The organism is Acinetobacter sp. MB5, from assembly GCF_003261585.1.
In the GTDB taxonomy this organism is placed as follows: domain Bacteria; phylum Pseudomonadota; class Gammaproteobacteria; order Pseudomonadales; family Moraxellaceae; genus Acinetobacter.
In genome coordinates this window covers 1-115,343 of sequence record NZ_POVU01000005.1, presented here as the reverse complement: position 1 = coordinate 115,343, position 115,343 = coordinate 1, and the positions used below count along the sequence as shown (strand labels likewise).

The 115,343-nt window shown below is 39.8% G+C and carries 115 protein-coding genes and 2 pseudogenes (1 of these 117 running past the window's edge); 35 read left to right on the top strand and 82 right to left on the bottom strand.

What is annotated here, in order from left to right; translation table 11 throughout:
- A protein-coding gene (locus tag C1A47_RS08395; protein ID WP_111894330.1) for an FMN-binding glutamate synthase family protein crosses the window boundary here: on the top strand, positions 1 to 831 show its final stretch. 840 nt of this gene lie to the left of the window's left edge; only the last 831 of its 1,671 coding nucleotides appear in the window; its start codon lies off the left edge, out of view; it ends in the stop codon at positions 829 to 831.
- Between the two features lie 18 nt (positions 832 to 849).
- On the opposite strand, the gene C1A47_RS08390 is transcribed toward C1A47_RS08395, so the two are convergent.
- The 8 genes from C1A47_RS08390 to C1A47_RS08355 form a co-directional block, all read right to left on the bottom strand.
- Positions 850 to 1,863 (bottom strand): alpha/beta fold hydrolase, encoded by a 1,014-nt coding sequence (locus tag C1A47_RS08390; RefSeq protein WP_111894328.1) that lies wholly within the window; start codon positions 1,861 to 1,863, stop codon positions 850 to 852.
- A 39-nt stretch (positions 1,864 to 1,902) separates the two neighbouring features.
- Positions 1,903 to 2,934, bottom strand: a complete 1,032-nt coding sequence (locus C1A47_RS08385) for an alpha/beta hydrolase (RefSeq protein ID WP_111894326.1) — start codon at positions 2,932 to 2,934, stop codon at positions 1,903 to 1,905.
- Positions 2,934 to 4,064: a YdcF family protein gene (locus C1A47_RS08380; protein WP_111894324.1), complete on the bottom strand. Its 1,131-nt coding sequence runs from the start codon at positions 4,062 to 4,064 to the stop codon at positions 2,934 to 2,936. Before C1A47_RS08380 ends, C1A47_RS08385 begins: the two co-directional genes overlap by 1 nt.
- A complete protein-coding gene (murB, locus tag C1A47_RS08375) occupies positions 4,064 to 5,104 on the bottom strand; it encodes a UDP-N-acetylmuramate dehydrogenase (RefSeq protein WP_171294360.1) in 1,041 nt (346 codons plus the stop codon). The genes C1A47_RS08380 and murB overlap by 1 nt, the downstream gene beginning before the upstream one ends.
- A 15-nt stretch (positions 5,105 to 5,119) precedes the next feature.
- Complete coding sequence (locus tag C1A47_RS08370; protein WP_111894320.1) at positions 5,120 to 5,629, bottom strand: low molecular weight protein-tyrosine-phosphatase; 510 nt, start codon at positions 5,627 to 5,629, stop codon at positions 5,120 to 5,122.
- A gap of 144 nt (positions 5,630 to 5,773) precedes the next feature.
- A complete protein-coding gene (dnaX, locus tag C1A47_RS08365) occupies positions 5,774 to 7,705 on the bottom strand; it encodes a DNA polymerase III subunit gamma/tau (protein ID WP_111894318.1) in 1,932 nt (643 codons plus the stop codon).
- 169 nt (positions 7,706 to 7,874) lie between these two features.
- Entirely contained in the window at positions 7,875 to 8,735 is an 861-nt protein-coding gene (locus tag C1A47_RS08360; RefSeq protein ID WP_111894316.1) for a MaoC family dehydratase, read from the bottom strand.
- Positions 8,736 to 8,801: 66 nt separating this feature from the next.
- Entirely contained in the window at positions 8,802 to 10,193 is a 1,392-nt protein-coding gene (locus C1A47_RS08355) for a 3-oxoacyl-ACP reductase (RefSeq protein WP_111894534.1), read from the bottom strand.
- Positions 10,194 to 10,435: 242 nt separating this feature from the next.
- Between C1A47_RS08355 and C1A47_RS08350 the strand changes: the two are divergent.
- Together C1A47_RS08350 and C1A47_RS08345 are read left to right on the top strand one after the other, a co-directional pair.
- A pseudogene (locus C1A47_RS08350) lies at positions 10,436 to 11,719 on the top strand (acetyl-CoA C-acetyltransferase); the annotation flags it as partial.
- 246 nt (positions 11,720 to 11,965) lie between these two features.
- Entirely contained in the window at positions 11,966 to 12,175 is a 210-nt protein-coding gene (locus C1A47_RS08345; RefSeq protein ID WP_111894312.1) for a KTSC domain-containing protein, read from the top strand.
- Positions 12,176 to 12,297: 122 nt separating this feature from the next.
- Here the strand turns inward: C1A47_RS08345 and C1A47_RS08340 are convergent, their stop codons facing one another.
- Together C1A47_RS08340 and C1A47_RS08335 are read right to left on the bottom strand one after the other, a co-directional pair.
- Positions 12,298 to 12,519 (bottom strand): DUF1653 domain-containing protein, encoded by a 222-nt coding sequence (locus C1A47_RS08340; protein ID WP_111894310.1) that lies wholly within the window; start codon positions 12,517 to 12,519, stop codon positions 12,298 to 12,300.
- 13 nt (positions 12,520 to 12,532) lie between these two features.
- A complete protein-coding gene (locus C1A47_RS08335) occupies positions 12,533 to 13,444 on the bottom strand; it encodes a LysR family transcriptional regulator (RefSeq protein ID WP_111894308.1) in 912 nt (303 codons plus the stop codon).
- Between the two features lie 114 nt (positions 13,445 to 13,558).
- On the opposite strand from C1A47_RS08335, the gene C1A47_RS08330 reads away from it, so the two are divergent.
- The 4 genes from C1A47_RS08330 to C1A47_RS08315 all read left to right on the top strand — a co-directional run bounded on the left by C1A47_RS08330 (position 13,559) and on the right by C1A47_RS08315 (position 17,023).
- The gene (locus tag C1A47_RS08330) at positions 13,559 to 14,836 is read left to right on the top strand and encodes an MFS transporter (protein ID WP_111894306.1); all 1,278 of its coding nucleotides are present in this window, start codon (positions 13,559 to 13,561) and stop codon (positions 14,834 to 14,836) included.
- A gap of 12 nt (positions 14,837 to 14,848) precedes the next feature.
- Positions 14,849 to 15,550 carry an alpha/beta fold hydrolase gene (locus tag C1A47_RS08325; protein WP_111894304.1) on the top strand — a complete coding sequence of 234 codons (702 nt, stop codon included), beginning with the start codon at positions 14,849 to 14,851 and terminating at the stop codon, positions 15,548 to 15,550.
- Positions 15,551 to 15,733: 183 nt separating this feature from the next.
- Complete coding sequence (locus C1A47_RS08320) at positions 15,734 to 15,931, top strand: hypothetical protein (RefSeq protein WP_111894302.1); 198 nt, start codon at positions 15,734 to 15,736, stop codon at positions 15,929 to 15,931.
- Positions 15,932 to 15,982: 51 nt separating this feature from the next.
- Positions 15,983 to 17,023 (top strand): NAD(P)H-dependent flavin oxidoreductase, encoded by a 1,041-nt coding sequence (locus C1A47_RS08315; RefSeq protein ID WP_111894300.1) that lies wholly within the window; start codon positions 15,983 to 15,985, stop codon positions 17,021 to 17,023.
- Here C1A47_RS08315 and dusB read toward each other — a convergent pair.
- Positions 17,020 to 18,069 carry a tRNA dihydrouridine synthase DusB gene (gene dusB / locus C1A47_RS08310; RefSeq protein ID WP_111894532.1) on the bottom strand — a complete coding sequence of 350 codons (1,050 nt, stop codon included), beginning with the start codon at positions 18,067 to 18,069 and terminating at the stop codon, positions 17,020 to 17,022. The genes C1A47_RS08315 and dusB overlap by 4 nt on opposite strands.
- Before the next feature lie 134 nt (positions 18,070 to 18,203).
- On the opposite strand from dusB, the gene C1A47_RS08305 reads away from it, so the two are divergent.
- Positions 18,204 to 19,823: a tyrosine-type recombinase/integrase gene (locus C1A47_RS08305; RefSeq protein ID WP_111894298.1), complete on the top strand. Its 1,620-nt coding sequence runs from the start codon at positions 18,204 to 18,206 to the stop codon at positions 19,821 to 19,823.
- A gap of 20 nt (positions 19,824 to 19,843) precedes the next feature.
- Positions 19,844 to 20,062, top strand: a complete 219-nt coding sequence (locus C1A47_RS08300) for a hypothetical protein (protein ID WP_111894296.1) — start codon at positions 19,844 to 19,846, stop codon at positions 20,060 to 20,062.
- Between the two features lie 80 nt (positions 20,063 to 20,142).
- Here the strand turns inward: C1A47_RS08300 and C1A47_RS08295 are convergent, their stop codons facing one another.
- The 3 genes from C1A47_RS08295 to C1A47_RS08285 all read right to left on the bottom strand — a co-directional run bounded on the left by C1A47_RS08295 (position 20,143) and on the right by C1A47_RS08285 (position 21,367).
- Positions 20,143 to 20,715 (bottom strand): hypothetical protein, encoded by a 573-nt coding sequence (locus tag C1A47_RS08295; RefSeq protein ID WP_227539753.1) that lies wholly within the window; start codon positions 20,713 to 20,715, stop codon positions 20,143 to 20,145.
- 83 nt (positions 20,716 to 20,798) lie between these two features.
- Positions 20,799 to 21,080, bottom strand: a complete 282-nt coding sequence (locus tag C1A47_RS08290; protein ID WP_111894294.1) for a hypothetical protein — start codon at positions 21,078 to 21,080, stop codon at positions 20,799 to 20,801.
- Entirely contained in the window at positions 21,077 to 21,367 is a 291-nt protein-coding gene (locus C1A47_RS08285) for a hypothetical protein (RefSeq protein WP_111894292.1), read from the bottom strand. Before C1A47_RS08285 ends, C1A47_RS08290 begins: the two co-directional genes overlap by 4 nt.
- Positions 21,368 to 21,527: 160 nt before the next feature.
- Between C1A47_RS08285 and C1A47_RS08280 the strand changes: the two genes are divergently transcribed.
- On the top strand, positions 21,528 to 22,100 hold the full coding sequence (locus C1A47_RS08280) for a LexA family protein (RefSeq protein ID WP_111894290.1): 573 nt from the start codon (positions 21,528 to 21,530) through the stop codon (positions 22,098 to 22,100).
- Positions 22,097 to 23,395: a Y-family DNA polymerase gene (locus C1A47_RS08275; protein ID WP_111894288.1), complete on the top strand. Its 1,299-nt coding sequence runs from the start codon at positions 22,097 to 22,099 to the stop codon at positions 23,393 to 23,395. The genes C1A47_RS08280 and C1A47_RS08275 overlap by 4 nt, the downstream gene beginning before the upstream one ends.
- A gap of 2 nt (positions 23,396 to 23,397) precedes the next feature.
- Here the strand turns inward: C1A47_RS08275 and C1A47_RS08270 are convergent, their stop codons facing one another.
- Positions 23,398 to 24,033 carry a VRR-NUC domain-containing protein gene (locus C1A47_RS08270; RefSeq protein WP_111894286.1) on the bottom strand — a complete coding sequence of 212 codons (636 nt, stop codon included), beginning with the start codon at positions 24,031 to 24,033 and terminating at the stop codon, positions 23,398 to 23,400.
- A gap of 162 nt (positions 24,034 to 24,195) precedes the next feature.
- Between C1A47_RS08270 and C1A47_RS08265 the strand changes: the two genes are divergently transcribed.
- Complete coding sequence (locus tag C1A47_RS08265; protein ID WP_111894284.1) at positions 24,196 to 24,786, top strand: hypothetical protein; 591 nt, start codon at positions 24,196 to 24,198, stop codon at positions 24,784 to 24,786.
- 8 nt (positions 24,787 to 24,794) lie between these two features.
- Here C1A47_RS08265 and C1A47_RS08260 read toward each other — a convergent pair whose 3' ends face one another.
- The 3 genes from C1A47_RS08260 to C1A47_RS08250 are packed head-to-tail and all read right to left on the bottom strand — an operon-like array spanning position 24,795 to position 26,168.
- Entirely contained in the window at positions 24,795 to 25,385 is a 591-nt protein-coding gene (locus C1A47_RS08260; RefSeq protein ID WP_111894282.1) for a hypothetical protein, read from the bottom strand.
- The gene (locus tag C1A47_RS08255; protein ID WP_111894280.1) at positions 25,382 to 25,903 is read right to left on the bottom strand and encodes a glycoside hydrolase family protein; all 522 of its coding nucleotides are present in this window, start codon (positions 25,901 to 25,903) and stop codon (positions 25,382 to 25,384) included. Before C1A47_RS08255 ends, C1A47_RS08260 begins: the two co-directional genes overlap by 4 nt.
- Entirely contained in the window at positions 25,887 to 26,168 is a 282-nt protein-coding gene (locus C1A47_RS08250; protein WP_151710822.1) for a holin, read from the bottom strand. The genes C1A47_RS08255 and C1A47_RS08250 overlap by 17 nt, the downstream gene beginning before the upstream one ends.
- A gap of 165 nt (positions 26,169 to 26,333) precedes the next feature.
- Here C1A47_RS08250 and C1A47_RS08245 point away from each other — a divergent pair, with 165 nt between their 5' ends.
- Positions 26,334 to 26,867 (top strand): hypothetical protein, encoded by a 534-nt coding sequence (locus C1A47_RS08245; protein WP_111894276.1) that lies wholly within the window; start codon positions 26,334 to 26,336, stop codon positions 26,865 to 26,867.
- A 14-nt stretch (positions 26,868 to 26,881) separates the two neighbouring features.
- Here the strand turns inward: C1A47_RS08245 and C1A47_RS08240 are convergent, their stop codons facing one another.
- Positions 26,882 to 36,199 carry a PLxRFG domain-containing protein gene (locus C1A47_RS08240; RefSeq protein ID WP_111894274.1) on the bottom strand — a complete coding sequence of 3,106 codons (9,318 nt, stop codon included), beginning with the start codon at positions 36,197 to 36,199 and terminating at the stop codon, positions 26,882 to 26,884.
- Positions 36,200 to 36,322: 123 nt separating this feature from the next.
- On the opposite strand from C1A47_RS08240, the gene C1A47_RS08235 reads away from it, so the two are divergent.
- Positions 36,323 to 36,721: a hypothetical protein gene (locus C1A47_RS08235; protein WP_111894272.1), complete on the top strand. Its 399-nt coding sequence runs from the start codon at positions 36,323 to 36,325 to the stop codon at positions 36,719 to 36,721.
- A gap of 33 nt (positions 36,722 to 36,754) precedes the next feature.
- Here C1A47_RS08235 and C1A47_RS08230 read toward each other — a convergent pair whose 3' ends face one another.
- The 12 genes from C1A47_RS08230 to C1A47_RS08175 form a co-directional block, all read right to left on the bottom strand.
- Positions 36,755 to 38,836 carry a hypothetical protein gene (locus C1A47_RS08230; RefSeq protein ID WP_111894270.1) on the bottom strand — a complete coding sequence of 694 codons (2,082 nt, stop codon included), beginning with the start codon at positions 38,834 to 38,836 and terminating at the stop codon, positions 36,755 to 36,757.
- 71 nt (positions 38,837 to 38,907) lie between these two features.
- Positions 38,908 to 41,421 (bottom strand): hypothetical protein, encoded by a 2,514-nt coding sequence (locus tag C1A47_RS08225; protein ID WP_111894268.1) that lies wholly within the window; start codon positions 41,419 to 41,421, stop codon positions 38,908 to 38,910.
- Between the two features lie 3 nt (positions 41,422 to 41,424).
- A complete protein-coding gene (locus C1A47_RS08220) occupies positions 41,425 to 42,969 on the bottom strand; it encodes a hypothetical protein (RefSeq protein WP_111894266.1) in 1,545 nt (514 codons plus the stop codon).
- 15 nt (positions 42,970 to 42,984) lie between these two features.
- On the bottom strand, positions 42,985 to 46,041 hold the full coding sequence (locus C1A47_RS08215; protein ID WP_111894264.1) for a hypothetical protein: 3,057 nt from the start codon (positions 46,039 to 46,041) through the stop codon (positions 42,985 to 42,987).
- 4 nt (positions 46,042 to 46,045) lie between these two features.
- Positions 46,046 to 46,624, bottom strand: a complete 579-nt coding sequence (locus C1A47_RS08210) for a hypothetical protein (RefSeq protein ID WP_111894262.1) — start codon at positions 46,622 to 46,624, stop codon at positions 46,046 to 46,048.
- A 32-nt stretch (positions 46,625 to 46,656) separates the two neighbouring features.
- Positions 46,657 to 47,868 carry a hypothetical protein gene (locus C1A47_RS08205; protein WP_111894259.1) on the bottom strand — a complete coding sequence of 404 codons (1,212 nt, stop codon included), beginning with the start codon at positions 47,866 to 47,868 and terminating at the stop codon, positions 46,657 to 46,659.
- A gap of 19 nt (positions 47,869 to 47,887) precedes the next feature.
- Positions 47,888 to 48,922, bottom strand: coding sequence for a BspA family leucine-rich repeat surface protein (locus C1A47_RS08200; protein WP_111894257.1), 1,035 nt, complete (start codon positions 48,920 to 48,922; stop codon positions 47,888 to 47,890).
- Positions 48,923 to 48,962: 40 nt separating this feature from the next.
- Positions 48,963 to 49,637 carry a hypothetical protein gene (locus C1A47_RS08195; RefSeq protein WP_111894254.1) on the bottom strand — a complete coding sequence of 225 codons (675 nt, stop codon included), beginning with the start codon at positions 49,635 to 49,637 and terminating at the stop codon, positions 48,963 to 48,965.
- Positions 49,637 to 50,512 carry a RyR domain-containing protein gene (locus C1A47_RS08190; RefSeq protein ID WP_111894252.1) on the bottom strand — a complete coding sequence of 292 codons (876 nt, stop codon included), beginning with the start codon at positions 50,510 to 50,512 and terminating at the stop codon, positions 49,637 to 49,639. The genes C1A47_RS08195 and C1A47_RS08190 overlap by 1 nt, the downstream gene beginning before the upstream one ends.
- A gap of 75 nt (positions 50,513 to 50,587) precedes the next feature.
- A complete protein-coding gene (locus tag C1A47_RS08185; RefSeq protein WP_111894249.1) occupies positions 50,588 to 51,064 on the bottom strand; it encodes a hypothetical protein in 477 nt (158 codons plus the stop codon).
- Positions 51,065 to 51,130: 66 nt separating this feature from the next.
- Entirely contained in the window at positions 51,131 to 52,417 is a 1,287-nt protein-coding gene (locus C1A47_RS08180) for a DUF4043 family protein (RefSeq protein WP_111894246.1), read from the bottom strand.
- Between the two features lie 26 nt (positions 52,418 to 52,443).
- Positions 52,444 to 53,478, bottom strand: coding sequence for a hypothetical protein (locus C1A47_RS08175; RefSeq protein WP_111894243.1), 1,035 nt, complete (start codon positions 53,476 to 53,478; stop codon positions 52,444 to 52,446).
- A gap of 573 nt (positions 53,479 to 54,051) precedes the next feature.
- On the opposite strand from C1A47_RS08175, the gene C1A47_RS08165 reads away from it, so the two are divergent.
- Positions 54,052 to 55,002, top strand: coding sequence for a hypothetical protein (locus C1A47_RS08165; RefSeq protein ID WP_111894530.1), 951 nt, complete (start codon positions 54,052 to 54,054; stop codon positions 55,000 to 55,002).
- 215 nt (positions 55,003 to 55,217) lie between these two features.
- Here the strand turns inward: C1A47_RS08165 and C1A47_RS08160 are convergent, their stop codons facing one another.
- From C1A47_RS08160 to C1A47_RS08135, 6 genes are all read right to left on the bottom strand, one after another.
- Positions 55,218 to 55,430 carry a hypothetical protein gene (locus tag C1A47_RS08160; protein WP_111894237.1) on the bottom strand — a complete coding sequence of 71 codons (213 nt, stop codon included), beginning with the start codon at positions 55,428 to 55,430 and terminating at the stop codon, positions 55,218 to 55,220.
- A gap of 369 nt (positions 55,431 to 55,799) precedes the next feature.
- Positions 55,800 to 56,417 (bottom strand): hypothetical protein, encoded by a 618-nt coding sequence (locus C1A47_RS08155; protein ID WP_111894234.1) that lies wholly within the window; start codon positions 56,415 to 56,417, stop codon positions 55,800 to 55,802.
- 375 nt (positions 56,418 to 56,792) lie between these two features.
- Positions 56,793 to 57,065 carry a hypothetical protein gene (locus C1A47_RS08150; RefSeq protein WP_111894232.1) on the bottom strand — a complete coding sequence of 91 codons (273 nt, stop codon included), beginning with the start codon at positions 57,063 to 57,065 and terminating at the stop codon, positions 56,793 to 56,795.
- A gap of 88 nt (positions 57,066 to 57,153) precedes the next feature.
- A complete protein-coding gene (locus C1A47_RS08145) occupies positions 57,154 to 59,400 on the bottom strand; it encodes a hypothetical protein (protein ID WP_111894229.1) in 2,247 nt (748 codons plus the stop codon).
- A gap of 14 nt (positions 59,401 to 59,414) precedes the next feature.
- Positions 59,415 to 61,088, bottom strand: coding sequence for a terminase (locus C1A47_RS08140; RefSeq protein ID WP_111894227.1), 1,674 nt, complete (start codon positions 61,086 to 61,088; stop codon positions 59,415 to 59,417).
- A 105-nt stretch (positions 61,089 to 61,193) separates the two neighbouring features.
- Positions 61,194 to 61,853 (bottom strand): hypothetical protein, encoded by a 660-nt coding sequence (locus C1A47_RS08135; RefSeq protein WP_111894225.1) that lies wholly within the window; start codon positions 61,851 to 61,853, stop codon positions 61,194 to 61,196.
- Positions 61,854 to 62,097: 244 nt separating this feature from the next.
- Here C1A47_RS08135 and C1A47_RS08130 point away from each other — a divergent pair, with 244 nt between their 5' ends.
- The 7 genes from C1A47_RS08130 to C1A47_RS08100 all read left to right on the top strand — a co-directional run bounded on the left by C1A47_RS08130 (position 62,098) and on the right by C1A47_RS08100 (position 68,094).
- Positions 62,098 to 62,907 carry a DUF4145 domain-containing protein gene (locus C1A47_RS08130; RefSeq protein WP_111894223.1) on the top strand — a complete coding sequence of 270 codons (810 nt, stop codon included), beginning with the start codon at positions 62,098 to 62,100 and terminating at the stop codon, positions 62,905 to 62,907.
- Positions 62,908 to 62,918: 11 nt separating this feature from the next.
- Positions 62,919 to 63,212: a hypothetical protein gene (locus tag C1A47_RS08125; RefSeq protein WP_111894220.1), complete on the top strand. Its 294-nt coding sequence runs from the start codon at positions 62,919 to 62,921 to the stop codon at positions 63,210 to 63,212.
- A gap of 96 nt (positions 63,213 to 63,308) precedes the next feature.
- Entirely contained in the window at positions 63,309 to 63,794 is a 486-nt protein-coding gene (locus tag C1A47_RS08120; protein WP_111894218.1) for a hypothetical protein, read from the top strand.
- 152 nt (positions 63,795 to 63,946) lie between these two features.
- Positions 63,947 to 64,981 (top strand): hypothetical protein, encoded by a 1,035-nt coding sequence (locus tag C1A47_RS08115; RefSeq protein WP_111894216.1) that lies wholly within the window; start codon positions 63,947 to 63,949, stop codon positions 64,979 to 64,981.
- A gap of 254 nt (positions 64,982 to 65,235) precedes the next feature.
- Positions 65,236 to 66,504, top strand: a complete 1,269-nt coding sequence (gene xseA / locus C1A47_RS08110) for an exodeoxyribonuclease VII large subunit (protein ID WP_111894214.1) — start codon at positions 65,236 to 65,238, stop codon at positions 66,502 to 66,504.
- On the top strand, positions 66,494 to 66,688 hold the full coding sequence (xseB, locus tag C1A47_RS08105; protein ID WP_111894212.1) for an exodeoxyribonuclease VII small subunit: 195 nt from the start codon (positions 66,494 to 66,496) through the stop codon (positions 66,686 to 66,688). The genes xseA and xseB overlap by 11 nt, the downstream gene beginning before the upstream one ends.
- Positions 66,689 to 66,834: 146 nt before the next feature.
- Positions 66,835 to 68,094, top strand: a complete 1,260-nt coding sequence (locus C1A47_RS08100; RefSeq protein ID WP_111894210.1) for a hypothetical protein — start codon at positions 66,835 to 66,837, stop codon at positions 68,092 to 68,094.
- Positions 68,095 to 68,278: 184 nt separating this feature from the next.
- Here the strand turns inward: C1A47_RS08100 and C1A47_RS17665 are convergent, their stop codons facing one another.
- The 9 genes from C1A47_RS17665 to C1A47_RS08060 all read right to left on the bottom strand — a co-directional run bounded on the left by C1A47_RS17665 (position 68,279) and on the right by C1A47_RS08060 (position 72,080).
- Positions 68,279 to 68,458: a hypothetical protein gene (locus C1A47_RS17665; protein WP_162625928.1), complete on the bottom strand. Its 180-nt coding sequence runs from the start codon at positions 68,456 to 68,458 to the stop codon at positions 68,279 to 68,281.
- A gap of 166 nt (positions 68,459 to 68,624) precedes the next feature.
- Entirely contained in the window at positions 68,625 to 69,089 is a 465-nt protein-coding gene (locus tag C1A47_RS08090) for a hypothetical protein (protein WP_111894206.1), read from the bottom strand.
- Positions 69,086 to 69,559 (bottom strand): hypothetical protein, encoded by a 474-nt coding sequence (locus tag C1A47_RS08085; RefSeq protein ID WP_227539752.1) that lies wholly within the window; start codon positions 69,557 to 69,559, stop codon positions 69,086 to 69,088. Before C1A47_RS08085 ends, C1A47_RS08090 begins: the two co-directional genes overlap by 4 nt.
- Positions 69,560 to 69,656: 97 nt before the next feature.
- On the bottom strand, positions 69,657 to 70,598 hold the full coding sequence (locus tag C1A47_RS08080; protein ID WP_111894204.1) for a helix-turn-helix domain-containing protein: 942 nt from the start codon (positions 70,596 to 70,598) through the stop codon (positions 69,657 to 69,659).
- On the bottom strand, positions 70,595 to 70,756 hold the full coding sequence (locus C1A47_RS17660) for a hypothetical protein (protein ID WP_162625927.1): 162 nt from the start codon (positions 70,754 to 70,756) through the stop codon (positions 70,595 to 70,597). Before C1A47_RS17660 ends, C1A47_RS08080 begins: the two co-directional genes overlap by 4 nt.
- Before the next feature lie 10 nt (positions 70,757 to 70,766).
- A complete protein-coding gene (locus C1A47_RS08075; protein ID WP_111894202.1) occupies positions 70,767 to 71,051 on the bottom strand; it encodes a hypothetical protein in 285 nt (94 codons plus the stop codon).
- Complete coding sequence (locus C1A47_RS08070) at positions 71,044 to 71,358, bottom strand: hypothetical protein (protein WP_111894200.1); 315 nt, start codon at positions 71,356 to 71,358, stop codon at positions 71,044 to 71,046. Before C1A47_RS08070 ends, C1A47_RS08075 begins: the two co-directional genes overlap by 8 nt.
- Positions 71,359 to 71,372: 14 nt before the next feature.
- Positions 71,373 to 71,804: a hypothetical protein gene (locus tag C1A47_RS08065; RefSeq protein ID WP_111894198.1), complete on the bottom strand. Its 432-nt coding sequence runs from the start codon at positions 71,802 to 71,804 to the stop codon at positions 71,373 to 71,375.
- A 54-nt stretch (positions 71,805 to 71,858) separates the two neighbouring features.
- Entirely contained in the window at positions 71,859 to 72,080 is a 222-nt protein-coding gene (locus tag C1A47_RS08060) for a YdaS family helix-turn-helix protein (protein WP_111894196.1), read from the bottom strand.
- Positions 72,081 to 72,204: 124 nt separating this feature from the next.
- Between C1A47_RS08060 and C1A47_RS08055 the strand changes: the two genes are divergently transcribed.
- Genes C1A47_RS08055 through C1A47_RS08045 form a run of 3 tightly spaced genes read left to right on the top strand, consistent with a single transcriptional unit; the run spans position 72,205 to position 74,769 of the window.
- Positions 72,205 to 72,876 (top strand): XRE family transcriptional regulator, encoded by a 672-nt coding sequence (locus tag C1A47_RS08055; protein ID WP_111894194.1) that lies wholly within the window; start codon positions 72,205 to 72,207, stop codon positions 72,874 to 72,876.
- A gap of 23 nt (positions 72,877 to 72,899) precedes the next feature.
- Complete coding sequence (locus C1A47_RS08050; RefSeq protein ID WP_111894192.1) at positions 72,900 to 74,036, top strand: DUF262 domain-containing protein; 1,137 nt, start codon at positions 72,900 to 72,902, stop codon at positions 74,034 to 74,036.
- Positions 74,029 to 74,769: an MAE_28990/MAE_18760 family HEPN-like nuclease gene (locus tag C1A47_RS08045; RefSeq protein WP_111894190.1), complete on the top strand. Its 741-nt coding sequence runs from the start codon at positions 74,029 to 74,031 to the stop codon at positions 74,767 to 74,769. Before C1A47_RS08050 ends, C1A47_RS08045 begins: the two co-directional genes overlap by 8 nt.
- On the opposite strand, the gene C1A47_RS08040 is transcribed toward C1A47_RS08045, so the two are convergent.
- Entirely contained in the window at positions 74,762 to 75,784 is a 1,023-nt protein-coding gene (locus C1A47_RS08040; protein ID WP_171294355.1) for a DNA cytosine methyltransferase, read from the bottom strand. The two genes, C1A47_RS08045 and C1A47_RS08040, sit on opposite strands and share 8 nt — an antisense overlap.
- A 255-nt stretch (positions 75,785 to 76,039) precedes the next feature.
- Here C1A47_RS08040 and C1A47_RS08035 point away from each other — a divergent pair, with 255 nt between their 5' ends.
- The 5 genes from C1A47_RS08035 to C1A47_RS08020 all read left to right on the top strand — a co-directional run bounded on the left by C1A47_RS08035 (position 76,040) and on the right by C1A47_RS08020 (position 79,411).
- Positions 76,040 to 76,258 (top strand): hypothetical protein, encoded by a 219-nt coding sequence (locus tag C1A47_RS08035; RefSeq protein WP_111894186.1) that lies wholly within the window; start codon positions 76,040 to 76,042, stop codon positions 76,256 to 76,258.
- Between the two features lie 4 nt (positions 76,259 to 76,262).
- The gene (locus tag C1A47_RS08030) at positions 76,263 to 77,159 is read left to right on the top strand and encodes a PD-(D/E)XK nuclease-like domain-containing protein (RefSeq protein WP_111894184.1); all 897 of its coding nucleotides are present in this window, start codon (positions 76,263 to 76,265) and stop codon (positions 77,157 to 77,159) included.
- A gap of 23 nt (positions 77,160 to 77,182) precedes the next feature.
- Entirely contained in the window at positions 77,183 to 78,823 is a 1,641-nt protein-coding gene (locus C1A47_RS08025) for a recombinase RecT (protein ID WP_205669586.1), read from the top strand.
- A 51-nt stretch (positions 78,824 to 78,874) separates the two neighbouring features.
- Entirely contained in the window at positions 78,875 to 79,051 is a 177-nt protein-coding gene (locus C1A47_RS17655) for a hypothetical protein (RefSeq protein ID WP_162625926.1), read from the top strand.
- Positions 79,052 to 79,129: 78 nt separating this feature from the next.
- Positions 79,130 to 79,411 (top strand): pyocin activator PrtN family protein, encoded by a 282-nt coding sequence (locus C1A47_RS08020; protein WP_111894182.1) that lies wholly within the window; start codon positions 79,130 to 79,132, stop codon positions 79,409 to 79,411.
- Positions 79,412 to 80,122: 711 nt separating this feature from the next.
- Here C1A47_RS08020 and C1A47_RS08015 read toward each other — a convergent pair.
- The 7 genes from C1A47_RS08015 to C1A47_RS07985 form a co-directional block, all read right to left on the bottom strand.
- The gene (locus C1A47_RS08015) at positions 80,123 to 80,341 is read right to left on the bottom strand and encodes a hypothetical protein (protein ID WP_111894180.1); all 219 of its coding nucleotides are present in this window, start codon (positions 80,339 to 80,341) and stop codon (positions 80,123 to 80,125) included.
- A gap of 123 nt (positions 80,342 to 80,464) precedes the next feature.
- Positions 80,465 to 81,220, bottom strand: a complete 756-nt coding sequence (locus C1A47_RS08010; protein ID WP_111894178.1) for an adenosylcobinamide-GDP ribazoletransferase — start codon at positions 81,218 to 81,220, stop codon at positions 80,465 to 80,467.
- Positions 81,217 to 81,825 carry a histidine phosphatase family protein gene (locus C1A47_RS08005; protein ID WP_111894176.1) on the bottom strand — a complete coding sequence of 203 codons (609 nt, stop codon included), beginning with the start codon at positions 81,823 to 81,825 and terminating at the stop codon, positions 81,217 to 81,219. Before C1A47_RS08005 ends, C1A47_RS08010 begins: the two co-directional genes overlap by 4 nt.
- Complete coding sequence (cobT, locus tag C1A47_RS08000) at positions 81,826 to 82,878, bottom strand: nicotinate-nucleotide--dimethylbenzimidazole phosphoribosyltransferase (RefSeq protein ID WP_111894174.1); 1,053 nt, start codon at positions 82,876 to 82,878, stop codon at positions 81,826 to 81,828.
- The gene (gene cobU / locus C1A47_RS07995; protein WP_111894172.1) at positions 82,875 to 83,396 is read right to left on the bottom strand and encodes a bifunctional adenosylcobinamide kinase/adenosylcobinamide-phosphate guanylyltransferase; all 522 of its coding nucleotides are present in this window, start codon (positions 83,394 to 83,396) and stop codon (positions 82,875 to 82,877) included. The genes cobT and cobU overlap by 4 nt, the downstream gene beginning before the upstream one ends.
- Positions 83,397 to 83,404: 8 nt before the next feature.
- On the bottom strand, positions 83,405 to 84,034 hold the full coding sequence (locus tag C1A47_RS07990; protein ID WP_111894170.1) for a 2'-5' RNA ligase family protein: 630 nt from the start codon (positions 84,032 to 84,034) through the stop codon (positions 83,405 to 83,407).
- A 2-nt stretch (positions 84,035 to 84,036) separates the two neighbouring features.
- Positions 84,037 to 84,357 (bottom strand): hypothetical protein, encoded by a 321-nt coding sequence (locus C1A47_RS07985; protein WP_111894168.1) that lies wholly within the window; start codon positions 84,355 to 84,357, stop codon positions 84,037 to 84,039.
- A gap of 118 nt (positions 84,358 to 84,475) precedes the next feature.
- Between C1A47_RS07985 and C1A47_RS07980 the strand changes: the two genes are divergently transcribed.
- The 3 genes from C1A47_RS07980 (at position 84,476) to C1A47_RS07970 (ending at position 86,640) form a co-directional block, all read left to right on the top strand.
- Positions 84,476 to 84,901, top strand: a complete 426-nt coding sequence (locus C1A47_RS07980) for an HD domain-containing protein (protein ID WP_111894166.1) — start codon at positions 84,476 to 84,478, stop codon at positions 84,899 to 84,901.
- A gap of 64 nt (positions 84,902 to 84,965) precedes the next feature.
- Positions 84,966 to 85,883, top strand: coding sequence for a LysR family transcriptional regulator (locus C1A47_RS07975; protein WP_111894164.1), 918 nt, complete (start codon positions 84,966 to 84,968; stop codon positions 85,881 to 85,883).
- A 322-nt stretch (positions 85,884 to 86,205) separates the two neighbouring features.
- The gene (locus tag C1A47_RS07970; protein ID WP_227539751.1) at positions 86,206 to 86,640 is read left to right on the top strand and encodes an RcnB family protein; all 435 of its coding nucleotides are present in this window, start codon (positions 86,206 to 86,208) and stop codon (positions 86,638 to 86,640) included.
- 37 nt (positions 86,641 to 86,677) lie between these two features.
- Here the strand turns inward: C1A47_RS07970 and C1A47_RS07965 are convergent, their stop codons facing one another.
- The 27 genes from C1A47_RS07965 to C1A47_RS07835 form a co-directional block, all read right to left on the bottom strand.
- A complete protein-coding gene (locus tag C1A47_RS07965) occupies positions 86,678 to 87,337 on the bottom strand; it encodes an SOS response-associated peptidase family protein (protein ID WP_111894162.1) in 660 nt (219 codons plus the stop codon).
- 133 nt (positions 87,338 to 87,470) lie between these two features.
- Positions 87,471 to 89,636, bottom strand: coding sequence for a malate synthase G (locus tag C1A47_RS07960; protein WP_111894160.1), 2,166 nt, complete (start codon positions 89,634 to 89,636; stop codon positions 87,471 to 87,473).
- Positions 89,637 to 89,951: 315 nt separating this feature from the next.
- Positions 89,952 to 91,100: a cell division protein ZapE gene (zapE, locus tag C1A47_RS07955; protein WP_111894158.1), complete on the bottom strand. Its 1,149-nt coding sequence runs from the start codon at positions 91,098 to 91,100 to the stop codon at positions 89,952 to 89,954.
- Positions 91,101 to 91,370: 270 nt separating this feature from the next.
- The gene (gene pyrF, locus C1A47_RS07950; protein WP_111894156.1) at positions 91,371 to 92,051 is read right to left on the bottom strand and encodes an orotidine-5'-phosphate decarboxylase; all 681 of its coding nucleotides are present in this window, start codon (positions 92,049 to 92,051) and stop codon (positions 91,371 to 91,373) included.
- 30 nt (positions 92,052 to 92,081) lie between these two features.
- Complete coding sequence (locus tag C1A47_RS07945) at positions 92,082 to 92,441, bottom strand: lipopolysaccharide assembly protein LapA domain-containing protein (RefSeq protein ID WP_111894154.1); 360 nt, start codon at positions 92,439 to 92,441, stop codon at positions 92,082 to 92,084.
- 24 nt (positions 92,442 to 92,465) lie between these two features.
- Complete coding sequence (locus tag C1A47_RS07940; protein ID WP_111894152.1) at positions 92,466 to 92,771, bottom strand: integration host factor subunit beta; 306 nt, start codon at positions 92,769 to 92,771, stop codon at positions 92,466 to 92,468.
- Positions 92,772 to 92,928: 157 nt separating this feature from the next.
- On the bottom strand, positions 92,929 to 94,602 hold the full coding sequence (gene rpsA / locus C1A47_RS07935) for a 30S ribosomal protein S1 (RefSeq protein ID WP_111894150.1): 1,674 nt from the start codon (positions 94,600 to 94,602) through the stop codon (positions 92,929 to 92,931).
- Between the two features lie 90 nt (positions 94,603 to 94,692).
- Positions 94,693 to 95,385, bottom strand: a complete 693-nt coding sequence (gene cmk, locus C1A47_RS07930) for a (d)CMP kinase (protein ID WP_111894148.1) — start codon at positions 95,383 to 95,385, stop codon at positions 94,693 to 94,695.
- Positions 95,386 to 95,608: 223 nt separating this feature from the next.
- Positions 95,609 to 96,502, bottom strand: coding sequence for an amino acid ABC transporter substrate-binding protein (locus tag C1A47_RS07925; protein ID WP_111894146.1), 894 nt, complete (start codon positions 96,500 to 96,502; stop codon positions 95,609 to 95,611).
- A 183-nt stretch (positions 96,503 to 96,685) separates the two neighbouring features.
- On the bottom strand, positions 96,686 to 97,186 hold the full coding sequence (gene tadA, locus C1A47_RS07920; protein ID WP_111894144.1) for a tRNA adenosine(34) deaminase TadA: 501 nt from the start codon (positions 97,184 to 97,186) through the stop codon (positions 96,686 to 96,688).
- Positions 97,176 to 98,297, bottom strand: coding sequence for an enoyl-CoA hydratase/isomerase family protein (locus tag C1A47_RS07915; RefSeq protein ID WP_111894142.1), 1,122 nt, complete (start codon positions 98,295 to 98,297; stop codon positions 97,176 to 97,178). The genes tadA and C1A47_RS07915 overlap by 11 nt, the downstream gene beginning before the upstream one ends.
- Complete coding sequence (gene ung / locus C1A47_RS07910) at positions 98,294 to 99,007, bottom strand: uracil-DNA glycosylase (protein ID WP_111894140.1); 714 nt, start codon at positions 99,005 to 99,007, stop codon at positions 98,294 to 98,296. Before ung ends, C1A47_RS07915 begins: the two co-directional genes overlap by 4 nt.
- A 25-nt stretch (positions 99,008 to 99,032) precedes the next feature.
- Complete coding sequence (locus tag C1A47_RS07905; RefSeq protein WP_111894138.1) at positions 99,033 to 99,632, bottom strand: 6-pyruvoyl trahydropterin synthase family protein; 600 nt, start codon at positions 99,630 to 99,632, stop codon at positions 99,033 to 99,035.
- A gap of 103 nt (positions 99,633 to 99,735) precedes the next feature.
- Positions 99,736 to 100,347, bottom strand: coding sequence for a TetR/AcrR family transcriptional regulator (locus tag C1A47_RS07900; RefSeq protein ID WP_111894136.1), 612 nt, complete (start codon positions 100,345 to 100,347; stop codon positions 99,736 to 99,738).
- A gap of 30 nt (positions 100,348 to 100,377) precedes the next feature.
- Complete coding sequence (locus C1A47_RS07895) at positions 100,378 to 101,151, bottom strand: TatD family hydrolase (RefSeq protein ID WP_111894134.1); 774 nt, start codon at positions 101,149 to 101,151, stop codon at positions 100,378 to 100,380.
- Positions 101,152 to 101,163: 12 nt separating this feature from the next.
- Positions 101,164 to 101,508, bottom strand: a complete 345-nt coding sequence (locus C1A47_RS07890; RefSeq protein ID WP_111894132.1) for a PilZ domain-containing protein — start codon at positions 101,506 to 101,508, stop codon at positions 101,164 to 101,166.
- 12 nt (positions 101,509 to 101,520) lie between these two features.
- The gene (locus C1A47_RS07885; protein WP_111894130.1) at positions 101,521 to 102,534 is read right to left on the bottom strand and encodes a DNA polymerase III subunit delta'; all 1,014 of its coding nucleotides are present in this window, start codon (positions 102,532 to 102,534) and stop codon (positions 101,521 to 101,523) included.
- Entirely contained in the window at positions 102,531 to 103,292 is a 762-nt protein-coding gene (gene kdsB, locus C1A47_RS07880; RefSeq protein ID WP_111894128.1) for a 3-deoxy-manno-octulosonate cytidylyltransferase, read from the bottom strand. The genes C1A47_RS07885 and kdsB overlap by 4 nt, the downstream gene beginning before the upstream one ends.
- 2 nt (positions 103,293 to 103,294) lie before the next feature.
- Positions 103,295 to 104,314, bottom strand: coding sequence for a tetraacyldisaccharide 4'-kinase (gene lpxK, locus C1A47_RS07875; RefSeq protein ID WP_111894126.1), 1,020 nt, complete (start codon positions 104,312 to 104,314; stop codon positions 103,295 to 103,297).
- Between the two features lie 2 nt (positions 104,315 to 104,316).
- Positions 104,317 to 106,041, bottom strand: coding sequence for a lipid A export permease/ATP-binding protein MsbA (msbA, locus tag C1A47_RS07870; RefSeq protein WP_111894124.1), 1,725 nt, complete (start codon positions 106,039 to 106,041; stop codon positions 104,317 to 104,319).
- Entirely contained in the window at positions 106,038 to 106,466 is a 429-nt protein-coding gene (locus tag C1A47_RS07865) for an ExbD/TolR family protein (RefSeq protein ID WP_111894122.1), read from the bottom strand. The genes msbA and C1A47_RS07865 overlap by 4 nt, the downstream gene beginning before the upstream one ends.
- Positions 106,463 to 107,107, bottom strand: coding sequence for a MotA/TolQ/ExbB proton channel family protein (locus C1A47_RS07860; protein ID WP_111894120.1), 645 nt, complete (start codon positions 107,105 to 107,107; stop codon positions 106,463 to 106,465). Before C1A47_RS07860 ends, C1A47_RS07865 begins: the two co-directional genes overlap by 4 nt.
- Before the next feature lie 22 nt (positions 107,108 to 107,129).
- Positions 107,130 to 108,020: a ParB/RepB/Spo0J family partition protein gene (locus tag C1A47_RS07855; RefSeq protein WP_111894118.1), complete on the bottom strand. Its 891-nt coding sequence runs from the start codon at positions 108,018 to 108,020 to the stop codon at positions 107,130 to 107,132.
- The gene (locus C1A47_RS07850; RefSeq protein ID WP_111894116.1) at positions 108,017 to 108,799 is read right to left on the bottom strand and encodes a ParA family protein; all 783 of its coding nucleotides are present in this window, start codon (positions 108,797 to 108,799) and stop codon (positions 108,017 to 108,019) included. Before C1A47_RS07850 ends, C1A47_RS07855 begins: the two co-directional genes overlap by 4 nt.
- An 18-nt stretch (positions 108,800 to 108,817) precedes the next feature.
- Positions 108,818 to 109,450, bottom strand: coding sequence for a 16S rRNA (guanine(527)-N(7))-methyltransferase RsmG (gene rsmG / locus C1A47_RS07845; protein WP_111894114.1), 633 nt, complete (start codon positions 109,448 to 109,450; stop codon positions 108,818 to 108,820).
- A gap of 83 nt (positions 109,451 to 109,533) precedes the next feature.
- Positions 109,534 to 110,223: an N-acetylmuramate alpha-1-phosphate uridylyltransferase MurU gene (murU, locus tag C1A47_RS07840; protein ID WP_111894112.1), complete on the bottom strand. Its 690-nt coding sequence runs from the start codon at positions 110,221 to 110,223 to the stop codon at positions 109,534 to 109,536.
- A complete protein-coding gene (locus tag C1A47_RS07835; protein WP_111894110.1) occupies positions 110,220 to 111,236 on the bottom strand; it encodes an aminoglycoside phosphotransferase family protein in 1,017 nt (338 codons plus the stop codon). The genes murU and C1A47_RS07835 overlap by 4 nt, the downstream gene beginning before the upstream one ends.
- 120 nt (positions 111,237 to 111,356) lie before the next feature.
- On the opposite strand from C1A47_RS07835, the gene lptD reads away from it, so the two are divergent.
- Both lptD and C1A47_RS07825 read left to right on the top strand, forming a co-directional pair.
- Positions 111,357 to 113,792, top strand: coding sequence for an LPS assembly protein LptD (gene lptD / locus C1A47_RS07830; RefSeq protein ID WP_111894108.1), 2,436 nt, complete (start codon positions 111,357 to 111,359; stop codon positions 113,790 to 113,792).
- A complete protein-coding gene (locus C1A47_RS07825; RefSeq protein ID WP_111894106.1) occupies positions 113,789 to 115,111 on the top strand; it encodes a peptidylprolyl isomerase in 1,323 nt (440 codons plus the stop codon). The genes lptD and C1A47_RS07825 overlap by 4 nt, the downstream gene beginning before the upstream one ends.
- Positions 115,112 to 115,204: 93 nt before the next feature.
- Here C1A47_RS07825 and C1A47_RS07820 read toward each other — a convergent pair.
- Positions 115,205 to 115,343: pseudogene (locus C1A47_RS07820) on the bottom strand (RNA chaperone Hfq); the annotation flags it as partial.

Genomic DNA, 115,343 nt, shown 5'->3' with positions numbered 1-115,343 from the left:
CCTAAAAAGAAAATTACAGCAGAAATTGCCCAAATTCGTGGAGTTTCTCGGGATCAGGATTGTATTTCCCCTGCCCGACATTCAGCTTTTAGCAACCCAATTGAAATGCTGCAATTTTTACAACAACTACGTGAACTTTCTGATGGTAAACCCGTTGGATTTAAACTCTGTATCGGACAACCTTGGCAATTTATGAGCATTGTCAAAGCCATGCTAAAAACTCAAATTTATCCTGACTTTATCGTTGTGGATGGCTCTGAAGGCGGTACAGGAGCAGCGCCGATTGAACTGAGTGATTATATGGGTACACCACTGCGTGAAGGCTTACGTTTTGTACATAACACACTCGTTGGCACCAACTTGCGTCAGCACATCAAGATTGGGGCAAGTGGCAAAGTGATTAGTGCATTTGATATTGCCAGCACTTTTGCATTGGGCGCTGACTGGGTCAATTCTGCACGCGGCTTTATGTTTGCCATTGGTTGTATTCAAGCGCAAAGCTGCCATACAAACTTGTGCCCTGTCGGTGTCGCCACACAAGATCAAGACCGCCAAAAAGCATTACATGTCCCAACCAAAGCTGAACGAGTGTTTAATTTCCATAAAAACACTTTGCATGCGCTGTCAGAATTGATTGCCGCGGCAGGTTTGGAGCACCCATCTGAAGTGAAAGCGCATCATTTGGCACAGCGCCTCAATGACCGTGAAATCAAAAACTATGCTCAACTACACTTTTTCTTTAAAGGTGGTGAACTGCTGAACTGTGAAATGAAAGATGAGGAAAACTTTTATTATCGGATGTGGAATATGGCAAGTGCTGAAACTTTTTAGATTCAGCACCAATTTATTTTATTGAACCATTTTTAATTCAGTCAATAAAGCGCGGTTAAATTTCGCTGGGTCTTGCATTTGCGGTGCATGACCCATATTGGCAAATTCAACTAGCTTGGCATGTGGAATACGCTGAGCTGCCTGTTTTCCCAATACATTGTAATGACCAATTTGCTGTTTGACCTCAGGCGGTGCAATATCACTACCAATCGCTGTCGTATCACTGGTGCCAATAAATAAAACAGTCGGTACCTGAATGTTTGGAAGTTCATAATACACAGGTTGCGTAAAGATCATGTCGTAGATCAAGGCTGAATTCCAAGCCACTTTTTTATGGCCTGGGCCTGTATTTAAACCTGCCAACATATCCACCCAGCGATCATAATCTGGTTTCCAGTGCCCCATATAATAGGTTTTTTGTTCATACGCATGAACACTTTGTGCACTCAGTTTTAACTCTCGTTCATACCATTGATCAATCGTGCGGTATGGTACACCTTTGGCTTTCCAATCTTCCAAACCAATTGGATTGACCAGCAGCAATTGCTGCGTTTCTTTCGGATACATCAGCGCATATCGAACCGCAAGCATACCTCCTGTCGAATGTCCCATAATCACTGCATTGGAAATATTAAGGTGTTGTAATAAAGCATGGGTATTTCCAGCAAGCTGCTGAAAACTGTACTGATAACCATCGGGCTTTGTTGATGTGCAGAATCCAATTTGATTAGGCGCAACCACACGATAACCCTGTTGGGTTAAAACCTGTATGGTGTTTTGCCATGTCGCAGCGCAGAAATTTTTTCCATGCAACAAAACCACAGTTCGACCATTGGCATGTTTTGGATGCACATCCATATAGCCCATTTTCAGGTTCTGTTGCTGTGAGTCAAACTGGAAAAATTGTAGCGGATACGGATACTGAAATCCTTCTAAGTGTTCACCATAGCTTGGTTCAGCAAAAGCCGGGAGACTTGTAAAGACACTTAAGCCCAGAATGGCTAAGGTATAGCGCAGCGTTTTTTGCTTCATGCAAAATCCTTGAGCAAAGATAAACTGCGCTATTGAGATCTATTCAAAATAGGGTTGACTGTGGTTAGCATGTAAAAATGCGGGGATTAATCCTGTCAATGCAGCACGAATATCTGCACGTTCATTAATCAATTGATGTGAACCTTCTTCAAGCATCAACAAAGTCTGTAAACGGAATTTTCTACGAATAAATTCAATATTGTATTTCCAGTCTACCGTCTGATCTCGTGCGCCCTGTGCCAACCAGATTGGGATACGACATGCTGGTCGTTCTTCCATTTCCTGCATCCATTTCGACATGGCTAAAATCCAGTCCATGCCCATCATTCTTGGCTGCAAAGGATCCGTTAAACGGACAAAGCGCAAAAACTCGGGGTTATGGTTATTACGACGAAAATGACGTGGAACCTGACGACGGACGCGACGAATAATACCGAGTCCAACAGGGTTATGCCACCATGCAGTTTTGGCAGGTCGAACCAATGGGGATAAAAGCAAAACCCGATCAACAAATGGATTTTTCCGCTGTTCAGCATAAGCCAGTAAATGATGCATAAAAATCGCACCACCTGTACTTTGTCCAATGCCGAGCCATGGTTTTGGCAACTGGTCTGCATTTTTGACATAGTGGTAAACCGCAGTCAAAACATCCTGATAATGATCAAAATCCTGAATACTCGCAGGCGAACCACTGCTCAACCCATGCCCTGGCAAGTCAAAGACCAACACACTAAAACCCTGAGACAGAATTTCAGCAATAATTGGCTGATAAATCCCGCTATGCTCTAAGTAACCATGTAGCAAAAACACCGTTCCCTGTACAGGCACACCTTTCGGTTCAAAGACTTGGGTATGCAGCTTAAACAAGGGCATTTCGATGTAGCCTTGCCAATGATGACAATCTAACTTATCTAAGCCATACAGTTTTTGGTAAGCGATTAAATCATCAGAAGGTTCAAAGGCCCGATTCAAATTTAACTGAGGCAGTAAATTTGCTGTGACTTCCCGACTCGGAACAGGTAAATTTAACTGCTTTAAAATAGATGGTGTTAAAAATGGAGTATCAGCCATTAAGGCACCTCCCGACAATCACTGACACCAAAAACGACATCACGAATTGTGGCAAGTAATTCATAGTTCGCACGGCGACTATGATCATAGTTCTGAACCGATGGTTTCCATGTGGTTAATGAAGTTGGCATTGGTGCATTGACTGGAATTGTTGCGATTCCATTCATTGCAAATAAACGCCGAGTACGTGGCATGTGATATTCATCGGTTACTAGCATCACTTTCGGTGCTCCACCTTTCTTTTGTAATAATAATGAACTAAAGCGGCTATTTTCACAGGTATTCATACTCCGATTTTCTAACAACGTCGCTGAGACACCATGCTGATTTAACCAAACTTGCATATAAGGCGCTTCAACACCACTTAATACAATCGGTAAATGATTTTTCTTTTCTAATTCTAAGGTTTTTTCTAAACGCAAGCGTGTGTAATTATTCACCACAATGTCTTTACGATTTGGTGCCAAGGTTAAACCACCACCCAAAACCACAATGGCTGAGGGCTGTGTCGCATCCGTACGTCGAGTTTCAGAGTTATTACCCTGTTTCAACTCTTTATACATTTGCTGATTCACCACTTCACTGGCACTGGCATCAACAGGAAATGTTTTTAGGAAGTGAATATATTTATCCATTAATGCCAGATTATCTGGCATGTCTAAATTGGCAATTTCACTGGCCAATTTCGTATTGTCTGCTTCAAGTTCTTCACGAAGCTCATGTTTTTTGTGCTTGAGTACACGTTCAATCTGCTGATCAGGCTGCAAAGCATCTTCATGATCCTGATTACGCTTAATTTCAGACTGTAAAAGATCATAACGTGCCTGAATAATGTTTAGGCTTGCTGCATCTTGTTTTCGTGCCGCTTCTTGCATGACTTTCAAATACGCTTGCCGAGCGACCCATAAGTCCGAGCCTGGCTCCAGATCATCATGTTCACTTAAAGCCGCCATCTGCTGACTACGAGCTGCAACCGTATTGACTTCAACTGGCACAAACCGATTCAGCAAGAAAATAACAAATTTTGAATAAAACGGCGTATAAACCAACACTGTCAGACATGCAATCAGGGCAAATAGCACAGCAGCTATTCGCACTATACCGATCATCCAATGTTGTTTATCAGCCATTAGTTGGTACTCACATGCGGTTGAATCAGACCCGATTCATTAAACAATACAGGCTCAGGCTCAAGAGCAATATTAAATTTTTGTTGAACAGCCGCTTGAACGGCACGATAGGTCCGCTGTACATCACTCAAATCGGCAGATTCATAATTCACAAGAACCAGTGCTTGTCGTGCAAACATTCCAACTGCACCCAAGCGTTGCCCTTTCCAACCCGCCTGATCAATCAGCCAGCCTGCTGCAATTTTCATATCACCATTGGGCTGTGGGTAATGTGGCAGATTTGGATACTGCTGAGACAGTTGCTCATATTGCGCAGTAGAAATAATTGGATTTTTGAAAAAGCTTCCAACATTTGGATATTCTTTGGGGTCAGGCAATTTACTTTGGCGAATTGCAATCACCTGTTTTTGCAGATTTTCTGCGGTCTGATCTTCACCAACAGCTTGACGTAAATCGCCATAAGCCAATTTTAAATTGGGCTGTTTGCAGAGCTTAAATGTCACTGCAACAATCACATAACGGTTTGGCTGTTCTTTAAAAATACTGTGACGATAAGAAAAATGACATTCTGCAGCACTTAAATTTGCAAACTGTTCAAGCTCACGGTCATAGACATGAACCTGTTCAATAAACTCACCCGCTTCAACTCCATACGCACCAATATTTTGTACAGGCGATGCACCAACCAAGCCCGGAATCAAAGCGAGATTTTGTAAGCCAAACCACTCATGCGCTGTGCTATACAAAACAAATTCGTGCCAGTTTTGCCCTGCTCCAACTTTCACTCGAACATGCTGATCATTTTCATCAAGAATATCTATACCTTGAAGATTGATATGAATCACCAATGCTCGGATCTGTTGAGGAAGTAACATATTGCTTCCACCAGAAAGGATCAGAACATTCAACTGCTCAGCTTTTGCATAAGCCAGCGCTTCCTCAAGCTCAACAGTTGAGGCAATCTGTACATAATGTGATGTAACTGAACTTAAATGTAATGTATTCAACGCTTGCAGTTGAAAATGTGGTTTAACTTGAATCACTGAAACAGAACCTTATTGTTTTTGTGAAGACTTAAAGACAAGAACCCATGCCTGACTGGCAATTTCACACTGATCGAGTACCTGCTCAAAACCTGCTGCACCGCCATAGTATGGATCTGAAATGGGTTGTCCTTTCAATGCTTGGGCATGTTCAGTCATCATTGCGACCTGTGCACGAAGGCTTTGTGTAGAAAACTGTGCTTGGGCTTGCTGTTCAATACTTTGAATATTTTTAAGATTTTGTTCATCCATTGCGAGAATTAAATCAAAATCCTGAAAATCTTGGGGAGAGAGTTGGCGTGCGCGCAAATTAGACAGATCATAACCTCTTTGCTTCGCATATTGCTGGCTACGAGAGTCAGGCGCTTCACCAATATGATAGGCGGCTGTTCCAGCAGAATCGACATGTACATTGAGTTGCTGTTGCTGACAGAAGTGGCGCAGAACCGCTTCAGCAGTTGGAGAACGGCAAATGTTTCCCAAGCATACACACAAAACCTTGTAAGGCTGTTGCGACGACATGTCCGACCTCAATAATTGCTTAAATATCAATTATATTATTTTCATTTCAAAGATGAAATACAGCTCTATAGACTTTGCTTAAACAAACGCTATTTCTTGTAAAGAAATACAACGATCTTGTATCTTGTTCAGCAAAGTCTTGACTTAATCATGTTTGAGTTGAATCTGCTGAATATCACCATCGAATGTATTGAGTAACTGCTGCACAATCGGATCTTGATGAATCAGATCAGCAGCGCGTTGTTGCGCTTTTTCACGACGTAAATGCTGCATCATATACGGCGTGACTTGAGTGACATCACCATACTGCACCGAAAAATGCGTATTTTGCCACTGGTCTTTCAATGCTTGTTCGAGATTATGTTGCTGTTGAGTCAATAATTTTTCATATTGCTGGGGAATATGAAAAATACTTTCACCATTAATTTGTCCATGCATTAAACCATACTGTGCCAGTTCTTGAACCGCAGGCGATAATGCACTATTTCTAAACCAGTATTCCCATTTTTCAACTGTCCACTCACCTTCGAGCTGTTGCTCAGGCAATTTTAAAATATCTTGTGGTAACAGTTGTGCATCTGATTCAACAAGATCATCTTTGTTCGAAGCAGTAACAGGTTGCTCAATCACCGGTTCAGAGACTGGCTCAACAACAGACTCAGCAAATAACGAGAACGTATCTGCTTCAGGTTCAGATGGCTGAATATGCTGTGTAGTCTGTTGCTCAAGTTCTTCAGGCAATGCAAACGGGAAAAGATTGTCTTCTGTGTAAATATTAGCGGCAATCACTGGATGTTGGGCTGAAGGTAAGCCAACCTCAATCAGGGTGCTTTCATCGACTGCATCAAACTCGACTAAGGTTTTCGGTGACTCAACCCGTGGCTCGACTTCAATGACAATTGGCTCAGGCTCAGGCTCAGGCAAGCTTATCGCAGGTGCATCAAAAGCAACAGATGAAGGAGATTCAACCGTTTGAATCACTTCATTGACCTGTAAGGGACGAAATGCGAGCAAGCGCAAGATACACATTTCAAAACCTTGCTCTTGTGTCACCGCCCATGTTAACTCGGAACGACCTTTACACGCGATTTGATAATACAATTGCAAATCTTGTGCAGACACCACTTGAGCCAGTTTCTTAATTTTCTGATTAATTTCCTGACTGTATTTCAAACTTAAATCTGGCAAATATTGCATCAGTGCCAGTTCATGCAAGGTCGAAATGAGCTGATCCAGCACCAATGCCACATCCAGTGCTTGCTGACGAAATTGCAGCAATAACTGACTGACCTGTTGAGGTTGATTTTGATGAATCGCAAGAATCAAATCATAAATAATCGAGCGATCAATCAGACCGAGCATATCTTTGACATCTTGATGCTGGACTTTACCCTGACCATAGGCAATGGCCTGATCAGTTAAAGACAAGGCATCACGCAGTGACCCTTGTGCTGCCTCAGCGATTTGCCAAAGCGCATCTGGCTCAGCCTGTATCTGTTCTTTAATTAAAATAACATCAAGGTGATGATGAATTTCATTGGCATCCAAAGGACGCAAGGTAAATTGCAAACAACGTGAAATAACAGTAATCGGTAATTTTTGTGGATCGGTGGTTGCAAACAGAAATTTAACGTGCTCAGGCGGCTCTTCCAATGTCTTCAGCAAAGCATTGAAAGAATGCGTAGAAAGCATGTGTACTTCGTCAATCAGGTAAACCTTAAACCGCCCTTGCGTCGGTGCATAAGGAACGTTGTCGAGTAACTCACGCGTGTCTTCCACTTTGGTACGCGAAGCCGCATCAATCTCAATCAGATCAATAAAACGCCCTTCATTGACCGCACGACAGGTTGCACAGGTTTCACACGGAGTTGCTGTCACCCCTGTTTCACAGTTCAAGCACTTTGCCAAAATCCGCGCAATGGTGGTTTTCCCTACGCCACGTGTCCCTGTAAACAAATAAGCATGATGCAAACGTCCACGCTCTAAAGCACTAATCAGTGCTCTAGCCACATGGTTTTGCCCAACTAATTCATTGAAATTACGAGGACGATATTTTCTAGCAAGAACTTGATACATGTATGCTCCTTTCCACGTTGCTAAGCATACTGTTTTTTTTAGCAATAGTGAATGCAACGCTATTTATTCGCTTAAATAGCAACATGTTTATGTTCAAGATTTGCATTTCCTTAAAAATACTTAGGCTATTTATGCGGATAAAAACCCTTCACTTTAATCATGCCATGACTTACAAACTCAAAATTTCACCCACAACATGCGGCTTATGCGATTTGGCATTTCGGATTAAAAACTGATTGATGGTTTTACTTTGTTGATGCGTCATCAACTCAACCTCAGAAGGTAAAAATACCGGCAGTTTAAAACTGACATCTGCTTGATATTTTTCAGGCAGGCTCAAGGCAGCCAGTGCTTTCGCTTTTGTCCACATACCATGTGCAATTGCCTGTTTAAAACCAAATGCTTTTGCAGTCAAAGCATGTAAATGTATCGGGTTGACATCCCCCGAAATCAATGCATAACGGCGTCCTGTACTTTCACTAATTGACCAACGATCATGCAACATCCATTCTAAATTGGCTTTTTCTGTCGGTTTTTCTTCAACACGCGCATTATTGGTTTTTTGACGTGCCAAATAAGTACTCACGCCTTGCATCACCACATCATTACCGACATAAACTTCCGTAATAAACTCAAATTGTTGCCCTTTATGATGCGGCTTCATTTCACCAAAGCGACAACTTAAACGATATTGTAAATTGGCTGCCAATGGTTTGTATTGTGTCACCTGATTATGAATGTGCACCAAACCTAAAATCGCAAATGGAAAAGCTTCTTGCGTCATCATCTGCATTTGTAAGCTTTGTGAAAGCACCGCAAAATAAATTGCAGGTACGTAGCCATTGTTGGCAAAACCACAAAGCTGGTTGTAAGAACGTAAATGTTTGGCATCGACATGAAAAGCATCGACCACATATTCAACTTCAGGCAACTGTTGTTCTAGTCGCTTATTTTTTAAGATCAATCCCTGAATCACTTTTGGATAAGCAAAATAGGGTTTTGGAAATTGACTAAAATGACGTGTTCTCATGATGCACCTGTTTTGATTATAAAAAGAAAAATGGGGGATGATTTCTCCCCCAAACTTCGCATGATTTTAAGCGCCAAGCAAGCTTTGTCCGCAAACCCGTACAATATTGGCATTCACCCCTGAAGACGCAGGCGCGGCAAACCACGCAATGGTTTCTGCAACATCGACAGGCAAGCCACCCTGACTCATCGAGTTCATACGGCGACCCGCTTCACGGATCGCAAATGGAATTGCAGCCGTCATTTGCGTTTCAATAAATCCAGGGGCAACTGCATTGATAGTAATGCCTTTTTTCAAATGTGGTGCAGTGTATTTCACTAAACCAATGACCCCAGCTTTTGAGGTGGCATAGTTGGTTTGCCCTAAATTCCCTGCAATCCCGCTAATTGAAGACACACAGACAATACGCCCTTGCTCATTCAAAGCATTATGTTCAAGCAAATAGTGATTAATCCGCTCAGCCGCAGATAAGTTGATGTTAATCACCATATCCCAAAACTGCTCTTTCATATTAGCAAGGGTTTTATCTCTTGTGACCCCTGCGTTATGCACCAAAATGTCCAGACCACCTTGTTGCTGACAAGCCTGTGCAATTTTTTCACCTGCATCGGCAGCGGTAATGTCGAGCGCCAAGGTTGAACCACCAATACTTTGAGCCACTCGATCGAGATCGGCTTGTTGTGGTTCAACATCGAGACAAATCACATGCGCGCCATCTCTCGCCAATACATGCACAATCGCTTCACCAATACCACGACTCGCCCCTGTGACTAATGCGGTTTTTCCTGCAAGCGGTTTTGACCAGTCGACTGCAATGACATCCGCCTTTTGCACCACAACCACTTGTCCAGACACATAAGCCGAACGTGGTGACAAGAAAAAGCGTAAAGTCGATGCCAGATTATCCGCCGCATCTGGCGCTGCATAAACCAACTGCGCCGTAATGCCTTTACGCAACTCTTTGCCCAAAGACTTTACAAACCCGACCAAAGCTCGTTGGGCAATGGCTTGAGCAACAGATTCAGCTTGATCAGGGTCAACCCCAACAATAATGACCCGACCTGAAGTTTGAATTTGTCGGGCAATCGGGTGGAAAAAATTGTAAATATCTTTGAGCTGTTCTGTACTACGGATACCTGATGCATCAAAAACGATGGCTTTAAAACGATGGCTTTTAGTTTCAGGGCTAAAAACGCTCACGTCTAAATCTGCATTCTTGGTTTGCTCAAGTAACCCTGCATCCTCTACCACATAGGTATTGGCATGTACCTGTCGCAAGGTATCGACTATAGCTGCGGTAAAATTAGCTTGCGCTGTCGTCCCCAACAAAACTGCCCCCTGAATCACAGGTGTTGCCGTTCGGTAACGTTCCAAATCGACAGGTGCAGGGAGTCCGAGGTGTTTAATGACAAATTTACCAATCGGCGTTGTAGAGAAATGTTGATATTGATCGGTCATAATAATGTTCTCTTCGCTTCGGTGAATCATATAGATACAGCATGAAACACATCTAGAGGGTCGATAATTTTGAAATTATCATACTGAAATTGCGTATGAGATGTGTTGACTTGAATCGTTGTTATTGTGTCATTTCGGTCAATTGCCCGAGTTCTATTCTATGCTATGGTAAAACAAAATTATCTCTAATTTCACTTTATTTTTCCATCCAACCTTTTTTTCATTTTTTGCACAGGAACATCACTATGAGTCAGACTACTATTCGTCGTGTTGCAATTTTGGGTGGCAATCGTATTCCTTTTGCCCGTTCTAATGGTCCTTATTTGAAAGCCAGCAATACCGACATGTTCACTGCTGCGCTCAATGGTCTGGTTGAACGCTTCCACTTACAAGGGCAACGACTGGGGGAAGTGGTTGCTGGTGCTGTTCTTAAACATAGCCGTGATTTTAATTTAACACGTGAATGCCTGCTCAATAGTCAGCTTGCGCCTGAAACGCCTGCTTACGACTTACAACAGGCTTGTGGCACGGGTTTACAGGCAGCTTTTGCTGTTGCCAATAAAATTGCACTTGGGCAAATCGAAGTCGGAATTGCTGGCGGTGTCGATACCACCTCCGATGCACCCGTTGCACTTGGCGATGGCTTACGTAAAGCACTGCTTGAACTCAATGTTGCCAAAACTGCAAAAGCCCGCCTTCAGGCACTCAGCAGCATCAACTTTAAATCGCTGATCGAAGCCCCTAAAAATGGTGAACCCCGTACAGGTTTATCGATGGGTGAACATGCCGCTTTAACTGCTTTAGAATGGGGAATTTCTCGTCAGGCACAGGATGAGCTTGCCGTTGCCAGCCATCATAAACTGGCTGCTGCCTATGAAGCAGGTTTCTTTGATGACTTGATCACCCCATTTTTAGGCTTAAACCGCGATCAAAACTTACGTCCAGATTCTTCTATTGAAAAACTGTCAACTTTACGCCCTGTATTTGGTAAAGGTGACAACGCCACCATGACCGCAGGTAACTCAACACCTCTAACTGACGGCGCATCCTGTGTATTACTTGCCTCGGAAGAATGGGCAAAAGCCAATGGACATGAAGTACTGGCCTATTTAAGTTTTTCTGAAACAGCGGCAGTTGATTTTGTGCATAAAAAAGAAGGTTTGCTCATGGCGCCTGCTTATGCTATGCCACGCATGCTCGCTCGTGCCAATTTAAAGCTACAGGATTTTGACTTTTACGAAATTCATGAAGCCTTTGCCTCACAAGTCCTCAGTACCTTAAAAGCATGGGAAGACCCTGAGTTCTGCCAACAACGTCTTGGTTTGGCTGAACCACTAGGTAAAATTGATCGTAGCAAACTCAATGTCAATGGTTCATCCCTTGCTGCAGGTCACCCTTTTGCAGCAACAGGTGGGCGCATTTTGGCAACCGCAGCCAAACTGATTCACCAAAAAGGTTCAGGACGTGTACTCATTTCGATTTGTGCCGCAGGTGGTCAAGGCGTCACAGCAATTATCGAAAAATAAGACTTAAATCTTTTCTACACCCATTCAACTACAAGTAACCTTGTGTGACACATAAGGTTACTTGTTTGTTTTTTAGACTCTAGATATGATTTAAACAGGAAGATAAATAAAAATGCATTAGGAGCAGTGACAGGCATAGGACGCATAAATGAAATAATCATAAGAATAGAAGGAATAATGCATTTCTTGGTTCAAAAATTGCACTATTTTTTAGGAAGATACCAACAACGATACAGGATGATATGTATGTATAGAACTGATCACATCGTTAAAACTTGGAAATACAGTGCGAGTTCACGTTATTTAAAAATTTTTTATTCGGACGGTACAGCCGTGCTGTTTTACTCTGTTCCCCGTTTTGTTTATGACAGCATGTTACGTGTGCAAAATAAAACCGCTTTTATAGAAAAATATCTCACCTACAACTTACATTTTTCAAGCATCATGCTTGCCTGATCTGATTTATAAAAACACGCCACTACTTATACAAATTTGCATGACCTGACTTAAATTCAAACCAGTGTCAGTTTTATCAAATAAATACTGACACCCACCTAATGCAATTCCTGCCCTAGAACTCACTCAAGACTTTGAATCAATGCAAAGCGCGGACAAACCGTACCATCCTGCAAAGTGACATGTTCCAAAAACATGCTTAATGGGCGAATCCACATGGAGTAATCGCCATATAAACATTGATAAACCACATGTTCTTCTTCTGTTTCGCTATGTCGAGCAACCGAAAAAACCTGATAAAGCTGTCCTTTATAATGTTGATAAATTCCACGCTGTAATTGCATAAACCCTCCAAATTTAGAATGAATATTGATTTTGATGACACAATGACATCACAATACTGGCAAAGTTGATCGCCAGTTGTGACGGATTTTCCGCATGGTAAGCCAAGCCAAGACTGACATGTGGCACAGGCGCTTGCAATCGACAATGCTGAATGCCTGCCAGTTGTACCTGAATAACAGATTCAGGAACCAAAGAAACACCCAAATTACCAGAAATTAAAGATAAAATAGACACCAACTGTGGTGCACTTTGTCCAATTTTAGGGTCAAATCCTGCCTGCAAACAGGCCTGTACAATCGCATCATACAACCCCATTCCTGAAAATGACTCAGGAATCATAATAAACGGGTCGTCTTTGAGTGCCATCAAGGCCAAAGCTTGGGAATGTTCTGCCGCAGGATGATGCGATGGCACAACCGCAACCAAAGGCTCATCCATTAAATGCTGAATTTTTAAAGCGTCTGGTTGAGGGTCTGAAGGTCGAAGGAAGGCAATATCGACTTGTTCATTGAGTAGTTTTTGAATCAATGCAGCCGAATTGGCTTCCTCGATTTTTACTTTTACCTTCGGATAAGTTTTTTGAAACTCACGAATTGCGGTAGGAATCAGTGGGTTTAATGCTGCTGTTCCTGTAAAACCCAAATTTAACTGTCCAAGTTCACCATTGGCAACTTGTCGTGCAATTTGAATGGCTTCATCAGCACGTTGCTGCAAAGGCTGTACTGCCTTTAAAAAAGCCTGACCCGCTTCAGTCAGCTCAATACCATGTGGATTACGGTGAAACAGCACTGCCCCAATTTCATTTTCCAAATCCCGAATCTGCATACTCAAAGGCGGCTGACTAATCCCTAAGCGCATTGCTGCTTTGGTCAGATTTTTTTCTTCTGCCGCTGCCAAAAAGTAGCGTATATGTCGAAGTTCCATATATAAAACATATCAAGGTACATATTTAAATATATTAGAAAAATACCTAATAAATTGCTAGATTAATCATAAATAATCTCCCCCTGCAACACTCTCAGCAATCGAGCATTCATCATGGCGAGCGACTCCTCCCCAAAATCTGTACAAGTTTCATCAACACAAACTTGGACAGAACACAAAAAACCTGCCCTCTCAACACGCACTCCTCTCAAAAATGTCTGGATTCAGCAAGGCTCTCAAGACTATTACCGTGCTGGCTTTGCCCTGTTTTTACTAGGTTTTGCCAGCTTCTCCCTGATTTATTGTGTACAACCGCTTCTTCCTGCATTTTCACATAGTTTCAATATTAGCCCTGCGACCAGTTCTTTGGCTCTGTCCTTAACGACAGGCTTACTGGCGTTTTCGATTGTGCTGGCCAGTGCATTTTCTCAAGCTGTTGGCCGCCGCGGAATTATGTTCTTTTCTATGGCGATCGCTTCAGTTTTGAACATTATTGCATCATTTATGCAAGACTGGCATGCCCTACTGATTGCCCGCGCACTTGAAGGATTAGTTCTAGGGGGTGTCCCTGCTGTGGCAATGGCATGGCTGGCTGAAGAAATTGATCCTGCGCATTTGGGTAAAGCCATGGGGCTTTATGTCGGTGGTACCGCTTTTGGGGCAATGATCGGTCGGGTAGGTATGGGACTCATGAGCGAATTTTATTCGTGGCGAATTGCGCTTGAAGTCTTAGGAGTAATCTGCCTTGCATTCTCATTTGGTTTTTATAAATTACTCCCCGAATCGCGCAATTTTGTCGCACAACCAGGTTTTCGGATTGCATTTCATCTACGCACATGGGCAAAACATCTTCGGAATGTTGGTCTCATTCGCCTGTATGCCATTGGTTTCTGTCTGACCAGTATTTTTGTCACTCTCTTTAACTATGCAACTTTCCGTTTGTCAGATGCGCCTTATTCGTTTAGCCAAACGACTATCAGCCTGATCTTTTTAGTCTATGCCTTTGGTGTGGTGTCTTCATCGATCGCAGGTAGCTTGGCAGATCGTTTTGGTAAACGTCCGCTGATGTTCAGCGGCTTTGCCATTATGGGATTAGGGATTGTTTTCACATTGGCCAGCTCAATTATCTCTGTGATTGCCGGGGTCATTTTAGTGACGACAGGATTTTTTATTAGTCACTCTGTGACCAGTGGCTGTGTTGGCCCTACAGCACGTGAAAATAAAGGTCATGCGGCATCTTTATATCTTTTATTTTATTATATGGGTTCAAGCATTATTGGTTCGGTGGGCGGCTGGTTCTGGCTCCATGGTGGCTGGATTGCAATTGTCGCTTTAACTCTATGCTTTGCTACTCTGGGCAGTATTTTATCTTTACTGCAAATCAAACGTTAATTTAGGTTATTTATGCTTTCTCCTCGTCCTACTGTCGTTTTTATTCCTGGTTTACTCAACGATGAAAAACTGTGGCAGCATCAGACTGATGCCTTATCACAACATTCAGATATCATCGTTGCAGACCTGTCACAAGATGACAATTTACCAGCCATGGCAGAACGAATCTTGAACCAAGCACCAGCAGAATTTGCTCTGGTTGGACTGTCTATGGGTGGCTATGTTGCCTTTGAAGTCATGCGTCAAGCACCTGAGCGTGTGACCAAACTTGCGCTGTTCGATACCAGCGCTCGCCCTGACAGCGTGACTTCAGCAAAACACCGCCAAGCAACGATTCATTCGCTGAAAGTCGGTAAATTTATGGGTGTCACCAATAAGCTACTCCCTCAAATCATTCATCCATCTCGTGTGCATGAACCCTTCGCTGAAGAAATTAAAGCCATGGCTCAGCGTATTGGTGGCTTAGGCTTTATCAATCAGCAAACTGCAATTTTAGGTCGTATAGACTCACGTCCATCACTCGCAGACATTAAAGTTCCAACACTGGTTGCAGTGGGTGAAAATGATCTCGTGACTCCTGTAAAACTCGCTCAGGAAATGCATGAAGGGATTGAAAATTCACAGCTACATATTTTCAAACAGTGTGGGCATTTACCCCCTATGGAATGTCCAGAAGAAACAACCTCGTTACTCACAGCGTGGCTAACTAATTAGGATGATCTGGCATTACAAGGAAAGCTACCTTGTAATGCCCCTAGTATGAAGGTCTTATTGTCCAACTCTTCAAAATGTTTAAGGCTATGACAACCGATAAAAAAGTGTAATTTTCACTTTTTTTGATTGAGACAAATTCCTATACAGAATCTCACAACGATTGATCAATGAGAGGTGCATCGAATGAAACATCATGTTGTCATCAGTACGGTTATTCTTGTAATGTCGCTCGTCGGTTGTACCAAGCAACCTGACTCAGAGTCAGGAGCACGTACGACACAAGCAGAGAATCAGTATAAACAGACACTTGATACTGTGAAACTCAAAACTCAGCAAGCGAACGATCAGGTCGCCAGTGGGCTTAAGAACGCAGATCAGTAGTCGTTTTTTCTCACTTTCTCTCAGCAATTAAAGATAAAAAAGTTGGTCGTTATGTCTATTCTTTCTCAGCTTAATCTCGAATATCCGATTTTTCTTGCACCAATGGCAGGTATTTCAACGCCAAAACTCGCAGCCGAAGTTTCAAATGCAGGCGGATTAGGCTCACTTGGTTTAGGAGCAAGTGATCTTGAAAGTTGTCGGAAACAAATCCTAGAAACCCAAGCACTCACCGACAGACCCTTTCAGGTCAATTTTTTTTGCCATCGCAGTGAAATGGTTGATGTTGAAATCAGCCAACAATGGATTGAATATTTACAGCCACATTTTGAACAATTTGATCAACTAGCACCTGAAAGTTTGAAATGTATTTATCCGAGCTTTTTAGATTCAGATGATTATCTGAATCTTGTTTTAGAATTACGTCCTGCTGCTGTGAGCTTCCATTTTGGTATTCCACATCATCATCAAATCCAAGCTTTGAAAAAAGCTGGGATTATCACAATGGTAACCGCGACTAATTTGAGTGAAGCTCAAGCGATTGAGCAAGCAGGCATTGATATCGTTATTGCTCAAGGTATTGAAGCAGGTGGGCATCGCGGGATTTTCAATTCAGATAGCGATGCGGCGATCACCACAGCGGATCTTGTTCAGCTTCTTCGAGAATACTGCTCGCTACCGATTGTGGCAGCAGGTGGTATTATGAATGGTCAACAAGCTGAACAAATGCAGAATTTAGGAGCATCTGCGGTGCAATTAGGAACGGCATTTATTCAATGTTCTTCGTCAAATGCCAATACCATGTATCGAGAAGCTTTGTTTGACGAGCCTGTCACCCAGATTAGTGCGGCAATTTCTGGTCGTCCTGCACGCGGTATATTCAATGACTGGCATAAAAAAATTGATGGAATTCATCGACCAGAAATTCCTGCATACCCATATACTTATGACATTGCTAAAAAACTAAATGCACTCGCTGCAAAACATGATCATCACGGATATGCAGCATTTTGGGCTGGTAGCAATGTCGGACAAATCCGACAGCTTGAAGCCCATGAGCTGATCAAAACATTGGTTAAAGAGATGCGTGCTTAAGCCTGAGCACCGAGTAAATCGACCGACTCAACTTGCACATCATCCATATTTTGCCCTTGATCAAGCAATAAATTGAAGTAGGCTTCCACCACTTTTGCTTGTTCAAGGGTCGATTCAACCTTGTACATATTCTGACGAAACTCATTACTTGAATGTAGGCCCTTGGTGTACCAAGCAATATGTTTACGTGCAATACGGCATCCTGAATATTCGCCATAGAACTCATACAGCTCGCTCAAGTGTCCAAGCAAAACGGTTTTAACTTCTTCAATACTCGGCGCAGACAAATGCTGCCCTGTTTTTAAATAATGGGCGATTTCACGAAAAATCCACGGTCTCCCCTGAGCAGCACGACCAATCATAATCGCATCTGCACCCGTGTAATCAAGTACATATTTGGCCTTTTCTGGACTGTCAATATCACCATTGGCAATCACGGGAATATCAATATGACTTTTAACTTGTTTAATCAGTTCATAACGTGCCGTATTTAAATACATATCTTCACGGGTACGCCCATGCAGTGCTAACGCTGCAATGCCTGCCTGTTCAGCACGTTTCGCCACCCGCACGATATTTTCATGACCATTCAGATAACCAAGGCGTGTTTTTAAAGTTACTGGCACATCGACAGCAGCGACTACGGTATCTAAAATTCGAGCGACCAGATCTTCATCTTGAAGTAATGCTGAACCAGCCAGTTTATTGCAAACCTTTTTGGCTGGGCAGCCCATATTAATATCGACAATCTGTGCACCATTCTCAACCTGATAACGAGCAGCTTCAGCTAGCTGTTCTGGGTCTGAGCCTGCAATTTGTGCTGAGATTGGGGCAATTTCACCATCAAAGTTGGCGCGATATAAGCTTTTCTTGCTCATGCGAAGTGTTTTATCAGCGGTCATCATTTCACTGACCGCATGCCCTGCACCAAAGTATTTACACAGTGTTCTAAATGGCCGATCAGTTACACCTGCCATCGGCGCGACCCAAATTTGGTTACGCTTTGTTTTATCGAACAATTCTTCGATGACTTTGTTTTTACTCAATTTTCCAATTCCTATATTCTCAATCATTTTCCAACATTCTGAATCATTCTTTACTATTCATTGCTAAAATAATGCTACAATTTTCTTAATTGTAGCATTATTAAAAAATGTAGCATTCGAATAGGTAAATAAATATGGGAACAATTACAAAACGTCAGAAAATTGATGGGAGGTTTACTTACACAGCACAAATACGCATCAAACGACCAGATAAAACCACATTCAACAAAACAAGAACTTTTGCCAAAGAATCATTAGCCAAAGAATGGATTAAACGAGTTGAAGCAGAAATACTTGTTAATCCCGCTATTTTAAATCCAGAAACTCAAACTGTGTCAAAAACTTTAGATCAGTTTATCGAGAAGTATATCGAAGAAATTGGGGATGAATTTGCCGGGACGAAGAAAGCAGCTTTAAAAAATATTTGTAACTATGATATTTCTCAAAAAGATGTCTATACCCTTTCTCGCCAGGACTTCTCAAATTTTGCAATTGAGCGGCGTAAAGGCAACCCGATGGAAATGATTGATGGTGTTAGTCCATCAACCGCTCTGAAAGACATTTCGCATATCTCGAGTGTTCTAGGCCATGCTGAGCTTGTTTGGGGAGAAGATGTTGCAAACGCCAAAAATGAACTATCTCAAGCAATCATTGGGTTAAAAAAGGCCCGTATCGTCACCAAATCCAAAGAGCGTGATCGTCTGATTACAACAGAGGAACTTTTCACACTCACAAACCACTTTTATAAAGGCTGGAAGCGCGTCCGTAATGCTATTCCAATGCATTTGGTAATGTGGCTTGCGATCTATACTGGTCGCCGTGAAGGTGAGCTGTGCGAAATGCGGCTTGAGGATTTTGATCGTAAAAACAATCAATGGAAGATCCGTGATGTTAAAAATCCTGATGGCTCAAAAGGCAACCATAAATTTGCACATCTTGAACCAAATGCACTGTTGATCATTGATGAATTACTGGAACCTTCGACACGTAAACGAATGCTAGAGCTTGGTTATAGTGATGAGCTTTTACTACCTGTTAATGTTCAAACTGTTTCTGACTATTTCCGTAGAGCATGCAGATTGAATAACATCATGGATCTAAGATTCCATGACTTACGGCATGAAGCAGCGACTCGCTATGCCGAAGATGGTTTTACCATTCCCCAGCTCCAGACAATCACTCTTCATTCATCTTGGGGTAGCCTAAAACGCTACGTCAATTTAAAGAAACGTGGCAAGCGTATTGAATACAAAGATGCTATTCAATTTGCCAAAGAACAGTTTGGGGAGAATTACTCAAAATTTGCGCTTAAACAGCGTTATATTTCTGCTGCAGATATTGCCGATGCTGAAGAAGCATATTCAGTAATTGAATCACCAAATAACCTCAATACTGACTATCCTTTTGTTAAGGAACTATTAGAAAAGTTCATCAAATCATTTAGACCAACAAAAAGTGTCATTGATTCATATAAAGAGAAATCGAATATTCAAAATATTTTCTCTTGGAATGAGCTGCAGCAAAACTTCGTTGTTCCTTATATTCAAAATGCCTGGGAAAACTGGCTATCAGAAAACTCAGATATTCCATGGGATCTACTCCCTAATGATTCCACACATTTTGGGATCAAAGGACTAGATCTCTTAAGGTTAGATGGCAATCGAGTTTACAAATGGGAAAAAGACATTTCTACATGGATCGATATAACTCGTTATTATAGTTATGATCAAACAAACCTTATTCAACGATCTTAACAATTTGCATAGGACAAAAAATGATACCTAAACACCTATCTGATGAAGGATTAACTCAGAAATTGATTCCTGAACGCTTTATCCCTGAAAAGCCAGAAGAGCTAAAAGACAAGAATGTTGTGTACATTTTTGATAGCTCAGACTCTTTCAACTTAACATACGATGAATTGGTTGAAATTGTTAGTAAAGCACGTGAAGCTGGACCAAGAATGATTCCAGTTTTAGGTACAGTCAAATAACGGCATTTCAGATTTTTAAATAGCTCATACACAATGTATGAGCTATTAATGATAGATCGACATTAAAACAATTAATCCGCTCATGCTTGAGTGTTTTCTGGTGGACCTATTAGGGGTGGAACTTCAAAAGCATTATTTTGAAAATCCTTTAAGAACATTTTACATGCTGCACAGCGCTCGGCATATTTTAAGCAAACATACGAAATCCAAAGTAAAATTGCAGGCAAGGCAATCATTAGAAATATACTTACCAACATTCCATTTTCATAATATTTTTCTATCAAATCAATATATTTATTCACCATGATAAATGGGATTAGACCAAGTGAAGCACAGAAAAAATATCCAACGAGCCTAAAAAAAATCCCCCAATTAGTAAATCTAGGTGTAAATCCTATAATTTCTCCTAAAGAGCTTCTTTCTCTATTTAACAACCCCCTAATTTTGGCATACTCCCGTACCCAAAAATCAGCATTTTCATAATTCGAAAAATATTTTGCTTCCTGATAGGTTAAATTGTCATTATTGAAGAGCGATTGCGCCATTCTATCCTTATAAAGGATAGGCTTTTTATGCAGATCATTTTTACCAAAGTCTTCGGCTAGTTGTAGAAGCTCACTTCTTATCTCTCTACCATTTTTTAAATGTGCCAACTTGTTATTCAAATATGCATGATTATTGGTAAACAAAAACCAGTAACTACAGCAATAATTTTAAAAAAAATTTCTAGCATATTTTATTCTTCAAAATACTTGTGACAGCCCTGCATAAACTCATCACTGGTTTCTTCGGCAGACGATGGTGGTAGCTTTGCATACTCACATTCAGCTTTTGACTTCAAATTATTATCTCTTGCAAATGTGTAACCTGAGTAACCATCTGTTCCCTCGACATAGCTACCAGCTCTGTCTTTATGGCTGATCTGAAGCTGCAATAGTCCTATGATGATTACAGCTGAAATCACTATGATGGTAATAACGTCTTGAATAAAAGTTGAAATCTTTAGAGTCTTGCTCATTTTTTATTCCTGTTTTTATAGTCTTGAATCATTTGTTTGGTTACATCTTCTTTATAGCAAATCGTTTCATATCCCCCTGCTCTCGAATATGCACTACGTTTACCGCAGCGGCTACCATTTCTAGCTGAATTGTACGGGCAAGCACATGGCCCTGGATACGAGTCTATTGAATCCTGAATGATTTTTTCTTTTATCGCATCATCACTCACTACATGAGTTTTTTTTGCAGGAACTTCAGATGATGCAAAAATGAGTACTGTAGCAAGCAAAAAGAATATTTTTTTCATTATATGTCCAATTTATCAAAACTTTGAAATCACTGCTCTATCCTAAGACCACTTGTCTTAAAGATGAAAGTCCCCTTGATTATCCACAACTTTTAAATTTGAATTTATTATTGCCAAATTCTAAAATTTTGATTATGTAACAAAATCGAGATTTGGCATCATGAAGCATTTAAAACAACAGCATGGAGGTAAGCGTGAAGGCGCTGGCCGTAAGCTAGAATATAATGAGCCAACGAAAGTGCTGCGCGTACCTGAATCACGTGTATTAGACATCAAAGAATATCTGAAGAAAAATAAAAATGAAATCGAGATTAATCATATTCGTCAAGTAGATCCTGTAACCCATATTGCAATTCCCCTCGCATCTGAGCGAGTTCAAGCTGGCTTTCCTTCTCCTGCTCAAGACTATGTTGAACAAACTCTCGATCTAAATGAACACCTCATCAAGAACCCTGCTGCAACCTTTATTGTTCGCGTAAATTCACTATCTATGCTGGGCATCGGAATTGATATTAATGATGAATTGATTGTCGATCGTAGTTTAGATGCAAAGCATCGAGATATCGTGATCGCACTCATCGATAATGATTTTACGGTTAAGCGACTTATGATTGAGGGTGATCAGCATTGGTTGAAAGCAGAAAACCCCGACTTTGATGATATTCATTTTGATGAAGGCCAAGAGCTAATCATTTGGGGTGTTGTAACACGTGTTTTGAAGAACTTTAGATGAAACACCAGAACCAAATCTTTGCCTTGATTGACGTGAACAATTGTTACGTCAGTTGTGAACGAGTGTTTAATCCGTCTCTCAATAACAAACCTGTCATTGTCCTGTCGAATAATGACGGCTGTGCGGTCGCACGTTCGCAAGAAGCTAAAGATCTCGGAATCAAAATGGGTGTCCCCCTATTTCAAATCAAAGATATTGTTCAGCAGCACAATGTTCAGGTGCTTTCCAGTAATTATGCTTTATACAATGAGATGTCTCAGCGATTTCATCGGATTCTTGCGGATTTTGTTACGCCCTCTGAGCAAGAAATCTATTCGATTGATGAGTGCTTTTTAGAACTTACAGCATATGCAGAGATTTATAATCTCACTGAGTACGCTCAGCAAATGCGACAGCGGATATTGAAGTGGTTAGGTTTACCCGTGTGTGTGGGTATCGGTCGGAGTAAGACCGAAGCAAAAATTGCCAACCATATGGCCAAGAAAGGCAAACGCTTTAATGGCGTGTGTAATTTGGTCTCTATGAATCCTAAGCATCGTGATTATTTTGAGAGCATAGTTGATGTTTCAGAGGTTTGGGGTGTTGGGCGGAAGCACTCTAAGAAACTACAAAGTATGGGGATACATACTGTTCTTGATCTTGCTCGTACAAACCCAGCAGAAATAAAAAAACAATTCTCAATTGTCATGGCGAGAACTGTTACGGAGCTGCAAGGAATTTCTTGCATTGAAGTTGAACACACACCACCAAGTAAGAAACAGATTGTGGCCAGTCGATCTTTTGGATCTCGAGTCACTGAGCTCAACGACTTAAAAGAAGCGATTAGCATGTATGCACAAGATGCCTGCTCTAGATTACGTGCAGGTGAGTTGCTTTGTGGATGTATCGTGGCTTTTGTACAGTCTAATCCCTTTGATCCTAATGTGCCTTTTTATAACAAAGCGATTTCTTATGCTTTTCCTGAATCTACAGACTGTGTCATTGATCTTGTTAAAGCCGCAACTGCGATGCTAGACCATATCTACAAAGAAGGCATCAAGTACAAGAAATGTGGGGTGATGCTAACTGGATTAGAACCTAAAGGTGGCCATACTTTTGATCTTCTCACTGATATGGCCAAAATTGATAGAAATGAAAAGTTAATGTGTGCTTTTGAAAATGTACATGAACGGTTTGGGAAAAAGAAATTAGGTATAGGTGCTTGCTATATACCGAACCGCCCTTGGTCCATGAGTAGAGATAAATTGAGTAGAAATCCATTCACTTGGGATGGATTGATTAGCATTAACTCTTAACTTCAAATTTTTATAAGCTTACAAACAGAAAAGTTATAAGGTAAAATTTTACTAAAAGTTGGTATTGTTATTAGCTGACTACTATGCAACTTATCAGTTGTTTTTACTTCTATAAACCTAACTTCATTATCTTTTACGATTATTAAATCGGGCCAACCATTTCTATATGTATATGGATCCTCAGAAAATTTTCTTGCGACCCTTATAAAAATTTCTAAATCAATAGCATCATACAATGCTTCACAACATTGAAATGATAAATTTGGGTGTTGTGATTTTATAAAAGGCTGCTTAAAAATTTCTCGTAAATTTGATAAATATTTTCCTCTATTAATGCTACGAATCGAATTTATGATCACAGACTCTAGTCCTTTATGAATTGTAAATTGAGCTTCAAGATATCTGCTACAAGCATCATTCCTATCATTAAATGGATTTAGTTGAGTTAATTTATCTAACATCAATGCCTTTAAAACTGTTAGGATTGTATAGCCTTCAATGAATGAGCCAATATAACCCTGTTTTTCATAATATTTTAATAATGCTAATTCCGGTTTAGCATCATAAGCTATTTTAATCTCTTCAAAGTCAATCCCAGACTCTATACATTGATCTTTTAATGATAATCTTTTTTTCATATTAATTTCCTATGTACAATAGATTGATATTTTTTATTTTAAGTAAATAACTCAAAGTTAAATTTCATGTATATAATATATCTTAATAAAATTAGTTAATATATGGAATTTTGGAAAAATGAAAATTAGTAAAAAAATAAATTTTATTGGACACAATTATTAATGCAAATATTTGATTTTATTAGTAAAAATAACTCAGCTATAGAAGCTATAGTTGCTATTTTAAATTTAGTTTTGATTGGATTTCTAACATTTAGAGGTTATTTACTCCAAAATAAAACTCAAACAATGGAGCTTTACTTTAGAATCCAACAAGAATCTTTTTTGTGTATGAATGTTTTCTCCGATTTAGTCATATTTTTTGAAAATATAGAGACTAGCTGCTCTTACTATCTAAGAGACTTACATACTAGAGGGTCAAATGACCCATTCCATGAGGAAAATGTAAAAGTAAATTTATCAAATATTATGATAATCTCTAGAGAGATTTTAATATTAAAAAATAATTTTCAGTCATTTAATGACCGATTAGTCTTAGAAAAAATACCAAATCATATTTTGCAAGATCAAATAATCAAGGTGGTTCATCTTAAAAGTTTATTATTAAATAATAGTCCTAAGAATTCATATGAATCTAATACGAATGGGGCCAAGTCAATTTGGTTGGATGATGAAGTTAATATAGATAATGCATTTAAAGCAACAATCAACTCATTAAAAAGCATCGAAAGCATTATTTCTAATATTATTTAAATAAGCCCTCACTTAGAGGGCTTTACTCCACTTGCTACAACGTCCCAAGATTCTTCTAATCGCTCTGTATCAATTTCGTGTCCGTCAGCAGCTTTTGCGATTTCTCCACCTCTAACTGCCAAGTTTTTGAGTACTGAATTACAGGTTTTGGCGTAGTCCGCAATGGCTTCTCGGGAAGCTGTGGACAGACGTTCGTTTGCACGATTGATCTGCTCTGACAGCCCATGATTAACCAGCTCAGCACTACGAGCGGCAGCAGCCGCATCTTGAATTTTTTGATTCGCATTTTGTTCTACCTTTAAAAGTTTTTCAGCCCATTTCTGTTGCTGTGTGGCAACTGTAGTTTTAGCTGTTTCAATTGCTGTTTTTTGGTCTGCTTTGTATTTATCAAAATCAGCTTGCACCTGGTTCACTTTCGTTGTGCATTTAGCATCAGTACTGTTCAGATCACTTGCCAGACTGTTAGCTTGCCAAGTCTGGAATACGCTATATATCACTAGGACAATGATTAGAGACCAACGCTTATTCGATAGTACCCAAAGAAAAACTTTGCATAAGAAGTCCCAAATCGCCTTTATGATTAAAAGTGCAGTTGTCATGCGTTTGCTCCTAAACATTTCTGCATACGTGCATGTTGACGATTCCAAACCCCAGCACAGCCCCGATTAATACGACAATCAACTTTCTTGCCCTGTACACGCGAAAAACGCCATGCTTCTAATGACTTACAAGCCTGAACGTATTTACCTTGCTTTAAGTTGGCCAACATCTTAGATGATGACCAGGCACCCGTCCCAAACTGATAAGTGAAGTCCATATAAACATCATATTCATTCTGTGAAAGCTTCACGCCTGACAGTGATTTGTTAAAGACTTTCGCATCTTTGGCCATGTGTACTTTTAAGTATTCAAGCCCTTGTTTTTGGGTGATTGGCTTATCTGTGATCTTGATTTTTGAGCCATCAGGCTTAACTGTTGAGCCAAAACCCTGTGTCACGACTCGGCCCGTGTCATAGTACGGCTTTGAACGCCACCCCTCGTATCCAGATGTCCATAAAACTCCGCCTGAACTGACCATTGATGTAAGCAATACGGCGATTTTAGTCTTGTTCGACATCACGCCCTCCTTTCTCTATTTTTTTCATTTCAAGTGCATGTATCTCTTGGGCGCGTTGGTCTGCTTTGTACTTGTAATACCAAGTCACAACAGAGCCAAAAACACTCACCAAAAGGCCGCTAATTGCGGCAAAGATACTGATTAATAAACCAATATCTAAGCCACCTAGCCACGTAAACACCCCTGTTGCACCACCTGCTACTGCGGTCTTTGCCGCCATTGCTGTCATGCTTGCTGCGGTATCAATTGCTTGCTGATCTGCCACGGTTTCCCCCGATTTTGGCAATAAAAAAACTCCACGTTTGAACGTAGAGTTTTTAGAAATTGAGGAAATTAAGCGAGGCTTACAGGGGTTGGCATTATTTAGTACAATAGGCAGGCATTTTTAAAACTGTCAGTAAACTTTTAAAAATTACATTAGGAAATAAAATTGACAATCACAACTATAATTCGTGTTATTTGTGGGATTATTCTATTAGTTAATCTATGGTTAATAGGCAAATATAACATTCAAGGTATGCTTGTTTTGATTTTAACTATCGGATTAGTACTTTTTTTTGAATACTTTATAATTGAATATATACCGTTAGAAAAACTATCTGAAAAAGAGCTTACCAGCAAGATCAAAAAAAAGACTAAAATTTTAATTTATAAGGATATAAATAAAATACAGCAAAGCTCAAAATACATTAAAAACTGTTATTTCATTGCTGCTGCAATTGTATATATACCACTGTTTTTATCAAATGAACTTACACACAATTTTATTTCATCATTATTTATATGGATAGCTAGTAGTTTATTTCTTGGTGCACTTTTTCAAGCTATGCTTTTTTTATACATCTACTTCAAGAATAGAAATAAAGTAGCAGATGTATATCAACACTATGCACCTATTTCAAAGAATAGAGATGAGTTAATAAATATAGTAAGAGCTCTGGATCTAAAAAATAAAGCACCCTAGGGTGCTTTATTTAGCTACTGACTAAAAGCAAATTGCCCTTGTTCCTCAGCACCTTGTTCACGTTTGGTTAGATAAACACCACCATCACCAGTACTTTTATCTTTTCTCTGACTGGTCTTATAACTCTGGATCAAATTTAAACGAGTAATACGCATACCAGGATTTTTCTCATTCACATTTTCATTGAAGCGTAAAATTTCTGCCCAAACCTTATCCATAGCATTACTGTCATCATCTTTTCTTGCTAAAACCCACTTACGCATCAAATCACTACGATGATTCTTGAGTTTAGTTTTATATTGATAAATTGCTGAACGACCTTCCATAGATGTCCGAACATCTGAAGGAGAGAAACCAATAGCTTGTGCAGCAACGCCAACACCACTCACATCCTCTTGTATCACTTGTTTATCCTTAGTGAGAACACCCTCATTCCCAAATCGATAAGCCTTCATTCCATTCTTTAAAGCAACGGGTAGTATTGTTTCAATGCCACGCCCCAAATTCCCATCCCCAATCTGCTGCATTCCTTTTGCTATATTTGTACCAATGCCAGCGACAGGTCCAAGCAATGCTGCAGTGTATGCATTCGACCAATCAGCACCTTCAAGTCCATCCTGTACATCAGGGAAGATTAAATTATTCAACCCAACACGCCCAGATAGATCAACAGGAGAAAATGCCCGAGGTAATCCGCCAAAAACGGCATCGGCAAGCATCGGGTTAATGTCTGCCAACCAATTTCGAATCACATTTTGCAATTCGTATGGATCATCGTCACCACCACCGCCTGCCAATGCCGCCAGTGCTGCAACCCCGAATGCAGCAGCACCTAGTTTGCTTTTCTTAGCAATCAAAAGGGATGCGGCACCCAGCATTCCTGTTATTGGTAAACCTAAAGCACCAGCAGCTAAAGCATGCATAGCCAACATCCCACCTAAAGCACGGCGTGCTTCTTTTTGTTCTTTGGGATCAAGGGCATAAATAGCTTGATGGGCATTTCGCAACAAGGTATACAACATATTTTGAGCATATTGCTTGAACAGTAAAACCACTTTGGCTACATTGCTCTGCATAAACCGTGCTCTATTCCCTGATGAATAATCAAAATGTCCTCGATAAACTGTATCTACAGCTTGATCAAATGCCTCAGCGTGACTAGATCCAGCTTGACTGGCTAGACGATATGCTGCGATAAAAGTTACTTCACGGTTAAAGCGTTCAGTATGGTGAAACATTCCGCTAGCCAAACGCATGGCAGGTCGGAAATACCACATCACTTTACTATCCTCCCCTTGGGCAATACCTGCTAAGTCATGAGCCTGTGTAACATCAATAACGCCACGTTTTACAGCTTCATCATAAGCCTTTAACTCATCATTACTTAACGCCTTGGCAATATCTGGGTTATAAATGCTTCCTACAGTATTTTTAAAATCTTCTAAATTTGAAAATTTAGGCGCTTTAAATTCAATACCTTTCGCAAAATCTTTTGATGCCTTTAATAATTCCTTTCCTGCTCGATCAAATCCCCACTTCGCACCCATCATTGGATAGGCAACTAATGCAGTCTGTGACACGTTTACAATCGCGGCTGCAGGAGATAAGCCCATGTAATACATAAAGCCAACACTCGTAAGCAAACTAGATAATGGGTGTCCTTTAGGATTCATTAAGTTTTCATGGCGTTTTTTCATTTCATCCAGAACGCTTTGAGCAGATCGCTGGTCATACTCTGAATCTTTTTCAAATTTCTCATCGGCATATTTCTGCATTTCATCAAGCTGTTCTGCCAATTGGTCGCTATACCTCAATTTGGCAAGATAGTTCGCACCACTCACCATATTCTGAGCAAATGCACGGCGAGCATCTTGACTGAATCCCGCAGTCCCCTTGCGGTGAATTCCATGCTTTGCCCAAGATAGATCAGGCATGGAAGATAAATATAATTGACTTAAGGTATCTTTAAACTCAGCTTGAGCATCTGCATCTAAGCCTAAATGACCAACTTCATCAAACAGACTAGACATAAATCCACGACTAACCCCATCGTGAGAGGCATTAAACTCTTTATCCAGCTTTACTTTATCAACTTTAAACTGTGGGTATTTTTCTACAAGTTCAGCACGTAAAGTTTCAGCTTCGCCCTTGGTTTCAGCCCGACTAACACTTTCAACTCCACCATTTGAGTTGCGGACGACAACCATATATCGACCAAAACGTGCTAACGGAAAGTACACACCTTTGATTTGTCCAAAGGAGCCTTCTATTTTTTTCAATAGATCTGTTTTCTTTTCACTACTTAAAGCAGACCGTAAAATCCGCTCTCGAATTGCTTCTCGAACTTTTAAATAATGACTACTGTAAGCATTACGGACTTTGACATACATCGCCCGAGCTTCAGGTGACAGATTATTATATGCATGCAAAAGACGCTGATACTTCATCTTATCATCGCCCTGTTGGTAAGGTTTGGCTGGGTCAATCTGAGCAAGAGTTGCATCATGCATGACATTTGCTAAAGCTTCTTCATCCTTTAATTTAGACCATTCACGCGCAATATTATCCGCCTCAGCAGCAATATCATTTTTATCTGCATCCATTTGAGCAGCTAAATTATTATACTTGGTCAACTGTGGTAATATTTTGTGATAAATTTCAGTTAAATGCCTGCGACTTAAAAAGCCTAATCCAATTTTCAACCAATCCACACTTTTATTCTGAATCCAATCCCCTGTTTTAGGTAAATTCTGTAAGCCCTTAGAAATTCGATCAGCAATGTCACCATAATTAGAATTACGGCTATATAGCTTGTCATTCTCAGCTTTTGATTTTTCGAAGAAATTGACAACAGCATCAGGGCTAAGTACACTTTGATTAGAAGATTTGCTATCTACTACTCCTCGCAATTGGAGCGAGGGAAGCGTAGAATTTGCAGAATCTTCAATTGAAGCTGAGTCTTTGTGAACCACACCCAACGAAACATCTTTTTGTTTCTGAAGTTGGGACTGTCGTACAAAGCCTTGGCTTTTTTTATTTCTATAGTAAACAAGATTATCTAATTGTTTGTTTAGCCAAGTCTTAAAATTCTCCTTTCCAAAAGCTGTTGCAAGCTCATTAATGGTATATCGTCCCTTATTCTTACTTAAATGAATGGCTGAAATTACTGGATTACCTGCACTATCTTTCATTGAGGTTAGAATAATCAAGCCATCCTTTTTGTCAGAATGTAATACTGCTAATGGATCTGTGAACTCATTAGGAAGCTGTTTAATCTGATCTATAGTCAATTGATGACTGACATCTTTTTTACCATCAACCTGCCCTGTAATTTTGCGTAAAGTCTGTTTATCTAGCTCCAAAGGTAAATTCTGGATATTTAAACCATCACGAATACCATTTAAGGCAAGCAATACAGGCGGCATTTTCATCTGTACAGGTTTTGGGTAACTTTGAATGGACTCAGCCAATCGATCAATCTCTTTGGCCACACGTTGCTGTTCAGCCTCAGAAATTGTAAAAGCATCTGTAAAGACTGGCTTATCTTGCTCACTAAAACTGATAGCTTGTTGGTCGGTATGGTTAGCAGATTTGTTAATCATACGCTCAGCCAGTGCCAAAATATCATCTTGATTCAAGTTGATATTCATACCAAGACGATCAAATAGCCAAGCTTTTACATTTGAGATCAAGTTACCAATAAATGATTTCAAAGCACCTTTTTGAATAACATTCCTAAGCTGCATGTGGCTGGCCAGTGATAACAAGTAAGGTAGATATTCAAGCTTTTGGGTTTCTAGATCTGATTCACGCTCAGCCAATCGCTTAGCCTCGGTAAAAACAGGATGGCCACGGCGAACCATCTCATCAAACTGCTTCATCAAGTTTGAATATTGTTCCTGGTTCATCATGTTCTGGAAACCGCCATGACCGCCAAGCTCATGCAGAAATGTCGGGATGATGCTGTCATCGGTCAATGCGTCTGCAATTAAAGTGACTTTGCCATTCTGATAAAAACCTTCAATCCCTTGCTGATCATAGGTTTCAAGAATATTTAGCTTACTATCTTGTTCCAATTTTGAAATAATGGCTTCGCCAAATCGTGAAGAAAGCTTATCTCGAATTTGTTCTACCGAAGTGGTAGTACGTGTTTCTGATTGACCACGGCTGAATAATTCATCACCATTATTCTTAGAAATGTCTCGATCTTTATATTTTCCAAAGTACTTTTGGTCAACAACCGCTTTACGTGCTTCAGCCAAAAACATCATTAAATCAGCATCATTATAGCGAGATAATAGTTTTTCAAAGCCGTGATTACGCAACCACTGGCGAAGATAACCCACAACTTCTTTTAATTTCTGTCGAATCAGTGGTTTTTTTTCAGCATTCTGTGCAATGAATGCAAATAACTCCCCTACCAGTGCTTGCTGCACATCTGATTGAGTATAAATGCCATCTTGGGCTGCTTGAGTATACGGTTGGATATATGCACCCTCAAACTGCTGCATATCCACATTATTTTCCTTAGCAATTTTGCGGATACCCTCTAAACCACCAAGTGCATTATAGAGCTGCTGTAACTTGGTCTTATATTCTTGACCAAAGATCTGCTGAACACCCAAATGCCCAATGATTTCATGTGCTAATAATTCCTCATAAGCATCAAATGTAGTAAGCTGCTTGTCACTATCTCCATATACCTGATCGGCGACCACATAGAGTGTGCCATTATGCCAAACACCACTTACATCATAATTTTTGGTATCACCATTTTCATCTTGGTAAGTTGCATCTTGTTGTATTTTCGTTGGAAGTCCATCAAAGCTAGAAATGACTTGAATATTAAAGCCCCCTTTAATTCCAGCAGTTCCAACAGTAATTCGCCCATTCAGAGACGTATCTTGTGTAGCGGACAATTTGAGATGATTAAGAATCGCAAGAACACGCTGAATAGCAGTAGTAGCAGAGAGAGTTCCAAAAATCGTATCCAGTGATGAAACACCTTTGCGCTCTTGATCAGGTTTCAATCTCTCACGACTAAATTTTTCAATGACTGACGTTCTTTGCTCTACTTCACCCGACTTTCTTGCTTTGATATAAGTTTCTAAATCAACACGATTTTTTAAGAACCGATCTAAAGCACCTGATGAAACAGCTTTTCGAGTACTTCGTTTACCATTAATAACTTCATTTTCACTTTGTTTATGGGCTTTTTGGATTTGTTTATTTAAAAGTTTAAGTGAATTTTCCAAATCTGCTATAGATGCCTTACCGTAAACACCGCTATGTAAATCACTTATGGTTTTTTGACGAATCTTTTCTGCATGAATTTGCTCAATACTTTCTTTTATTGTTTTTGGCTGATTCGACGAACTTTCATTTGATTGGCCAGTTCTTTGTCCTTCTCCTGTTGTGCCGTTCTTTCCAACATTTGAGTCATTAGCTCTCTCGCCTGTAAAGAGGTTTTGTTGCTGCTTGCTTTTTTCTTGGTTTGAGAGTTTTTCATTTACGCCTCGGATTAGTTCTTGCCCTGTAAGTTCAGGTTCACCAAAAATATTTTCACCAGCTTTGGTTTCTGTCGCTAAATTAACATAGTATTTCAATGCGCTCGCAACAGAATCTCGACCACTGGCACGGTTGTAGTTTTCACCACGGAAAAACAGGCGGATAAAATCCTGAGTGACTGGATCAATCTCGCCCTCAAAAATATCACCCTGCTCGATCACTTCCGAAATATGTGTACCAGTCGCACGTGCATGACGTACCAGTTGCACCGCCTCAACCAAGTTGGCTGTGACATCTATACGGCGCGAAATCGTGCCATTTTCAGATTGTTCGCGCATCAATGCCCAATCCCCTGAGACATCGAGCAAAGCATTACCAATCGCTTTAATATCGCTATCGGTATTTTCTAAAATTTCATGCAGTAGGCTTTCATCACTGTAGGCTTTATACAACAAAGCACCTTGAATACGGCGCACCCCATTTTGGGATAATGAGCCATCATCCAGGATCATATTGCCAGCTTCAGTATGGCCAATCACTTGAGACATGAATTGGCGAACAAAACCTAAATTCTTTGAAAGCGTTAAATCACCACCCTGATATTGACTCAAAATCACATCGTTTAGTTTTGCTGCATCGGTTTGGGCTTGCTCTGTTGCGCTCAAATTCAATGTATTGGACGTATTTGCTTCTTTGGTAAAGTCCATACGATCTTGCATCGACATCGGTGTCATACGCTCACGGACCAATACAGGATGCTTCATGCCTGTAATGTCATGGCCTTCTGATTTCAACCAGTTACGATAATGCTCCGCCTTGCCTTGAGCATACGCTTGGGCAATTGCCAATGTACGACCGTTACCGCTTTCAACAATATTGTCGCTCGATACAATTGGTGCACCATGAGATGCGCTTGGACTTTTCCCTAATAGATTGGGTTTTAAATCATTGGCAATCGAATTGATTTGATGCAGTGATGCTAGGCGTGTGCGGTCACGCGGTTGTAATTCTTGAGGGTAAGCCTCGTTGACCGTGCCTGTTGATGTATTAGATGCAATCAGATCCGATGCTTCAACAACTTTTGGGCGTACCTGTAAATCTCGCCCTGCGGCTGTTGTGACTGTTTCGGTTTTATCGTCAAATTCTGCTGAAGGTTTTGTGGTATCACCCTCTTTAAGCCACTGTTTAAAGCCATTCATGGTCATTGCACGAATGTGGCCAACATTCCAACCTTTATCGAAATTCGCCTGATACGCTTTGGTTGCCGTATCCTGATCATTAAAACCAAGCATGACTTTATGCTCATCAAACTTTCCAGTTTTCTGATCAACCTGGTCTACGATATAAACATGCTGTGATTCAAGATCAGGGCCAATATAGCTATCGACATGATCACCATCCGCCCCCATGGTCTTTTTAATATAGCCATAGTGGTCAGTCATGGTATGCCGCCATTCTGTACCGTCTGGACGTTGCCCTGTACGATCAGATCCACGTGGGTTCTCAACCGAAATGTCTAGGCCGTGAAACTGAACATGCCCTTTCTTGTAATTTCCAGCTTCCTTTTGTGCCTGTGTCGGCTCAGGCAAATTGTTCTCAGGACTGGTTGCTGCTGTATGAGCTGAAACTTCTAAATTCTTCGCAGCAGATGCAGCTACATTTGCTTTCAATTCATTAATTTGCTTACGCAGCTTGGTTTTCTGAACAACATTTTTTTCATTAGAAAGCTGATTTTCTAATGCTGTTATTTGATCTTGAGGATCATGTACTTCCTGACCAATAACTTGATCAGTAGATTGGTGAGCATTATCCAAAGCTGTTGGGCTTTCACTTGCAGCTTGAGTTTCTGTATTGCCATTTTGTAGATTGTCTTGCTCGGTTTTTGAGGCATTATTGTTTGTTCCTTCTAAGAAATTATTAAAATCAATCAATGAACTTGGATATTCACGCTGTTCAATGCGGCCTGTTTTTGCGCTGGTGAGCTTTACAATTGCCTTATCACCTGAAGCATTGGGTTCAACCTGAACATCGCTAAATGAAGGCGAGTTTTTGTAGTAGAGAAGATCTGTTGCAGGTCCTTTGCCTGTTAAAGATGATTTAGATTCTTCTAAGGTAGATTTATCGCCCTGGTATTGTTGAACGGCCTGTTTCGCAACATCTTGAGCATAGCCAACCGAACCAACGGCCTGATTGCTGGTGAATGTCGGTTTTACTGAGGTTGGAGTAGTAGATTCACTTTGTTGAGGACGTGATTTGCTTGCATTGTCAGCTTGCGTATTTCCTTGCTGTAATGCTGCATTTTCAAAGCCTGTCCCAAAGGATTGTCTATTATTCTGAGACTCCATTAATTGACGATAATCACTTGGCACTGCATCACTAAGCGGTGCAACGGTTTGACTTTGTGTTTGCTGTTCTTGTGCAAGACCTGCTTGTAGTACTGATGAAGCACCTGAATCTACCGCTAAAGCTGCTGCCGATGACATTGGGCCGTTATTGGGATCAATGCCCATTTGCTCCGATGGTTTTTGTGGTGCATCAAAATATGAACCATTTGGCGCAATTGGTGTATTTGGCCCATTAGGCGGAATATCTGAAGGATTTGAACCAGCAAGATCATCTGGTGCACCAAAATTAGAATTATTATTTCCTAATAGATTTTCTGCATCGGTGGATTGTTGATCATAAGTGTAGGTTGTGTGCTGCTGAGGATCTTGTGATGACATATCCTGGCGTGGGATATACTCACCATCAATCGCTTGATCTCGCATACCAAGCTGGGGAGCATTAATATTTTGGTTTTGTTGAAGGTTATCTTGTTCAACTGAATTAGAACTCTGATTATTACCATGTCCACCATGCATAGGGCCAGCCGCAGCACCCATTGCCATACCAGCCAATGTACCCATGACTGCGGCATCTTCAATGCCATCACTCCATGGTTTACTTAAAGCAAGGTTTTGTAGGATCTGTTCAGATACCGACTGCGGTAATTCTTCTAATAAACCCTCATGCAATGCACCTTCAATAACCTTACGAGGCACTGATTTGGCTGGCATACTTGCAATTTCATTTGCAATATCGGCTGCTCCAGCACGTCCACCTGCCAAAAGAGTATTAGCATCACCAATACCTAATTTTTGGGCAACTCGACCACCAGCCAAGCTAAATAAACTGCCTAATGCACCAGTCCCCACAGAAGCCAAGCTTTGATCTGCTGTTAAACGTCCATCAACTGTATTTTGGCGGATCTGCTCAGCTTGGCTACCTGTCATTGATAGACCTTCACCAACCGCGCCAGCAACTACAGGATTAGCAATCCCTGTAGCTCGACCCAGTAAACCACCCGCAATCATTGGAGCAATAGACTCTGCGGCAGTATTCGCAATCATTGCAGGGTTATCTTTGTAGAATTTTAAATACTCTTTAGTGTTATTAAATAACTTACCTGCTTGTGTTGATAGACTATCACCCTCTTTAATTTCTTGTTTTGGGATGTTGGCTTTTTGCTTTAATTGTTCCTGATACTGATCTGTATGCCATGTGTTGAGTTCGTCTCGTACTGCTTTGGCGTTATAAACTCCTTTATCTTGTAAAATCTTTCCTGTTGCACCATCGGACATTATATTAGATAAGCCAACGCCTAGCTCAGCAACACCTGCAAGCCCTTGAGGTACAAGTGATACTCCAAGATCTTTAGCCTGTCCTAGAAAACCCTTTTTTTCACCATCTAGCGCACCTGTAAATGGTTGTAATGTTGGCTGTTGTTTCGTATCAGTATTTTCGTCAAGTTTACCTGTAAATGGTTTTAGGGTAGATTCCGACATGATGCACTCCTATTGGTATGTGCATAGCATGAATAAAGGTCTAAAAAAGATCGAACCTTAGAGGGGGATAGACATTTTAGGATTGCTGGGTGTGTTCTAAAAATTACAAATACGAGGATTACAGTGCGAATTTTTTTATGCCTATTAAGCATTATTGCTATTGCTGGTTGCACTCAAAAAGAACCTAATAACTTTGCTGGATGTATCTTGAAAAACATGCCAGATGTAAGCAATGAATCTGTTAGATCTTCCGTACATAGACAGTGCAGTACAAAATTCCCAGACCGATACAATGAAATTAAAAAAGGAAGCGGTCTAGGGTTCGGTGCTAATTTTAAAAATAGAGATGAATGTGTCATTGCAAAAAACAAACATACAATCAATCAAAACGCCATAATTAATATAAATATTGCTTGCTCATGTTTATATGAAAAACCATCGTATGAAGGTGAAATGTGCAACGGAAACCCTTTTGCACCAGAGTTAAAACCTTTTTATGAAAAATTAGATGGTGAAAAATAATAATAAATAGCCACCCGAAAGTGGCTATCCCTATTAATTTCCAATAAATCGATTACCCTTTGCATCTTCATAGACAGGCTTGCCATTACTTGTACCTACCTGACGCGTCATCCCACTTGGTAAGCTACTTGATGCTGCTGTTGGCGAATTAACAAACTGCTGCGTCTTAGTATTAAATAATTGCTGTGGTAGATTAACCATTGTTCCTGCTTTTTCATCCCACCGCTGCCCACCACCCATAAGAACATAATCATCTTTACTTGATCCAGTCTTCACCTGACCACGCAGAGTGGCTAATGCTGCCTCAGCCGCTTGTCGTTCCTCTGGAGTTTTTGCTTGATCATAACGCTGTAAAGCATTTAACTCAGCACGTTGTTTCATGATCTCTGGTGCATAACGGCTTTGCTCCAATCCAAACTGACGATTTGCCAAATCATTTGTTGCATTGAATTTTTGGGTATCTTGGGCAAGACCAGCAAAGTAGCGATTATTTTGTCCTCCTTCTTGCAGGTCTGCACGATAGTTAGCACCAGCTTGACCCATTGCTTCACGCTGTAGTGCTGCTGCGTTATTTGCATCGGTCTTATAGACATCGTTTGCACGATTATCAAACCCATTTTGCAACTCTACAATCTGGTTACGCTGACTTGCCGTCAATCCCCTTGATCCTGGTAATGGTTGACTCACTGCATCAATTCTCTTTTGCAACGTATCTGCTGCTTGGCCACTATCTCCCAAACTATAAACACGTGCACCAAATCCACCACCATTACCAGTTGAGGCTTCACGTTGTGCAATTGCATTTTGGACTTGTTGATCATTTGGACCCATTTCACGAGTATTGGCAAGTAAGTTAGCCACGCCACGTGGATCACTTGTTCTCCGCATTCCGAACCCAGAGTTTTGCAATTCAGGAATGCCTGCTGCATGGGCTTGGGCAGCCGCCGCAGGATTACTATAGCTAAAGCTATTCCCTTTTTGCTGAATCGCATAAGGATTTGACTGAGTGCTTTGCTGGTTTTGCGGCTGATCATGACCTAAATTAAAAATATTATTGGTAGCAGGTGTTTTAGCTGCTGCTGCCTTTTTAGCTGCCGCTTGCTGTGCTGCTGCCTGTTGTGCTGATTTATCACCAAATGGATTATCTATGGTTTTTGAATTGTTGTTCTGTTGCTGATTAAATGCTGGTTGAGCTGCTTTTGCTTCTTGAGCAATACGTTGTTTATCTGCGTAAAAGCGACCTGCCTGACCATATGTAAGCGCATTGCCTAGATCTGATGCATATCCCAAAGCACGTACACCAAAGTCCTTAGCAAAACCTTTCACTGTACCTAAATCTTCTGGTGACTGATCACCCAAGCCAAACCGTTCTCGATACTGCTCACTCGGCGTTGCTGCATTGGCAAATAATGCAGATGCCGCCCCTAGATAAACATTTCCTTTAACCAAGCCTTTAGCGCTATTTATGGCTGTACTTTTAAGCATCTGCCCTGTAGTTGGTGTATTAAATTGAGGGAATTTAACATTACCATTCGATGGTGTAGTTGTATTTGATGCTGGCAGTTGTCGCTCAATTGGCGTGACATCACGCATTTGAGGGCCACCTAAACGATTCTGTTGAGCACGGCGAATATCATCTGCAGATGGATATGGGCTGGATGGAACATCACCGCCATTCGCAAAGAATAGCTCAGGCTTACCACTTTTCCCGATCTTTACATTAGAGCTATTTTGATAATTTGCTAATGCTTCAGGATTTAAGCCAAGCGGAAGATCATTACCCTGTTGAGAAGCATATCTTCCCCCTTGTTTTAAACCAAAGCCTTGTTGGTCTGGTACATCGGTATGTGTTGCATCTTTCATTTGATTGAGTGCTTGCACACCCACAGCATGCACTTGTTCGGGTGGTAGTTCATACTCACCATTCGATACATTGACAGGAACAGAAGGTTGGCCAAGATTTTTGATCTTCCTGGCACCTAGTTTTTGAGTGGAATCTGCTGGCATGATGTAAGTACCAGCAGGGACATTTTTTTGAATATCGTCTGAGGTGCCAGTTCCAGCACCTTTAATCACCCCAGATCCATCTTGTTTAGAGCGTTTTAAACCATACATGTGTTATCACCAAAAATTGCAATATCACGTATGGTTTAGTTTTTGAGCCTTTTTCTCCAGCCTTACAGGGATTAGTAACTATAGCTGTAGCTTGTGCTCGTACTTGTGCTAGTGCTTGTACTCTCGTTGACAGATCCCGAACCGCTAATACTGGCTGAAACGTGCATCGCTGACATTGCACCAGATGCAAGTTGTGCATGCACCTGACCTGTTGCTTTCACTGCTTCAATCGCCAGCTGCGCTTTTTGAATGGCATTCTGCATTTTGGCCTCGTACTCTTTTAGCATCATTTCTGCGTATGCAATATTGGTACGGACGTTCATATCCATATACCGTGCCTGTGTTTCAGCATTGGCAATTTGCGTACGCAAATTCATGTCCACATATCGAGCATGCGTTTCAGCATACGCAATATTTGTCCTGGCATTCATATCCGCATAACGTGCTTGCATATCTGCATTGGCAATATTGGTCCGCATCTTCATGTCGATATACTTGTTATAGACATCTGCATTGGCAATGGTTGTGCGTAACGCCAGATCTGCATAATGTTGATGTGCTTCTGATATAGCAATTGCTGTACGCGATTTCATATCTGCAAAACGCGCCAGCGCATCTGTATTGGCAATACCTACACGCATACGCATCTCTGCATATTTGGCCTGTGCATCGGCATAAGCAATTTTGGTACGTGATGAGGATTCAATCACGTTGGCCTGAGTGCTGAGCTTTGTCGTTTCCACACTGGCTTTTGCCTTGAATGCTTCAACCTGTGCATTAAATACTGACGTTTGGTTCTGTGCAGCACTCATTTTTGCATCGATGTCAGCTTTGTAGGCTTCGATATTCGCCTGATACTCAGAAAGCCGAATTCTTGCGGCTTCCATGTGCAGATCTGCTTGTTTACTCTTAATGTTGGCTTTGGTTGAAATGCCTTCAACGGTTGAAGCATACATACGTGCCAAGGTGTCATACATTCCAGCCTTGGTCGCTTCCGCCTTAACTTGGGAATCGTATGCCTCGATCTTGAGTTTTTCAGCATTCATCTGTTCAGAATACGCCTGAACTTCGGTTTTATAGACATCAAACTTGGATTGGATTAAAGCTGCTTTGGCTGTTTGCCCTTGCACTAATGCCTTATAAATCTCAACATTGGATTGCACGGCCTCAATTTTTGCCTTAAACAAATCAACTTTCTGCTGGTTAATTTGACCAACAACCGACTGTGCATCGAGCATGGTCTTATACGCCGTAATTTTGGAGATTGTCCCCTCGATCTTGGTTTTATAGACATTGACCAATGACTCAAACGCCGTATTCTGTGCATTGAATAAGCTGATCTGAGCATTCAAAATACTGATCTTGCTATCAACCTGAAACTTGGCCAACTGCATCACATTGCCAACATAAGCCAGCCAAAGATCCTGCTTCATCTTCTCAAGTGCAATGCCCTGTTCAGTCAGGAAGCGGATATGTTCAAGCTGCTTATCAAATGACTGAATCATGATGTCACGATTCAATTCAGCCGCTTTCAGGCGACCTTGTTCACGGACAACGGCGATCTGCTTATCTAATGCACCCTGTGGCAATGAAAAGCCACGACTAGCCCATGTTTCGGTAATTTCCTGAACTGCCTTTTCCGTTTCCGCATTGTCACGCTCACGCGCTCGGTTAAATAATGCATCCTCGACCGCTTGCGGTAAACCTAAACCAACGTGCGAACCATCCAACCACTGGCGAATTTCAAGGACTAGCGGCTTAATGGCGCTGTCCACATTTGCCTTGTAGTAGTCCTGACTGACTATGCTTTTGGTGTCTGCCAGAATCACATCTAAATTATCAGGCATCGTCACATTAAATACAGGTGCAACACCATCAAAAATAGGCACTTCCTCATACTGAAATGTTGGCAAGTTGATTTTTTCTAATACGTCCATGTCAGGAAGTACTAGCGATGGTGCATCAGGAATCACGACATCATCGTTAATCACTGGCCGAGCTGGTAAATCAAACTGCGTTAAGTTTGGTGCAGTTGGTAAATTTAGAATTGGTGATGCTGGTGCATCGGGTATATCAAGATCACTTAAATCTAACAATGTCAGTAAATTATCTAAATTTACTTTCTCAGGAAGATTACCAGTATCAATATTGCCAACGGCGAAAGTTGGTAATGTTGGTAAATTAATGGTGGTATTGATGTCTTGGACTTGGCTGACATCTAAGAATGCTGGGGTACTGAGATCATTGGTTAGGATCGGTGCATCTGGAATATCAATATCCAAACCGCTAAATGCTGGCGCAACCATATCTGTTGGCGTTTGAATATCAACATTGATCGTTGGTGCAGTAGGTAAATTGACATCTAAATCAGGGATGGCAATGCTCGGCATCGGCGTAAAGTTGCTGCTACTTGGCGTAGGCAAATCTTGAGGATCAGCAACAGCTTCAACTTGAATATTGGTTAATTGCGCTAATACTTCCGATACTTCTGCGGTAAATCCATTCGTCAACTTTTCAAAATAAGCCATCCCATTCTGAACTTGAGTAATCGACTCTTGATACGCATTTTGGTAGTCTTCTGCCATGACTTACACTCTCCGCTTCGTTGCGGCAAGGTCAATATTCAAGTCATTGATATAACCGTGCTCACCACTAATATTGATTTCAAAACTAAAATGACGGCCACGTAAGCCACGCCCAAAAAGCACTCGCCCATTGGTCAAATAGTCTGCTGTTTCTGTAGGTAGTTGATAAAAATACGTCTGCTTGGCACCCGATTGGGTTGTTCCAACTCCGACTTGGATCTGCTTTGAGCTACCCGATAATTCATATTCAAGATAAGCTGCGACAGGATGCACCAATTGACCACGCCCTAGATCTATTTTGCCTGTGGTCAACTTTCCTTGTACTGGCGTATCAGCGTCCAATCGATACACACCATCTTCACCCAAGCCATAAAGTACACCATCAATGACAGCTAAATCCTGATAGTTATAACTGTCATAGCGACTCATGGCCCAAGTATCAGCATTGGTAGTCCAAGCATAGCCAGCCGTTGGTTGATTTAGGATGAGATCATCAATAAAGATATGGTCTTGAACATACTGTTTTGCCGTTAAACTCCCTTTGGCCGCATCACGGATGATCAGTTTTTCTGTAATATGCTGCGAAAAGGTGATTGATGATTGGAGCTTATCCAAAATCACAACATGCTCATGAATAGCCTCAGTTGCTCGTACACGTGCATTCGAGCTATCTGAAACTCGCAAGACATCTGTGACTGTATCAACATAAACACGCATGCTTCTGTCAGTCACGCGAGCCTTTTCTTTGACTAAGACAGTTGCTTGCTTGTAGCTTCTGTCATGGTCGGCAGCATGTACTCGATCAACAGTCCTTGTGCGGAGCTGTTCAGTAACGGTATCAGTAGCGGTCAAATGATCTGCAATGACATCAGAACGACTTAAATGGTCGGTAATCGTGTCTTTGATCGAACATTTGTCTACGGCTAACTGTGAGCGATTAACCACCTGTGTTACTCGATCCGCAGCAACACATCGTTCGGTAATGATATGAACGAGATTAATCATTTGCGTCACTTGGTCAGCAATCACACATTGCTCTTTAATGACTTCAGTACGATTAATCGTTTGCTTTAAATGATCACTAATCTTGAAACTATCTTCGATACGTTGAAAGATACTGTGTGTGATACTTTCAGAAACATAAGCTGTCTCTACAACAAAATCAGTCTTGGCTGGAGAGGTATTGTCATCGCGTTTAAAGTTAAAATTGATTGGATCACTAGAAGTTAGAGACGTATCTGCAACCTCTGAAAACTTAAAATTCAGAGAGCCATCATCATCATTTTTAAAATTAAAGTTAATCAGATCGTCAGAAGTTAAAGGCGTATCCGCTATTTTTTCAAATTTAAAATTAAGAAAATCTGCATCAATATCACCCTTAAAATTGAAGTTGATTAAATCGTCCGAAGTTAAAGACGCATTTGCCGTATCGGAAAATTTAAAATCGACAAGGACTTCATTGCCACTTTTAAAATTAAAGTTGATTGAATCGTCTGAGGTTAAAGAAGTACTCGCTATTTCTGAGAACTTGAAGTCAATATTGTCCAATATGCTGTTCCCCTATTATTCGTTAATCACGCCGATGAAACATACGTCATCGCCATCTGAGCGAAATTTTGTAGATCCATAAGCCACAACATCGGCAACGTCATCACTCAAACCAATCGTTGCGTATTGTCTTTCGCCGAAAGTAGATTGGGTGTAATTCAGGTATGCGTCTTTGCTAAAGTAGGTGTCTCTATCCGTTAAATCTCGGATCTCTATGGCATCACCAAGCACTGTCCCATAAAGGGTGCTTTTTTCTACATTTGGGTATTTAATCCCTTTAGATATGCCTGCACTACCAACGGGTGCTATGGTGAAATTATCAGTAGGAATATTGCTCACGCTGGATTCGTTATAAATACCCTCGGCATTAAAGAAATCTCTAACATACTTAGAAAAATCAGCATCATAGTCATAATTGACCATCTCAGATGGCAATGAATATCTAAATAGATTTGGATTTTGTGTCTTAAATGTCCCTGTACTTTGTTGATAGTCTTGTAAAAAGTGGTTTTGCTTTGCATTTGAATCATAAGCACCAGGATAATTCTGGTTCATGTAATTAACGACCTCATCCTGATTGTCGAAATCATCAAAAACCTGCATACCCAATAAGTTTGATCCAAACGTGTTTGCATCGTAGGTATCGCCAAGTAACCATGAATTGGTACTTAATCGATACTTTTCGTATTCAAATCGAGTGCCATCACTTGCGTATGAATAACCATAATCAGTCCGAATCCCGACACCCACATATTCAATACTGGTTGGGAAGCGAGAATCTGCGTAGGCGGCAACATACCATTTCTTATCTAATTTTTCGTAATAGTTACGCCCTCCTTGTATAAGGAATTTAAACTCACTGTATTTTTCCGTATTCAGGAATGGGTTGTTCCTTGAGAAATAAGGAACTGTAAATGAAATATTTTTTTCTAAATTTGAAACCAGCTTTAAGTCATTCTTAGCAAGTGAGCTGATATATTGACCATCCAATATGCTCTCACTTGTAGACCCGCGTTTGACGGCAAGGTTATAGCTCAATTTCCAATGGTATTCATCATAAGACCGCTTATCGAAGTCCGATGTATAGAAATACCCACGTGGCGAGTTTCCTGTGTTTTCTATCGCCTCTGTTGAGATTGCAGATGGGTTTTCATCAATATACTTGAATGCAAATAAGCTTTTTTCGCCTGAGTTGTAATCCTTGTAGCCAACTGGAAATTTGATTTCAGACATATCCAGTTTTGAATAATCTACATATTTGCTTTCACGCTTAAAGTTGTAGTAATAATTGACCAGCTTTAATTTATCACCCACGTAGTAACCGAAGATTGTGGTATCACAATTCTTCTGTTTACTCTCATCCGAGCTGGCTTTCTGGATTTCAAAATAGCTAAACTCGTTGTTAGATCCAAGCTTTGGAAATCTCATGATTGGCTGAAAATAGCGGTTTTCAATATCCGCCATGTAAGTATCAAGGTTATAGGCAGAACTATTTGTCTGTGCATCATAGTTAAAAGTATTGCCTAACCGCTTAAAATAACTATAGATACATGAATATAGCGAGTTCATATATTCTTGTGGATTACTAATTTCAGATGCTAATCCATAGTTTTCCATGTTATTTATTTCAGTTCGCCACTCACCAATCAAAGACTTATTAGAGTCAAACATCAGGTAGCCATCTGAAACTTGTCGTAGTACTGCTGAGCTATCCGCTATTGGATCAAGTTCAAGATCATCCCAATAGGAAATTTCATCGTTAGAAAACACACCACCTGATCTCTCAATAAGAAGGTCTGGTGATCTTCTTAACTTGAATCGTATCGCTTTACTCTTATTTTCATCGTAATCATTCAGCAATGGGATAATTTGAGACAGGTAAGCATCAACTGCCCCAGCATTCTCGGCTGGAATTTCAGTTTTAGTCGCTATCCCATTGGTATAAATTGACTTTCCAAGCGTGATAATCAACTTATACGCCAGCCCGATCATTAGATTGTCAGCGTCATAGGTATAACAAGTATTAAACCCTTCGGACGCATTGGTATTAAATGACCAGCCACATGCCTCTGAATATTCTTCGTTGTCGTAGAACGATTGCATGTCGCATAATTTTATAATGACACCTGCTTTGCGCCATGCCTCAAATTCATTCATGTTTGTTGGAAATGACTCACCACTTGGCATTCCGCCAAACTTTTCAACAATCATTTTGAGTTCGGTATCATCCTTGTCTGTAATGTACCGCTTGAATGTTTTGGTGGTCGTTTCTGGTATGACAGGCAATGGCATAGCATAGAGGCCATCTTGAGAAACCTGTAATAACCACGGTTCCCCATCCTCATTAAAACCAACTGCGTGTGTCTTGGAAAATTTATAATCGTATTGAAATTCTCCGTCTTTGTTTGGCTTGCCTGTGTAGCCAGGAAGTATTGTCCCGGCAATTTCCTTTTGCATTGCATTGAATACAGTGGTCGTAAATTGCATCTGGATCTTTTCAAAGCTTGTATCTTTAAAATTCACCTTGGCTGGCTGTTTCCCATAGCCGCCAACAATTTGCATAACCTCAGCCATCGAGCCACTGTACCAAGTAGGCCGTTGTGCTTCATATTGGGTTGAATACTTATAAAACTCAGGAACAATTGAGTTGTTCGCCCTGATATTAAAGCGACTAAGCTCAATTTGTGTAGGTGGTAATTCAGCATCATCATTGTAGTGAACAAGTCTTTTTTGAGTTGCTGAGCTTATTTTTAGCTGGACTTTATTATTGCTGACCTGCGAGTTATCAATGCTCCCACAGAACAGCATCGGGATATACACCTCCTTATTTGGCTCATCGGCAAGTGTATTTTTTATTGGATTCTTGTCGGCGATGACTCTAAGTACGCCTCCCATATCTTGCACAATTAATCCGCCACCATCGGGCAGATCATAACAATTTCGCAAGTTTGCTAGATTGGACGTTTCTTTAAAGTTTAAGAAACGGCGAACAACTGCCTCGATATAAACTTTATCTTGTGCAGTTAATTCACCATTTTTAACCGATAGTCCATAAGGTCTTGGGCTATACATAACATTAAGCCGAGAGATCTAACTCGTAACCGATCTGGTAGACATCGCCATTTTGGAATGAGCGAGCAGATGCAAACTTAGTTGCAGATACGAGCACCCCACTTGTTCCACCACGGGTGCTATTGGTGAGCAGTGCCAGCCCTGTGACGTTTAAAGTTGTTGCTGTTGTAATGGTTAACGATGCTGCTACTGAATTGCTAATTGAACCATTTGCAGCTGCGCCTGGTGTCCATACTGGACGAGTAGCATCGGCATAGCCTTCGGTTAAACTCGTGATTTCTTGTGCTACTGAAGGAAAAGTTGCGGCCGTCCAATTGGCTGCTGGTGCTGTTGCACCACTGAATAGCGCCAAGTAATACCCTGCTGGTTTTGCGGTGCTGCCTAACGCAACACTCAGCATATGGGTTAGACCTTCAGAAACCACAAGGTTATCAGTACACGACCATTCACCATCATTGATGCGGTCGTAGTATTTACCCTTGGCGATTACCCCTTGACGTGGGAAATACAGGCCATCTTCGGTGATATCGTATTGTTCTCGATCAAGAGAGCGTTGAAGTTCTTTGCGTAGTGCGTTGTTCATGTTTGCAACCTAAGTAAGCAATAAAATTGCCCTTAGGTTACTGTGGTTATGATTCTTCGCCCTAGCCTTACAGACCTACTCGAATTTGCGGTAATTCCCTGAAGCTTGCCAGTTTGATATTGAATCAATTGCCCTGTTGCTGTGCCTAATACATAGCCATTCTCTGCCAGCCATAAAGCTGCATTTGAGTTTTGGGAAACATCATCCCCGACCAAATCCGCATCCACCAACATACAGCTATCGTAAATCGGTGCTTGAGTTGATTTTCGGGTATAGGTCATATCCTTTGGTTGAGATCCTGTCAGAAAGACAACGTGATCCGTTTGCCCGACCCAAATACCACCATCGACAGGCTGGATGAAGGTAATCCGCTGCGGCATCATCATATAGCCGTGGCGCTCATCGTAGAGGTGATATGCCATCGGTTCAGAAAACTTGATTACATTACGATCTGCGGTAATCAAACGACCATTCCAGTACTTCATAAACTTGCCACTTGGCATAGGTGACAAGTGCTGAAACTGTGCCATTTTTCCTAATCGCCCAATTTCATGGATAGAGACTTGGTTGGTTGATGCTGGATAAGTCCCAAACTTGTATAACTCACCGCCATTGCGTTGTGTCACATAGATTGCAACGTCTGTTACGGTATCATCAAGGCAAAATGGCAAAGTCACATTGATGCTCAAGTCATTAGTCTGGTCATAATTGCTCTGGCCAGATAATTCGATATGAGTCATTGCCGATACTGCTGACTCAACACCATTACGAAGCCATGAGATAGCGACACCGTATTGACCTGTTTTGAGCGTACCATTGCCGCCGTCTTGCTGCAATAATGGCGAAGCTGGCGTATCAATGGTTAAAGGGCTGACAGCAAAGCCATTATAAGAAAATAAACCTCTTGAGCCGTTGATATAGACCAGGTTATTGATCACTTCAAACCGAACATTCTGACCAACGTAGGCCAAATTCTCAAAAGTCCATGTCTGAGGGTTCACCTTAACCAGCTCCCCCTCAACAATAGCGAATACATCTTGATGTAATGGACTTTGCCATAAAGACTCAAATTTTAACGGCGTGACAAGCTTTCCACCTTTGCGTAAGTGCAATTTGCCTGTTGCTGAGATATCAACATTCAGGGCATCACGCACAAACAATGCAGGTGCATCACCGCCACGCTTTAAAGCATCATCGTCCTGAACATTGTTCATACCAGCCAGTGGAAACAATTTCTCCGCCATCAAAACGCTCCTTTACTTATTATCCATTTGGACAAGTTCCCCAAACTGGACAATGCTCATCAGTCAATGCAGAACCATAACGGAAAGATCCTGGTTCTTCGGTGATATTGGTAACACACCACTTACTCAAGTCCTGATCAAACAGCGTAGCGCCATAGAACATAGAACCCATATTTGCCACGTTCGATACATTAATCATGCCAAGATCTTGATTGAAGCTACTACAGTTGTAGAACATCGATGCTAGATTTTCCTTATTACTGAAGTCCCATGTTCCAATCGGTTGGTTAAAGGCATGACATTCAAAGAACATGAGGCTCATGTCAGTATATTGCGACATATCCCAATTAATGATGTTTGCGTCATTGAATACTGAACAACGCATAAACATCTGAGATTGTGTATTGAATACAAGTGGTGCAGTTGTCGGTACTTTGACCAATGTATCTTGCAGAGTTTGTGAGCTAAGATTAAAACCAAGCACCTCATAACCTTGGTTATACCATTGCACCACTTCTTGAATACCCATGGCAGTCGTCATCACCATGGTATTGTTGTCATTCGTACCACCTTCATTTGAGGTTTTCTCAACAATAATGTCGTACTTGGCTAAAGTGGTATAGGTGTGGGTAATGTCACCATTAACATCACTATCTATAGTTCCATCGCCCCAATCAATTTGATGTGTGCCTTTATTTAGCGAAAGAGTTACTTCACCAACCTGATTCGAAGATCGTAGAACCATTGCTGATTCAGGGTAAGTAACCTCTGGATCTGTCGATTCACCAGGATCAGTCGACTCATCAGAACTACTCTTAATCGTTACTCGATCATGAACAAGCCCTTCAAAATCTGGTGAATCATCGTTATCAAGGCAAACTACAAATACCTTTTCACCATCCTCTGCCGTATGTGTGAGTTCATAAGCACCATTCTGATCACTCACAGCACTTCCTAGTAACGCCCCATCGGTTCGCCGATACATAAATAACTGGCAGTTTGCCATGACGTTGCTATCAGGATCGACAATACTGCCTTTAACAGTTCCACTCATGTGTTACCTCGACAAAAAAGAATATTTAAAAATTAATGAATTAAGGCATAAATGGGATAACGTGATGAGGCACATCTTCGCGTGTAATACGGCGTAGATCGCTATCTGGACGTTGACCAAAGTATTCCGTAAATGCCTGTTCAGCCATTGCCGCCCGATTCGCATCAAAAAACTCAGCATCGGGTACGCTAAATGCCTGAGCTAAAGCCCACTGGATTAGATGCACATGATGTAAGCTGTTAATCTCAGGCTCATCGGTATCATCCTTCATGTCCACCAATGGCACACGATAGCCTTCCAGTTGCAACTCACCATCAATATTCGGGCATGGCACTAGACGAATCGCTGTGTCATCCTGAATAGCCAAGCATGGAGAATCTGTTAATTCTGTCCAGTTTTCACGACCATGTAGATGATCGAGTGTTTCTACCGATGTCAGTGAAAGTGAATTACCTCTTGAGCCATCCGCAGGTTTAAACCAAATACGGCTTAGCTCATAAAGAGACGGATGCAATGGATAGTGTGAAGCCCCTGCTATGACAGCAATCTTGCATACCGCATCATCTCGGCTTTCATGCAGCAAACGCCCACGGATACACGCCTCACTTACAGCATCGTTCAGCCACGCGATTACGTCCTCATCCTCATTGAAATAAGGTTCAACCTTGTCATTGGCTTGAACACGGAAACGGCGAATCAGATCCTCCAGTTGCATTACACCACCCCAAATTGATGAACAAACTCAGCAACCTGTGTGCGTAAAGTTGCAACGCTATTTTGCTTATTGAGTTTTTGCTGATACTTGTTGTAGGCATATTCAATCAAAGCATCTTTGGTCATTTGATTGACGACATCAATTTCATCAAGGACGGCGGTTTGTTCCTGGTCTTTCTTTTCTTGCTCAAGTTGAGCATTGGCAAGGACTGCCGCTGTATCATCAACAGCCTGTTCTGACTCGGTAGAGTCATCACTTTCAGCCACATAAAGCTTAAACTCAGGATGCTTCAATAACTTGGTTGCTAAATCACTGGTTACGTTACGCACCTGCCCTGTGGTGAAGGTCAATGCTGAGTTGTAAAGATGATCTTTAAACAGTGACTTGTTACCAACGTATTGAATAGCAACCCCACTCGCTATGGTGGTTGTCGCCGTTGCTGCTGTAACAATCGCAGTATTCTTCTGATCTACTGCCTTCTGACGTAAGCTGATCACTTCCGCACTTAATGCCAGGTAATCTTCGGAGTCAGGCAGATTCTTAACAAGATGTACTGTAGAGCGGAACAAGTAATCTTTGGCTTTTTGCGCTTGTGGTAATTCGTCATAAGGTAAGAAACATGGATGTAGTTTCTTTTCAACGTCTTTCACTTCGCCATATGCCCAACCTTCAGCTTCTTTTTGCTTATACCAAGCTTCGTGGCTTTGCTCTGGTGTTGCGTCAGGATTGGCAATGTGCATTTCTACACCTGCAATAATGCTTTGTTTCTGCCAGTCTGGTGCATCGTCCCATGCTGGTTGACTGGTATCGCCTAAAGACTGGCAATAAGCCGCATTAATTCCGTGGCAAATCATTGCAATCGCTAGAGTTTTCATCTTCTCATCCTTATTATTTTGAATAAAAAAAGGTGATGTAAGCGGCTTTGAAACCTACATCACCAAGACCATCAATTATTTTGGACCAGTCAATTCACCTGTTACGGTGAACTTGATGTCACTGGCTTGAGCATTTGCTGCACCACCAATGGTTAAAATCAAACGTGCTGGTTTGGGTAATGTCACCTGTGTTGAACCATCCGCACGTTTGCGCCCTGCTGCTGCCAGTGATGCGGCTACCCAAAAGTAGTCATCATCTTGTGGAACTGCTTCAACATCGACACCATCGCTATATTTGAAGCCGAGCTTACCTGTTACCGATGCTGTCATTGGCGTGGTAATGAATGCTTGAGCATCATCGAGACGCATACCTTCAGGTAACTCACCAAGATCAATCACATCACCACTCGCAAGTGCTGTTGTAGCATCTGAATCAGTGACTTGGCCTGTTGCATTGGTTGCCAATAAAAAGGTTAATACTGTTAAGTTGCCATACGGCGATAAGCCACCGAACTGCCCATAACGTGATGCTGTACGCTTAATCGTTGCCATGTTTTAAATTCCTTCCATCAAATTGTAAAAATCGCCTAAACCCTTGTGGATTTAGACGAAATTGAATTACTTACCACGACCCAAACAAGGTACGGCTGTATCCACAACAGTTACGCCATAATCAGTGAACTCATTGCTATCCCCATTGTTCACATCAAAGCGGATCTTCGATGTACCCATGATTGAACCAATCAACAATTCCCATTTGTCGCCGTGGTCCATCTCTTTCTCAGACCAGAAGAACGGTACACCTGACTTGTCACTTGCAGCTAAAGCTTGAGCAAGCGCCTGTCCACCAAGAATGACAGAACGATCAATCGCATATTTCTGACCAAAGCTATCAGGCACAACGGCACTTGATTCGACTTCGCTGTTATATGAAGCACAGTACTGGATTTTGTCACCTGCATAGAAACGGATTGGACGTGGCATTTTGCGGATAATAAATCCATTCCATAGACCAACATCACCCAAGAACAACGGGTGTTGTTTCGCTTGGCTTGCTCGTGCAAGTGATGCAGACTGGAATGAACGGAAACCTGGTTGCGCTGCAAATCTGTTATATTGCGCTGGAGAAACTAGCCACACGCGGATTGGGCTATCTTCGGCTGCTGCATCACCTTCAAACTTACAAATTGGTGGTGGTAATGGCATTTCATCCATAACCGACTTCATTGAATCCACAACATCCATCGTAAATTGTTCGCTTGTTAAAAGCTCAACTTCACCTGAGTTAGTGGTAAAAAGCTGTACACCTGAACCATCCACAAGGTAGTGGCGGTTTTTGGTTGGCGCTTTAACGCGGTTAATCATGATCTCATTGAAATCTTTATGGGAATCAACAGGAACAACCCATTCAATATTGTCGTGAAAACCACGTGCACCACACATATGCACAAGTGAAGATTGATCCATGTAGCGATCCATCAAGTTCTGTGCAACGGGACGGCCAAGCTTACGCAGATCCGCAGGGCTACGAATCTGTGACATGACGTTACCCAAGTCCACAGGGAAACGTGCCTGATTAACACGTAAGCGGTCTTCATTCAAAGACATACCCACACCACGACCTTCAGCATAGGCACTGCCCATAATCGGATACGCGCCTACAGGGTTCAGTAAGTGGAAAGTGACTTCATCACCCTTACCTTTCCCAAGATCCTGCACACGGACAATCGGCATGTCTGAGCTGGTTTGCTTACGCAGTGTATTTTCAGCACCAGCTTCACCTTTTGGCATTTTTCCTGCCAAGCGGTTTAAGGTGCTATTACGCTGCATGTTGGTTGCGAACAGGCCAACGGCCTGTGTCACCATATTGGTCTTATCGCCGTAACTGGAATTCGTTTTTGTCATGTTTAATTACTCTCTACACGTTTGTTTTACACACGGCGATTCATAAATTCTTCAACCTGTTCAGGAGACCAACTACTCATTTCTTCGAGCATTTGCGCTGGTGACATTGCTGCCACGCGCTCATCACGAGAAACGCCTGCTGGTGAACCTGCTGGCAAATCAGTAAGGCTGTGTGGTACTGGTGTTTGAGCTTTTTTTACAGCTTGTTGCGCTGCTGCCATGACCGCATCATTATTTGGCTGGGCAGCTTGAGTTGATTGGGTTTCAGACTTGTACAATCCTAAAAGTTCTACGACCTGAGTCGCATTACCTTGATTAAGAACCGTCTCATACGCAGATTGAACAAAGCTAGGTTGCTTGCTAATCCAGTTACCAAACTCTTGTGATTCCACAATAGATTCAGCATCAGGGTGCGCCGTAAAGATTTCATTAAAGTGTGCTTGCTCTGCACTGATCTGCTGCTGTTGGTGCATCGGTGATAGTGCTGCATTCACACGTTGGTCAACCATTTGCGCTACACGATCATCAACAAGCTTTTGAATACCTGCTGCCAAGTCCTTCTCACTGAAATCACCAAAGATTGCAGGATCTACACCCTGATCAATCGCTTGCTGAGCGAGATTCGCTTGGTTATCTTGTAGCGTTGCTGCTTGACCTTCTTCTTGACGTTGCTGTGCTTCAGCTCGAAGATGCGCTAATTGTTGCTGCGCCTCATCAAACTTTTGCTTCCACTCCTGACCTTGTGAACGTGCTTCTACAAGCTTTTCAAAAGGAATGGTATGTTTCCCATCTTTTGCCATTACCACGGCGTTTTCAGCATTTAATTGACTTTCATCAATTGGCTGCTGTTGTGCCTGTGTTCCAGCATTCTGCGTATTGCCTTCGCCTTCGATTGGAGGTGTTACTTCTGTCTGTACTTGGGTAGCTGCTGGCTGGCTACCTTCTTCCGCATTTGCGGTATCGCCATTTAACGCTTGCTCTAAAAGCTGCGCTGCAAGTTCAGGTGATGCTTTACCACCGTTAGCTTCAATCAACTCGTTTTGTTGCTCTGTAATATCCATGTCTTTCCTACTACTTATCGCTGTAGCCGCTAAGGTCTGAATGGCTAGAGTTATCTAGCGTTTAGCTGCTGATTGCTCAACATGAGGAAAGTTTCAAGGATTTAATACAGAGGGCGTTAGCCTTACAGGGGGAGAGCTTTTTTTTTAATAATTCTTACCTTTTTCACCCATAAAAAACCTCAATCGTTCATCGACTGAGGTCTTTATGTTGTTTTGCTGAGTATCAATTTTCGATACACCTTTTTTTCACAACAAACTCAAGTTTAAAACCATAGTAAATCACAATATGCGTGATTGTTGTCGCTAACATGAGCACCCAGCTAGGAATATAGATGTCCAAACTTGCATGCACACCAAAGAGATTCATTACTTTCAAAATTAATGACTTAATAATTAGAAGCATAATAAAGATAGATAAGGTAATAGCAAATGCACCAAAAAAATTTGGGAGAGTTGGTATGTATTTCATGCTTATTTTACCGTTGAATTTGTTCAATTAAATATGCATGTGGATACCAAAAAACTGTTAGCCTTACAGGGGTATTGGTTCAAATGAAGAAGGAAACAAAAATAATGACAATAGAACAAACTGATGGGATTTCGGCTGAGTTTGGTTTCTATCCAAAGCCTTTAGACATAGATAATGAGAGATTCAGTGTAAAGACATTACCTGAGCATGAAAAGAAAGTGACATTCATTACTCAGCACCCAAATACACAAAAAAATTGGATATATGCTGGTTTTCAACAAAAAATAGATATTGCTAGTGGAGAAACTACACCTCTGCCCTATAGCGAACGTGTTTTTAGTTTACCAAAAACCCATGTATTAACTCTCTATAAGAATGAGAATCCAGAAGATCTTGATTTTGTTGTATGGTGCTTATCATTTTTTACTGGTATGCGGTTGACGACCATAACTAAAGGGGGATTTCTTGATGCTACACCGATCAAGCCAGAAACGCTTGTAGACTTTATACTGTACCCTTGCTCACTAGAAGATGTGATTAAATTAGCTTTAGATTATCTAGAATCAGAACGTGGTAACTCTCGCACTACAAAGCGAGTTACGGCTGTCATCCATACATTATTTCTAGCACAATATCCAAGTAGCCTTCCATTCGAGCGGTTTCAATATCTATACATGGTACTGGACACGTGCTACAAGCTTGTAGTTGAAAAAGCAGATACTAAACCTGAGCGTACAATGCCTCATGGTGCCCGTGTTCAATGGATGTGCAACCAATTTAATATTACTATTCCCGATTGGGCTATTACTTGCGGTAAAAACTCAGAGATATCAACTGTTCGAAATGATACAATGCATGAATCTCTATTTTTTGATGAACCACTAGGTTTTTCGCTTTATGGGGGTAATCAGTTTGATAAAAAACATAAAAATGCCACACTAGAAATGCGAAATTTAATTTGCCGATTATTGGTTTGTATTCTTGGTATATCAGATTTCAATTACATCACGTCATCCATTAATGATCGAATGTATAAGTCACTTAATCTTCGTTAAGTACCATATTAAAAAACCACCCGAAGGTGGTCTTTATTCCTACTCTAAGCCTTTTATGGGTTATCTCGTTCTTGCGAATACATCAGCCCTGCTTTCAGAACAATATCAATTTAACTTGTTATAGATTCATAGTCTACGGCGCTATCTGGTTCTAATAAGATAATTGATATAGAAGGTGCTACAGAACTTAACAGATATCAATTAATTTTTTGTTTTCAAAACAAATGTTTAAAGAAAGAGACTATAGGTTCTATAAAATTATGATAAAAAACAAGATAATAATAAACTACTTTATTTAGCACCCAACTTAAAACATATAAAATGATAAAAGCTTTAACCAGTAAGAAAAATAAACCAAAGAAATCAGCATCTTTATCTACTTTATCTAAGCGATTAAAGTCTTTTCCATTATAATCTTTGTTATTCATAACTTTCCTTTATATTATTGAAATTTAACATCATTTACTATTCATATAAGAAATTCTAATTAAAAATAGCCTGTAATATTATTGCAAAAACTTCCAAACAATCAAACAAAGAGGTTAATAAGTCATGGGTACAGAGATTTCTGCACCCAATAGAATCGATAAGATTAAATTGTATCCACTAATTCAGATAGCTTGACACGTGCTTTATCTGTCAGATCACTACCTACATTCGGACCACGTAAAATTTCTAGCAATAATTCTATGGTACGGTAGTTCCCACACGAAACTAAGTTAAGATTTCCATTGATCAATCCGATTACCATAACTAGCAGCATTAAGTAATTTTTGTTCTTCTGAGATTGTGGAAAATTAATGATATTCAGGGTGCTTATAAACCTCTGTGTCATACTGCTTTTGATTTGCGATGATATTGTTTTTTAGTATATTAATACTATCTTGATGCTTTTTCACAAAATCCTTTTGCGCTGCCTGCCATGCATCAAAACCTTTCTTCAAGTCAGCAATTGTACCTTCCACGAATCTGCCTTTAAAAAACACGTAATGATTTTCCACCAAAAGCTCGCATGGTCGAAACAGATACATGCAGTAGCTATTGTTATCACGCATCTCTACATACCATATACTGTCCATAATAGTACCCCAGCCATGCAGTAGCAATTCATCTGTACCTTCTTCACGGATTAAGTATTGGTGATAATAAATAGAGCTGTTTACGATCAGAATATTTTTCGCCCCACTGCCGTATTTCTTCACAGTACAATGACCTTCGGGAAAGTATTTTTTTACAACGTCAGGTATCCACTGGAAGTCTTGTTCATCAATTTTAAAAAATGGTGTGTACTCAATTCGATTGTGATTCATAACTCCGTTTTTATCCAAATGCCATTGACGGTTTTTGGAGCTAAGCCTGAAATAAATCACTAAAGCGATAATCCCTAATATTGTTATAAGTGTGGATATTGCCATTGTTTGTGCCTGCAACTCTAAATTCTTGTATCCTCAATTTTCAATATATTGTGAGGTTTATTCAAGACCACATTTTCACTTGTTACATCTTAATCACGCTATTGATAACAACGGCATAAGTTTTGATACGCTCTAGATTCTGAGGTTTTAGATCGATATTTTCTAAATTTTTTATGTTTCATAGACATGAAGTGAAGAAGATTGAAAACTCTATAAATCCAACTAGGGACATTTTCATTGTTAATTTTCTGAAATGAAAAGCCTGTAAAAAAATCTCGAAACATGTGCCAAAAATCTCACATTAACTGTCATATAAAAAAGACAAGCGATCATGCTTGCCTTGATTATTAGTGAATATAACAAATCACTCATGCCTTACAGGGTATTTTTACCACTCAATACATCAGTCCATCTCTGAATCGTGTCCTCAAAGGATTTAATGGTTTGCTCATAACCATCTTTTATTTCGTTATAAATTTGATCGAGATCTAATGGACTTCCTTGTGCTTTTGCATCTGCAACTATAAATTCTTCACCCTCCAAATCTGCTGGTTTTGTATTTTTGAAACCTTCAAGTTGTTGCTTATATTGATCACGCAATTTTTTAGTATCTTCGATCAAATCTTGAATTTCTTTATGATTAAACACGATATTTATCCTTATAGTAAAAGTACCTATCACCATTGATAGGTACAAAACTATAAATATCACATTTATATATTCAGAAATATGAAATTTACTGCAAATTATCACCAGTCCGTTGAGTTTCAATACCCTGCATCCCTGTACCTGCATGCTGTGGCACAGGAGGATACATCGGATTAGTATTCTCATGTACCTGCGGCATCTGTTGGTTAGGTGCAACCTGTACGTTGGATGGCGTAGGATAGTTTGGATCATCACCCATTGGGTTAGGACGTTGATACCCTGCTCCTTTCATCACCTCATCGGCAATAGGTGCAATCTGCGGCATTTGAGCGACCTGAGCACCTGCTTGCATTGCAGAATAAGCCGCTTGTACACCGATCTGTACTGAACGTGCATCAATTTCCCTGATCTCACTGCCAGCCTTACGTTCTTTAATCTCCAGCTCACGCAATTTAATCTCATTACCTGCATTGGCCAGTGCTTGCTTAACGGCTTCTTGGATCTGCTGTTGGATTTGCTCAGGTGTCTGTGCTTGGCTGGCTTGTTTAATTGAGTCAATAATTTCCTTCTTGTACGGAATATCCGTAAGCGCCATAACGTAAGGTAATACCGCCGTTTGAATATTGGCAGGTAATGATTTAGTGACCTCAGACAATGAATTAAGCTGCTGCTCTTTGAACGTGCTGGTACTTGGTACATCATCAAGAATGACTTTCAAACGAACGCGCTGCACATCATTCGACATATAAGGATAACCAAGTTCGTCCACTTCGGGCTTATTGATCATAATCTCACGCTCATCACGTACAGCATCACCTTTAATCTTGATGGTATGCGGACGAGTACCAAAATCTTCAACAATCATAGATAAAAGCATTTCACCCATTAACGTCCGTGCTTCGCGGAAATTATCCATGATCTTCATCAAGGTTTGATTCGATTGCTCAATCTGCAGCTGTTCTTGCTTGCCTGAATTGGCATTGCCTTTCTTACCCTGAAAACCTGATGTGATATTACTGACACGCTCGATGGCTGCACGGTTGTCATTGAGTAATTGGAAATGCTGCTGAGATAAATCAAAGTCACGCTTCACATCAAAACGCGCACCTGGTTTCTGCATATGGTTTGCATCAAGAATAATATCGGCATCTGGACGTGCAACCTGACGGCGTAACTGCTCATCCGTCATCGCTACAGCACCTTTGGTACGCTCGACACGCGTAACACTCATACCCCAACGTAACTTAGAGATACCGCTATTGATGCTATCCTGGTTGTACTTCATACGGCGTACAAAGCCATAAGGTACACCCGTGTTATCTTCTTTAAATCCCCAAAATGGCACATATGGGAAATAATGATGCAAATATGGTGAAGGGCTATCATGCAAACAATGTGGGCCTAACCAATAGGAACGCCGTACTTTCGAGATAGTTGCCTGTTCCACTGTAGCCATGCCCTGCACAATCGCGATTGCATGTGCAATATTGCCATCATCGTACTCAACCACACGACCATCATAGAATTTCAATACAGGTACTTTTACCCAACGGCGATACCAAACCTCGGCAATATTCATTTCTTTAGATGTTGGGTTGTACCAGTACTGCTCACTGATCGTATATGAACGTGCTTCAAGCCATGCATTGTTTAGATTGGTGCTCATACCGCCACCATCCAACACGGATAGATCTTGCTGCCACCATGAACCACCATAACGCCCAACTGTTTCAATCAGATCCTTGTGCATCGGAAATGCCTGAACCAAACGCTTAGGATGAACCCAGCGTGTACGGCGTAACCAACGCGCATCACTTAAATCAGGTTCACTGGCTTTCATATCCCAATGAATTTCATTACGGCGTACAACAACACAGCGATATGGGAACTTAAACGGATCTTGCTCACGCTTTACTTCAACCCAGCCAAGACCACAAGCAATTTGAGTACGAAACGCATCACTACAGGCTTTATCGGCCTTAGACTGCTTCTCAGCCAAGTTCAGCTTATAGTTGAGTGCATCGGCAACGTCATCACCATCATCACCATTGGCTTTTACACGCCAGTCGGTACGTGTTTGTAGCTCAAATCCTTCAACAGATAAAAGTGCTGGACCAATCATGTCCTCAATTGCTGGAGGAATACCAATCTGCTGCATTCGTTTCAGTAATTCACTATCAAGCTGGTTACCATCGGCATAATCCATTTCTTTATCTGCAATAGATCGCCATGCTGGTTGTTCCTGGATCTCATTCATAATCTCAGTCAACTCATCAACTGTGAGCAGATCCTCAACATCATCCTGATCTTGTGTGCCTTGTTGTTCTTCAATCATGCTAAAAAATCTCTCTAAAGTCGCCAGTCAGGTGCAGGTGCTTCTACATAACCGTGCTGTTTGGTTTGGTTGCTGCTATTTGTACTTTGGCCATAAGGATTTTGGCTAGCCGTATAGACGTAATCGTCCAATAGTCCTGATTCTTTGGCTTGTGCATGCTGACGTAGTGCATCTGCACCTTCAGAACAGCCATTGGCTTTGTTGGGTTCATCAATAAAGCGTTTTTCTGATTTGGAGAATTTCTTCTGATAGCCTTCGATACGTTTAATACCCAAGTCACACCGCTTTTCATCAAACCAGTAGTTTTTCATGCACTTGCGAGTTAATTGAATGCCTGTATTCAACAGTGTGATTCGAGGAACAATCACAAAATTATGACCAGGTAATAAATCTTCTAATTGTTCTAGTGTAGATTTATTGAAATCACCTAAACGTCGATGTGCTGCATCATGCGGTAAATAATGAGTACCAAATACATAACCATGACTGGTAAGCTCCGCCACATAATGCTGTAGGTTTTCGCCGTGTGCTTCATAACAATTAATAAAACGATCTTGTTGATTCATTAATTGGTGATACCAGATAAAACAGCCATCACTGTTCCCAATATCCCAAAAGGTGTTTACTGGTATATCTAGAACTTCAACAGAACACACGCCACCACGCTTTCTTAGCTTCAGCATATCTTTGGCATAGTAGTTGCCGTCTTTGGCCACTTGGAAAGCTTCTTCAGGGAATGATGGATATTCCTGCCACATTTTCGCTTGATCGCCTTTCAGGTCGTTATCGCGAGTAATGACGTACCAAGCACGTTGATCAGGATCAAGATGGCATTCAATGCCCATCTCTTGCTTAACTTTTTCCTCTATCTCATCAAAGTTTTGGTGATCTTCATGCGAAATATGAACGCTTGATGCATCGAGACGATACTTAGGTTCTTGCCACCAGGCATAGAAATGGAAGCGATAGTCTTTAAGACCTAGTTTCTTACGCGCTGCATAGTTTGCTTGGGCGATTTGAACCATCTGATAGAATGAACCGTTACGACCTTCCGCCGTTGATTCGATGACAAGTACACCATTGGTTGGTACGGTTGGAATGGAACCAGTAATCACCTCGTCATCTTTGGCTGGATCGGTGGCACAGATCTTACCAAACTCAGAAATATGCAGACGGTGAATGGTACCTGAACGGAATGAGGTTGCTACACGGATGGTTGAACCGTTGTGTGCAAATTCCATTTCTGATTTATTGCAGGTTTTAAGTGGGAAACGCTCACGGATCTCAGGCGGTAAACTATCGTACGCAAATTTAATCTTGTCTTTAAAGATATTGAATACGGTTGGAAGATCCTGGGCGATGATGCCGCAATTCTGATTGGCGTTAAATAAGGCATGATCAAGCCATAGAATACAAATCAGTGTTGTGAAACCCAACTGACGTGCTTTAAGAATAATATTGCGGTACCACAATCGATCTAAGAATCTAACCTGAGCATCATTGGGCTTAAATGGCAATTCAAACGTATCTGCTTCTTGCAATACGCCGTACTCATCCCGGAAGTCATCCCCTTTAATTTTGATCTTGTACAGGCAACCACTAAAAATACGCCACTTAGGATCAGCCAAACAGCGCTCTAGTTCTTGTTCATTGGTTGGTAAGGGTTTGAGTTCTGTATTATAAATCACGCCATTTCACCCCATTCTGTGCGAAATAGAGGTGAAATAGGCGCGTGTACGTGCATGAAATTGTTTTGAGCAAGGTAATCATGCGTCAGATTCACGTACATGTGCTTAATTCGCATAGTCTTTGTCCTCCGCAACTGGTGAAAATGCAGAGTTATTACCTTGGGCAATGCGGTTAAGTAGAGATTGAAGCGGATCGACTGCAGTATTTTCTTTATCGTCTAATCCAAATGCCTGACGTTCTAACGCAATCAAAGTTCTAAGCGTATCGCTCAGATCCTTCATGGACTTCACACGACCAGGTAATGAAATGATCTTGTGGTAAATGTCGTTGAGTTTATCCTGGCCTTTTTCATCCTCATCACGCATCAATTCGCCCAGATCTTCCAGTAGCTCTACATTTGCAACACCGACTTGATGTTCGAGCTCATCAAATAGTTGCATGGCAATGGAACGTGAACGCTGGATGTCTTTGCGCTGAGAGAGTCTTACGGCGGCTTGTTGATGTGCATTAGCATCAATCGTTTCTTTTTCTGAAATAGCGGTTTGGGTGCGTACTTCACTGCGTACCAACTCTTTGCGTACCAAATCCTCCGCTTTTGCATTAATTTTTGCGGATAAATCACGGGACCAATCATCGCGCTTTGCTCGTTTACGAATTGCACCATCTGAAATGTCATGTTCAGCTGCAATTTCGCGCAATGACTTTACACCAGCCCGATAATCAAGCTCGATCTTTTCCCAATCAATTACTTTCTTTTCTGACATGATCACTAAACCTCATTTGGGCTTAATGATCATTGATTTATTGCACGGCGGTCATGCCTTAGAGGGGGTGGTTAAATGTCTTAAAAGATTGAAAGATACAAACTCTATTAAAAAAAAAGAACTTCATTTTTATTTTAGATTCTTTGATAGGTTCTATATCTCTTTTTTGGGTATATTGGGAAAGTTCAATTTAAGATAAGTAAGCAATAAACTAAACAACTTACGGGAAAGGTAGTACTAAATAATGTTTGAAAACTATAAAAATTTTTTAAAGTCGTTCAACAAAGAGAGTGACGTTCCATTTAATTGCCCAGAATGCCATAAGCCTACGTTAATTTTGGATCAGTCAACATGGCTTCAGAAAGAACAGGTTTCTAGTGTATTGGAACGAAATCAGAATGATTATTTTGAGCCAGAATGGATGAAATATACTTATACTGGTACATTAAAATGCGTCAACCCAAAATGTGGTGAGATAATTGTAACTTCTGGATCTGGTTCTGTGATTGAGGAATATACTGACTTTTACACAGATGAACATGGTTATTCTTGCCCATGTGAGATTGAATACATTGATATTTTTTACCCCAAATTTTTTTACCCAACACTTCACTTTTTTAATATTCCACAAAAAACACCTGAAGATGTTAAGCAAATAATAATTGAAGCCTTTAGCCTTACTCCAAATTCTCCAAGTGCTGCAGCAAATAAAATTAGAATAGCAATTGAAATTTTAGCAACAGAATTTGGAATTAAATCCCAAACTACTAAAGGTGACTTCATTTCACTTCATAACAGAATACAGAACATGAGTCCTAGTAATGATCTTTATCCATATAAGGACTCGATGTTAGCTATAAAATATATTGGGAATACAGGCAGTCATGAAGACAATACTATTAATTTCGATGAATTATTCGATTCATTTCAAATTATTGATGACTTACTAAAAAAACTATATCCAGAAAAAGATACAGTTAATGAAATAGTAAAAATTATAAATGATACCAAAGCCCCTCTTACTAGAGCTCATAGACAGCAACTTAGGAAATAGAAGCTACAGAAATGTTCAAACAAAAATATCTCATCACTGTAGAAAGCGAATCACCACCTAGATTATGCCTTGGAGATACAATACACGGCGCGACAGTTATTGCTTTAGAAACTGAACAATATCCTGATCTTGTCGATTTAGCATGGCTCACTAAACGATTTCAAATGTCGAGAGAGGCCATTTCTGAAAAGATCGATTCATTCAATGTAGGTAGCCAACGTAAGAAACTTTATGATCCAAATGTTGTTATTCCAATTCTAAAAATAAGCATAAAAAACCGAGGAGGTAGACCAAGAAAGAATTAACATTCTTCAAAAATAACTTGCCAAAATTTGGTTGTTCCATGACCATATCTAAATTATACAAAACACTAATAATTGAAAATATTGAAGGCCTAGTATATGTCATATTTAATCAAACTATATCCTGATAATTGCTATCTAATTTCTGACGGTGAGGGAGACATGATAACAACTGATTCTCGTCAGGAAGCTATTAAGAATGGTTTATTTGATGATTTTGGATCAGCAGATGACACAGCTCAATGTTTCAGTGGTGGAATGACTCGCGGTGTAGACTATATTATTGAATCAGTATCTCTTGATCCTTATCATGTAGTTCAAATAACCATTCCTACAGAAATAGCACCAAAATTAAAAGACATTGATCGTGTTATTCGAAATGATAAAGCTCTAGTCTTATTAACTAATACAACAACATCTCGTGATGCAGAGAATGGCATTACAAAATATGGTATATCCACAGGGACTAATGCCGTTCTACTAAAAACTATTCATTTTGAAAAAGCTAGAATTGGTATTGAAAACTATCTGAACGAGCGTTTTGGAAATCAATGGGAATTGCAGTTAATCCCAATTAATGCATAATTAATTAAAATTAAAACCCAATAGCAACCATGTATATAAATATTTAAATTATATACATATTTACAATAAACCTCTATCAATTTAAAAGTCTGAAATTGCAAATCAGATGTAGAAATTTAAATTGATAGAGATTACCTTACTAGAGGATATAAATGTCAGCCTTAGAAAAATTTGTTATTAGCAATGAAGATCAGGCTATTGAACTACTTGATTTGATATTGAATAATAAAATTAACACTGATCATGTAAATTTGGAATTTGATGGTTGGCCAACTTACCATATGCATGTTGAAGGAGAAAAGTACCATCAGACTATTACCCCTTCAATTATGAATGGTTTTCTTGATTTGCAGTCTGGCATTTATAAATCATATGCAATGATTAAATATGATACTGAAGCTACTCAATGTTTAACAAAGACTGAACGCCAAGATTTAGAAATAGAAGTTAAAGTTGAAGATGGTTCTTCAACTTACGATATAAACTTAACTGACATTGGTCTTAAACTTGTAGAGAGTACCGCTGGTAAAATGAGCCCAACTCAAGCTGTTGTGATTATCTTATCCTGCTTGGTTTTGTACTTTGGGAAGAACTTTCTTCAACAGATTTTGACCTCAAAAAAAGAAGCTCGTGAGGCAGAATTAGAACAACAGAAACATACAGAAGATAGAAAAGAACGCTTAGAAACCATCAAGTTATTCGCAGCACAAAATGAGAAATTTGCTGAAGTAATGGCTAAAGCCAATCAATTCGATCCGCGAATTAAAAGAATGGAACAACATGCGATTGAAACGAACACATCAATATTGAAAAGTGTACAAGATGCGGATCAGGCTGAAATTCAAAAAGTTGTTTCTATTCCTGGTGATGTTGCTAAGGAATTGTCTATTACTCCAAAGTCGAGATGGGAGCCAATTCGTATTGACGATTGGTACCGTGTGCTAGAAGTTGACTCATCAAATGCGGCAAGCCGGAAGATTCGGTTGCAAAGAGTTTCTGATAATAAAGAGTTGATGAGTGTTCTGGAAAATGACTCTCTAGATCAAAAGAATCTACAGCTTATACAACAGGCTGAATGGAAGTACGCTAAGATTTTTTTAAAAATTCAAACACTGACCCTAAATGGAAGATATAAGGAATCAAGAATTATTGGTGCAGAAAATATTGATGAAACTGATGATGAATAATAACTAAATATCACCTGCAGAGCCTATCCCTAGAGGTAGGCTTACTCATTCCTGAAGCACACTTACCTTTTTGGGTCAATTATCTTTCATCCAATTAATTAAGAGTACACAATAACGATTTGGATAATGGTTTGAGCCACTACAAGGAAAAGATAATGTTCATTTTCAAAAGTGTTATTTTTAGGTTGAAATCACATTGTACTCTGTAATGTTTGAGCTTTAGTATTAGTGCAATGCTATAAATTTCTATTCTTATGTCTGAAGAGTTTCAGTTATCCCTAAGCCAATACTTATCTACAGTTCAGGAAGTGATTCAAATCACTTTCAATGAGCCTGTTTGGGTAAAGGCAGAGATCCGTAATTTAAGTATCAAATCTGGCCACTATTATTTGGAGCTTGCAGAAAAAGAAGCTGAGACAGATAAAGTCATTGCAAGTTGTAAAGCCACGATATGGAAATTCACGGCCGCCAAAATTGTTATGAAGTTTGAGCGTGAAAGCGGTATTGAGCTAGCACGTGATCTAAACGTGCTCATCAAGATTAGAGCTAAGTTTGACCCTCAGTATGGTTTTTCGGTAAATGTTGAAGACATTGATTCAGCATTTACCTTAGGCGACATTGCAAAGCGTTATCAGCAAATCATTGAACGTCTAACCCAAGAGTTATTAATAAACAAGAATAAGTCTCTCCCTGCTCCTTTTGATATTCAGAATGTTCTGGTGATTGCTCCTGAAAATGCTGCAGGTTTAGGAGATTTCAAAAAGGATGCTGATGCTTTAGAGAGATCGGGCGTTTGTCATTTTGTTTATCATACGGCGACTTTCCAGGGGAATACTGCGGCAACCAGTATTATGGAGTCTTTAGGTGCTGGCCTGCGCCAATGGGTCAAAGATTTCCAAGCTCCGCCAGATCTTATCGTGATTATTCGCGGTGGTGGCACCGTTAATGACTTGGCTTATTTGAATGATTACGATCTTGCTGCCCTACTCTGTAAACGCTCAGTACCTATTTGGGTTGGTATTGGACATGAGAAAGACAAAACGATTTTAGATGAAGTTGCTCATCGTTCTTTTGACACACCAAGTAAGGTCATCGCTGGAATCAGAAACCATATTGTTGAGCGTGTTCAGGAAGCACAGGCTTACTTGCAAACGATTAAGCTACTATCTCATCATCAAATCACGGCGTATCAAAGCCAGAATGATCAGCTTATCAAGGTCATTAAAACTCTGGCTCAAGCTCAGTTGAATACTGGCAATAAAGCTTTAGATCAATCTAAAGAACGCATGCAGTATTTAGCTCAACAGCAATTAAAGACCGCATCCTCACAAATTGAATCACTTTTGAGAGAAACTCTGCTGCAGAACCCAAAGCAAGTGATGTCTAAGGGTTACGGTATTGTCCGTTCAAACGGTAAAGCTATTCGATCCATTCAACAGATTTCAGATTCATCTATTTCCGTCGAAATACAAGACGGCGTAATTGAAGCTCATGTTACACAGGTAATTTCAAATGACAGATAAAGAACTAAGCTTTAAAGAAGGTTATGACATTTTAAAACGCAATGCTGAGTTGCTTGAGTCTCAGGAAGAACCTGATATTGATAATTTGATGAAAATCGTTGAAGAATCGATGGATGCTTATAAAGCCTGTAAATCACGTGTTGAAGCGGTGCAACAGGCTTTGGATGAGACATTTAAGGAATAATGATGAAATCCTTACATGTTGTTGCTGCGGTAATTGTATGAATTATGAGTACTCAAATAGCGAACCTGAAGGTGCATGATCTACGAAGTGGAGACACTAAAGATTACCTCGGTTATTTAGAATAACAGTTAATTAAAGCCCAAAATATGGATAATATATTTAAAGAAATCAATGAACTATCTTTAGACAAATGTAATTTTGCAAACTTGGGTAAATTTTGCTATGCCTTTGTTAAGAAGGACTCAATCTTTATCAGAAAATTAAGACCTGTTCTCAGAATTGCACTGACTGATGAAGATCTTCAGGCAAAAGTGATGAGTGCTTACACCAATGGTTACATGAAGCTTAAAGCGACCATATTACAAGAATTTGAAGATAGATGTAGCCTACCTGATGCTGAGATGTATTACAAACTACAGCTTGAACTAATAGAAAATCAATTAAAGATAACGACCTACGAACAACTAATTGCTCACCTGAACCAGTATCTCATTGAGAGCCCAGGGACATTAGAAATATTAAATAATTACTACAAATATATAAATGGTGAGGATGGATCTACGTACATAAAAGAAAATTATGTAGACTACAGCATTGGAAATATATTGTATTCCAAGTATCAAGCAGTAAATTCAAGGACTGCTGTACTGAATTTTAAATACTCCCAAGTAGTGAAAAGTGAGTATGAAAAAATTGGCATCAACATATGCCAAGAGGATGATCAATTTTCCAAATATAGCCTCATTAAATTGAATGAAAATATCCAAATCCATAATTATAAAGATAGTCAAACAATATATGATAATCGTATCGGTAAGCATTTCTGGATAAAAGTTCCGAGAAAGTTGCTTACATCCATCGAAGAACTCATTCAAAATAAAATGCTGTCGGATATATCATTCAGAATAGATTATGTATCAGATTCTATTCCTATAATGGAGGAACGAGAGTTTGGTGCTCCATTACGGTTACAAATATCTTCCTTACCAAAACTGTCTAAGTTTTATTCAATCAATGAATATGAAAACAACCTATGGATCAGCCATGATACAGGGAAGCTAAGTCTAACTTTTGAAGAATTAATGGCTGATTTTGAAGTGGCTGGTGATGATATTGTTACACAAGTCATCCATCTTGAATACAAAGCATTAGGTGAGGAGTTTTTTATAACCCATTTGGATCATGAATTTATTATATATACACTAGATAGTTATCAAGAAAGATTGAATGATGCTAATACCAAAGGGCATAGAAAAATTAAAACATTTAAAATAGATAATGCAATGATTCCATTCGATATAAAAATGAATAACGAGTTATTTTTAGCCCAAGTTCTTGATTCATACTTTAAAAATAAAGAATTAGTTCAGGAATATTTTGAGAGAATTAATCTACCTGATTCTTAATTAATAAAGTTAAATTAAGCAGCAGACTAGCTCTGCTGCTAATGAAGCTGCTTTATGTGCTCAAGCACTTAAGTGCGAAAATTAGATCATCTTTTAGACCAATCTATATTAGGTCAGATTTGATCGGACATGAATTCTAAAAATCCTGTCAAGTTAGCTAATTTTCAGAGTTTCTAATAGTTATCTACGGTGACACGCCCAGTGATCGAAGACTTTGACCATTTAAATAAAGATGAGAGTATGTAGCGCCATTTGCTTTATATAAAGAAGCACGTACAGCACTGGGATGATCATACAACGACAACTGATGATTGCCAGAAATACTCCAAGTAACTTGCACACTACCATCGCGAAATATATTCATTGTGGCAATATGCTTTTTTCGTTTCTTGCCGCTACATAATTTGACATGTGTAAGCTGTGTTGCTTTTTGTTGTTGCATAATTTTCAAGAGAGCTTGAAGACATTTTTGATTTATTTGCATTTTATCCTCGAATCTGTCTCAATATTATACAATATGTAACAATAATTTACAACAACTCCCCCTGCGTTCCCCTGCCCACCAATCCCTCAACTTGCCGTGTTAGTTTCCGAACTTGGCCAGATACTTCACTCTGCAGTATGGCCATGTGATGGCCCATCTCAATATTGGAATACTGCATAGCTTCAGCAACCATCAGATTGCCGAGGGTACGTGCTTCACGTGGCGTTAATGTTAAAATCTGGTCATCCCCAATATCAATTTTCACAGTACCATCTGGAAGTAATGTTTTTGACATTAGACGTGCTGGGCGGTGCTTAGGTGTAGGAATAAACACTCCTCGCTGTACTCGGGTGATGTGGCCAGAGTCCACTAGATAGCTCAGACGGTCATCAATGATTGATAGTTTAAGATTTGTTATCTGTGACAAAGTCTCTCTCGTCACAATCTGTTCTTGATTATGTAGATCCTTAATCGCCTCAAGAATTAAATCTGCATTGCTTTTATTGCTCATACACCCACCTTACTAGATCTTTTAATCGTTGTGTCTTTTGCATAACGGCGAAATACCAACATGGCCGCATCTCGAGCATGTTCGTTGGTTCGACCTGCCCAGCCTGTCATTTTCTTGAACATATCCGCTTTAGATTTCGTCATATTGTTTTTAGGGTGGATCAACTTGTAGTTAATCTCATTTTCCTTACAGAAGTCTTCCCAAATCTGAGCATCACGTTTGACCGAACCAACGCCCTGTGCTTTTTCACGTCCACCAGTAAACCAGGTACGTAAGCGTGGATCTTCGATAAATACCTGCACCGCATCTTGGCCATGTTCTTTTAGAAGTTCTTTCACCCGTTCCATAGCTTGAGTAATACTTAGGCTACCAACCTGCATCAACTCTCCACCCTGTCCTCGGTCTACAGCCACGGCGAACCCTGTGTTTACACCAGTATCAACGCCTATCAAGATTTTGTGATTCATCATAAAAACCCCAATACATGATTGACGCTGTAGCTTGATGCCCCTGAAACAAGACAGAAGATGATCAGGAGAATCATAAAAACTAAGAAATCATTTGGACTCATGTGATTACCCCCTCAAACCCAACTTGTTTGAGATACGGCGCAAGTTTTTTACGTTGTTCAGGGTTACTCAGTCTCATAGCAAGACGAGCGGCAAACTGTTCATGGCTTTCCCCTGCTTCGGCAAACTTGCTCGATACTTCGGGATGGTGTGCAAGTTTCTGTGCGAACAGGTTGATTTGTTTTTCAGAGAGTTTTTTCGGTTTTGCTGTCTGCGCTGTTTGATTTTGTGCTGCAGGTGGTTGCTCTCGGTTTTGGTATTTCAATCTTGCATTGAGTAACCAGTCAGCAAAGTGATAGTGCATGAGCTCATTGCATAGATCCTTGTCTGCGTTGTAAGTTTCAAATGCGTTTTGCTCTCGTTTGAACCAGTTGGCGGTTTTGATCTGTTCGATGGTTTCTGCATCGGTGATCAAACCAAGTTCTTCTTCAAGTTTTTTAAAACAGAACCACGTTTTTTTATTTTTAGATTCTATTGGTAGATTCTTTGATAGATTCCGTGTCCCATTGTTGGGACTCTTTAACGGAATTGTTGGGACTCTTTCGGGGAATTGTTGGAACAGTTCCACTATTGGAACTGTTCCAAGATTGGGACTGTTTATTTCATCTTCAGAGACATCAAAGAGTACCGTTGTTGGTACACTTTCACGCCCCTTTACACCGACTAATCGATAGACTTTGATCTGTTTGGTTCGGCCTTTTCGTTCACCTGTATCAACAATAAAACCGTCTTCAACCAGCTCATCGATGATTTTTAAGACAGTTTTACGATCCATTTCTGTATCTTCAACCAAGCGTCCTACACTCGGGTAAGCACAATGATCTTCACCTGCTCGATCAGCCAGTGAAAGAAGGACCAGTTTTTTGAGTGGTTTAAGGCATCCACCCTTGGTTTGCTTTTGCCGGGTGCGCCAAGCCCAAATTGTTGCATCTAAACTCATGCAATTTCCCCTTGTGCTTCAAGTGCCCGTTGATGATGCTTTTCAACATCATCGAAAAGTGGTTGAGGTTCTTCATGTGGAACTAGGCATGTAGTACATGGTTCGGAGTTAAATTCAGTGCATTTGCCTGAGCATGGATGTTGTTGCTGTAATTTCACGTTATATCTCCTATTTTCTTTTGGCATAGCCACCAAACCGTTCAATCAGACCTGAATCAGCAAGGCTTCTTTCAATTTCTTTCGCAAGACTCCAGTGAAGGCGAAACTCCCATTCAAGATTTTTTCTAAAATCTTCACGGCGTACTGCAGCATTACTGACGGTGTAATTTCGTTTGGACAGATTGTCCTGAGCCGTTTTAAACATTCGATCAAAGACACACATTGCTGCTGTGTGCCATTGTTTGATTTGCTTGATTCGGTCTAAGTTTGGTTTTGCTGGTCGTTCGTCATGCATTCCTTCCCTCAACCAAGTTGGTGATTGCCTCTAGCAATGCCTGGTCAAATTCACCAGATGCAATGAATTGATCGATCAGGTTTGGCGATGGCAGCAGATCTGTAAGATGTTGGTCTGTCTTACAGTCTGGACAGCCATCGAAGTACTCTCCTGTTTCTTCATCAAACAGGTCTTTAGTAAGCTGCTGTTCTGTAAATAACTGGTTGCACCAATTGCATTGGATTGTTGGTTTTTCCAAGACTGACTCGCAAAAGCTGTTAAAAGCACTGGAATTGCCAGTGCTAGGTTGTTGTGTTAGATTCGTCATACGTATTCGTTCAGTTAATTGCTGAATGGCAAGAGAAGCTCGGTTGGTCGTAACAACTGAGCTTTTTTTGTGCCTATAAGTTTTGTTTTTGGAGTGACATCAATTATTCGATGTAGTTGTGGAGCAAGTTCAAATTCAGGTATTGGTTCATATTCTGGCTTGTTATTGACCTGTGCTTTCAGATCAGTAAATAACAGTTCTATCTGAGAAATCAGCTCCGCACTGTTCTGCTTACGAGCGGTATCTAAGGTATCTGAGATACTTCTGGTAAGACTTGTTTGTACCTGTGCAAAATAAAATGAACCTTTACTGTGGATCAGACGAATGACAACAGCTCGAACTAGTTCAGACAGACTCAAATTTTGTTCATTTGCGATAAGTACAAGAACTTGCTTTTCAATATCTCTTAATTTGAATGTCACGCTTTCATTTAGTTTTTCAGACATAAGCCACCTGCTTAAAAGTTTTATGTTTAAGGGCTTTTTTCTAAGGTTTAGTGGTTATGCAGAAAGATTTTCAAATTCTTTTAACGCAGGACATAAATCTACCGCTTTGAATTTTCCAAAGGTGGCTTTTTCAGCTCGAATGGCAACTATAGGAGGCATATTCCAACGACCATTCAGGTACCCACTGACTGTTGGTTGAGCTATTCCTAATGCGAAGGCTGTATTCACCTGACCTCCAAAATGAGATACCAATTCTTCATAGATTTTATTACTCATGATTACTCTCTAAATATAGGATCATGACTAATATTATTAGTATTCCAATTTTTTGTAAATAGGAATTCTAATTTGTTCTTTTATTAGCTTACTAATATAATTTTTAAAACAGTTGAGATATTGTATGGAACTCAAAGACCGCTTGAAGCTTGCGAGAAAAAACGCAAAGAAAACTCAAAAAGAAGTTGCTGAGCATGTTGGCATTACTCAACCAACCTTAAGCCAATTAGAAATTGGGTTGCTTAACTCATCGACATTTCTTCCAGCTATTGCAAATTTTTTGGGTGTAGATGCGTATTGGCTTCAAACAGGTAAGTCATCGGATGCTTTTACTGCAAATGATGTCGTCAAGCCAACAGTAGTTTCGACTGAAATCAAAGATGAATTTATTTGGATTGATGTTGTACAAGCTAATTTCTCTTGTGGTAATGGCGAACCTATAGAATTTCATTTTGATGCAATCAATGGAAAACTCCCTTTCCCACCATCTTTTTTTAAAGATAAACGAGTTAATCCGGAACACATGCGTATCATTAAAGCTAAAGGTGACAGCATGTCTGACTTTATTAAAGATGGTGACTATGTTGGAATCGATTTAGCGCAAACTGAAATTATTGATGGTGAGATATATGCTGTTTACTTTGCTCGTGAAGGTATGATTAAGCAAATCTTCAAAGAAGCTAATGGTTCCTTAGTTCTTCATAGCTTAAACAGTAAATATCCTGATAAAATCGTTACAGAAGAAAACGGCAATAATTTTAAAGTAATGGGTCGCCAGTTTTGGCGAGCTGGATAATTTAATCAATAAGAGAAATAAAGATGATAGATTCAATGCAATCAATATTTAATGAAGAGCAGTTGAATGAGATTGATTCAGAAATCGAAGAAAATCAACGCAAAAATGATTTCGATACAAAGGAATATCCTGTTGAAGTTATTGTTAGCAAGTTTACTAAAAATCTTCTCAATACAGATAAAGCAGAATTATTTATCCCAGACTATCAGCGAGAATATATATGGGATCAAAAAAAAGCATCAGAATTTATTGAGTCTCTTATTTTAGATTTGCCTGTTCCATATATTTACGTTGCAGTTGTTAATGGTGGACCTGATGATGGGCGTCTAGAAATTGTAGATGGTTCTCAGCGAATTAGAACTTTAGTATCTTTTTTAACAAATAATTTAGAGCTAAGTGGATTGACAATCCTTCGCTCACTCAATGGCTCAAAATTTAAAGACTTACCTTTTGGACGGCAATTACGCTTTCAAAGAAAAACTGTTCGCTGGATTGAGCTATTAAAAATTTCTGAAGATGACAGACGAGAATTATTTAGACGTATAAATACTGGTGGTGTAATACTTAAGCCAATGGAAGTAAGATTTGGTTCACTTGATGGATCTTTTTTAGAGCTAATCAATAACCTAGCTTATGATCCCCTATTTTTAGAATTATGCCCAATTAGCCAAACTAAAGAAAAATTAAAGCAGAGAGTAGAAATGGTTCTACGATTCTTTGCATATAGACTTGATTTTGAAAGTTACAATAAAGAAGTTGCTTCTTTTTTAGATAATTTTATGAATAAAGTTAATAAAGATATTATTCCATTTAATGAAAGTTATTTTAAATCACTATTTTATTCAATGCTAAATTTTGTTAAAGAAAACTTTCAGCCTCTATATTTTAAGAAAAGCCCAAATAATAATGACGTAGCAAAAATTCGATTTGAAGCTTTATCAGTAGGAGTTTCTTTTGCACTAGAGAAAAATCCAAATATTACTTGTCAAAATACTGACTGGTTAACAGACACCCCTTTCTTTAACTTAACAAGATCTGATGCAAGCAACTCTAAACCTAAATTAATAGATCGAACTTATTATGTAAGAAATAAAATTTTAGGACTAGACTGGGCACCAACTAGTGCTAGTTACAGCTTAGGCGATGTGATAGATGACTAATATTATTTTCACTAATTCAGAAATATTTAATATTCAGGACGATTTAAAAGATGCCCTATCTATGTTTAATTCCAGATATAAAGAGGCAGAAAGCTATATTAACTATTTACAAAAATTAGAAAAAAGAGGAACTCAACTAAAATTTGGCAGTAATCCTAATTTATTTGAAATAAATCGAGAGTTTCTCAAAATTTCTAGAGCAAATGGTTATTTAATTCTTTACAACTTAGTCGAATCAACAATTTATGAGGCAACAACAGGACTTTACAAACATCTTGAGTACAATGTTAGTGAAGTAGATAATCTAATTGATGATCTTAAGGTATTCATTTTTAAAGGAATACAAAATTCCACCCAAGATAATCTCAAGAGTTTCAAGGAAAGCCTTACTTTGGATTTTAGGAATTCTATTTTTCAAATATGTTTTGATAAGCGGAAAATAAAAAAAATGTTTTCAGGAAACCTTGATGCAAAAAAAATTAGAGAGTTTACTGAAGATCATGGAATTTCACTAACTTTAGATGATGAATCAAATCAAGGTGGCCGCTTAAAATATATTAAAGACACTCGTAATGATCTAGCTCATGGATCTGCATCATTTAGCTCAAAAGGCGAAGTTTCAGCAGAAACTCTAAACTCATTATGCAGAGAAACTGGATATTATCTAAGAGGTGTTATACTTTCGATAAATACATTTTTGAATGAGCAAAAATATCATAAACTCATTATTTAAGAATTTTTTGAAAGCTCAATCCAACTACCTCACCCAATCTTACAGGAACTGCATTACCAATCATTCGTCCAATGGTTTTAAAAATAATTGGATGACCTTGGGGTGCAAACTGATAATCTTGAGGGAATGTCTGAAATAAAGCAGCTTCTCTCAAAGAAATTGCTCTATCCTGCTCTGGATGACCAAAACGTCCATTGCCAAAACCGTAACATAAAGTTGTCATAGTTGGAGCTGGCTTATCCCATTCCATGCGACCATAGACAGATGGATAGGATCTACCAGACTCTTTTTTATGACAATCAGCCCTTAATTCTTCAGGCCAATCTCTCCATGTGCCTCCTGCTACAGATGCTTTGATCCGTTTAAAATTTAACTCGCTTAATTTAGCAGCAGCATGTAATGCATCAATATCAGATCTTTGGCCAGCTTTTAAAGGTGTTAATCCCATTATTACTTCTTTTACAGTGATAGGTGTTTGATGTGTTTGCTTTATCAAGTGAACATTACCAATCTTTGAAGCTAACACTACATGACGACGACGTGTTTGAGGAATACCATAATTCACACATGCAACTTCTTGTGCGGAAATTTTATAGCCCAGTCCTTCTAATTCTTGAATAAAATCATGATAAACCTTATGTTTAATCACATCAGGGACATTCTCCATTGTGACTAATTCTGGCTGAACTTCTTTAATCAATCTAGAAAAATGATATAACAAAGGCCATTTTTTATCTGTGCTAGTATCCTTGCCTTGATTGTAAGTTGAAAAAGGTTGACAAGGTGCACAACCTGCTAATAATCGAATCACACCATCAGAGTACCATTGGCTAATTTCACTTCCAGTAACCTCTGCTACATCCTTATGTATGAATTTTGCTTTATTATTAAATTCATATGCATAAGAACAAGCCAGTTCAATATCATAACCAGCTTTGACTTGAATTCCTGACTTTATTAATCCTGCAGTTAGTCCACCAACACCACAGAACAGATCAACAGCTTCTATTTGCATAATCTAGCACGTACCTCCACTTGAGCATATCATACCCTGTTTTTCTCAAAACATTGAGAAGGTAATCAACTTTTATATTGTTCATTAATATTTGATGGATTTTATTTACCAAGATAAAAATTAGAATAATAATTAAATATTAGTATCCCTATTGACTATAAATATAGGAATGCTAATATTTAATAACAAGAAATAAAAAGCCCCCGTTAGACTGGCATCGGACGAGGGCTTTACAAATAACTTTGCGAGGTCATTATGTCTCAACGCGTATCACACAGTCAAACCCCAAAATTTGACTCTAACAAAAGTCAAACAAGCCAAGTGTTATATCGTGAGCCAACAGCTCAAGAGCAACGTGTTAGCCGCATCAAAGTTATGTTGGCCAATGCTAAAGAATTCGCACTTTTTGCAGTTGGTGGAACGATCTGTTACGCCGTGATTACTTTTGTGATCTATAGCTTGTTTGGGAGATAAGACAATGAATGCTTATTTCGACCCAACACTTGCTCCAGCACCAATTGCACTCAGTATTGTAGAAGGCATGAGCAATGCTCAATACCATGCTCGCCCTGAATATAGCTCTAGTCAGCTCAAAGATATGATCCGTTCTGCGGCTCACTTTTACTCACATAATATTGCCAAAGAACATGAGAAAGAGCGTAAAGCCTGTATGGACTTTGGCACACTGGCACACACCCTTTTTCTTGAACCTGAGCAATTTTCAAATGAGTTTGTGATTGCTCCTGTGTTTGATCGCCGTACTAAAGCTGGCAAAGAGGAAGCTGCAGCGTGGGAACAAGCCACTGAAGGTAAAATCCTTGTTACAGAAGAACAAGTTCAAGGTGCTAAACGCATCGTTAAAAATCTTCAAACCTTGAGCATGTACGGCGTTATGCAAAATAACTATGGCATGGCTGAGGCAAGTTTCTTTTTTACAGACCCAATCTTTGGTTTAGAGCTACGTGTACGCCCTGACTACCATATTGTGCCCTGCTCCGCTTTTCCCAATGGTCTAATCCTTGACCTAAAAACAACCAGTGATGCACGTGCTATTGCATTTCAAAGACAATGTGGCAACTTTGCTTATGATCTTTCTGCAGCTATGTACCGTGAAGGCTTCCAGCAAGTTTATGGTACCGAAGATAAACCCGACTTTATTTTCCTGGTTGCTGAAAATACTGCTCCATTCAACGTCAAACAATACAAGGCTTCAAACCTGTTTCTTTCTATTGGTGAGCAACGCTATTACCGCGCTAAAGAACTGCTTGCTGAATCACTCTTATTACAAGAATGGGATGGTTATTCCAAAGAGCTGGAAGAAATCAATCTGCCTTCATACATGCTGAAACAAGCACTTCAACACGAATTTAACTAATTAATTTATTTGGAATAATAATCATGACTCAACAAAACAGCACTTCTGTCGGTCTTTTAAATATTGAAGCTTTTGAGCTTTCTCAACGTATTGCAAAAATGTTGGCCAACTCAACACTTGTTCCTGAGCAATATCGCGCTACTGTTCGTGTTAAGGGTGAAATTCAGCATGATGGATCAATTCGATACAAAGACAGCAATGGCAACTGGCTTTACCATTATGAAGAAAATCCAAATGCCATTGCCAACTGTGTGATTGCTTTAAACATGGCTAGTCGTATGAATACAGATCCCCTTTTGGTTATGCAAAACCTATACTTAATTGAAGGTCGTCCAGCATGGACTTCTCAGTTCATTACGGGGACGATCAATAGTAGTGGTCGCTTTTCTGCGCTCCGTTTTGATATTGAGGATCTTGGTGAAAAAACTATCCCTTATATCGAATATGAGTGGAAAAATGGAAAAAAAGAACCTGTCCAAAAAAGTATTACCATTCAAGACATGTCATGCGTGGCATGGGCCATTGAACGCGAAACCAATGAGCGTGTTGAATCCACAAAAATCACCTTGGAAATGGCAATCAAAGAAGGTTGGTTTCAAAAGAATGGTAGCAAATGGCAAACCATGCCACAGCAAATGCTTTCCTATCGTGCTGCATCGTTCTTTGGTCGTTTATACGCACCTGAACTCTTGATGGGTTTACGCAGTGCCGAGGAAGAACAAGAACGTAGCATTATTGATGTCACTCCAGATGAGTACCAGGAACAAGTCACCTCTGCGACTGATGCCTCTGCTACAACATTGAAGCGAGATATTCTCCAATCTAAATCTTTGGATCATTTAAATACACTGGAGAGCAAAATCACGGCACTTGAAAATGCCAATGAACGTGAGGAATTGCTCAAGCTGTTTAATGCTCAAAAAACCAAGCTTTCTAGCCAACAGGAAGGTTCTGAACAAAACAATCCAGCACCAGTCCGAAAACCACGTACACGCAAAGCAAATGCTCAAGAGGCACAAACTGTTGTTGAGGAAATACCTGCAGAAGAAACCCATCCAATTGATGTTCAAGCTACAGATGACGTTTCTACTCCACGGAAAAGCTCAGATGAGATGCGTAAGCTATACAGTGCTGAATTGCACAAGGCTCAATCTCTAGCAGAAATTAATGATTCTATTGGCGCATTTGAAAGTGATGAATGCCTAACAGATCAGCATAAATCTTATCTACGTGAGGTTGCCAAACAATGTACGGCGAAATTTGGACAACCACCCGTACAGCAACAACAAACTATAGATCAGAACAAGAGCAAGTCTGCGCGAGATGGGATTGAGCAAATGATCAAGGGCGCCGAGGACATTTTCACTCTTGAAACCCAAGTGGCCAATACAATCAATGGTTATAAATCAAAACTAACACCTGAAGATCACCAAGCAGTTTTGAATCTATATGCACAACGCAAAACCCTATTCAGTCAACAAAGTATGTTTGATGGAGATCAAAGCGGCCAACTCCCCTTTGTTGATGCAATGATACTAAAGATCCGACAAGCCAAAACTATAGATGAGCTAGTCGCCATCATTACTGATCCAGATGTCACTAAAACCAATGACCAGCGTATCAATCAAGCTTATGACTTACGCCTTTCTGAACTTAAAAACTAAAAATGCCAGGAGGCAGGAAATCCTGCCTCCAATAATTTGGAGCATAGAACGATGAACCTAATTAACACCCAAAAATTAAGCCAAGAAATTGAATCTGAGTTAAAGGCATTTTGCCAAGAGCATGCTCTAGATCAGCAACAGTATCAGCGTCTCTGTGACATTGTTGATAAAGGGTATTTACTAGCTGAGCACGTTACTCAAGCTGCAATTAAAAATCAGTTCAACTAAACACTTGAGCAAATATTTGCACTTTTATTTAAGCATTTTAAATTTATGTGCATATTTTTGCTCATATGAGGATAAAGCATGAGAACACCTGCGAATCAAAATGAAAATCTCGATACTTCAATGATGTTGATTCTTCGATACAAACGTCCAGTAGTCGCTTTGAAAGATATTGTGACTGATTACATGCCACATTTAGATATGGGAGCAGCGAAGCAACGAGCAGCTAAATGCAAGCTACCATTTCCTGCGTTCAAAGTAGATGGTAATAAATCTGAATACTTCGTAAACTTATCAGATATTGCTATGTGGCTAGATTCGCTTCAAAAGGAATCACAAAAGAATTGGAGTGAGGTGAATTAATTTCGCCTCAATTTTTTACGCCAATTTTACGCCATGCGCCAAGATAAAATACTTAAGTTATTGTTTTTAACTTATTATTTAAAATACTCTTTCCCACCTGCCATCGGCGCGACCCAAATTTGGTTACGCTTTGTTTTATCGAACAATTCTTCGATGACTTTGTTTTCAAACAATTTTGCACTTCCTATTTTTTCGGTGGTTAATTCATATCAGCAAAAAAACTGATTGTTCTAGATTTTCAAAACCAAATCCAATTCTTAAAAAAGAGAACATGACAAACCAAACTCGCAATAGAATGGATAGCTACTCTATTTCTTTTAAATTTAATCAGAATGAATGAAGAACACCGAAACTGAGACTTAAATCAATCCCACTATTTTAAAGCCAGATGACATATAAATGTTAAAAAAATTTGGGGCAATTTGGAATGATAGATAAAAGCACAACTCTTTTATATAAACCCAAAATACTCAAAAATGCATTTGTAAAAATAAATGTATTACTTTCTTAAATTTCTTTTATATGTATTGCACTGCATAGAAATAGATTTCAATTGAGCTTATAAGGTGCAAGCAATCATGAAATAAACTTAATAAAAAGAATAATCAAATGATGATGGCTCTCAAGATCTAGCATAGTGCTACACAACTATATAAAAATCAGGTAAATAACATACTGCTATTTACCTGAATGTTCTCAATTCAATATTCACTAACTTTCAATCACTTTATAAATTTTACAAGTTTCCTCACTTTGAAACAGCAATTCAGTCGATGGTAAAATCTGTTCTCCATAAATTTCAATAAAATCAACTTTTTGCTCTAAGGAATATTGTTCAGATTTTTCACCTTCAGCAATTTGTTTCAAGACTGCCTTTGCCAAATGGTAGACATCGAATTGATCCTTCACCTGAATATGGATTGTTTTCATTTTTTATTTCCTCACCTATCCTGATTGGTCATTTTTTATAACACAGTTTTTCAAATGAGAATTTTTTGTAATTGTTAAAATTTATCGCATTGTGAACGCTCTGTAAATTTGCTTCCAAATTCTTTAACCAATGGAATGTGCAGATAGCAGAATTGCGACACTAAGTAAGCTGATACATTCAGAAATTTCAATACTTGCGCCAACAGTATCTCCTGTGATTCCGCCCAAGCGCTGTACAAAGAGATGACGCAAATAGCATAAACAGCTACAAAATATAACCGCTACACACAGTCCCAAAACACCAAAATTCAGGCATCCCAATAAGCAAATGCCAAATATGAGCCATAACCATTTTCGAGGTAAATCTTGCACAAAAGATGTGCCTAATCCTCGTTTTCGCACATAATCACACGTAAGGAAAAGAAAGAGAGCCGATAGACGCCCAAGTACAGGAATAATCAATAGCCAGTAGATTTGTTGCAACTCCAAAATCACATACAGGCTGGAAAATTTAAGCAATAAACTCAAAATAAGGCTTAGCACACCGATTGGACCACACTGTGGATCTTTCATAATCGCTAAAGTGCGCTCACGATCACCATAACCACCAATCCAAGCATCAGCTGTATCAGCCAAACCATCTAAATGCAGACCACCTGTAATAACAACCCATACGGTTAAAATCAGGCTGCTAGAAAGTAGAAGGGCTAAATGAGTAGCACTGACTCCCCATGCTAAAACAAATAGCAAAGCCCCAATCAATAAACCAATCACAGGATAAAATAACAAAGAGTATGCACTTTGTTGAGGACTGGGCATGGCTTTAAGTTGTACAGGGAGTATCGTCAAAAACTGTAGCGCAATCCAAAATGGCATCATCTAGTTTTCTCTTGAATGTGTAATGACAAATCTTGATTCCGACTCAGCAATATTGAATGAATACTCGCCAGTTCAGCCGACATACTCAGGAGTTGTGTAATTGGCTGTAGATGAGCCATACACTTTAACCATTTAATCACACCACCATGAGACACCAGTAAAATGCTTTGCCATTGTTGTTGCTGCGCCTGAGTCAGCAATTCCTGAAACCCTTGTTGCAAACGGGCTTGAAACTCAGCTAAGTTTTCACCTTGTGGTGGAGCATATTGACAAGGATCCTGCCAAAAATTTCCAAGCAGGTCGGGTTGGGTTTCATGAATATGTTGTACTGTCAGGCCTTCCCATACACCAAAATTAAGTTCTTTAAACTCAGGCATCACGACTAAAGGTAAATCAAACTGCTGTTGAACATCTTGTGCGAAGCTCAAACAACGCTGCAAAGGCGAAGTAACAATTGCATCCCACATACAATGCTGTTGCACATACACTGCAATTGTTTCCTGCATCTGCTGCCAGCCTTCAGCCGTCAATGCGTCATCTAAATACCCACGCAAGGTATGTCCTTGCGTGGTTTGACCATGCCGAAGTACATCCAGTTGCAACATTTACTGTTTTTCGCCTGTCACAGCCGCTTGCTGAAAAGTCGCCATTTCATTGTGCAGCACACATGCCGTTTTTAAAACGCCCAATGCCACACCCGCACCACTTCCCTCACCCAAACGCAAGTTTAGTTGTAAAATTGGTTGAGCATGTAATTCTTTTAAAATGCGCGCATGTCCATATTCAGCAGACTGATGTCCAAACAACATCCATATCCGTGCTTTAGGCTGAATACGCACCGCAATTAAAGCCGCCACAGAACTGATAAAACCATCAATCAATATTGGAATACCAACCTGAGCACACCGTAAATAAGCACCTACCATTGCAGCAATTTCAAAACCACCAACAGCGGCTAAAATTTTAACTGGATCTGACTTTACATTTGCTTTATGCAATTCAACTGCCCGTTGAATCACGTGTTTTTTATGCTGTAATTTGGCGTGATCAATTCCTGTACCAACACCTGTCAGTATTTCGGCAGACTCATCGAGCAACAAACATGCTAAAGCTGATGCTGAACAGGTATTTCCAATTCCCATTTCCCCAGCAATAAAGAGATTGCTGTGCTGCTCTGCTGCCTGATCAACACTGCTTTTCCCAATCGTCATTGCAGCGATACATTGTGTTTCACTCATGGCAGCAGTCTTGGTAAAGTTTTGTGTGCCTGCATCAATCGGATACTGCTGCACACCCTGATAATCGTAAGTATCACCGACCGTGCCACAGTCAATCACTTGCAAATATGCCTGATGCTGTTTCGCAATGACACTGATTGATGCGCCACCTGTCGTAAAATTTTGCAGCATTTGACGAGTAACCGCTTGTGGGTAAGCAGAAATATTTTCCTGCATAACCCCGTGATCACCCGCAAACAAACTAATCCAAACGTGATCAATATTTGGCTGCTCAGTATGCTGTAAACCCGCCAATGTAACTGCAAGTTCTTCTAGGTATCCCAATGCACCCGTCGGTTTAGTCAGTTGAGCTTGCCTTTCTAATGCTTTTTCTTGAAATCCACAATCGATATTACGGCATGGTTGTAACCACCAACTCATTGTTCTACTCCTTTCAATTGCATCGGAAACCCAGCAACACAAAACACGGCATGTTGACAAATTTGTCCCAAAGCCTGATGTAAGCGACCCGATTCATCAACAAAACGTCGTGTAATTTCCCCTAATGGCACAACTCCAAGTCCCGTTTCATTGCTCACCAAAATAATTTCCGATTGTAAATTTGGCAATAATTCCAATAATTTCAGACATTCACGTTGCTGTAAATCAGGATCTTGCGCATGCAGCAAATTACTCATCCAAACGGTTAAACAATCAACCAAAACCACTTGTCCAGCACAGTCAATTGCATTTAAACGATCTGCCAAATACATCGGCTCTTCAACCAATGTCCAGTTCTGATCACGGCGTTGCTGATGATGCTTAATACGTTCTTGCATCTCTTGATCAACTGCTTGAGCAGTCGCGATATAGACACGTGGTTTTTGTGTTGCGAGTGCAAGCTGCTCAGCATAATGACTCTTGCCTGAACGAGCCCCACCCAATACCAAATGCAACATAAATAAAATTAACCTAAAAGAAAATGATAATGTGCCGACAATTCACCTTGTAATTCGCGCGCCTGATATGACCCGAAAGTTAGGTGTCGAAATTTAACAGTCCATGTCTGTGTTTGTGTCTGATTCATCTGTTGCAAAATTTCATTCGCAGGAAATTCATCACGATATAGACCCAATGTCACATGTGGACAATAAATCATAGCATCTATTTCTTTAGCTACTGGCCAAAAACAGCGTCGCAGCTGCAATAAAATGTTTTGTTCATCAATGACATCTAAAAAAAGTGCACTTTGATAGCTACGAATCCCCCCCAACTTCAATTCAAAGCTTTCAGCCTGAAGTTGGTGTAACAAGTCAATTTGCTGTTGCAATTGTCGCTCGTGAAAATGATCAGATAGATGTTGTAAATGAAAAGGTGCTTGCCAAAAACCACAAACGAATAAAGTAATATGCCACTGGCGATAATTCGGCATATACAGGAATGGTTGAAATTGCTGCTGTAGCGTATTTAAATAATCACGACAGGCGGTATCTTCTATTTCTAGATACCAGAGGGAAAATTGATCGCGTCCTTTATGCCAATCAGAATAATCTGCATCCAAGCTTGCAAATGTTCGGCTATTCGGCTGTAAATACATGGCTAGAACTGAGTGATCCCTACATAGCGATATAAACCAGCTACCCCCAAATCCATTTTATAAATCAATAATTGCTCTACCTGAGCAGATGTAACCTCTTCTAAAACATTCATTTCTTGATCATGAATATCATCAACTGAATGTGCTAAACATGCCTCAAATCGGTCTGAAATATATTCAAAACCTAAATCCATCGCAATAAATGCAGTATGCTCACAAGGCTGCACATATTGTTCTTCATCCCAATTCAGCACAAGATGCTGGCAATATGGGCATGCAAGGTTCACCTGCTCCCCCTGAACTTCAATAATTTGGTAATTCATAAAAGATCAATCTTTTGCGGTAGCATAGTTTAAAATATTTTTAACTAAATAGCATGGTATGTGTTGAAATTGGTTATAATTTTATCAAAAATAATGCAACACATTTCAAGGAGGATGTATGGCAACTTTAGAAAAAGCAATTACCTTTGCAACTCGCAAGCATTCAGGACAAGTCGACAAAGCAGGTCAGCCATATATTCTTCATCCTTTGCGCTTAATGCTTAAAATGAAAGGCCCAACCCAACAGATCGTTGCTGTATTACACGATGTACTTGAAGATACCGATGCAACCATCGTAGACCTTATCTCTCTAGGCTTTTCTCAAGATGTGATAGATGCCGTCTGTGCGCTGACAAAAAAAGAAGGTGAAAGTCGCATAGAAGCCGCGTGGCGTGCGGTCAAAAACCCAATTGCTCGCGAAGTCAAACTTGCTGATGTGGCAGACAATATGGATCTCGGAAGAATTACTCACCCAACTGAACGTGACTTTTTACGCTTAAAAGAGTACCAGCAAGTTCAGGAAATCTTGCTCCATGGCATTTAAAACTTGTATCAGACTATTAGAACGTATATTTTTCTAAATAATTTATCTCTCAGGTCACTCTGTAATGCTCAGCGATTTAGATGATTTTTACTGTTTTGCTTTGGTGGTTGAACATGGTGGGTTTAGTGCTGCTGAACGTGCCACAGATATCCCCAAATCCAAACTAAGTCGCCGCGTATATAATCTTGAAGAACGTTTGGGTGTTCGCCTGATTCAACGCAGTTCTCGTCATTTTGCTGTGACTGATATTGGCATGAATATTTACCGACATGCTCAGGTCATGATGAATGCCGCCCAAGCAGCCCATGATTTGATTGATCATCTTAGTGTTGAACCACGTGGTATCGTAAAAGTCAGCGTTCCTGTTTCAGTGGCTCAAAATGAGTTTACTAAAATTCTGCCAAATTTCTTAAAACGCTATCCTGAGATTCGCCTACAACTTATTGTTAGCAATCGTCGTATTGATGTCATCAATGAAGGTATTGATGTTGCTGTACGTGTCCGTTCTAAAATTGATGATGACCCTGGATTAATTGTCCGAAAATTTGATCGACACGAACAACATCTCTTTGCCAGCCAAGCCTATCTTAATGAATACGGTGACCTAAAAAATCCTGAACAACTCGGTGAACATAAAGTACTGAGTATGGTCGATGAACATGCAGATCAATTCATGGTTTTGCATAATCAGCAAAATCAACCCATTAAAATTAAAGTCAACCCTACTGTGATGGGTTCGGACTTAATGATGATCTGCCAGTTGGCTCGGCAAAATTGTGGTATCGCCCTGCTTCCCGATTCAATTGCGGCAGATTATATTAAAACAGGTGAATTGGTGAGAGTTCTTCCAGAGTGGAAAGCACCTCATGGCATCTTACATGCAGTCTACCCTTCACGCCGTGGAATGCTACCAGCAGTTCGCGTTTTTATTGACTATTTGGTCGAACACCTCACAAGTAAAGAAGACGTAACTCATCTTTAAAAGAAGAGTAAATATTAAGATTAATTACAGCGATATATTGAGATTTAATAGAATGTATCTATATCTCCATTATTTACACTTAATATATTGATAAATTAGCAACAAATAAGGTGTTACCTTAAATATCTTGATAGAAGCTATAGTCATTTATATATAGATTTAAAAAGATATTTACTTTTATGATTCTTTATTTGTATAAATTAAAGGTGTATCTCAATCTATCAGGTAAAAGATATTTAACTGCATAGAAGCATGATATTTATTCATGAAAAGTACGCAAACAAAATAATATGTGCTGAGCACATTCAAAAGGAGAAATATCGTGAAAACCAAATTAATGGCTATCACTTTAGCAGTTACTACAGCATTATCTGCAGGTGCAGCATTTGCAGACCAAAATCCTAATGACCACCGTGGCAACATGCAACAAAACCAACGTGATGATCATCGTGGCAACATGCAACAAAACCAACGCAATGATCACCGCAGCAACATGCAGCAAGATCATCATCAACCACGCTATCAACAAAATCACCAAGCTTATCGCCATGATATGCCACGCCCAGGTCAAGAATGGCGCAAAGGTGGCCGTGTTCCAGCTAAATACCGTGGCACTGCATACCGTGTAAGTGACTGGCGTTCTCACGATCTTCCAGCTCCACCACGTGGACATCGTTGGGTTCGTGTCAATGGTGACTACGTTCTTGTGGCAATCGCAACAGGCGTGATCGCACAAATCTTACTTGGTGGTCACTAAGTCTTAATTTAAAAAAAGCACCTTAACGGTGCTTTTTTTATTCAAACATATTGAGCTGTGGCGAAGATTTTACAAGTTTTTCTTTTGGGACATGCAAACATGTAAACTCATCTACAGGAAAACCTTCCACAAAATTTTGAATATTTGGACTTTTCCAGTTTAGCCACTCATGCAAACGCTGCTGAGGAATCACAATGACTGAGCGTTTTACATTTCCAGGTTCATGAAAAACTTTCATCATAGGGTGATCTATCGCGTCCATCGTCAACATCGAAGCAGAACGAATAATCTGCTGGTCAACTTTGGCTATTTCATATAAAGCAGCAATAAAAAAAGCGTTGCCATCTTTACGTCTTACACCCCAACGCTGTGGCTTATTCTCAATATATTTACTCTCGTAAAATTCCGTTACAGGAATCACTCCAAATTTATATTTTAATGCAGAAGCCTGAAAGCTCGGTTTCTGTAAAATTGTTTCTTGTCGTGCATTATAGGTATGTTTTGCAACACTAAGATCTGTTGCCCATTTGGGAACTAAGCCAAACATAACTTCACGCCATTCCATTTGTTGCTCAGCCTGAAACAATAAAGGACAGCTTCCCATCGGATAGACTTCTTCTGTATAGGCAAAATCTATTTGAGGTAATCTTAATTGCTGTAATTGCAATAAAGTTAAGGGCTTAAAATTGGCACACATCTGGATTTCAAAATATTCCGTTTCTTTTCTATTATCGGCTAAAAATTTGTATTTTTCTAATTTAAGTTGATTCAAATAAATTATATACCCACAAAAAAAGCCTCCAAAGAGGCTTTTTAATTTAGGCAATTAATTAATCACCTGTGTAACCTTTCAACTTCAAGCGTGCAGCATGAAGTAAAGGTTCGGTATAACCAGCTGGCTGTTCAGCACCTTTAAAAATCAAATCAGATGCAGCTTTAAATGCAATATTATTTGCAAAGTCAGTCGACATTGCAGTGTATTCAGGGTCATTGGCATTTTGTTCATCAACGATACGAGCCATACGTTCAAGAACTTCCTGAACTTGCGCTTGAGTCACAATACCGTGACGCAACCAGTTTGCAACGTGCTGCGAAGAAATACGAAGTGTTGCACGGTCTTCCATTAAGCCCACATCATTAATATCTGGAACTTTAGAACAACCTACACCCAAATCTACCCAGCGAACAACATAACCTAGAATACCCTGACAGTTATTTTCAAGTTCGTTGTTAATTTCTTCAGCACTCCAGTTTGTTTCTGCCGCCAATGGTGGTGTCAACAAATCATCTAATGGTAATGCTTTTTCAGACAATAATTCATGCTGACGTTGTGAAACATTACATTTATGGTAATGAATCGCGTGAATTACTGCACCTGATGGAGATGGAACCCATGCACAAGATGCGCCTGCTTGAGGATGCTCAATTTTGGTTTTATACATATCAAGCAGCATGTCTGGTTTTGGCCACATGCCTTTACCAATTTGTGCTTTACCACGCAAACCACATTGTAAGCCTATCATCACGTTACGGTTTTCATAAGCAGCAAACCATTTTTGGTTTTTCACTTCAACTTTACGTACCATCGGGCCTGCTTCCATAAAGGTATGGATTTCATCACCCGTACGATCCATAAAGCCAGTATTAATGAAAATGGTACGTTCTTTCGCAGCAGCAATACAGTTTTTCAAGTTTACAGATGTACGTCGTTCTTCATCCATAATCCCGACTTTCAAACTTTTCGATGGTAAGCCAATCAACTGCTCTGCACGTTCAAATAGCTCAACTGCAAATGCAACTTCTTCAGGGCCATGCATTTTCGGTTTAACAATATACATTGAACCTTTACGAGAGTTTTTCACTTCATTTTGTCCCAAGATATCTACCTTAGACAATAATGGAGTGACTAAAGCATCCATGATGCCTTCGTAAATTTCTTCGCCATCGACCAAAATTGCAGGGTTTGTCATTAAATGCCCTACATTACGTAATAGCATCAATGAACGACCATGTACAGTTGTCGTGCTTCCTACCAAATTATGATAACTACGATCTTGATTTAGTTTACGTTTTACAGTTTTTCCAGCTTTCTCAAAGGCGTCTTCTAAAGTACCTTGCATTAAGCCTAACCAGTTACGATAACCTTCAACCTTTTCTTCAGCATCAACTGCTGCAACAGAGTCCTCCAAATCTTGAATCGTTGTCACAGCAGCTTCAAGCACGATGTCTTTTACGCTTGCACTGTCTGTTTGACCAATTGGGCTTTTTGCATCAATTTGCACAATGGTATGCAAACCATTTTCTTTAAGCACAATTTCAGATGGCTGAGCAGCTTCACCGTTATAACCTACAAATAATGCAGTATTGGCAAGCGTCGTTGTTGTGCCATCTTTCAGTGTCACAACAAGTTGATTATTCTCTACAACATATGAAGTTACATCTGCATGTGAACCTTGTGCCAATGGAAAAATCTCATTTAAGAAATTTTTAGCAAATGCAACAACTTTTGCACCACGAACTGGGTTATATGCTTTGGTTTTTTCTGCACCATCAGTCTCAGGAATTACATCAAAACCATACAATGCATCATATAAAGAGCCCCAACGTGCATTGGCAGCATTTAAGCTATAACGCGCATTACGCACAGGGACAACCAATTGAGGACCTGCAATTAGCGCAATTTCTTCATCCACATTTTCAGTGCTAATTTGGAAATCTTCTACTTCGGGTAATAAGTAGCCAATTTCTTTCAGGAAAGCTTTGTATGCTTCCAACTCAAAGCTATTATTACGATGCCATTCATCAATTTTAGCTTGCAGATCGTCACGCTTTGCTAATAGCGCCTTGTTCTTTGGACTAAGATCAACAACAATCTGTTCAAATCCTTTCCAGTAGCTGTCACTATCTAAACCTGAACCAGGTAGAGCTTCATTTTCAATAAAATCGTACAATTCCTTAGCAATTGCAAGTTTGCCTTTTTGAATACGTGCAGTCATTGTCTTTCCTGATTTTGCTACTTTTTATTACCGAGATGTTCAGTATAAACATTTATACTGGGCTGAATAGCTTTATTAACCTGCGAAATAGCGAACATTTCATAAACAACAAAATATTTCTATCTCTTTGTTATATAAAAATAAAATACAAAATAAACCAATGTAAATTATTTTTAAGGTATCTGTAATTAGACTAAAGTGCCACTTATTATCAGTACAGCTTTGATGACTCTAACAAATTTTGAATAACAGCGTCTATGCTTTTATTTTGAACATATGTAAGAAAATAAAAGCGCCTTTAAGGCGCTTTTATTTTTATATTTCTTTTTGTTTATCAGCCGTTTGCTGAATCTGCTTATGCTCTGCATTCAAATAGTCATCAGACTGCATTTCAAGTAACCGCGAACGTGTACGCTCGATTTCAAATGAGAGTTTCTCACCCTTATAAATTTCAATAATACTGTCTTGAGAGGTCAATAATAATTTGACCCCACGGTCATAAAACTCATCAACCAAATAGATAAAGCGACGTGTCGCATCATTCAATAGATCTGTTAAATGCGGAATATGACTTACTAAAACCGTATTATAAGTATTAGCAATCTCAATGAAATCTGCAGGGCTTCGTGGTTTTAAACACAGTTCTCTAAACTCACACCATAAAACATCTTGGCTATGCCCCAATGTTTCAATCTGACGATTATTAATTTCAATGCTGCTTTTAACAATATTCTGTGATTGCGTTAAGGCATGGAAACGTTCATCTAACCATTGATCAGCTTCAGGCGTTAGAGGTGTTTTAAATAACTGTGCCTGTTTCAATACGCGTAGACGATAATCCACACCTGCATCGACATTCAGAATCTCACAATTTTCTTTCACCATTTCAATGGTAGGCAAAAAACGGTCACGATGAATGCCATTTTTATACAAACCGTCTGGTGCAATATTTGATGTTGCAACTAGAGTAATACCGCGTTGAAAGAGCTTTTGAAACAAATCGCTCAAAATCATGGCATCAGTTACATTTGAAACAAAAAATTCATCAAAACAAATAATTACAGCATCTTTATAGATTTGGTCTGCAACTAAATCTAATGGATTTCGATGACCAGAAAGCTTATTCAACTCTTTATGAACATATTGCATAAAATGATGAAAATGCATTCGTGTTTTACGTCGAAATGGAATGGAATCAAAAAATTGATCCATTAACCATGTTTTGCCACGCCCAACACCACCCCACATATACACACCATGTGGTGTCGTTTGACGACGAAAACGACGAAAGGCTTTTTTTGAAGCTTTATAACGACTAATTAGCTCTTGCCACACACGTTCCAATTCATTTACAGCTTGTGCCTGTGCATCATCAGCTATAAATTGCCCTGAAGATAGGGCTTGTGCATAGCGTTCCGCAGGAGATGATACTACTGTACTATTTTCAGATTTAGGATTAAACATAAGCTTCAATATTCGATAAATTGAACAACTTTGTAATAACTTAGTCGTTGGGTTTATGTTCCAAATAAAGTTGGAATACATAAATGCTGTGATTTAAAAAACTCATTCCCTTGTACTATAAACTCTGAATAAATCACATATTCATCCATGTTCTTGTTCAGCACAATTCGCAAGTATTATTTGATAAAGCTATGCTTAATTTCAAGCTTTTTTGGTCATGAAATTGCAAAAGATGGTTTTAGACACTCATCTTTTGCAAGTACTTCTCTTTTACAATGTCGCTAAAATATCATGTACAACTTGCTGAGGATTTTCAGCCTGCGTAATTGGGCGACCAATCACTAAATGCGTAGAACCATCTTGCATCGCCTGAGCTGGCGTTACAATACGTTTTTGATCATCTGCATTTGATCCTAAAGGACGAATACCAGGTGTCACTAAAGCAAATTCACTGCCCAAATCTTGACGTAAAATCTTTGCTTCCTGTGCAGAACAAACCACACCATCTAGACCACAGTCATAGGTTAATTTGGCCAAACGACGTACCTGATCTACTGGCTCAACATCTAAACCAATATCACGAAGGTCTTCCCGCCCCATAGATGTTAGCACTGTAACTGCAATCAATTGAGTAGAGTAGTTTCCAGCTTTTAGACGTTCAACACAGGTTTCCATCATCTTGCGACCACCAGATGCATGTACATTCACCATCCAAACACCTAAATCTGCTGCAGCACAAACCGCCTGTGCCGTCGTATTTGGAATATCATGAAACTTCAAATCTAGAAAAACTTCAAATCCAAGATGGTGTAAAGCTTTTACAACCTGAGGACCTTCATGAGTAAATAACTCTTTGCCTACTTTTACTCGGCATAGTTCAGGATCTAGCTTTTCTGCAATCGTTAGAGCTTGGGCTTGGCTTTTCGCATCTAAGGCAACGATAATACTCAAGAGATTAATTCCAACCAAAAATAAAGCCCATTATAATGGGCTTTTATCTTCTGAGCTAATATCCAAAACAGTTTTTTCTTGTCGACTATGAGCGATTGCCTCTGTAGCAGCCAATTGTGCATTATGGAGCTGCTCTTTATGTAAACGCTCAATATCCTTACGTAACCGTTGAATTTCCCAGCGACTTTGGAACACTCGAAAAATTTGTACACCTAGCAACAATCCTAAGATAATTCCCAGAGCTAAAGTGATTAACACCAATAAACCTACTCTCATTTCAGGAACATGGGTTAACCATAAGTCCACCGAAACCATAGTACCGTTTAGTAAAACTAATGCCAATGAATAGACAAATAATACAATCAATACAAGGATAAGAATAAAGCGCATAAGCTCTCCCGCATTAATCAGTTCTTAGTTGCTACCAGACTCATTCACAGCATCGCGTAATGCTTTACCAGGTTTGAAATGAGGAACAGCTTTTGCTGCAACGTCAACAGATTTACCAGTTTTAGGATTACGTCCCACACGTGGTTCACGATGATGCAAAGCAAAACTTCCAAAACCGCGAATTTCAATACGATTATCCGATGACAGCGCCTCGATCATTTGATCAAGCATAATTTTAACTGCTTCCTCTACAAGAGGCTCAGCTAAGTGTGGATTTTTCAAAGCAATGCGTTGTATTAAATCAGATTTATTAAGTGCTTCTGTAGTCATCTGTGACCTCATTGGTTTATAACGATTTATCAGTCAATTGATAATAACCCGTTTAAATACAAAACGGTAGCGCAGTATACCAATACTACGCTACCGTTTACAGTAATTAAATAAAAAGTATCAATTAGTTACACTAATTTTCAACTATTTTTATAGATTACTTCATTTGAGCTTTGATCAAGTCACCAATAGTCTTAGGACCATTGTCTTGAGATGCAGCTGCTTGACGTAAGTTAGCAACAGCTTCTTTCTCTTCAGCTTCGTCTTTCGCTTTAACAGATAAGTTAATAGTACGAGACTTACGATCAACGTTAATGATCTTCGCTTCGATTTCTTGACCAACTTCTAAGAATTTAGTCGCATCTTCAACGCGATCACGGTTGATTTCAGAAGCTTTCAATTGAGCTTCAATTTCGTCAGCCAACTTAACAGTAGCGCCTTTAGCATCAACTGCAGTTACAGTACCTTTAACCAAAGCACCACGTTCGTTAGCAGCTAAGAAGTCATTGAATGGGTCGCTGTTCAATTGTTTAATGCCAAGGCTGATACGGTTTCCTTCAGCGTCTACAGACAAGATAACAGCTTCAACTGTGTCACCTTTCTTGTAACGACGGATAGCATCTTCGCCTTGTTCGTTCCAAGAAATATCAGACAAGTGAACTAGACCATCGATACCACCTGGCAAACCGATGAAGATACCAAAGTCAGTGATAGACTTGATAGTACCTGAAACTTTTTCACCTTTGTCATGGTTCTTAGCAAACTCTTCCCATGGGTTAGCACGAGTTTGTTTGATACCAAGAGAAATACGACGACGTTCTTCATCAACTTCAAGAACCATAACGTCAACTTCGTCACCAATCTGAACAACTTTAGATGGGTGGATGTTTTTGTTCGTGTGGTCCATTTCTGAAACGTGTACTAAGCCTTCAACGCCTTCAGCGATTTCAGCAAAACAACCGTAGTCAGTTAAGTTAGTAACACGAGCTTTAACGATAGAACCTTTAGGGTAACGGCTCATGATCGCTAACCATGGATCTTCACCAAGTTGTTTAAGACCTAGTGAAACACGATTACGTTCTTTGTCAAATTTAAGGACTTTAACAGTAACTTCTTGACCAACTTCAACAACTTCTGATGGATGCTTGATACGTTTCCAAGCCATGTCAGTGATGTGAAGAAGACCATCAATACCGCCAAGGTCAACGAATGCACCGTAATCAGTAAGGTTCTTGATAGTACCTGTAACTGTTTGACCTTCTTCAAGTTGAGCAAGAAGAGCTTCACGGTCAGCTGAAGATTCAGCTTCCATAACAGCACGACGAGATACAACAACGTTGTTACGTTTAGCATCAAGTTTGATTACTTTGAACTCTAACTCTTTACCTTCAAGGTGAGTTGTGTCACGGATAGGACGAGTGTCTACTAAAGAACCTGGCAAGAACGCACGAACTGGACCGATGTCAACAGTGAAACCACCTTTAACTTTACCAGAGATAACACCAGTAACGATTTCGCCATCTTCAAAGATTTTTTCAAGTTTAGTCCAAGTTTCAGCACGTTTCGCTTTTTCACGTGATAAAACTGTTTGACCCATGCCGTTGTCAAGAGCTTCAACAACAACATCAACAGTATCGCCAACTTGAACTTCAAGTTCACGTTGGTCGTTTAAGAATTCTGCACGGTCAACAACGCCTTCAGATTTAAGGCCAGTGTCAACAGTTACCCAGTCGTCATCGATGCTTACAACAACACCTTGGATGACTGCACCCTTTTCAACGTTTAAGTTTAATTCGCTTTCTTCAAAGAGGGCTGCAAAAGATTCGGTCATGTTATACCTGATAAAGTCAACAGTCTTGGATCAGTCAAGGCTGGTTTGGTTATACTCACACATCATCCGTAAATCTGATCAAGTGATGTGTCAGCTAAATGCTTTTTCTAACCGCGCGTCAATATAATTCACCATTTGTGTAAAGACCTCATCGATTGTTAACTCTGAGCTATCAATCAACAAAGCATCTACAGCAGGCTTGAGTGGAGCAACTTCGCGCTCCATATCTCGTTTATCGCGCGCTTGTATGTTAGATAAAATGTCAGCTATTTTAGCATCCTCACCCATACTCTGCAACTGTTTTACTCGTCGCTGAGCTCTAGACTCTGCTGATGCTGTCAAATAAATCTTTGCCTGTGCTTCAGGAAAGACAACTGTTCCCATATCACGACCATCAGCGATTAAACCTGGTAATTGTGCGAAATCCCGTTGCCGCTGCAATAACGCAGTCCTTAATTCAGGAATAACAGCAACTTTAGATGCAAAAGCGCCAACCACTTCTGTTCGAATAGTTTGCGAAACATCTTCTCCGTCTAATAAAACTTGAATACCTTGTTCTGTAACTAAAAATTCAATATTTAAGTTTCGTGCAATATCTATGCATTCTTGTAAATTTTCGTGTAAATGCTCAATTAGCTTTCTTTTTTCCAAAGACAATCCTAGCAGCCGATATAACGCGCCAGAGTCCAATAAATGATAGTGATAATGTTGAGCGATTTTTGTTGCCAAAGTTCCTTTCCCTGATCCACTTGGCCCATCAATCGTAATGACATAAATACTCATAAAACATCCAAATATAAATTTAATATTTAGGCTTAATAAAGCAGCTAGTCTGCATTTTAGAGTTCACAAATTCAATCTTCTTTTCTTATTTTAAATGACATAACCGTTATTTTTAAGAAACATCAATAAACCACAAATACATTTTACTTATAAAATCAGTGATATATTTAATATCTCACACATTAAGGTTTGGTCAACCCACTTGACCAAACCTTGTTCAGTTTTAGTTTCCAGCGTCTGTAGGACGAGCACGTAAAACTTTATTTGCTTTATTTAATTCCATATTCAAAGCAACATTGCGTGGTGGAATTGGAGACAAGAACCACTTTTTATATAACTGATCCATCTTACCTGAGCGCCACAAACCAATTACAACTTTATCAGCAACTGCTTTCATTTTTGCATCATTATTTGGCAACATAATTGCATAAGGGTCAACAGATAATGCTGTACCAACAATTTTGTAATCACGAGGATGTCCAGATGTTGCAATCAACCCTGCAAGTGTTGAATCTGCCCCAACAAAAGCATCTGCCTTCCCAGCAGCCAGCAATGCAAAAGATTCAGCATGATCTCGACCATAAATTTTATGGATGTTTAAATCACTACCGCGAATACTTCGCTTTAAATATTTATCTGAAATCACGCCAGCAGTTGTAACAACAGTTTTATGATCTAAATCATCAAGTTCCTGAACTTTTGATGAACTTTTTACGGCCATACGAATTTCTGCCATATAATAGTTCGTTGAAAAATCCACTTCTCGATCACGAATGACTGAGTGTGCTGAAGTACCACATTCCATATCAATCTGGCCTGATCTTAGCATTGGAATTCGTTCAGTCGGCGAGACTGTCTTATACACAACACGCAAATTTGGCATACGTAATTCTTTTTTGATTTCAGCAGCAACGTCATTACAAATATCAATCGCATAACCCATTGGGTGACCATTGATCACATAAGAAATAGGCTGTGATGAAACTCTAGTCCCAATAACCAAAGTGCCCGTTCTTTGAATTTTAGCTAATGTATCCGCAGCAAATACCGAAGACGCGGACATCATTGAAGAACAAACCATAGTAGAGACAAATAATTTTTTAAGTCCTGATTTCATATTTTCCCTTTATGATTGCATCAATATTTATTGTTTTTCCCAATATTATTGATACTCACATTTTAAATATAATTTATGAGCGCACAAATATAGGTCATTTATTATAAATTTACAGTAAAACAATGAATTAAATGCTCAAAATTAGAGCTTAAAATTTAAATTTTGCTCAAATATAATGCTTTATTATTTTTTCTGAGCTCTTCGTTTCCTAAAAAATGCACTTAATAGTGCACTTGCTTCTTGTTCAAGACAACCATTTTGGTACTCAAAAATATGATTATAGTAACCGTTATTGTTTAATAATTGGCGTGCGCTTAAGAGAGAACCCGCTTTAGGCTCACTTGCTGCAAATATAACTTTTTTAATTCTTGCATGAACCAATGCACCCACACACATCGTGCAGGGTTCCAAAGTAACATAAAGCACAGCATCTTCAGGTAAACGATAATTTTGGAGTCGCGCACATGCATCACGTAAAGCAACAACTTCGGCATGTGCTGTAGGATCTTGCAAAGTGATTGGCGCGTTATACCCAACACCAACCACTTGGTTCTGACTTACGATTACGGCGCCAACAGGAATTTCACCATGAATTTCAGCAAAGCTAGCCTGCTCTAACGCCAATCGCATCCATTTTTCATCATCTTCTGAGAAAATAGGATCAGATAATCGATTAAATGACATGATATTGTTTCAGAATCGCATTCCAGCTTTCAATCGTAGTAACTGGTGGGCATGAACCTAGAATACCTTTCAAGCTTAATTCATCATACTTTTGCCATTCTGGAGATAAATCTTTATCTACCAAACGGGCACGCACACCTTCAATAAAATCAGGATGACGAATTTTCCAGTTTGAAATTTGCACTTCTAAATCAAAAACTTCATTCCATGAATGTACATTTTTCCCCCACTGCCACAGCAACCAAGTCAAAGCCGCTGTTACAGGTGAGCCTTTTTGCAAGTTTTCACTGGCTTGACGTAGCCAATCACTTCGGGCATCACTTAAACCAATGATCGCTTCATAATCATATTCAAAATTCACACCACGACAAACACTGTGCAAGACATCAAGCGAATTTTGCAAAGGACCTGCACCTACAGGTCGATGCATGCTATTCAATGTATCATCAATAGCTCGGAAATCACCAGCTGGATAATGTCCCCAATCGATGTTAATCAGTTTTTTCAAGACGATATCGCGCTGCGCATCACAGATATGAGAAGCCCAACCAATCGCATATGCACCTGCTGAAGTCATAATAGAGCCTGTTAAACCCGTAAATAACCCCACTGCCCCTCGATCAGCCAAAAAGCGAGTTCCACCAACATCAGGATATAAACCGATGTTGATTTCTGGCATTGCCAAACGAGAATAAGGTGTCACCAAGCGAAATGGTGCTGCCATAAATAAACCAAGCCCACCACCCATCACATACCCTTCACCCCAAACAACTATTGGTTTGGCGTAGTTATGCAACAATAAATCCAAAGCATATTCTTGTTTAAAGAACTCAGTCGCAGTATCTGCTTCATTTTCAAGGACAAGCTGACGCAGTTTACGTACGTCTCCACCTGCACAAAATGCTTTTGGCGTCGTAGAATCTAACCAGATTGCTTTAACTTCATCATCCTGATGAAAGTCTTCAAAAACTTCCCGAAGTGCTTTGACGATAGATAAATCCAAAGCATGTAAGGATTTTGGTCGATTCAAACGGACTATACGCCAGCCATTTGCTGCTTGTTCAACAATGAGGTCAGGATGATACTGCTGAGTATTAGGAGATTGTGTCATGCGTCCAGCTGCCAGTTTATTGGCTCAATGCCATTGAGTTTCAGATAATTATTGGCTTTAGAAAACACTTTGCAGCCAAAAAAACCACCACGGTTTGCAGCAAGTGGTGATGGATGAGCTGCCGTGAGTACCAAGTGTTTCTCTCGATTAATTCTTTGTCCCTTACGCTGTGCATATGCTCCCCAAAGGATAAATACAATATGCTCGCGCTGTTCATTGAGTACATCAATTACATAATCTGTGAAGTCTTCCCAGCCTTGTTTTTGATGAGAGGTCGGCTGCCCTGCCTCTACAGTCAGCACACTGTTGAGTAACAATACGCCTTGCTGTGCCCATTGTGTCAGATCACCGTGTAAAGGTGCTTTTATTCCAAGATCAGACTGCAACTCATGAAAAATATTACGCAAAGATGGCGGTAATGCAACTCCTTTTTGCACGGAAAAGCTCAGCCCATGTGCCTGATTTGGACCATGGTAAGGGTCTTGACCTAAAATAACGACTTTAACCTGATCAAAAGGCGTCGTATTCAGCGCATTAAAAATAAAAGGGCTTGGTGGATAAATGGTTTTATCTGCTTGCTTCTCTGCCATTAAAAACTGGCGTAAGTCATCCATTTTGGGACTTAAAAGAAAATCTTGCAGCGCATATTTCCATGACGCATCCATTTGTACTTTATCAAGCTTTTGCTGTTGTTGTTCCGTTAAAGACATGTAAAAACCAATATTCACTCTAAATTCAGGAAATCTGCACTTGTAATTCAACTTTAGGATTTAGAAATGTTAATCCCTTTTTTAAATTTTCATACATTTCTGGATCTGACCATTCTGCTTGAACTTGTTCAGAAAACACGATTTGATCTAAAGCAAGCACTCCCATCTGCGTATTTTCAATATCTTCAAGAAAGCTTTGCGCGTAACCCGTGTCTGTTTCATGCACAATCACAGAATAGACTTCAACATCCCCTTCACCATTTTGGGTTTGTGTAGACTTAAGTACTTGCTGTGCTAAATAAAAGAAAATTCTTGAAAATTGCTCGGCCGATGGGGAAACAGGCAAGCTAATCCAGCGTGCACTGAAATTTTGGCATGCCTGAATATAGTCAGCACTGTCTTGATTCCAAAAGCAGATTGCGTGATCAAAACTGTCAAATAGCTCTTTAATGACACCTTTAAGCAAGCCAAAATCATAGACCATTTGCCCATGATCTAGCTTCGATGCTTTAAGCAACAACTCAACCTTGTAACTATGACCATGAATTGAGCGTTTACAACGATCCGAGGTGCAATTTCTTACAATATGAGCATTCTCAAACTTAAATAACTTACGAATTAACATGAGGCTAATGAATAACTATGAATTTTAAATACGACATTGGATTATAGAACAAAAGTCGAATATTGAGGAATAATTTTCATCCCGAGTTGCATTTTCTCACAAATCAGTTTTGCATATGTGCCATATGCAACTTAGGCATCGCAAGTGCCTGATCGATATAAGCAATACGCAAACTATCTCGGGAACCTAAATAACGTTGATAAAAGCTAGAATTCAACAACATAGCTGCACCGTGTGTAAGTGACCATATTCCAGCCATATAATCACGAACTGTCATCTGACTCTGAATAGATTCAAGATAATGTTCGGTGATCTGAATAATAATACGCAGTCGTTGACGACGAATCTGATATAGCTGGCTGAAAAGCTGCTGAACTCCAGTCCCTGTCATCGACAGTTTTTCCTCAATACTATGAAATAAAACTGTGCGCTCAGAATGATGTAAATGATGCAGCATAAAAAATGCAAGATGTTCAGCAAAATTCTTACTCGAGTCTTGCAACATTTCCAATAACATTTGCTCATTTTGGATAATCAGCAACATGTAAAGCTCATCTTTACTTTGAAAGTGCTTATACAATGTCCCTTTTGCCAGATCCAATTCTGAAGCAAGCGCATCTAGCGTCATCCCTGCTTCACCATTTTCTAATAATAACTGTTCAGCAACTTGAAATATCAAATGTTCTCTTGCTTTAAATTGTGCCTGACGATCCATCTTCATTTACAGCATTTTCCCTTTCATACATTATTTTAAGTTAAGGAGATTTTCAAAATTCCGACTCGTTATTTCACCTATTTTTTCAGCAGTCGAACCGTAAACATCTGCCAATGCCTGAGCAACAAATGGAACATATTTAGGCTCATTGCTTTTACCACGATATGGTACAGGTGCTAAATATGGACTATCTGTTTCTATCAACAAACGATCTAAAGGAACATGTCGTGCAACATCTCTCAAGTCTTGTGCATTTTTAAATGAAACAATCCCCGAAAAAGAAATGTAATAACCACAATCCAATACAGCTTTTGCAGTTTCTAAATCTTCAGTAAAACAGTGCAAAATACCATGTGTTGACTGCTCAGCCCGAATAATATCGATTGTGTCATGTTTGGCAGAGCGAGTATGAACCACCACTGGCTTCTTCATTATTTTAGACGCTTCAATATGCCGTGCAAAACAGGCTTTTTGTTCTACAACAAAGTCTGTACTGTGATAATAATCCAGTCCTGTTTCACCAAATGCCCAGACTTTACTGTCCTGTGCAAGCTCAACTAAACGCTCTACCGTAGCCATCTGCATTACGGTTTCATCCTCACAGGGATGTACGCCAACTGTATAGCCAACATCGGCATGTTTATGCGCAATTTCTGCTAATGCAATATGATCTTCCAGTGCTACCGATATTCCCATGAATTTTGTAACACCAGCATGACGTGCTTGTTCTAAAGCCTGATCTAGATCACCTGAATATGGCGTTAAATCAAGCATAGTCAAATGGCAGTGAGTATCGGTAAACACATAAGCTCCAGTTTAAATCGTATAAGTTGGGTGATTGAGTGACAAACTACCTGCAAGAAGTTTTTCAGCTTCGCCTTTATAGTAAATGCCTTTATCACCCGTAAGTTGAATTGCGAAACCTTGAGGTTTAGCCGCGGTCTGACGATAATTAATCCAAATCACTTTACCAGTTAATGGAATTTTCTGACTTTGTTCAGGTAATGTTGCCAGTACAAAAACCTCTTGACCCAGTCGAACTGACTGCTGTGAAGGAATAAATAAGCCACCACCATCAATAAATGGCATATAACTCGCTTGCAACATTGCACGATCAGTAATATTGGCTTGGATGATCCCGCCCATACGAGGTTGTAACATTATTCTTCCCCTTTATTGACTAGTACAAACATTCATCAGCAATACAAACATTTGATCGATGACTAAATTAGTTTGCACATTTTGTTCAATCTTTCTTTTACTTTGCTGCAATTCTGCATAAATCTGAAACAAGGTTTCTAGATCATAGAAATCATTTAATTGTGTGAAATCTAAATCTATATTTTTTACAGGTTGCTTCAGTTTGACACAAATTAAATCTGACAACAAATATTCAAGCAAGTATTGTAATTCAGCAAAATTCAGCTCTTTTGACCATTTTGTCGCATAACGGATTGGCGTATTCTTTTGTTGCACTAAACTTAGCCAATCTTGCATAAATTCCTGTCTGCGGCTGATCCACGCCTGCTCTCGCAAAGTCATCGCCTGGAGTGGCATACCATTTGCCAGATTTAAAAATAATTGAATCTTTTCAGCATCGAGTTCAGCAGCTTGCTGCTGTAGATATTGGCTAGCTTGATCCTGTTCTATTCGGTCTAGCGCATAGCGTTGTAGACGACTCCGAATCGTTGCGGGCAACTTTAAAAAGTGCTCAGCAACTAAAATAATCACCACACGCTCCCCAGGTTCTTCAAGGGTCTTTAGCAAAGCATTCGCCGAAGCAATATTTAAAGCTTCCGCAGGTTGGATAACAACAACACGCCACCCATCAACCGTTTGCTGTACGAATGGCAATAATTCACGAATCTTCTCAATCTTAATTTGAGCATTGGCTTTTTTATTGTCTTCGTCAGTACTTATCGCAACATAATTTGGATGCGTATCTGATTTTAGCCACTGGCAGCTACCACACTGCCCACAGGCACCTTCAGCTTGTTTATTCTGACACAAAAGCCAAGCAACAAAATGTTCAACAAACGCATGCTTTCCGCAACCTTGCTTGCCATAAAACAATAAACCATGACCGATATCAGGAAAACGCTGTGTAAGCATGTTCCAAACGGTTTGCTGCCATGGGTATATCGTGCTGTTGGCAAGTTCAGTTTGCGAATATAAATTTTGCATCATTGAAATATTGAAACATCCAGAGCATTTAAACGATCAAGATCTTCTTGCGTATCCACACCTGGAGGTAAATTGGCTTCAGCAACAGCTATCGCAATTCGACGACCATTTTCTAAAACACGAAGTTGTTCCAGACTTTCTAAACGTTCAAGTTGCCCCATATCCCAAGTTACATATTCTTGAAGCAAAGCCACACGATAAGCATATAAGCCCAAATGACGATATGCAGAATTATGTAAATGTTCAGACTGGTGTTTTACCGCATCACGATCATAAGGAATGGTTGCACGGCTAAAATACAGAGCCTCATTAAATTTAGACATTACAACCTTAACAATACTGTCACGGCGAAACTCATCTAATGTATAAATCGGCTCACATAATGTAGACATTGAACATTGTGGCTGATCAATCAATAGTTGTGCAACCTGTTTAACTAATTGAGCAGGAAGTAAGGGTTCATCACCTTGAACATTGACAATAATATCTTGTGAATCCCAGCCTTTAATCTTTGCAACTTCACTCAATCGGTCGGTACCAGATGGATGATCTGCGGATGTAATGACAACATCAACACCTTCTGCACGACACAGATCAGCAATACGCTGATCATCTGTTGCCACACACAAATCATCAAATCCATCTACTTTCTTGGCTTGATCTACCACACGTAAAATCATTGCACGGCCATGGATTTCCAAAAGGGGTTTACCTGGTAAACGTGAACTTGCAAATCGAGCAGGAATAACAATGTGTTTCATAATCAAACCTTTGTAAGATGAATATTTAATTGCTGTAATTGATCTTGTAATATGCTATAGCAAGCAGAAGATAACACAGCTTCAACGGGCAATACCCAAATTTCACGTTGGATATTCGCTGCATTGTTTTGCAATAAATTTTTAATTTTTACCGCATCTTTCTCAGTCGTAATAATCGGAAATTGATCATCAAACTGTAAATCACTCAGCAGATATGCATAATGATCAGCAAATTCATGACACTCAAAATTGCTGATACCAACACTTTTTAGGCTGTCATAAAAGCGTTTTGGATACCCAATTCCAACGACAGCATGATACTTCTGCGTTAAATCAAATGATTTAGTCTGATCAGCATCACCATTCAACAAATAAGGCTGACCTACCTGCAAATGCATATGTGTTTTAGAGGTTGGTTTCGCAGAATGCTCTATCACGGTCGCATTTTGCAAGCGACTAACTGGTTCGCGCAAATAACCTTCTGGTAGAAGTTGTTGATTGCCCAGACCACGATTATTGTCTAAAACAATCCACTCTAACTGGCGAGCTAAAGCCCAGTGCTGTAAACCATCATCACTGATAATCAAATCCAATTGATAATGCTGCAATAATAGTTCAATCACCTGTTGACGATTTGATCCAACCGCCATCGGGACTTGTGTATTTTGCACAATCAGACAAGGCTCATCCCCCACTATTTCAGCAGATGAATCTGGTAAAACCAATGTGGGAAAAGGCCCTTGACCACCATAGCCTCGACTAATGACACCTACACGTACCTGATGCTGTTGTAAATGCTTAACGAGTTGGATGAGTAATGGTGTTTTCCCACTCCCACCCACAGTAATATTACCAATCACAAGAACAGGTACAGGTGCCTGATATACTTTCTTTAGACCTGATCTATACAGTTGCTTATTCAACTGAAAACCGAAACCATATAGACAGGATAATGGACGCAATAGCACCAACCATCGAGCTTGTTTATTCCAAGCATCTTGAATATGTTGTGCCAAACCCATTATTAATCCTCAAAATTACGTTGATGTAATTGGAAATATGCTCCGTGTTTCATAAGCAACTCAGCATGTGTTCCTTGCTCCAGAATACGACCTTTATCCATCACCACGATTAAGTCTGCATTTTCAATTGTCGATAGTCGGTGAGCAATCACAATCGTTGTGCGTGCTTGCATCGCCTGTTCAAAAGCTTTTTGAATAAAATATTCAGACTCATTATCGAGTGCACTAGTTGCTTCATCGAGAATTAAAACTGGCGCATTCTTCAAAATTGCACGCGCAATTGCTAGACGCTGACGTTGACCACCCGACAAAGTTAGGCCTTGTGCACCCAAAACAGTGTCATAACCTTGTGGCAACTGCATAATAAAGTCATGTGCATAAGCTGCTTTGGCTGCCGCAATCACATCTTCTTCACTAGCACCTTGTAACTGCCCATAAGCAATATTGTCACGCACAGTGCGATCAAACAGTACAACTTGCTGATTTACCATTGCAATTTGGCTACGTAAGCAATTTAGTTCAATATCCTGAATTTTCAATTCATCTAGTAGAATATTTCCAGACTGTATCTGTTGAAAACGTACTAATAAATTGACCAGTGATGTTTTTCCAGCGCCAGATCTACCAACCAATGCAACGGTCTGACCTGCTTTAATGTTCAAATTAAAATCATGAATTGCATGTGAACCATCAGGGTAAACCAAATTAACCTGCTCAAAACGAACATCACCTTTAAGCTGTGGTTTTTGTGTCCCTGTATTTTCTTCTTCATGCATATCCAGCAATTCAAAGACCGAATATGCAGCCGCCAAACCACGCTGTAACTTCTCATTCACTGTTGTTAGATTTTTAATTGGCTTGCTTAACATCCCTGCTGCCGTAATAAATGCAACAAATTGAGCAGCTGAAGTATCACCTAAAATCTCAGGGCGCAATGCAATCCACATGATAATTGCCATCGCAATTGACATGATGAATTGGACTGTTGGCGTATTTAAAACATTAACAATATGAAGTTTCAGGCCACGTTTTAAGTTTTCTGTTGAACGATCAAATAGACGCTTTTCTTCTAATTCTTGTGCACAAAAACCTTTAACCACAGACTGACCCAAGATTGATTCTTGTACCACATGATTTACATCACCCATGGTATTTTGTACTTGTGTTGACAGCTTACGCATGCGCTTCGCTGCTTTACGTACAACAAAACCAATAATTGGTGCAAACACCAAAATAATGATGGACAGCTTCCAGTTTTGGTAAAAAAGATAACCCAATAAACCAATGACAGTCAGACCTTCTTTGAGCAAGATTTGCACTGACTCAGAAGAAGCTGCCGTAACCTGTTCAATGTTATACAGGATTTTTGAGGTAATATGCCCGCTTGAATTTTTCAGGTAATAGTTCGAAGGTAAACGCAATAACTTACCAAAAACTTGTTGGCGCATCCGAAATACTAAATGACGTGAAATGACTGCCGAGTAGTAATCACCCAGAAATGAACCAATACCACGTACAAAAATTAGCAAGACCACTAAAAATGGGAAAAGCGACGTTTGATGTGTATTATGCGTTTGAATTGCATTAATCACAAACTCAAGGAGTTTAGCAATCGATACTTCCGTACTGGCGCTTAATGCAAAACCAATAAGAACCAGTAATGCATACCAACCATAAGGCTTTAAATAGGTCAGCAGACGCAAATAAACTTTAATGTCTTGATTCACTCATAACCTCGAGTAGGTGCTTTGGTACTAATATTAATATTGACAAAACCGAGTTGCCCTGCAACATCCATAACACGAACAACATCTTGATGCGTAGATTTCGCATCAGCAGCAATTACAAACATTAGATCATGCCGTCCATCTGCTGCCTGTTTAACCGCAGTAGATAAGTCAGCTGTATCCTGTCCAGAAATTGCTTGTCCATTAACAGAGTAATGTCCGCTCGAGTCTACCATGACTTCAATTTTATGATCGTACTGTTTAGGTGGAACACCTTGTGCATCTGGTAGCGTTAAATTAATGCGACTCTGCTGATAAAAGGTAGTCGAAAGCAATAAAAACACCAGAATAAATAACAAACAGTCGATCATTGGTGTCAAGTTGATATGAATCTCCTCAACACGAGAAGCTCTTCTGAATTTCATGCGACATCCTTTGTTCTATCATAATCATGTGCCGATTTTTGACGTTGATAGAATAATTTTGCATGAAATAGTGTTGCCTGCTGCTCTAATTCAGCAACATATTCTTGTACCAGTCGCTGAAAATAGCGATAAGCAATTAAAGCTGGAATTGCAACAACCATCCCCATGGCTGTTGCAATCAATGCCTTAGAAATTCCAGGAATCATCAATGTTGGGCTGACATTAGAGCCAACATCAATCACTAAGAATGATTCAATAATTCCAATCACCGTACCCAACAAACCCAGTAAAGGTGAAACCGCACTGATTGTTCCAAGGAAATTAATATTTTTTTCTAAATAATGAATTTCCTGAGAAGCAGCGGCTTCCATTTGCGCACGGGCAAACTGATCATTTTCCTGTTTTGCACTCAGACCCGCAAAAAGTACTTGCCCCAAAGCCGATTGAGTTAACTTTGAATCTTGCTGCAAAAGCTGTGCTATCTGCTGTACCTCTGTTTTTGCAGTCACAGTTAAGTCATGTGGAATCACCGAAGCATGGCGCAGACGAATAAAGCGCTCAATACTGATTGCTACTGTAAAGATTGAGCACAATACAAGTGGCAGCATTAACCAACCGCCAGCTTTAAAGAGTTCCCACATGTTTTACTACCCCGAAAAAATCTTAATTACTTGCTAAACAGATGTTTAGAATTCCATCTAATTCATCTAAAGAATGATAGTGAATGACCAATTTACCTTTACCATGCTGAGTGTGATCAATCTGCACATTTGCATTGAAGCGTTCAGACAGTTTTTGAGTCAATTGCTCTAGATCTGGCGATGGTTCAGGCTTTACCTTCTCACTTTTCGGTAAATTAAATTCGCGTACCAATTGCTCGGTTTGCCGTACAGACAAGCTTTTTTCAATCACAATATCCGCGATGCGTTCTTGATCTTTTGCTTTTAAAGTCAAAATGGCACGTGCATGCCCCATGTCTAAAATACCCGTTTGCATAAGCTCTTTGACAGGCTCTGCCAATGTCAATAAACGAAGTAAATTACTAATCGTAGTACGTGCTTTACCAACGGTATCTGCGATTTCCTGATGACTTAAACCAAATTCATCATGAAAGCGTTGTAATGCCATGGCTTGATCAATAGGATTCAGGTCTTGACGCTGAATGTTTTCAATTAATGCCAGTGCGATCGCAACCTGATCATTTAACTCACGCACAATCGCAGGAATTTCAGTTAAACCTGCCAATTGTGCAGCACGCCAGCGACGTTCACCTGCAATAATTTCATATGGATAACGCTCATCGTCTACAGGACGAATCACGATTGGCTGCATCACGCCATGTTTTTCAATTGAAGCTGCCAACTCCTGCAAAGCTTCTTCATTCATAAAACGACGTGGCTGGTACTCACCACGTTTTAGTAAATTGACATCAATATTTTTAAATTGACCATGATCATGCGCTTGTTGTTCAATTTTCAGTTTTTCTTTTTGAATCGAACCGAGCAAAGCGTCTAAACCGCGCCCTTTCGCCAATCCGCGTTTTCTTACGCTCATGCTGATTGTCCTTTTTTCACTTTAGTTTTTTTCACTAATTCTGTTGCCATTTTCAAATAAGCAACAGCACCTTTAGAACTTTTTTCAAAGAAAATGACAGGTAGCCCGTGTGCTGGTGCTTCAGCTAAGCGGATATTTCGTGGAATAACCGTATCATACAGTTTCGATCCAAAATACTGTTCAAGTTCAGAAGCAACATCTCGAGTCAAAGCATTACGTGGATCATACATTGTCCGTAATACACCAACAATTTGAAGTTGCGGGTTTAGTGCTTGCTGAATACGATCAATCGTTTGAGTTAAGTCAGCCAAACCCTCCAAAGCATAGTATTCACATTGCATTGGAATAACCACACCTTGTACAGCTGCTAAAGCATTCACCGTAATCAAACTCAGACTTGGCGCACAATCCACAATGATAAAATCAAAAGATTTTTCAACTTGCTGTAATGCATCACGTAAAATATATTCACGTTTTTTCTGCTCGGCAATTGCCAGCTCGACCCCTGAAAGATCACGGTTAGCGCCTAAAAGTTTATAGCCAACTTCAGTTTTACTAATTGCTGTTTCGATTGGAACTTCACCCAGTAACACATCAGTTACGGTATACAGCAAATCATTTTTTTGCACCCCAGAACCCATGGTCGCATTGCCTTGTGGGTCCATATCGACCAGTAAAACGCGTTTTTTGAGCACAGCCAATGATGCAGCCAAATTTACCGCGGTTGTTGTTTTACCGACCCCACCTTTCTGGTTTGCAATTGCAATAATCTGAGCCATGTTAAAAACCCCAATCCCTTAATTTTTCTGCAAAATAATCAAATGACGTTGTTCGTCTAAACGCGGTACTTTTAGTTCAATAATTTGAGTTTTAAATTCTTTTGAATATTCAGCCACTTCTTCACTTGGAATTAAACCTTTCATGGCACAAATATAGCTACCCGTATGCATATACGGTTTTGATGCTTCAATAAAGTCAGTCAGTGAAGCAAATGCGCGGCTGGTAATCACATCAAATGTTCCGAGCTCGCGAATGCTGTCCTCATTTTCCACGCGAGTTTGCACTGCTGTCACATTTGGCAATTTTAAATCGGCAATAAATTGCTTTAAAAAACGAATTTTTTTGCCATTTGAATCTAGCAGTACACATTCACGCTCAGGTTGACATAAAGCAATGATCATGCCTGGCATGCCACCACCTGTCCCAATATCCAGTAAGCGACCTTCTGGTAAAGCAGATAAAATGCTCAAACTATCAAGCAAATGTTTCACTAGCATTTCCTTTGGATCACGAATAGCAGTCAAGTTATACGCCTTGTTCCAAAGTACCAATGCATCTTGATATTTCAATAATAGATTCAAAGCATTTTCATTTAGGTCTAATCCTAATGCCTTACTGCCTTGTTTTAATTCCTGAAAAAAAAGATGCATGTCGAAACTCGTCCGTTAAAGTTAGGTGAAGTATACTGATTTATCTGCTTAAGCAAAGAGCAGGATGCTTAGTGAATACTCATTTAAGCATATTGTCCCTGACGGATTTGTCGATCAAGATCCGATAAACGCTCGGGTGTGCCTACATCGACCCATGCTGCGGCTAACTTGCTTGCTGATATAAGTCCTTGTTGCATCGCCTGTTTTAACAACGGTGCCAGCGGTCTTTTCCCATCTTCCAAACCTGCAAACATTTGTGGTGCAACCACAGCAATACCACTATAAGTTAAGGCTTCACCCTGCTGATTTTGCTCAAAAGTATACGCTTTTTGCGCATGCAGGACAAAATCCCCATGAGGATGCTGAACTGGATTCTCAACCAACATCAAATGTGCCAGATCCCCCCCCAACTCCACATTGAGCAAAGGTGCAAAATCATAATTTGTCCAGACATCACCATTCACTAAAATAAATGGCTTTTCACCTAACAATGGCAAAGCACGAATAATACCACCTGCCGTTTCTAGCCCCTCACCTTCATTTGACCAATGAATGGTGACGCCAAACTGTTCGCCTGTACCTAAAGTAGCAATCAGCTTCTCTGCCAACCATGCGGTATTGATGACAATATCAGTGACCCCAATTTTTTGAAGTTTTTCAATATGCCACACGATTAAAGGTTTGTCGGCGACTTCAAGCAATGGCTTTGGGGTATGCAAAGTCAAAGGGCGCATCCGATTCCCTAAACCTGCAGCTAAAATCATGGCTTTCATGCAGATACTTCCTGATACTGACCGTATTTTTCAGCAAAACTTGGCATTACACGTTGTTGAATAAACGTAATGAACTCAGTCAATTCTGGATAAGCTTGGCTTTCAGTCAACACATACCACATCACTCGTGGCAAATCTTTCAAATAACCTGACTTACCATCACGCTCAAATAGACGCACAAAGATGCCTAAAATTTTAATATGGCGCTGTAAAGCCATAAAGTCAGCATCACGTTTAAACTGTTCAAGACTACGATTTTGTTTAGCCGTTTCTGGAAGCAAATGATAAAACTGCTCAAACCACTGATAAACACGCTCAGGCGACCACTGCACATATGCATCACGGGTAATTGAGATCAGATCATAAGTATCCGCACCAATCACGGCATCCTGAAAATCAATCACACCTAGATCTGTTTCACCCTGTAACTGCATCAAATTACGACTATGAAAATCACGATGTACAATGACTTGCGGTTGACTTAGTGCAGCATTTGCCAACAGATCAAATGTCTGCTCAACTAAAGTCTGTTCAGCTTCAGATAACTGAACATTCAGTGCTGGGAACATCCAGTCAGTCAACAAGCGCATTTCCGTCATTAATTTATCGTAGGAATATGCGGGTAATTGTTGTGTACCATCAATTGTTTGAAGCTGAATTAACTGTTTAAAGCTTTGTAAATAATAATGATCAACTGTGTCAGTATTTAACAAAGTCGATAACAACACATCACCAAAGTCTTCAAGCAATAAAAAGCCTGTATCTAAGTCTTTTGCAACGATATGTGGAACACGAACCTGATGCTGATCTAAAAATTCATCAATGCAAACAAAAGGAGCACAATCTTCTTTTTCAGGAGGTGCATCCATGAGCATAAATGATTTATGATCTAAGGTAACGCGTGCATAACGACGGAAGCTCGCATCGCCTGCTAAATAACTGATTTCAAATCGATCCGAACGAAGGACAGTCGTTAACCATGTTTCTATCAATTGTTCACGTTGTGTATTCATTTGCAAAATAATCTAATACAGGCTGAATTTTTAAAGTCCTAAGTGTAGCCACTTATAGACTTTTTCTCTATGATGCGACAATAATTAATTGCAAAAAAGCATACTTGGTTAAAGAGACACATGAAGCAACAGTTTAGATTTAATCCCTTAGCAACTGCTATTTTGACACTCTTGTGTGGCGGTTCGTTACAATCAAGCTATGCTGCATCTTCAGATGCTGTATCTTCTGTGGACAATCAACAGCTCAAGCAGCAGCTTAATGAAAGCTATCCTGGGCAGAATTTTTTCCAACAATACTATGTCAGCAAGGATAGCCCTGAAGCAAAAGAGCGCGCACCAAACGCTCAATTTTCACCTTATTGCCAAGGCGTTTGGGTCACACCAATTCAGCCAAACACCAAAGCACCTGACCCCAATAACACAACAACAAACATCACGGCTGATTATGGTTTCTATAACCCGAACGGTGACTCTGAATTAAAGGGTAACGTGGTTATTGACCAAGAAGGTCGCCAAGTTCATGCAGAAAACGTGACGATCGATAAAACTCAAACAATCGCGCATGCTCAAGGTAACGTACAACTTGCTCAAAATGGTTTGGTCTCTCAAAGTCAAAAAGTTGATTACAATCTAAAAGAACAAACTGGTAATTTAAGTGATAGTTACTTTATTGCAGAACAAACCCATGCACACGGCCACGCTGCGAGCATTGAACGCCAGTCTGCCTCTACAATCATTTTAGACAATGCTAGCTATACTGCATGTGCACCAAGTAAATCACCTGACTGGCACATTAAAGCGAAAAAAATCGAACTCAATCAGGCAACAGGTCGCGGAACAACTCGTGATGCAACCCTCTATGTTAAAAATGTACCGATTGCATATCTACCTTACTATAATTTCCCAATTGATGACCGTAGAACCACAGGTTTACTGACACCATCCTTTGGCTGGACGAGTAGTGAAGGTTTTCAAATCTCCCTACCTGTCTACCTAAATCTTGCACCAAACTATGATATGACCTTAACACCACGTTATTTAGGTACACATGGTGCAATGATTGAAGGTGAGTTTAACTATAAAACTGCGAATTTTGGTGAAGGAACTATTTCTGGTGGTTACCTGCCAAATGACCCTGATTACAACCACAAAGATCGTAAATCACTCCATATCACACATGACTGGGCAATCAATCAGTACCTGACTGCCAATTTGGATTACAATTATTTATCTGATATCGACTATATTGACGATATTAAAAATGACCCAAATATATCCACAGATTTAAACCAAAAACGACTTGCACAATTAACCTTTGCAAATGCAATTCCTGGTCTAGATGCCAGCCTAAAAGTTGAGACTTATCAAACACTCGATAAAACAATTTCAGATGCAGACAAACCATATTCACGTTTGCCTCAATTCTTACTGAACTACACCACACAAAATCCTTTAGGTTGGCAATTTGAGTATCATAATGATACTGCTTATTTCCAAAAAGATATCAATGATGGTAGTGCTTTAGCTGAAAGTGGAACGCGTCTATATAATTCGGCTGCATTACGTTACAACTACCGTACGCCTTGGGCTTTTGTCATTCCTGAGGCCTCTGTACGTAGCCTAAATTATTTTTACGATCAGAATTCACAAGCTCAAAATCCAGGCGGATCACAAAACAAAACAGTTGTTGTGCCTCAATTTACCTTAGATACCGGTCTTAATTTCGAAAAAGAGGGTAAATACCTACAAACACTAACGCCACGCCTATTTTATGCGTATGCACCATATAAAAATCAGACAGGCTATCCAAACTTTGACACGACAACTGCATCTGTCAGCTATGACCAACTGTTTAGTCCATATCGTTTTTATGGAAATGACCGTTTAGACGATAATAACTTTATGTCATTGGGTATTAGTTATAGTTTATTTGATGAACAAGGTTTAGAGCGTTTAAAAGCAGCTGTAGGGAAAAGTTTCTATTTCTCAGATCGAAAAGTGACTTTAGATGATAGCGATACGATTCAAACAGATAGACAATCTGATCCCGTTTTATCTTTATCTAGTCAACTTGCTAATAACTTTACTATTGCGTCCAACATCGCATGGGATAACAGTGCAATTTCCCAAGCAAACTTCCAATCTTATTACACAACAAAACAAGGTACGATTTATAACTTAGGCTATTATAAACGCAAGGAAGTTAATAATACCCAATTGACTTATGATCAAGTTGTTGCATCTTTCATACAACCTGTTAAAGACAACTGGCGTATCATTGGCCACGTTCAATATGACATTGACCACAGTTTAGCTCGTGAAATTTTATTAGGGGTCAATTATGAGTCATGCTGCTGGGCAGTCTCCGTATATGGTCGTTCATATTACAATGATCTCGATGATGTCACGCAACCAGGCGTAAAGCGTAAAAATGCAATTATGGCAGAATTTACATTGAAAGGGCTTGGAGCCTTTAACAACAGACTTGCTTCCCTACTTGAACAGCGTATTGTCGGCTTTAACAAATCTAACCAATCTTGGACACAATCTGAATGAAGAAACAACAACTAACCCATTTCTTTAAAGCAACAGCGCTCGCTCTTCTGATTTCAAGCTCAGTTCCAGCTTTCGCAGCAACAAGCGATGAAGTTGTGGCTATTGTTGATAATAGCGCGATTTTACGTAGTGACTTAGACCAAATGACTGCAGAATTAACGCGTCAATTACAAGCACAAAAACAAACCTTACCTCCACAACAAGTTTTACAGCAACAGGCATTGGAGCAAATTATTTTGCGTCAAGCTCAGCTAGAACTTGTAAAGCGTTATGGTATTAAGCCTAATGAAGCTGCTTTAAATGCAGCCGTGCTTAAGTATGCTCAACAAAATGGTGTAAATAGTCTAGAAGACTTCCAAAAACGTTTAGATGCACAAGCTCCAGGAACTTACGAAATGGTTCGTAGTCGTATTGGTCAGGAGCTCGCTATCAACCAATTGCGCCAGCAACAAGTAATGTCTCGAATTAAAATTAGCAACCAAGATGTTGATAATTTTTTAAAAACACCACAAGGTCAAGCTGCAATTGGTAGCCAAGCTCATATCTTGCATGTCCGTATTTCAGCAACAAATAATAAAAATGATATGCTTAGTCTACGTGCTGCCGCTGATCAAGTAAAACAAGATCTTGCACAAAGTAATGACATTCAGGCAATTAGCAAGAAAGATTCCACAGCTGAAGTCAAAGTGGTTGGCGTAGATATGGGATATCGCAATTTGTCTGATATTCCTGCCGAACTTGCTGCGCGTGTTAGCAACTTGCAATCAGGACAAACCAGCGAGCTTATCCCTGCACAAGACGGTGTTCATATTCTAAAATTGCTTGATCGTAAGGCAAGTGATCAAAAAGCGATTGTAACGCAATACCATGTTCGCCACATTTTGATTCAAACATCTGAAGTTTTAAATCAAGACCAAGCTAAACAAAAAATTGACAGTATTTATAAGCGTTTAAAAGCAGGTGAAGATTTCAAAACACTCGCTTCTGTCTATTCGAATGATCCAGGTTCAGCAGCGAATGGCGGTGATTTAGGCTGGGTTAACCTTGGTATGATGGTACCTGCTTTCGAAGACAAGATGAAATCAACTCCTGTCGGTCAAATCAGTGAACCATTCCAAACACAATATGGTTGGCATATATTACAAGTTCTTGATACTCGTCAACAAGATATGACGAAAGAATATCAAGAACGTTTGGCACGCCAGTATTTGGGTGAACAACAATTCAATACTGAACTAGATGGTTGGTTACGTGAAATTCGTGCAAATGCTTATGTCGATATTAAAGACCCAAGCCTAGACAAAAAAAATAATAAATAGAAGCAATTAAAAAATACCGACACCTTTGTCGGTATTTTTATGTCTTAAAATAAAAAACCAGCCCTTTGGCTGGTTTTTTATATTTATTGCAAATTAACGATTGTTGCTGTCGTCGTCTTGCGTATCGTCAAATTTTGCATCGTTATCAAAGCCTGTAGATTGACCACCGAAGCCACCTTGACCACCGAAGCCACCTTGACCACCGAAGCCACCTTGACCACCGAAGCCACCT

Coding starts and splice junctions, on each gene's coding strand:
- C1A47_RS08390 (WP_111894328.1), bottom strand. CDS start 1,863: ATGAAGCAAAAAACGCTGCGCTATACCTTAGCCATTCTGGGCTTAAGT.
- C1A47_RS08385 (WP_111894326.1), bottom strand. CDS start 2,934: ATGGCTGATACTCCATTTTTAACACCATCTATTTTAAAGCAGTTAAAT.
- C1A47_RS08380 (WP_111894324.1), bottom strand. CDS start 4,064: ATGGCTGATAAACAACATTGGATGATCGGTATAGTGCGAATAGCTGCT.
- C1A47_RS08370 (WP_111894320.1), bottom strand. CDS start 5,629: ATGTCGTCGCAACAGCCTTACAAGGTTTTGTGTGTATGCTTGGGAAAC.
- dnaX (WP_111894318.1), bottom strand. CDS start 7,705: ATGTATCAAGTTCTTGCTAGAAAATATCGTCCTCGTAATTTCAATGAA.
- C1A47_RS08360 (WP_111894316.1), bottom strand. CDS start 8,735: ATGAGAACACGTCATTTTAGTCAATTTCCAAAACCCTATTTTGCTTAT.
- C1A47_RS08355 (WP_111894534.1), bottom strand. CDS start 10,193: ATGACCGATCAATATCAACATTTCTCTACAACGCCGATTGGTAAATTT.
- C1A47_RS08345 (WP_111894312.1), top strand. CDS start 11,966: ATGTATAGAACTGATCACATCGTTAAAACTTGGAAATACAGTGCGAGT.
- C1A47_RS08340 (WP_111894310.1), bottom strand. CDS start 12,519: ATGCAATTACAGCGTGGAATTTATCAACATTATAAAGGACAGCTTTAT.
- C1A47_RS08335 (WP_111894308.1), bottom strand. CDS start 13,444: ATGGAACTTCGACATATACGCTACTTTTTGGCAGCGGCAGAAGAAAAA.
- C1A47_RS08330 (WP_111894306.1), top strand. CDS start 13,559: ATGGCGAGCGACTCCTCCCCAAAATCTGTACAAGTTTCATCAACACAA.
- C1A47_RS08325 (WP_111894304.1), top strand. CDS start 14,849: ATGCTTTCTCCTCGTCCTACTGTCGTTTTTATTCCTGGTTTACTCAAC.
- C1A47_RS08320 (WP_111894302.1), top strand. CDS start 15,734: ATGAAACATCATGTTGTCATCAGTACGGTTATTCTTGTAATGTCGCTC.
- C1A47_RS08315 (WP_111894300.1), top strand. CDS start 15,983: ATGTCTATTCTTTCTCAGCTTAATCTCGAATATCCGATTTTTCTTGCA.
- C1A47_RS08305 (WP_111894298.1), top strand. CDS start 18,204: ATGGGAACAATTACAAAACGTCAGAAAATTGATGGGAGGTTTACTTAC.
- C1A47_RS08300 (WP_111894296.1), top strand. CDS start 19,844: ATGATACCTAAACACCTATCTGATGAAGGATTAACTCAGAAATTGATT.
- C1A47_RS08290 (WP_111894294.1), bottom strand. CDS start 21,080: ATGAGCAAGACTCTAAAGATTTCAACTTTTATTCAAGACGTTATTACC.
- C1A47_RS08285 (WP_111894292.1), bottom strand. CDS start 21,367: ATGAAAAAAATATTCTTTTTGCTTGCTACAGTACTCATTTTTGCATCA.
- C1A47_RS08280 (WP_111894290.1), top strand. CDS start 21,528: ATGAAGCATTTAAAACAACAGCATGGAGGTAAGCGTGAAGGCGCTGGC.
- C1A47_RS08275 (WP_111894288.1), top strand. CDS start 22,097: ATGAAACACCAGAACCAAATCTTTGCCTTGATTGACGTGAACAATTGT.
- C1A47_RS08270 (WP_111894286.1), bottom strand. CDS start 24,033: ATGAAAAAAAGATTATCATTAAAAGATCAATGTATAGAGTCTGGGATT.
- C1A47_RS08265 (WP_111894284.1), top strand. CDS start 24,196: ATGCAAATATTTGATTTTATTAGTAAAAATAACTCAGCTATAGAAGCT.
- C1A47_RS08260 (WP_111894282.1), bottom strand. CDS start 25,385: ATGACAACTGCACTTTTAATCATAAAGGCGATTTGGGACTTCTTATGC.
- C1A47_RS08255 (WP_111894280.1), bottom strand. CDS start 25,903: ATGTCGAACAAGACTAAAATCGCCGTATTGCTTACATCAATGGTCAGT.
- C1A47_RS08240 (WP_111894274.1), bottom strand. CDS start 36,199: ATGTCGGAATCTACCCTAAAACCATTTACAGGTAAACTTGACGAAAAT.
- C1A47_RS08230 (WP_111894270.1), bottom strand. CDS start 38,836: ATGTATGGTTTAAAACGCTCTAAACAAGATGGATCTGGGGTGATTAAA.
- C1A47_RS08225 (WP_111894268.1), bottom strand. CDS start 41,421: ATGGCAGAAGACTACCAAAATGCGTATCAAGAGTCGATTACTCAAGTT.
- C1A47_RS08215 (WP_111894264.1), bottom strand. CDS start 46,041: ATGTATAGCCCAAGACCTTATGGACTATCGGTTAAAAATGGTGAATTA.
- C1A47_RS08210 (WP_111894262.1), bottom strand. CDS start 46,624: ATGAACAACGCACTACGCAAAGAACTTCAACGCTCTCTTGATCGAGAA.
- C1A47_RS08205 (WP_111894259.1), bottom strand. CDS start 47,868: ATGGCGGAGAAATTGTTTCCACTGGCTGGTATGAACAATGTTCAGGAC.
- C1A47_RS08200 (WP_111894257.1), bottom strand. CDS start 48,922: ATGAGTGGAACTGTTAAAGGCAGTATTGTCGATCCTGATAGCAACGTC.
- C1A47_RS08195 (WP_111894254.1), bottom strand. CDS start 49,637: ATGCAACTGGAGGATCTGATTCGCCGTTTCCGTGTTCAAGCCAATGAC.
- C1A47_RS08190 (WP_111894252.1), bottom strand. CDS start 50,512: ATGAAAACTCTAGCGATTGCAATGATTTGCCACGGAATTAATGCGGCT.
- C1A47_RS08185 (WP_111894249.1), bottom strand. CDS start 51,064: ATGGCAACGATTAAGCGTACAGCATCACGTTATGGGCAGTTCGGTGGC.
- C1A47_RS08180 (WP_111894246.1), bottom strand. CDS start 52,417: ATGACAAAAACGAATTCCAGTTACGGCGATAAGACCAATATGGTGACA.
- C1A47_RS08175 (WP_111894243.1), bottom strand. CDS start 53,478: ATGGATATTACAGAGCAACAAAACGAGTTGATTGAAGCTAACGGTGGT.
- C1A47_RS08165 (WP_111894530.1), top strand. CDS start 54,052: ATGACAATAGAACAAACTGATGGGATTTCGGCTGAGTTTGGTTTCTAT.
- C1A47_RS08160 (WP_111894237.1), bottom strand. CDS start 55,430: ATGAATAACAAAGATTATAATGGAAAAGACTTTAATCGCTTAGATAAA.
- C1A47_RS08155 (WP_111894234.1), bottom strand. CDS start 56,417: ATGGCAATATCCACACTTATAACAATATTAGGGATTATCGCTTTAGTG.
- C1A47_RS08145 (WP_111894229.1), bottom strand. CDS start 59,400: ATGATTGAAGAACAACAAGGCACACAAGATCAGGATGATGTTGAGGAT.
- C1A47_RS08135 (WP_111894225.1), bottom strand. CDS start 61,853: ATGTCAGAAAAGAAAGTAATTGATTGGGAAAAGATCGAGCTTGATTAT.
- C1A47_RS08130 (WP_111894223.1), top strand. CDS start 62,098: ATGTTTGAAAACTATAAAAATTTTTTAAAGTCGTTCAACAAAGAGAGT.
- C1A47_RS08125 (WP_111894220.1), top strand. CDS start 62,919: ATGTTCAAACAAAAATATCTCATCACTGTAGAAAGCGAATCACCACCT.
- C1A47_RS08120 (WP_111894218.1), top strand. CDS start 63,309: ATGTCATATTTAATCAAACTATATCCTGATAATTGCTATCTAATTTCT.
- C1A47_RS08115 (WP_111894216.1), top strand. CDS start 63,947: ATGTCAGCCTTAGAAAAATTTGTTATTAGCAATGAAGATCAGGCTATT.
- xseA (WP_111894214.1), top strand. CDS start 65,236: ATGTCTGAAGAGTTTCAGTTATCCCTAAGCCAATACTTATCTACAGTT.
- xseB (WP_111894212.1), top strand. CDS start 66,494: ATGACAGATAAAGAACTAAGCTTTAAAGAAGGTTATGACATTTTAAAA.
- C1A47_RS08100 (WP_111894210.1), top strand. CDS start 66,835: ATGGATAATATATTTAAAGAAATCAATGAACTATCTTTAGACAAATGT.
- C1A47_RS17665 (WP_162625928.1), bottom strand. CDS start 68,458: ATGAATATATTTCGCGATGGTAGTGTGCAAGTTACTTGGAGTATTTCT.
- C1A47_RS08090 (WP_111894206.1), bottom strand. CDS start 69,089: ATGAGCAATAAAAGCAATGCAGATTTAATTCTTGAGGCGATTAAGGAT.
- C1A47_RS08085 (WP_227539752.1), bottom strand. CDS start 69,559: ATGATGAATCACAAAATCTTGATAGGCGTTGATACTGGTGTAAACACA.
- C1A47_RS08080 (WP_111894204.1), bottom strand. CDS start 70,598: ATGAGTTTAGATGCAACAATTTGGGCTTGGCGCACCCGGCAAAAGCAA.
- C1A47_RS08075 (WP_111894202.1), bottom strand. CDS start 71,051: ATGCATGACGAACGACCAGCAAAACCAAACTTAGACCGAATCAAGCAA.
- C1A47_RS08070 (WP_111894200.1), bottom strand. CDS start 71,358: ATGACGAATCTAACACAACAACCTAGCACTGGCAATTCCAGTGCTTTT.
- C1A47_RS08065 (WP_111894198.1), bottom strand. CDS start 71,804: ATGTCTGAAAAACTAAATGAAAGCGTGACATTCAAATTAAGAGATATT.
- C1A47_RS08060 (WP_111894196.1), bottom strand. CDS start 72,080: ATGAGTAATAAAATCTATGAAGAATTGGTATCTCATTTTGGAGGTCAG.
- C1A47_RS08055 (WP_111894194.1), top strand. CDS start 72,205: ATGGAACTCAAAGACCGCTTGAAGCTTGCGAGAAAAAACGCAAAGAAA.
- C1A47_RS08050 (WP_111894192.1), top strand. CDS start 72,900: ATGATAGATTCAATGCAATCAATATTTAATGAAGAGCAGTTGAATGAG.
- C1A47_RS08045 (WP_111894190.1), top strand. CDS start 74,029: ATGACTAATATTATTTTCACTAATTCAGAAATATTTAATATTCAGGAC.
- C1A47_RS08040 (WP_171294355.1), bottom strand. CDS start 75,784: ATGCAAATAGAAGCTGTTGATCTGTTCTGTGGTGTTGGTGGACTAACT.
- C1A47_RS08035 (WP_111894186.1), top strand. CDS start 76,040: ATGTCTCAACGCGTATCACACAGTCAAACCCCAAAATTTGACTCTAAC.
- C1A47_RS08030 (WP_111894184.1), top strand. CDS start 76,263: ATGAATGCTTATTTCGACCCAACACTTGCTCCAGCACCAATTGCACTC.
- C1A47_RS08025 (WP_205669586.1), top strand. CDS start 77,183: ATGACTCAACAAAACAGCACTTCTGTCGGTCTTTTAAATATTGAAGCT.
- C1A47_RS17655 (WP_162625926.1), top strand. CDS start 78,875: ATGAACCTAATTAACACCCAAAAATTAAGCCAAGAAATTGAATCTGAG.
- C1A47_RS08020 (WP_111894182.1), top strand. CDS start 79,130: ATGAGAACACCTGCGAATCAAAATGAAAATCTCGATACTTCAATGATG.
- C1A47_RS08015 (WP_111894180.1), bottom strand. CDS start 80,341: ATGAAAACAATCCATATTCAGGTGAAGGATCAATTCGATGTCTACCAT.
- C1A47_RS08010 (WP_111894178.1), bottom strand. CDS start 81,220: ATGATGCCATTTTGGATTGCGCTACAGTTTTTGACGATACTCCCTGTA.
- C1A47_RS08005 (WP_111894176.1), bottom strand. CDS start 81,825: ATGTTGCAACTGGATGTACTTCGGCATGGTCAAACCACGCAAGGACAT.
- cobT (WP_111894174.1), bottom strand. CDS start 82,878: ATGAGTTGGTGGTTACAACCATGCCGTAATATCGATTGTGGATTTCAA.
- cobU (WP_111894172.1), bottom strand. CDS start 83,396: ATGTTGCATTTGGTATTGGGTGGGGCTCGTTCAGGCAAGAGTCATTAT.
- C1A47_RS07990 (WP_111894170.1), bottom strand. CDS start 84,034: ATGTATTTACAGCCGAATAGCCGAACATTTGCAAGCTTGGATGCAGAT.
- C1A47_RS07985 (WP_111894168.1), bottom strand. CDS start 84,357: ATGAATTACCAAATTATTGAAGTTCAGGGGGAGCAGGTGAACCTTGCA.
- C1A47_RS07980 (WP_111894166.1), top strand. CDS start 84,476: ATGGCAACTTTAGAAAAAGCAATTACCTTTGCAACTCGCAAGCATTCA.
- C1A47_RS07975 (WP_111894164.1), top strand. CDS start 84,966: ATGCTCAGCGATTTAGATGATTTTTACTGTTTTGCTTTGGTGGTTGAA.
- C1A47_RS07965 (WP_111894162.1), bottom strand. CDS start 87,337: ATGTGTGCCAATTTTAAGCCCTTAACTTTATTGCAATTACAGCAATTA.
- C1A47_RS07960 (WP_111894160.1), bottom strand. CDS start 89,636: ATGACTGCACGTATTCAAAAAGGCAAACTTGCAATTGCTAAGGAATTG.
- zapE (WP_111894158.1), bottom strand. CDS start 91,100: ATGTTTAATCCTAAATCTGAAAATAGTACAGTAGTATCATCTCCTGCG.
- C1A47_RS07945 (WP_111894154.1), bottom strand. CDS start 92,441: ATGCGCTTTATTCTTATCCTTGTATTGATTGTATTATTTGTCTATTCA.
- C1A47_RS07940 (WP_111894152.1), bottom strand. CDS start 92,771: ATGACTACAGAAGCACTTAATAAATCTGATTTAATACAACGCATTGCT.
- rpsA (WP_111894150.1), bottom strand. CDS start 94,602: ATGACCGAATCTTTTGCAGCCCTCTTTGAAGAAAGCGAATTAAACTTA.
- cmk (WP_111894148.1), bottom strand. CDS start 95,385: ATGAGTATTTATGTCATTACGATTGATGGGCCAAGTGGATCAGGGAAA.
- C1A47_RS07925 (WP_111894146.1), bottom strand. CDS start 96,502: ATGAAATCAGGACTTAAAAAATTATTTGTCTCTACTATGGTTTGTTCT.
- tadA (WP_111894144.1), bottom strand. CDS start 97,186: ATGTCATTTAATCGATTATCTGATCCTATTTTCTCAGAAGATGATGAA.
- C1A47_RS07915 (WP_111894142.1), bottom strand. CDS start 98,297: ATGACACAATCTCCTAATACTCAGCAGTATCATCCTGACCTCATTGTT.
- ung (WP_111894140.1), bottom strand. CDS start 99,007: ATGTCTTTAACGGAACAACAACAGCAAAAGCTTGATAAAGTACAAATG.
- C1A47_RS07905 (WP_111894138.1), bottom strand. CDS start 99,632: ATGTTAATTCGTAAGTTATTTAAGTTTGAGAATGCTCATATTGTAAGA.
- C1A47_RS07900 (WP_111894136.1), bottom strand. CDS start 100,347: ATGGATCGTCAGGCACAATTTAAAGCAAGAGAACATTTGATATTTCAA.
- C1A47_RS07890 (WP_111894132.1), bottom strand. CDS start 101,508: ATGTTACAACCTCGTATGGGCGGGATCATCCAAGCCAATATTACTGAT.
- C1A47_RS07885 (WP_111894130.1), bottom strand. CDS start 102,534: ATGATGCAAAATTTATATTCGCAAACTGAACTTGCCAACAGCACGATA.
- kdsB (WP_111894128.1), bottom strand. CDS start 103,292: ATGAAACACATTGTTATTCCTGCTCGATTTGCAAGTTCACGTTTACCA.
- lpxK (WP_111894126.1), bottom strand. CDS start 104,314: ATGGGTTTGGCACAACATATTCAAGATGCTTGGAATAAACAAGCTCGA.
- C1A47_RS07865 (WP_111894122.1), bottom strand. CDS start 106,466: ATGAAATTCAGAAGAGCTTCTCGTGTTGAGGAGATTCATATCAACTTG.
- C1A47_RS07860 (WP_111894120.1), bottom strand. CDS start 107,107: ATGTGGGAACTCTTTAAAGCTGGCGGTTGGTTAATGCTGCCACTTGTA.
- C1A47_RS07855 (WP_111894118.1), bottom strand. CDS start 108,020: ATGAGCGTAAGAAAACGCGGATTGGCGAAAGGGCGCGGTTTAGACGCT.
- C1A47_RS07850 (WP_111894116.1), bottom strand. CDS start 108,799: ATGGCTCAGATTATTGCAATTGCAAACCAGAAAGGTGGGGTCGGTAAA.
- rsmG (WP_111894114.1), bottom strand. CDS start 109,450: ATGCATCTTTTTTTTCAGGAATTAAAACAAGGCAGTAAGGCATTAGGA.
- murU (WP_111894112.1), bottom strand. CDS start 110,223: ATGAAAGCCATGATTTTAGCTGCAGGTTTAGGGAATCGGATGCGCCCT.
- C1A47_RS07835 (WP_111894110.1), bottom strand. CDS start 111,236: ATGAATACACAACGTGAACAATTGATAGAAACATGGTTAACGACTGTC.
- lptD (WP_111894108.1), top strand. CDS start 111,357: ATGAAGCAACAGTTTAGATTTAATCCCTTAGCAACTGCTATTTTGACA.
- C1A47_RS07825 (WP_111894106.1), top strand. CDS start 113,789: ATGAAGAAACAACAACTAACCCATTTCTTTAAAGCAACAGCGCTCGCT.